This is a genomic window from Desertimonas flava, from assembly GCF_003426815.1.
Classification (GTDB): Bacteria; Actinomycetota; Acidimicrobiia; order Acidimicrobiales; family Ilumatobacteraceae; genus Desertimonas; species Desertimonas flava.
This window is the reverse complement of the sequence record NZ_QKYK01000016.1, coordinates 1-115,343: the sequence shown is the minus strand read 5'-3', so window position 1 is coordinate 115,343 and position 115,343 is coordinate 1. Positions and strand designations below refer to the sequence as shown.

Sequence of the window (115,343 nt, the reverse complement as noted above, 5' to 3'; positions counted from 1 at the left end):
CGTCTCCGAGCCTCGGCCTGGTCGTGTTGAACTCGTGCAAGAGCGGACGGTCCACACCAGAGGATCCCCAGGCCGGCGTGGCGGCCACACTGATGTCGCTCGGGCTCCCGGCGGTGGTCGGGATGCAGCGCGCCATCTCCGACCGGGCGGCGATCACGTTCGCCGGTGAGCTCTACGCCGGGCTCATCGACCGCCGAGAACCGATCGACGTTTCGGTCAGCGAGGCCCGCAAGGCGATCTACGCCGACGGATCCTCCGACGAGTGGGCGACCCCGGTCCTGTTCGTCCGCGACCCGGCGGTGCCCTTGTTCTCGTTCGCGGCAGCTGACGATCCGCCCCAACCGACGACCACGGCGCCCGTCATCACCGTGACCGGGTCGGGTCCCGTCGCCATCGGGGGAAACGTGACGATCACCGGCGGAACCGTCGCCGGCCGCGACGTCGTCGACCCCGACACCCGCCGGCGCTGACTCGCGCTAATTCGCCTGACGCACGACCAGGCGAGGGTTACCGTTCGCCGCGACGGACGTTGCACACGCGGTGGTGGGCGACGAGGAGGTTCGGGTGGACGCACGAACTGGACCGGTCGGCATCTCAGTGGCCGTGCTGGCGTCGCTCGGTCTCGCCCTGGCGGGAAATGTCGGCGCGTCGGCACCATCGGAGACCGTCCCGGCCGAGGTGATCGCCGAAGGGACCGTGTACTTCCCGGAGGGAACGTTCCACTGGCGAGCGTTCGAGGAGACGCTGGAGGCTGGGGAGTCCGAACAATCGCCGGAACCGTTCTCGATCGTGGCGGTGACCGACGGCGCCATCGGTGTCGGTGACGCATCGTTCCCGCTGCCGGCCGGCACCGCGACGATGATCGAGGTCGAGCCACGACCGATCCTGTCGTCGGCTGATGGCGCGACGTACTGGGTGCTGCAGATCTACAACGAGGCCAACAGCGAGCCGGAGTTCGCGACCGGATCCGCGTTCGACGTGGAGGGCGTGCCCCACGACGCGCAGCTGCAGCAGGCCCTCCTCGATGAGGGGCAGGCGACCGTGATCGACAGCGGCGATCTGCCGGCCCTGGTGTTCGTCGTCGGTGGCACGGCCGAGGTGACCACCGAGAACGCCGCGGAGCCCGCCGTCGTCGGAGCCGGAGAGTCGGACACCTTCGAGGGCGAGGTCACGATCACGGCGGTCGACGGCGGCGCGACCGTCGTCGCCGCCGTGCTCACGTCGACCGCCGCGCCCGAGGCCGACCCCGGCCCGGCGAGCGGACCTGCGCCCACCGCATCCGGCCCGCGACCCGAGTACCTCGAGGTGACGATGAGCATCCAGGTGCAGTCGGCGGCAGCTCCCGGCGAGACGGTCACGGCCACCGTCGTCATCGAACCGCCCGGATACCCCGACGTGCAGAGCGAGGTCCATCTCCTCGCCGAGCCCTCGGACTTCCAGACCGGCGCCAACGACTGCTACTTCGACGACTACCAGGTCGTCGACGTCGATCCGGAGGAGCGAACCACCGTGGACTTCGTGGTCATGATGGGCACGCGTCCCGGCGGCTGCTCGATCAGCGCCAGTTCCGGCTCCCAGTTCGTGTTCGGTTCGGCCACCGAGGTCGAGGTGACGGTCGGTGGTCCCTCCGGTGCCTCCGGTGCGGCGAACCCGGGGTGAGTGATGACGACGCCCGACGACACGACCCCCGTGCCGTCGTCCTTGTCCGTCTCGGAATCGGGCCCGGTGGCGGTGGGAGGCGACGTCTCCATCACCGGTGCGGTCGCGGCCGGTCGCGACGTCGTGATCGAGCGGCTCAGCGTGATCGCCGACGACTGGGCGCCGTCCGGCGACGCCGCCACACGACCCGGAGCCTCGACCGATGTCTGTCCGTACCCGGGGATCCAGCCCTTCGCCGACGATCAGCGGCCCTGGTTCGCCGGCCGTGACCGCGACCGCAGCGTCCTCGCGGCGCATCTCGAGCGTTCCTCGTTCGTCGCCGTGATCGGCGGGTCGGGGAGTGGCAAGTCATCGCTCCTCGCCGCCGGCGTCGGACCCGACTTCGTGGAGGCCAGGCAGGCGTTCGGGGAGGTATGGACCATCCGCTCGCTCCGGCCCGGCGCCGATCCGGCCAAGCTGTTGGCCGGCATGCTCGGCCAGCCGGCGGAGCCCCGCACGTTGTGGCTGATCGACCAGCTCGAAGAGGCATTCGCCTCAGGCGTCACGGCGGCATCCCGGACGACGTTCTTCGACGGCATCTGCGCCATCGCCGACGGCGTCCACGGGACCGCCAAGGTGATCGTTGCGCTCCGATCCGACTTCTACCCCTCGCTCGACGCCCACCGCGGCCTCGCCGATGCCGTCGCGGCACACCAGCATCGCCTGCTCCCGCTGGACCGGGACTCGCTGCGCGAGGTGATCCTCCGGCCCGCCGAGTCGGTGGGGCTCCGGGTCGAGCCGGCACTCGTGGAACAGGTGCTTTCCGATATCGACCCCGGCGCCAACCAGCTCCCGCTTCTCGCGTACGCGATGCGCGAGACGTGGCGCAGGCGCCGTAACGGTTGGCTGACCGTCGCCGGGTACGTCGACGCCGGCGGAGTCGGCGAGGCGCTGGAGAACGGTGCGCGGGCGGTGTGGGAGGGCCTGCCGGAGAGCGAGCAGGAGACCGCTCGCCGGGTGTTCCTCCGGCTGACCTCGACGGGCGAGGGCCGCGCGGCAACCCGCCAACGGGCCCGCGTCGACACGCTCGTCACCGATCGCGATGATCTGGAGACGGTGCTGCACGTGCTCGAGCAGTTCACCCGGCAGCGCCTCCTGGTGCCCGATCGCGACGAGCAGGGGCGGCCGACGGTCGACATCGCCCACGAGGCGCTGCTCCGGGAGTGGAGCGTGCTCCGGTCATGGCTCGAGGAGGACCGCGCGACACGTCGGCTGCAGAGCCGGCTCAGCGCGGCGGCCAAGGAATGGGACGACGGCGGCCGCGAGGCCACGGGTCTGTTCGCCGGGCGGCGCCTGTTGGCGGTCCAGGAGGCGCGCCGGACCGGAGACATCACGATCAACGAGACAGAGCTCGCCTTCCTTCACGCCGCCGAGCATCGCGAGCGGCGCGAGCGACGCCGCTCGGTGTTGTTGACGGTGCTCCCGTTGGTACTCGTCGCCGCTTCGACCATCCTTGCGCTCGTCCTCCGCAGCCAGGGCCGCCTCGCCGCCGAGAAGGAGCGGACCGATGCCGTCTCGCTGGCCCAACGAGCCGGAGGCCTGATCGACCATCGCCGGGACGAGGGAGCACTGCTGGCGGTCGCGGCCTTGAACATCGACCGCAACCCGACCACGCTCGGCACGGTCATCGACGCGGTCAGCACGGCTGACGGCCCGCTGGGTTACCCCGGGACGGTGATCGGCCGGGTGAACGCGTTGGCGTCCGCGTTCACGTCCGACGGCTCCGCCGTGATCGGCCTGGGCGACGGGACGATCCGCGTCGTCGAGCCGGTGACCGGTGAGGAACGCGCCACCTTCGACGCACGACTGCGCGCCGTGTCCGATGTCGCGGTCGCGGCCGACGGCACGATCGTGGCCGGCGGCATCGACGGTGACGTCGCCGTGCTCCTCGGGGGACGCAGCCCGGTGAGGTCGCTTCCCGGCGTGGGCGCCGAGGTCGTCGCCGTCCGGTTCGATCCGACGTCGGGCATCGTCGTCGCGGCGACGGGGCTGGGCGAGGTGTACCGCTGGCAGCTCGATGGTCCCGACTTCGACTCGCTCCCACCGATCTCGCTCAACGGCCAGCTGCTGGCGCTGGAGGTGGTCGTGCCCCCGGAGGGTCGGGCGACGGGTGTCGCCGCCCTACGGGCCGGGGCGTCGACCTTCCTGCAGCCGTTCGACCTGGCGACCGGAGAGCTGCCGGAACCGATCGCCGACGGTCTCGACTCGACGTTCGGCGTGTCTCTGGCACCGTTCGGGGCGCAGCTGCTCGTGAGGTCGAGCAACCGGGTCGACGCGTGGGACCTCACCGACTGGACTCCTGCACCGGGCTCCGACGACTTCGCCCGCCTGACGGCGTTCACGGCCGCCGTCGCCCGCACCCCCGGCGGCCGGGCGATCGCCTTCACCGGGAGTGCGTCCGGCGAGCTCCAAGCCTGGACCCTCGACCCCCGACCGATTCCGGTGGGCGACGAACGCGCCGGTTTCGGGGCCGCCATCGATGCGATCGCGACCGACGGGTCGACCGTCCTCGTGCTCGACGACCGGCGACGGCTGGTCGCCTGGGACGTCGCCTCGCTCCGCAGCCCGGCGGTCACGCCCCTGGCGCCGCGACCGGATGGCAACCTCGCCGTGGCAGTCTCGCCGGGAGGGACCGTCGCCAGCGGCGGTCCGAGCGGGACGATCACCGTCACCGGCCTGACCGGTGGCGTGTCGCGCTCGCTGCCCGCTCCGGACGGTGCTGTCGTCGGCCTCGCCTGGGTGAACGACACCACGTTGGTGGCGGCGACGGACCGCGGCGCAGTGCGTGAGTTCGACCTGACCGGACAGCAGCCACGAGAGCTGGCCGCCGAAGGTCCCCAGATCGTCGGGATCGGCGCGAGCACCGACGGAGAGACCGTGGCATGGGCGACGTCCGCTGGTGAGATCACGATCCGGGAGGACGGCGAGGAGCGCACCATCGGCCCGCCGTCGCAACTCGAGGACCCGGTCGTGTCGTTCGCCCTCTCGGGCGACGGTCGGGCGGTCGCCATCGGCACCGCCGGTCGCAAGCCGGTGGCCATGGTGCTCGACGCCCGATCGTCGGACGAGCCTCGGCTGATCCTGAGCGGGCACCGGCTGAAGGTCACGAGCATCGCCTTCTCACCCGACGGAGACATCATCGCCACGGGGAGTGACGACACCACCATCCGGCTCTGGGAGCGTTCCTCGGGGGATGAGATCGACACACTCGAGGGTCACACCGACCTCGTGCAGGCGCTGGCGTTCAGTGGCGACGGCAAGCAGCTCGTCTCCGGCGGCGAGGACTTCACGGTGCGGGTCTGGGACGTCGATGACGGAGTGTCGCTCGGCAACCCGTGGCGCTGGGCGGATTCGACGATCACGTCGATCGCCGTCACCGCAGACGGGAGGTCGCTGGTAGCCGCGAACGGCGAGTTCGTGGTGCGGTGGGCCTTCGGTGAGCGTGGCTGGATCGACGCCGCATGCCGGCTCGCCGGGCGGGAGCTGACCGACAGCGAATGGGACGAGCTGGCTCCGAACTACGAGCGGATCGAGGTCTGCGACGAATCGCTGAACGGTGACGACGATCAACAGGAGGGCACGACATGACCGACCAGATCACGACCAGCCGAGCCGACGAGGACGACACCTGGGTCGAGCTTCCCGGCAGCGAGGACTTCGAGCACGACGGCGAGCCCGTCGGCAGCGACGACGACCTCGACGAGCTCGGCTACGACCCGGGCGACGATCCGGCGTCTCAGCCGCCACCTGTCCCGCCGCCTCCGGCCCCGGACGGCGGCGGTCGCGGTGACAACCTGAAGTTCCCGGTGTCGAAGGCGGCGATCCCGTCGTGGGTCCAGCAACACGGGAACGGCGAGATCCCACTCGACGCGATGATCAAGGTGGCCCCGATCAGCTCCGGCTACCTCGTGCCGGAGGCGGCCGCGGCGTGGCGCAACCTGCAGAACGCGGCGTCGGCGGCCGGCTTCACCTTGACGATGACCGGCGCCTACCGGACGTACGATCAGCAGAAGTCGCTCTTCGCCGACCGCTACACCACCTCCGACACCGGCCGTAAGTCGAAGGTGTGGAACGGCACCACGTACTGGTTGAAGGCGGGCATGGCGATGGCGGCTGTACCGGGAACGAGCAACCACGGATGGGGGTGTGCGGTGGACGCCGCACTCGGCGGGTACGGCAACGCTGCCGAACCCGTGCGTGAGCCGTTCCTGTCGTGGGCGCTCACCGAGGCGCGACGCCACGGCTGGTCGTGGGAGGTACAGAGCGAACCGTGGCATCTCCGGCTCGTCTCGTTCGAGAGTGCCGCCGCGCCGGAGCCGGCGGTGACATCGGAGTCCGCCGAGCCGGCGACGACGCCGCAGCAGCCGCCGGTCCCGCCGCCGCCGACGCTGAAGCGGGGCGACAAGGGCGGTCAGGTGGCCGCCCTGCAGGGCATCTGCACGCTCTTCCGGTGGGGCGACTGCGGGCGCAGCGACGGCACGTTCGGGCCGCGAACCGAAGACGCCGTCAAGGCGATGCAGGGCGCCCTCGGCGTGGACGCCGACGGCCGCTACGGACCGAAGTCGTCTGCGGCACTCGGCGCGTTCATGACGGCGATGGCTACGTCCCGCTGACCGTCACCGACCGAGCGGGATCGTCGTCTCGTCAGCGACCACGAACAGGTCGGTCACCGGCGCGAGCGCTGCCACCGACGCGTCGCGCAGCCCGAACCGGTACACCCCCGCGGGCAGCGGAGCGAGGACGCCGGCGAAGCGTCCCTCCGCGTCCGCCCGGACCGTCGTCGACCGCACCACCACGTCGGTGTCGGCGTCGGTCACCTCGACCGCCACGGCGTCGCTGCCCCCGAGGGTGGCGGCTGCGAACCGCAGCTCCGCGCCCGGCGACACCGCATCCGGGAGCTCCAGTTCGAACCCGGAGAACAGGTCACCGCGCGCGAAGGCCGGCGGCTGGAACGTGAGGATGCCGGTCACCTGGGACAGGACGCTGTCGATGTTCTGCAGCGAACCGTGCTTGTCGGTGACGTACGTGCCGACGGGTTGCCGGGCCAGCTCGAGCGGAGTTGCCGAGACCCTGGGCACCGTGCCGTCGCCACCCTCTGCCCCCGATGCGCTCACCGGGCTCAGCCTGTCGCCGGTGAGGGTGGCCGACGACGACGTCGGCTGGAAGATGCCGACGATCGGGTGCACGGCATACCCCGGCCGATCCCGACCGTCGTCGACGCCGTCGGCGATGGCGTCGTGGAAGTCGACGCGGGCGGCGCGGAGGCGCTGGGGATCGATGCTCGCGGGCAGCGCGGCGACCTCGTCCGGTCGGACGAGGTTGCCGTCGCCCACGTCGACACACGGGAACACGGGACAGAGTTGATACACCGAGGTCATCGACCCGAGCAGCCGCGTCAGGTCGAGCTTGAACGGCCCGACGCCCTTGCGGAACCCGTTGGCGAGGAAGTCGAGGGCGTTGACGGCGCCGCTGTAGGGCGTCCCGAACGTGATGAGCGATCGGGTCATCTCGCGCCCGCCGTACAGCTCGAGGAACGCCCGGGCGACGAGGCCGCCCATCGAATGGGCGAGCAGGACCAGCTTGGCGTCGGCGTTGCCGCTCGACTCGCGCCAGTCGCGCAGCCACCGAGGCGCCTGCTCGGCGAGCTGTCTCGCGGCCACCCGGTTGTCCCGGCGCCAGTCGTAGGGGAAGTCGAACCAGTTGCGACCCGGCGTCAGGTCGAAGCGCTTCGTCAGGACGTCGCGGACCTTGGAGTAGCCGTCGATCTTCCAGAACCCGGGAAGCAGGTGGATGTCGGGCATCAGCCGCGGCGCCGTGACCCCGTCGCCGAGATCGTCGCGATCGATGTCGTCCGCCGAGCCGAGCTCGAGGTCCTTGACGCTGCCGCCCAGCGAGAGGACGGCCCGCAACAGCGCGCCCTTGCTCGGCGCCCACACGTCGCGCCCGTCCGCCTGGAGCACGCTGCCGAGAATCCCCGGGAGCAGGACCACCACGTCGCCGACCTCGATCCGTTGAGCCATGTCAGTTCCTTCCCGCGTCATCGCGCACGACGACGTCGTACGCGAAGGCCATGTCCTGCGCCTCGACGAGACCGGAGGCCGGCCGCCGACCGGCGGTGAGCCCCTCGGGCACCAGCAGCGTGGTGCGATACAGCCCGATCGAACGGTTGACGACCCGGCGCAGGGCCCGACCCACCATCTCGACGACCTGCCCGGCGGCCGCAGTGACGGGCAGCCGCTTCAGCACCGAGCCGGCGAGCTCGGCCAGGTTGGGCTGCTGCTGGTTCGCCCGGCTCACCCAGATCGCCATCTCGAGGAAGTCTCGAGCGGTCCCGACGAACAGGCCGAGCTCACCGATGGACAAGGCATCTCCGTCGCCGACACCGGGGAACGCCCACGTCTGGGTGCTCACCTCGCTGCCCCCACCGTCTGCGGCCCGTGTGACGAACACGGCGTCGAGCCGAGCGTCGGTCGAGAACAGGGAACGGTTCCGCCGCACCACCAACTCGAGGAGGCGCACGGCGACGTCGGCGCTCCCACCGCCGCGCGCCGTCCCCGACACGTCGCGGGACTCGTCGACCTGGAAGCCGGGGTCGAGGAGGAACTCGAACCGCTCGACGCGGTATCGCATGGGCGCTGTACCAGCCGACGGGCGCGGCCCGGCCGAACGCCGGACGCCTGATGACGCCTCGGCGAGCACCGTGCCGAGCGATCCGCCGGCGGCGTGGCCGTCGCCCCGGGCGGCGACGCCCGATGCCTCCAGGGCCCTCACGTCGAGCTCGCCGTCGGTGAACACGGCGACCAACGTCTCCGGCCGCGGCTCGTCCGCCGGGAGCCCTGGCGGCCACGACAGCCAGCCACCCTGTTCGCCGTACAGCGTGTAGGACTGCTTGGGCGTGAGTTGCAGCCCCGTCGGCGACGCCCCGGCCGAGAGCACGGCGACGTCACCGGTCTGGCCGATGTCCACGACGTTGACGAACACGGGCGGATCGTTCGGGCTGCCGAGGTGGTGCATGCGGAAGAACGCCGGGCCGACCGGCAGCGACACGCCGGGCTCGAGGGGCGGCCCGTCGGCCGTTGCGTGCACCGTGAACGCAACCGGCACCTCGAGCGCCTCGTCCCCCGATCCCGAGGTCAGCTCGCGCACGACAGCGACCTTGGCCAGCTGTTCGAGGTCGGCCGTCAGGCGCCGCAGCTGCGTGTCGTCGACCGGTCGCGGCGAGGCGTAGTAGGCCATGCCCTCGGGACCGAACAACAGCATGCCGTGGTCGGCGAGGACGACGCGGGCGAGCGGCTCCGCGGCCGCCTCGACGGCCTGCACGCGCGGCGACCCGTCGATCGCCGACGTCACCGCGTCGCGGCCGGGACCGGCTGCCGGCTCGACGATGACCGGGCGGCGACCCGATCGCGCCGTCGTCACCCAGGCCTCTGTCGCCGCGTCCAACCGGTCGACGCCCGCGCCGTCGGCGAGAGCCAGGAGGGCACGTCCGGCCTCGATCCGCTCGACGGTGGCCACGAGGGGACCGGCAGCGTCGGCGCTGCCCGGGCTCAGGCTGACGACGTCGCCGGGCCCGATGCCGAGAAGGGCGGCCGCAGGGAGCACGGCGGCGCCGTCGACGAGCTCGACCGGCCACCCGCGCGACGCATCGTGCTCACTCGAGGAGAAGAGCAGCCGCTGCGCCGGCCCCTCGGCCACCACGTGCTGCGACGGGGCCCTGGCGAGCACCAGCGCCCGGGCCCGGCGGGCGAGGTCGTCCCATGTCACCGGGACCGGCGAGCCGCCGTCGCGCGGCTGCGCCTCACGAAGCAGTCCGGCGACGGCCTCGGTGAGCAACCCGTGCACCGCGCCGAGCTCGGGACTGGCCATCTCGAACGCACTCTCGGTGGGCAGGCAGGCGACGAGCCTCACCGCCCGCTGGTTGCTCTCGGCATCCGCACGCTCCGGCCCGGCCGACCCGAGTACCGCACGGACGCGGTCTGCCGCGACCTGCGCTCGAGCCGTCGCGCCGGGTCGCAGCTCGTTCCACGGCCGCGACAAGAAGCGAGCCACCAGTGCTGGGTCGCGCGACATCAGCGCCGAGTGGCAGCAATCGAGGATCGTCGTCACGTTGCCGGTCTTCGTCGTCAGCTCCAGCTGCAGGGCCCGGAGCTCGTCGGCGAAGATGCCCCTGAAGTCGTCGGGGCCGGAGCGCTCGAAGTCGGTGGGCACGATGAACTGCCAGTAGGCGTCGGTCTGTTCGTTGATCGAGGCGACGTTGCGGATCCGGCCGCCGTGACCGGAGTAGTAGACGACGACGGAGTCCTCCGACGACGTCTCGTCGATCAGCCCCCGGTAGGCGTCGAGGATCCCATCGCGCGTGGCACCGGCTCCCGACAGCGCGGTGCACGTGAATCCCCAGCCGCCGAGCACGTCGCCCAACAGCGCGACGTCGGACTCACACCCCTGCAGGCCCGCCGTCTGGCTGGCGACCAAGAGCGCCCGCTTCGCCATCCTCGTCTCCCCGTCGGCCACCGGCAGCCGCAGTATGACAGCCGGCGATCATCGGATCCTGCGAAATATTGGCCCCTCGGGGCGGTCGTCTCGGCTGCTGGCGTTGGCGAGTTGCTGGTGGTGGAAGTGCTGACCAGGAGAGCCTGAGCGGTCCGTCTGGTCGGCACTTGGGAGCGTCGCGCGTCAGGGTTCGTCGTCGATGCCGTGGAGGCGGGCGTGGAGGGCGCGGATCTCGGCGGTGAACTCGGCGAACGGTCCGCGGGTGTCGATGCCGGGAGCGACCGTGCCGATCGGCAGGCAGGCGACCGGGCTCTCGGGAAGGCCCCAGTCCCGGAGCCAGCCGCTGAGCTGCTCGCTGCTCGCCGCGTGGACGATGCGACCGAGCCCGACCCACGCGTGGGCCGCGCTGCACATCGGACAGTGCTCGCCGGAGGTGTACACCACGCTGGTCCGTCGCTCATCGGGAGACAGGTTGGTCGCAGCCCATTTGGCGATCTCGAACTCCGGGTGGCGCGTCTCGTCTCCTCCACCGACACGGTTGCGGTCCTCGAACCGCACGGTGCCGGTCGCGTCGACGAGCACCGAGCCGAACGGCTCGTCGCCGTCGTCGAGCGCCTCGCGAGCGAGGTCGATACAGCGGCGCAGCAGGCGGCGCTCGTCGTCGGACGTGTCGGCGGGGGAGATGGGCTCTGGCATCGACGGCAACCGTACGCAGTGTGACGGGACTGTGACCGACATGACTTGTTCGCGACAATTTGCCGCGACGTCAACCAGATGGCTCCGACGGACGTCAAATGTGGCATGCACGTGCGCGCTACCACCGGTCATCGCAGGTCGTCGGCCTCCTTCTGCCGCGCCCACCGATCACCGGCGTCGGTACGGCGTCCGGCTGCGACCACCGTCGATCGGACCCCACCCGTGCGCTCGTGCCGGCCTGCCGCCCGTCTTCGTCGTCGTCGCCTGATCGGCGGCGTCGCCTCCTGGGCGTTGCTCACCGCCGGCACGATGTTGGTGCTGTCGACCATCACCAACTGACGCACACGCCCCGCTGCTGTTCATCCGCCGAGCACGGCCGCGCCGGCTGTGCCACCGTCGCGGGATGCCCGGCCCGCACCGGCTCCGAACGTTCTCCAACGTGGCCGCCGCGGTTACGACGGCTGCCGCCCTCGTCGCGTCGTCGAGCGCACGGGCCGACGACGCCGACCTGCGGCTGCGGCCCGACGAGGGGCAACCCGGCGACACGGTCACGGCTCGGGGGTCGGGCTTCGCCTGGGGCGAGGCCGGCGACCTGATCTGGCTCGACGACGACCACCCCGGCGGGCTCGAGCTCGTCGACTTCGTCGCCGACGACGAAGGGTCGTTCGAGGCCACGTTCACCGTCCCGGACGTGGCGCCGGGGGAGTACGTGATCGCCGCTGTCGGGGAGTCGTCCGAGGCGACCACCGACACGTTCGAGGTCGAGATCCCCGGCGAGGACGCCGACGGCGGGAGTGAGAACGTGCCCACCGATCCGCCGCCCGACCTGCCGGCGGTGCCACCACCGGGCGACGACCCGCTGGTCGCCCCGGCCCCCGATTCCTGTGGGACGCCCGGCCGGCGTGAGGTCACCGTCGCCAACTCCGACGAGCTGAGCTCGGCACTCGGCGCCGCGGCGCCCGGCGATCGCATCACGCTCGCCGACGGCATCTACCCAGGGAACTTCGTCGCCGCCGTGGACGGCACTGCGGACCAGCGCATCTCGCTGTGCGGGAGGAGGGGCGCGATCCTCGACGGAGGGGATTGGGAGGCGAGCGGCTATGGCCTTCACCTCCAAGGCGACCATTGGACCGTCTCGGGCATCACCGTCACCAACGCCCAGAAGGGCATCGTGGGCGATGGCGTCACCGGCGTGGTGCTGACCGGCCTCGACGTTCACGGCACCGGCCACGAGGCCATCCACTTCCGCACGCACAGCACCGACAACGTCGTGCAGTTCAGCGACGTCCACGACACCGGCCTCGACAACGAGAAGTTCGGAGAGGGCGTGTACCTCGGCAGCGCGGTGTCGAACTGGGAGCGCTACACCCACGGCAGGCCCGACCTGAGCAACGGCAACCGGGTTCTCCACAACCGCATCTGGGCGACGACCTCCGAGAGCGTCGACGTCAAGGAGGGCACCGAGGACGGCGTGGTCGCCGGCAACGTGTTCGACGGGAGCGGGCTCGTCGGCGCCGACTCATGGGTGGACGTCAAGGGCCGCGGCTACCTGATCATCGGCAACATCGGGACGGACAGCCCCCAGGACGGGTTCCAGACCCACGTGATCGACGACATGGAGTGGGGCACCGAGAACGACTTCGTGGCCAACACGGCGAACGTCGACGGGCCGGGCGTCGGCTTCTACATCCACGACGCCCAGAACACGAGGAACGTGGTGGCGTGCGACAACATCGTCACCGGCGCGGCAGGAGGTGTGAGCAACCTGCCCGGAGGGTGCAACGGCTGACGGTCAGCCGGCCGCCAGCTCGACGAGCAGCTCCCGGGTCCGCTCGCCGTCGCCTCCGGTGACGAACGGAGCGGCGACGAAGTCGCTGACCCCGGCCTCGGCGAGGGCGGCGATCTGCCCGCGGACCACGGCCTCGTCGCCGACGATGGCCACGTCAGCAGGGCCGGCGGCCCCCTCCAGGTCGAGCATCGCCCGGTACGACGGCAGCTGCCCGTACACGGCGAACACCTTCGCCGCCCGCTCACGGGCGGCCGCGACGTCGTCGGTGACGGCCACGGGCAGGATGCAGACGACCCGCGGCGCCGATCGGCCGGCGTCGGCGGCCGCCGCCGTCAGCTTCGGGACCACGTGGTTCACCACGGTGTCATGGCCGGTCATCCACAGGATCGTGCCGTCGGCGACGGCGCCGGCGAGGCGGAGCATCACCGGCGCGAGGGCGGCGAGCAGCACCGGTGTCGTGTGGGTACGCGGCGCCGTCATCGTGAGGTGGCCCGAGATCGTGTCGCCGGTGACGTCGACGCGCCCGTCCCGCAGCAGCGGGATCAGCACGTCGAGGTACTCGCGCATGTGCCGCGCCGGCTTGTCGAACGAGTAGCCGAACATGCCCTCGATCACGATCTGGTGGGACAGCCCGATCCCGAGCACGAGCCGCCCTCCGAGCGCCTCCTGCACGGTCGACGCCTGCTGGGCGAGCGCCGCAGGGTGACGCGGGTACGTGGGCACCACCGCCGTGCCCAGCTCGAGGCCGGAGCCGGCGCCGGCGACGGCGAGCGCGGTCAGTGCATCGACGCCGAAGATGTGCGCCAGCCACCCCGACGTGAACCCGTCGGCCTCCGCCTGGGCGATCTGGTCGCGAAGTGCGCCGAGCGGATCGTTCGCCGTCTCGCCGAGCGAGATCCCGATCTTCATCGCGGACATGGGTAGCTCCCTTCGTCGAGCGCCGTGCGCTCACGCTTTCATGAGAGCAGATCGACAACGACGGACCGCATTCGGGCGGCCACCGATGAAAGGAAGACATTGATGGGACGACTCTGCGAGGGGCGGATCTGCGCCATCACCGGCGCCGGGAACGGCCTCGGCCGGGCCTACGCCCTGATGCTGGCGGCACAGGGAGCGTCTGTGGTGGTCAACGACATCGGCGTGAACCGCGACGGCACCGGTGAGGTGTCCACCGGTCCGGCTCAGTTGGTGGTCGACGAGATCGCCGCCGCCGGCGGCACGGCGGTGGCCGACACCAACGACATCTCCACCACCGACGGCGCCAACGCCTTCGTTCGCAGGGCCATCGACGAGTTCGGCCGGCTCGACGTGCTGATCAACAACGCCGGCATCCTGCGCGACCGGACGCTGGTGAACATGACCGACTCCGAATGGGACGACGTGATCCGCGTGCACCTTCGCGGGACCTACGCGCCGTCGCACGCCGCCGCGCGGTACTGGAAGGAACAGCACGCCGCCGGGGCCGGCATCGACGCCCGGCTGATCAACACGACGTCGGTGTCAGGGATCTTCGGAAACTACGGGCAGGCGAACTACGGCGCCGCCAAGGCCGGCATCGCCGCCTTCACCGTGATCACGTCGATGGAGCTGGCGCGCTACGGCGTGACGGTCAACGCCATCTCGCCGGGAGCGCTCACCCGCCTCACCGAGGACCTGATGCCCGGCGATCTCACCGAGGAGGACAAGGCCCAGCGCTCTCCGGACTGGGTCGCGTCGATCGTGACGTGGCTGGCGTCGGAGGAGTCCAAGGACATCACCGGTCGGGTGATCCTGTCGTCGGGGTCCACGCTCGCCGTCGCCGAAGGGTGGGTGGCCGGCCCATCGTCGGAGCCCATCGCCGATCCGGAAGCGGTCGGACCGGTGCTCGCCGGGCTCGTCGCCGCGGCGCGCACGAACTCCGACATGTCGGGCGCTCCGAAGCCCGCCTGAGTCCCGACCGACGGCCCGGACGTGACGATCTGGCGCTACCAGGCCAGGTCGTCGCGCCGGCCCAACTCGAGCCGGGCCTCGGCCTCGGCGTGCTCGGCGCTGCCGGGCGCGGCGAGCTCGATGACCCGCTCGAGCACGGCGTCGTCGTGCGGATGGATCGACGCGTACTGCAGGAGCGCCGCGGCGCTGCCCGTGGCGAGGAGCGAGAGACGCAGGGTGGCGTCGACGACGTGCCGCTGGTCGATGACGAAGGGCGCCTCGCTGGTGCGAAGCACCGGACCGCGGTAGAGATGGGCGGCGGTGTCGACGTCGCCGCGGCGCAGCAGGTCCAGCACGTCGACCGCGTCGACCCGTGACAAGGTCGTGAGGCGGTACGGCTTCGAGGCGATCGCCCCGCCCAACAGGCGCCTGAGGTGGGACATCTCCGCCTTGATCGTCGTGTCGGTGACCGGCCGCGCGCCGTAGACGAGGTCGCGCAGCGTCGCGAGCGTGGTGGGTCCGTTGATGGCGAGGACACAGGCGATCTCGTACTGACGCGGTGACAGGTTGATCGAGCAGCCGTCGAGGCGGGCCTCGGGCTGCCCGAGCACGCGCAGCGTCAGCCCCGGCTCGATGACTGCGGGATTCAGCACGTCGGCGGGCAGATGCGCTTCGACGAGCTTGCCGAGCGATTCGACGGCGAGACGGGCGAGCGGGCTGTCGCGGTCCCACCGTCCGGACAGGTCGATGGCGCCGAGGAGCCGGCCATCGGGTGCCCGGATGGGAGCACACCAGCACACCCAATCCTGGACGAACTCGCTCCAGTGCTCGCTGGAGAACACCGTGGCCGGCTGGCCGATGTGGAGGGCCAGACCGACGGCATTGGTGCCGACCGATCGTTCGTCCCAGTGGCCGCCGGGCACGAACCCAACCCGGTCGGCGATGCGGCGCATCTGCCGGCTGGCCGACGTCCACAGCAGCCGGCCATCGGCGTCGGTGATCGCGGCCACGAGCCCGCTCTGCTCGGCGGCGTCGGCGAGCTGGACGTCCGGACGCACCTGGCTGCGACGGATCGGCGACTCGGCCCAGCGTTCCCGGGTGGCGGACTCGTCGTCGTCGACCGGTGCCGCCGAGCGGGCCGGATCGACGGTGGCCGCACTGCGCGATCGTGACGCTCGAATCGCCGGCTGCACCGGTGGCTGGCCCGGGGTGGCCTCGGCGTCAGGGTCGCGCGCGGCGTCGACTCGTCGCCGTCGGTTCCGCAGATCATCGCTGATCAATCGCCTTCCTCCCGCCGTCAACGCCGCCACGTCGCCCTGCGACAGCCGCCCGCCGTCGCCCGCCCACACTCTGCCAACCGGTTGGGCTACGGTCCCAACCTTTTGCCAACCGCCACAGTGCATCATGGCTGGTGCGGTCGCGCAAGAGGCGACCGTGCCGTGACCGGAGCGCACCCCGATCGCGGTGCCCACAACGTCCTGCTCGGTCTCGAGCATGGAACCCGTCGGGCCGGTCGGGGGAGCGGGCACGAGTCCGCCCTCGTTGGCCTGTTCCCGTGACGGTCTCGACAAGGGTGCCCGGCTCTCCGCCGCGTCGGGCGACCACCGAGACCCGAACGACCGGCCCGACGGCGTGGTGGTCGGCGGGTACCGTGGCCGCGACGCGGCACCGCCGGGGTGCCCGGGGAGCGACAGGGGGACAGTGATGACCGAGCAGAGGGCGGTCCGCCGGGTGGTGACCGGTCACAGCGCCGACGGCAAGGCGGTGTTCGTGAGCGACGAACGCGTGGCGCCCGTCGAGCCGATCATGACGCCCGGCAATTCCTTCCACCTGCTGTGGGGCGGCGATGCGCCACCGTCGTACCCCGACGACGGATCACGTCCCGCCACCACCGCGTACTTCCCGCCGATCGGTGGTTTCCGGTTCGGGATGTTTACGCTCCCGCCGAACGCGTCACGGTCCGGTCCGGTCGACGACGTCGACCCAGCGGTCGCCGCGGCCGAGTTCGAATCGTTGCTCCCTGGCCTGGCCTCGCACATGGAGGCCGACCACCCGGGGATGCACACGACCGCGTCGATCGACTTCGAGGTCGTTCTGTCGGGGACGCCCACCCTCGAGCTCGACGACGGTGCCGTCGTCACGCTGGGGCCGGGTGACACCGTCATCCAGAACGGCACCCGGCACCGGTGGGGCAACCCCGGGTCGGAGCCGGCGACGTTGGCCGTGGTGCTGATCGGCGCCCACCACCAGCGCGTCACGCCATGAAGGCCCCGAGGATCGTTCGCACCTGGGCCTCGGTCGCGTCAAAGGTGAGCCCGGCGTCGTGGAGGACCCCGCGGCCGTCCTCGTGCTCGAGCAGGGCGAGCAGCAGATGTTCGGTCCCGATGTAGTTGTGGCCGAGGCGCAGGGCCTGACGGAACGTCAGTTCCAGCGCCTTCTTGGCGTCGTTGTCGTAGGGCACCAGGCTCGGCGGCTCGGCTGCCGGTGACGGCAGGGCTGCCGTCGCGTGCCGGCGGACCGACTCGAGCGTCACGCCCTGGTCGACCATCGCCTTGGCCGCGATCGCCCCGGGCTCGTGGAGCAGGCCGAGCACGAGGTGGGCGACGCCGAGCTCCCCGCTGAGGGCGGCCTGGGCCTCGTTGTGGGCGGCGGCGACGACGTTGCGTGCGCGCGGCGTGAACCGAGTGAAGTCGGCCGCCGGCAGGTCGCCGGGGTCCTTGGGGAGGAACCGCTTGCGAGCGGCCTGTTTCGTGACCCCCATGCTGTGGCCGATGTCCGTCCACGACGCCCCCGAGCGGCGGGCTTGGTCGACGAAGTGCCCGATGAGGTGATCGGCCACCTCGCCGAGGTGGTCGGCGGCCAGGACGGCATCGGTGAGCTGGTCGAGCGGGTCGGTGTGAACTCGCTGGATGGCGTCGATCAGGTCGTCGAGGCGCACACGGATCGTGGTGCGGGGCGCGGCCAGGTCGGGATCGGGGATCGGTGAGTCCGTCATGCGACAACCTTAGGTTGTCGGATCGGCGTCCGACAACCCTAGGTTGTCGATCGTCTCGCGTCAGGCGAGCTGGACGTCCACCCCCGCCGCGCGCAGCTCGTCGACGACGACCGGATCGGCGGTCCGGTCGGTGACGACGATGTCGATGCTCGCCACGTCGCAGACCCGTGCGAACACGCGGCGGCCGAGTTTGCTGGCGTCGGCAACGACGATCACCGTGCGGGCGCGTGCCGTCATCAGCTCGCTGACGGCGGCCTCGGTCTCGTCGTTGGTGGTCGCTCCGGCGGCCGCGGTCAACCCGTCCACGCCGAGGACGGCCACGTCGAGGGCCAGGCGCTCGAGGGCGGGCAACGCCAGCGGCCCGACGAGCTCGTAGGACTGCGGGCGCAGCACGCCACCGGTGAGCACGAGCTTGACGTGCGGCCGGACGGCGAGCTCGTGGGCGATGTTGAGGGCGTTGGTCACGATGGTGAGGCCCGCCGTCGCGGCGGCCTGCTCGTTCGTGGGCCCGGGGTCGACGCGCATCGCCAGCGTCCGAGCGACCTCCGTCGTGGTGGTGCCGCCGTTCACGCCGACCACGCTTGCCGGCGCGATGAGTTCGGCGGCGAGGGTCGCGATGCGCTGCTTCTCGTCGCGGTGACGTGACAGCTTGTACCTCAGCGGCAGTTCGTAGGACACGCTGTGGGCCACGGCACCGCCGCGAGTACGGACCACGAGTTGCTGTTCGGCCAGCTGGTCGAGATCCCGGCGCACCGTGGCGGGGGACACAGCGAGACGGGTGGCGGCGGTGTCGATGTCGACGCGGCCCTCGTCGGCGACGGTGGCGAGCAGGGCGTTCCAGCGTTCCGGTCGCTGCATCGGGGCGAACTGTAGCCGGGCCGACGTCACACCGTGCGAGGTAGCTGAACGAATCTGCAATAATAATGACAGAACCGCGCATGATGTTGCAGCCGCCCGGTCAAGTCGAACCGTCACGTCGAATCGTCAAGTCGAACCGTCAAGGAGTCCCCGTGTCCAGCGAATCCACGCCCGCCAGCCCCACCACTCACGTCGAGCGCGAGATCGCCGCCCAACCGTCGGCGTGGCGCGCCGCGCTCGCCCGTCTCGACGACTTCCGGCCCGACCTGCCGCCACGCGGCGCCCGGGTCGCCGCCGTCGGCTGCGGCACCTCGCTCTACATGTCGAGGGCGTACGCCGCTCGCCGCGAGCTGCTCGGCGCGGGGGAGACCGACGCCGTGGCCGCGTCGGACTTCCGCTACAACCGCCGCTACGACCACGTGGTGGCGATCACCCGGTCGGGCACCACGACCGAAGTCCTCGACGTCCTGCGTCGTCTCGATCCGCAGGTCCCCACCACCGTCATCACCGTCGATCCTGCCTCCGAGGCCGGGCGCCTCGGGCGTCACGTCATCGCCCTGCCGATGGCGGCGGAGGAATCCGTGGTGCAGACCGTGTTCCCGACGACGGCGCTCGCCGTCCTGCGCGCCGACCTCGGCGACGACCTGAGCGCCCTCCCCGATGCGGCCGACGCCGTGCTGGTCGAGCCGATCCCCGTGGGTCCGCCGACGCATCACCAGTTCACGTTCGTCGGGCTCGACTGGGCCGCAGGCATCGCCGACGAGGCGGCGCTCAAGTGTCGCGAGGCGGCGGGCGCATGGACCGAGTCCTACCCGGCGATGGAGTACCGCCATGGTCCGATCAGCGTCAGCGGGCCCGGTACCGTGGTGTGGGTGTTCGGAGCGGTGCCCACCGGCTTGGCGGTTGCGGTCGAGGGGACCGGGGCGACTCTCGTCACGAGCGATCTCGACCCGATGGTCGACCTGCTGCGCGCCCAACGACTGGCGGTCGCCCTCGCCGCGGCCAACGGCCGTGACCCCGATCACCCCCGATCGCTCACGTTCAGTGTCGTTCTCGACCAGTGACTGATCGGGCGGTCATCGCCGTCGACGTCGGCGGCACCATGATCAAGTCGGGAGTGTTGGGCGCCGACTCGCTCCTCCACGTGGCCGTCCGGCCCACGGGCCGTGAGCGCGGCGTGCCCGCGGTGCTCGCCGAGATCGCCGACGTGATCGGCGAGGCGAACGCCGCAGCCGCCGGGGCCGGCGCCGACGTGGTCGCCGCCGCCGTGGCCATCCCCGGACTGGTCGACGAGGCGGCCGGCGTGGTGCGCTGGTCGGTCACGTTCGGCTGGCAGGACCTCCCGCTGGCCGCCCGGCTCTCGGACGTTCCCTTCCCCGTGGGTGTGCGTCACGACGTGCGCTCGGCGGCCCGCGCCGAGGCTCGGGCGGGCGCCGCGGCGGGCGCCCAGAGCGCGCTCGTCGTCGTCATCGGCACCGGGATCGCGGCGACGACGTTGATCCACGGCGACGTGGTGGACGGAGCGACGGCGCGCGCCGGTGAGGTGGGACAGGTCGCCGTCGCCGACCCCGACAGCGGACGGTCCGTGACACTCGAGCAGGTGTCCTCCGCACGCGCCGTCGCCGAGCGCTACCAGCGGCGGTCGGGGGACACGACGGCCACGGCCGCCGATGTCGTCGCCCTGGCCACGGCGGGTGACGCCATCGCCGCCACGGTGTGGACCGAAGCCGTCGATGCGCTCGCCGACGTGCTCAGCGCCGCCGTGGCGCTGGCCGACCCCGAAGTGGTGGTCCTCGGCGGTGGCATCAGCCGGGCCGGTGCCGCGCTGCTCGATCCCCTCCACGCGGCGATCGGGCAACGGCTCGGCTGGCGGCCCGCTCCGCCGCTGCGCACCGGCCGGTTCGCCGACCGCGCGGGCCTCGCCGGAGCAGCGCTGGCCGCGGCCGACCTCGCCCGGCCGGCACTCGGCATCGACGCCGTCCTCGACGCGCTCGCCGCGGCCGACCTGCCCGACCCGGAGGTCCAGCGCACCGGGATCACGTCATGACCGACTCGCTCGTGCTGGCCGCCGACCGGGTCGTGACTCCCGACGGCGTCCTCTCCGCCGGCGCGGTCACGATCACCGGCGGACGCATCGACACCGTCGCCCCGGCGGATCGCGGCGTCCGGGTGCTCGACGGCTGCACGCTCGTCCCCGGCTTCGTCGACATCCACGTGCACGGCGGGGGTGGGCACAGCATGACCACCGGCGACCCCGATGCCGTCACCGGGGCCGCCGCGTTCCACCGCGGCCACGGCACCACCACCATCCTCGCCAGCTTCGTCACCGCTCCCGTCGACGAGCTGGCCGACTCGGCCGCGCGGCTCGCCGCCTGGCTGGACGCCGGCGGTGCGGATGGCACCGGGGGACGGCCGTGTGTCGCCGGCATCCACTACGAGGGTCCGTTCCTCGCCGCCAGCCGCTGCGGCGCGCAGAACCCGGCGTTCCTCGTCGACCCGACGCCGGAGTCCGGGGCGCGCCTCATCGACGCAGCCGGCCGCTGGCTCCGCATGATGACGATCGCGCCGGAACGGCCCGGTGCGATCGATCTCGTCGCCGCGGTCGTCGCCGCCGGCGGCGTCGCCGCGATCGGCCACACCGACGCCTCGTTCGACGAGGCGCGCCGGGCGATCGCCGCCGGCGCCACGGTGGCGACGCACCTCGGCAACGCCATGCCGCCGTTCCTGCATCGCGCCCCTGGACCGATCGGCGCGTCGCTCGACGCGCCGGAGCTGGTCTGCGAACTGATCGCCGACGGGCACCACCTCCACGACGCCTTCCTCGGTGTGGTGACCCGAACGAAGGGCGCCGAGGGGGTCGCGCTCATCACCGATGCCATCGCCGCGGCCGGGCGGCCCGACGGCCGCTACGCCCTCGGCGGCCTCGATGTCGAGGTCCGCGACGGGGCCGCCCGTCTCGTCACCGACGACGCCCACCCCGGCTCGCTCGCCGGCAGCGTGCTCACGATGGACGCGGCGTTCCGCCGACTGGTCGGCCTCGGCGTCCCGCTCGTCACGGCGAGCGCCGCGGCCTCCACCACGCCCGCGCGCGTGCTCGGCCTCGCCGCGGAGACCGGGGCCCTCCGCCCGGGCCTGCGCGCCGATGTCGTGGTGCTCGACCCCGACTGGCAGGTCCGCGCCGTCATCGCCGGCGGTCGCCTCGTCGCCGGCACCCTCGACGGCTGACGTTCACGCGGTCCGCGTGGCCGGGGAACGCACCGGAGAGTGGTGTCCTTGGTTCGGGCGGTGAAGGCGATGGAGGAGCTTGCTCCGACTGAGCCGTGCGCGCGGCCTGCGTGCGTCGGTTCGGGCGGTGAAGGCGATGGAGGAGCTTTGCTCCGACTGAGCCGTGCGCGCGGCCTGCGTGCGTCGGTTCGAGGTGTGAAGGCGATGGAGGAGCTTGCCCCGACTGAGCCGTTCACGCGGCCTGCGTGCGTCGGTTCGAGGTGTGAAGGCGATGGAGGAGCTTGCTCCGACTGAGCCGTTCACGCGGCCTGCGTGGCCGGGGAACGCTGCAGTGAGGTGGGGGAGTCCCTACCGCAGAGACACCTGAGTACTCCAGTGAGGTGACGGCCGGCGATCTTCATGCTCGGAGGTATGCACACCACCTCCGCCCCCCGTTCCGCCGTCCCGCCTCCGCCGCCCGCCTCCGCGCACGGCGCCGACCGCATGCCGCACTGGGCCGAGCCGGCCCCGCTCGCCGCGCGAGCCGTCAACGCCACCAAGATCTACGGCAAGGGTGGCGCCGACACGCAGGTACGGGCGCTCGACGACGTGTCGATCGGATTCCCCGTCGCCCGGTTCACGGCGATCATGGGCCCGTCGGGCTCGGGCAAGAGCACGCTGATGCACTGCCTTGCCGGGCTCGACTCGCTGACGTCGGGCCAGGCCCTGCTCCACACACCCGAGGGCGACATCGATCTCGGTGCGCTCAATGATCGCCAGCTCACCCGCGTGCGTCGCGAGCGGATCGGGTTCGTGTTCCAGGCGTTCAACCTGCTGCCCACGCTGAGCGCCCAGGAGAACATCCTCCTGCCCATGACGCTCGCCGGGACCAAGCCCGACAAGCAATGGCTCGCCACGGTCATCGACACCGTCGGCCTCTCGAAGCGGCTCCGGCACCGTCCGAGCGAGCTGTCCGGCGGCCAGCAGCAACGCGTCGCCGTCGCCCGTGCGCTCGCCTCGAAGCCGGACTTGATCTTCGCCGACGAGCCCACCGGCAACCTCGACAGCCGGACCGGCAACGAGATCCTGACGTTCATGCGCTACGCCGTCGACGGCCTCGGTCAGACCATCGTCATGGTCACCCACGACCCCGTCGCCGCCAGCTACGCCGACGACGTCGTCTTCCTCGCCGACGGCCGCATCGTCGACTCGCTCAACCGTCCCTCACCCGCCGCGGTCCTCGACCGCATGAAGAGTTTCTAACTCTCTGCGTTCCCCGGCCACGCAGGCCGGCGCGCCGGACGGCTCCGCTAGCGCTCCGCCGTCCTATCCGCTCGAACTCCGGGACGCTCGCTGCGCTCGCTGAGCTCCAGACAACTCGCCAGTAAGGAAATCCCCATGTTGCGAACCATCCTCAAATCCCTCTGGAGCCGCAAGCGCCGGCTCCTCGCCACGACGACGGCCGTGTTCCTCGGCGTCGCTTTCCTCGCCGCCACGATGGTGCTCGGCGACACGACCAAGGCCGGCTTCTCCGACGCCTTCACCACCGCCAACGACGGCACCGACGTCGTCGTCCGCAACGCCACTCGTATCGGCGGCGCCGAGGACCGGGTGACCGGCCTCGTCGACGAGCGCGTGATCGATCAGATCGCGGCCGTCGACGGCGTCGCCTCGGTGGCTCCGGAGGTCAACGGCATCGGCCAGATCATCGGGGCCGACGGCGATCCGGTCGGCGGCGACGGACCCCCGACCATCGCCACCAACTGGATCGACGACCCCGACCTCAGCTCGATGGAGCTCGTCGAGGGCCGTGCGCCACAGCCCGTCAGCGACCCCGACGCCCCACTCGAGGTGGTGATCGACCGCTCGACGGCCGATGACGGCGATCTCGCCATCGGTGACACGACCACCGTGCTGACACCTGACCGAGTGCCGGTGACGATCGTCGGTCTCGCCGAGTTCGCCACCGGCCAGTCGCTCGGTGGCACGACGTTCACGGCGTTCGAACTCGGCGCGGCACAGCGTCTCTTCACCGGTGACGAGACGGCGGTCTCGTCGATCCTCGTTCACGCGGCCGATGGTGTGAGCGCCGCCGACCTGGAAGCCCGCATCGCCGGCGACCTTCCCGGCGGGCTCGAGACCCTCACCGGCAACGAGCTCACCGCTGAGCAGGAAGACGACATCGACTCGGCGTTCCTCGGCATGTTCAAGACCATGCTCCTGGCCTTCGCCGGGATCTCGATCGTCGTCGCCGCCTTCAGCATCCACAACACGTTCACGATCCTCGTCGCCCAGCGCACGAGGGAGTCGGCACTGATGCGGGCGATCGGCGCCTCGCGGCGTCAGGTCGTCGCCGGCGTCGCCGTCGAGGCCCTGCTCGTCGGCGTGCTCGCCACGGCGATCGGCTTCGCCGCCGGTCTCGGCATCGCCACGCTGCTGCAGACGATGATGGAATCGAGCCTCGACATGCCCGATGCCGATCTGGTCATCGGATCCGGGGCCGTGATCGCATCGGTCGTCGTCGGCGTCGGCACGACGCTCGTTGCCAGCCTCGGCCCAGCCATCCGGGCATCCCGCGTCGCCCCGCTCGCCGCGCTCCGCGACGTGGCGATCGACCGCTCCGGCTCCTCGAAGGTCCGCGCCGTCGTCGGCGTGCTGCTCGCCGGCGCCGGCTGTGCCTGGCTCGTGACGGCCCCGTCGGCCGGCCGTGACGCCCTCTCCCGGGCCGGGATCGGGGCCCTGATCCTCGTCGTCGGCGCCGTCGTGCTGGGCCCGGTCGTCGCTCGTCCGGCCGCCGCCGTCCTCGGCATGGTCCCCGCCACCACCCGTGGCGTCACCGGGCGCATCGCCCGACGCAACGCCATGCGCAACCCGCGCCGCACCGCCGCCAGCGCCTCGGCGTTGATGGTCGGCACCGCGGTCGTCGGCCTGTTCACCACGTTCGGCGCCTCGATCAAGGCATCGATCAACGACACGATCAAGGACAACTTCGCCGGCGACCTCGTGATCATCCCCGACGGCTTCAGCGGATCGCTGCTCAGCCCGCAGCTGCCGGCGGCGATCGGTGAGCTTCGCGAGGTGTCGTCGGCCGTCGGTACCGCCTATGGCCCTGCGCTGATCGGCGACGACACCGTCGAGGTCGCCGGCACCGACGTCGAGGCCCTCGGCAGCGTGTTCGACGTCGACGTCTCCGCCGGCACCTTCACCGGGTTCGCCGACGACGACCTGGCGATCAGCCAGCACTACGCCGACGAGCACGAGGTCACCCTCGGCGACACGATCACGATGTCGTGGGCCGACGGGACGTCCACGCCGATGACGGTGACGGCGATCTACCAGGACCGCATGACGTTCGGCGACCTGCTCGTGACGACCGAGTCGATGACGAGCCACCTCGCCCAGTCGAGCCTCACGGTCATCCTCGTCGACCTCGCCGAGGGGACCGATCCGGTCGCCGGCCAGGCGGCCGTGCACCAGGTCACGCAGTCGTTCGGTGCGCCCGAGCCGATGAACGAGGCCGAGTACAAGGACACGGTGAGCGAGGAGGTCGACGGCATGCTGTTCTTCGTCTACGGCATGCTGGGCGTCGCCGTGCTCATCGCCCTCCTGGGAATCGGCAACACGCTGTCGCTGTCGATCTTCGACCGCACCCGCGAGCTCGGACTGCTCAGGGCCGTCGGCCAGGACCGGTCGCAGATGCGATCGTCGGTCCGGTGGGAGTCGATCATCATCGCCGTGTTCGGCACCGTCGGAGGCGTCGGCCTCGGCGCCTTCCTCGGGTGGGGCCTGATGCGGGCCATGAAGGAGTCGGAAGGCTTCGGCACGTTCGCCCTCCCCGTCGCCCCGCTGGCCGTCGTCCTCGGTCTCGCCGCCGCCGCCGGCCTCGCCGCCGCCGTCCGGCCCGCCCGTCGTGCGGCCCGCACCGACATCCTCGCCGCCATCGCCGGGGATTGAAGACCCATCGCCCTCTCGAGCAGGACCTCTCTACAGTGAACACCGGCATGCGCAGTCCCGACCTCAACCCGCTCCGGCCGTGGCGCCATCCGCTGCGGCTGTGGCGGGTGGGGTGCTACAACCTCACCGGCCTGCCGGTCGCCACGTTCGTGTTCTCGGTGATCGTCGTCCTGCTGTCGCTGACCGCCGGCCTGCTGATCACGTTCGTGCTGGCGCTGCCGTTCGCCTGGCTGACGTTCGTGCTCAGCCGCGGCTTCGCCCGCTTCGAACGTGGTCGGGTGGCCGCCCTGGCCGGCGTCCGCATCGACGATCCGGTGCCACCGCTCGTCGCGACCTCGGCGTGGGGCAGGCTGAAGGAACGGGTTCGCTCGCCCCAGCGGCGGCGGGAGATCGCCCACCACGTCGCCTCGTTCCCGGTGCAGACGTTTGCCTACGTCGTGACGACAGCAGCATGGTGCGGCTCGCTCGCCATGCTGGCCCTGCCGACGTACATCAACGGCATGCCCGAGGACGAGGCCAAGTTCCACTTCTTCGAGGTCGGCCAGGGCCTCGGTGCGGCAGGTGTCGCAGCCGTCGGCCTGTTCGGCGTGCTGTTCGTGGCCCCCTGGGCGACGATCGGCTCGGCCCGGTTGAGCGTGACCCTGGCCCGGGCCCTTCTCGGCCCCACCTCCGACGCCGTCCACCAGGCCGAGGTCCGCCGCATCGAGCAGCAGCGCGGCGCGGCGGTCGACAGCGCCGAGGCCGAGCGGCGGCGGATCGAGCGCGATCTTCACGACGGGGCGCAGCAGCGCCTCGTCGCCCTCGCCGCCGGCCTGGGCGCCGCACGCCAGAAACTCGACGCCGAACTGTCACCGGACGCCGGCACCGGCGCCGCACAGAACATGGAGGAGGGCCGTCGCATGGTTGCCGAAGCCCACGAGGAGGCCAAGGCCGCGCTCAAGGAGATCCGCGATCTCGTGCGAGGGATCCATCCCGTCATCCTCGAAGATCGAGGGCTCGACGCCGCCCTGTCGGCCGTGGTCGCGCGCTCGCCGGTCCCGGTCACCCTCGACGTGCAGCTGTCCAGCCGGTTGCCCGCCGCCGTGGAGAGCGCCGCCTACTTCGTCGTCAGCGAGGCCCTCACCAACGTCGCCAAGCACGCCCACGCGACGCGGGCGCACGTGGCGATCGCCCGCTCCGGCGACCGCCTGGTGGCCGAGATCCGGGACAACGGCCGGGGCGGCGCCGACCCCGACCGGGGGAGCGGGCTGCGCGGTCTCCGTGACCGCGTCGAAGGCCTCGGTGGTTCCATCTGGGTGATCAGCCCGCCAGGAGGGCCGACCACGATCTCGGTGGAGATGCCGTGCGCCTCGTGATCGCCGAGGACTCGGTGCTCCTCCGGGTCGGCCTCACGCGAATCCTCGCCGATGCCGGTGAGGAGGTGGTGGCCACCGTCGGCGACGCCGACGAACTGCTGACCGCCGTGGAGCGCCATCAGCCCGACATGTGCATCGTCGACGTGCGCATGCCCCCGACCCACACCGACGACGGGCTGCGCGCCGCCCTCGTGATCCGCAAGCGATGGCCGTCGATCGGCATCCTCGTGCTCTCGCAGTACGTCGAGGAACGGTACGCCAGCGACCTGCTCGCCGCGTCCGGCGTCGGGATCGGCTACCTCCTCAAGGACCGCATCGCGGACGTCGCCGAGTTCGTCGACGCCGTCCGCCGCGTCGGCAACCGCGGCACGGCACTCGACCCCGAGGTCGTCGCCCAACTCCTGGCGAGAGCCCGCCGACAGGATCCGCTCGAGCGGCTGACGCCGCGCGAGCGCGAGGTGCTCTCGCTGATGGCCGAAGGCCGGAGCAACCCGGCGATCGCCCGCGCCCTCGTCGTGACCGACAAAGCCGTCGAGAAGCACGTCGGCAACATCTTGACCAAGCTCGATCTGCCGCCCGACGAGGACGACCACCGCCGTGTGCTCGCCGTCCTCCAATGGGTGCGCAGCTGACCATGACCGGCCTGACTGACATGAACGGTGCCCGAGACATGAGTGACGTCCGAACTCCCCAACTGCCCGCGCCCTCGCCGGCCGCGTGGCCCCCACCCGTCCCCGCCGCGACGCCGAGACCGACCGGTACCGGTACCGACCGGCCCGGCGTTCCCCGTGAGCCGGGGCTCGATCGCAGCGACATCTCGCCGACCCCCTTGCCGTCGCGCCCGCTCTGGATGATCGCCGGGACCGTGCTGCTGCTCGGCTCGATGTTCTGGGGCTGCTTCCAGATCGTCTCGGTGCTCTCCCGTGAGCAGTGGGACAGCAGCTACCGGGAACCGGCCGCCGGGATCACCACGCTGCGGATCGACGGCGACAACGGACGCATCACGGTGCGCGGCGCCGACACCGACGAGATCACCGTCCGCGCCGAGGTGTCGCGCGGCCTGTTCGGGATCGACGAATCGGCCGAACGGGTGGGCGACCGCTACGTCGTCTCGGCCGATTGCCCGCCGCTCGGCAACGAGTGGTGCTCCGTCGAGTACGACGTGGTCGTCCCCCGGGGCATGGACCTCGAGATCGACGCCGAGAACGGCAGCGCGACGATCTCCGACATCGACGGCTCGATCGACGTGAGCAGCAACAACGGCCGTGTCGAGCTCAGGGACGTCACCGGCTCCGTCATCGCCCGCAGCAACAACGGCAGGGTGATCGGGACCGGCCTCTCCAGCCCGTCGGCCGACGTCGGCTCCGACAACGGCCGGGTCGAGTTGGCGTTCGTCGAGGCGCCCGAGACCGTCGAGGTGTCCACCGACAACGGCAGCGTCGACATCGCCGTTCCCGACATCGAGGGCGATTACGCCGTCGTCGCCGAGGCAGCCAACGGCAGCACGAACATCGAGGTCACGTCGGACCCGAACTCGCCCCGAACGGTGTCGGCATCGGCCGACAACGGCAGCATCACCGTCCGCTACCCGGAGTGACCTACGGCTCACCGGCGGGGAGGGTGCCACATCCGCGTGGGGGGTTCCCCTTACCATCGACCGGGTGAACCGGTTGTCCCGCGTCGCTGTCTCGGCCCAGCTCGCCACCGCTGCGGTGGTGGTGCTCGCCGCGTGCGGCAGCGGCCGGAGCTACGACAACCCTCCCGAGATCGCCGGCGAATCGCTGGTCACGGTGGTCACCACGACCAGTACCTCGACCGTCCCGCCCACCACGGCGTTCGTGCCGCAGACTGCGGCACCAACCCCCGCTCCTCCCACGCAAGCGCCGCCGCCTGCCACCTATCCGCCCACCAATGCGCCGGCGCCGCCGACCGATCCGCCGACCACGGCCCCGCCCACCACGCCGCCGCCGACCATCGCGCAGCGCTACACCGTGGTCGGCGGCGACACGCTGTCGCAGATCGCCAACAAGCTCGGCGTGTCGCTCAACGCGCTGCTCGCCGCCAACCAGATGACCGCATCATCACTGATCGTGCCCGGCCAGGAGCTCGCCGTTCCCGAGGGAGGCAGCGTGCCGAGCGGGACGCCCGCGCCGCAGCCGACGGCACCGCCCGCCACGCAGACGCCCCAGCCGACGCAAGCTCCCCAGCCGACGCAGGCCCCGCAGCCGACGCAAGCGCCGCAGCCGACGCAGGCCCCGCAGCCCACCAATCCCGGCGCCCCCGGGCCGACGGTCACGCTGCCGACGGCGCAAGGCGAGGTGACGCCGAACGAGACCGAGCCCTCGTGCCCCACCGAGAGCGGCTCCAACGCCGACGGAACGCCCGTGTCGTTCGCCGCCAGCAACGTGTTCGACCACAACGCCACCACCGCCTGGCGGTGCCCCGTCGGCGGGCCGCTCGAGCTGACGTTCACGTTCGCCGAGCCCGTCCACCTCACGTCGGTCGGGCTCATCAACGGCTACGCGAAGCTCGATCCGGTCCTCGGCACCGACCGCTATCCGCAGAACCACCGGGTGCGGGCGGTCACGTGGACGTTCTCCGACGGCACCAACACGACCACGGTCACCCAGGAGTTCGCCGACGGCAACCGGGGGATGCAGGCGATGAGCGTCGACGCAACGGTGATGACCGTGACGCTCACCGTCGACTCGACGTTCCCGCCGCCCGCCGATCACCCCGACCCGCGAGCAGAGCTGGCGATCGCCGAAGTCCAACTCATCGCCGGATAGCACAGCCCGTCGGGCCCGGTGACATCTGGCCTTTGCCGGGGATATTAGGTGGACCTACTATGTCCGATCGATGCCTGTGACCGCCGAGCTCCCCGCGCACGCGGAGGTCGCGCCCGTCGGGCCCGTCCCCGACCGGGTGCCGCGGGCCGGGCTGCTCCGGCGCAACGGGTGGCGAGCGATCATGCTGGTGATCCTCGTCGGCGCCCTGGCGCTCATCCTCCTGCTCTCGGTGGCCTACGGCTCCAAGGAGATCCCGCTCCACATCGTCGTCGACGGATTGTTCGACTTCGACAACGAGAATCCCGACCACCTCATCATCCGCTCGCTGCGCGTGCCGCGCACGATCGTCGGCGCCCTCGTCGGTTCGGCGCTCGGCGTGGCCGGCGCGCTGATGCAGGGCGTGACGCGCAACCCGCTCGCCGATCCCGGGATCCTCGGCGTCAATGCCGGCGCCGCCCTGTTCGTGGTGATCGGCATCCACTCGTTCGGCATCGGCAACCTCACCGGCTACGTGTGGTTCGCCTTCGTCGGCGCGGCGATCACGTCGGTCGCCGTGTACACCCTCGGCTCGCTCGGCCGCGAAGGGGCCACCCCCGTGAAGTTGGCGCTCGCCGGCGCCGCCTTCTCGGCGTTCCTCGGCTCGATCACGTCGGCGATCCTCCTCCTCGACGTCACGACGCTCGACCAGTTCCGGTTCTGGGTGGTCGGGTCGCTCGCCAATCGCAACGGCACGATCGCCCGCCAGGTCGCCCCGTTCATCGGCGTCGGCCTCGTCCTGTCGATGGTGTCGGGCCGCCTGCTCAACGCCATGGCGCTCGGTGACGACGTGGCACGGTCGCTGGGTCAGCGTGTCGGCCTCTCGCGGGCGTTCGTCGGCGTCCTGATCGTGCTGCTCGTCGGGGGCGCCACATCGGCCGCCGGGCCGATCGCCTTCGTCGGGCTCACGGTGCCCCACGTGGCCAGGGCGATCGTCGGTCCGAACTACCGCTGGATCCTGCCCTACTCGGCGGTCATCTCGCCCGTGCTCCTGCTCGGCTCCGACATCGTCGGCCGGATCATCGACCGACCGAGCGAGATCCAGGTGGGCATCGTCACCGCCGTTCTCGGCGCCCCGTTCTTCATCCTCCTCGTGCGCTACCGCAAGCTGGCCGAACTGTGAGCGTGGTCGCCGGCTTCAGCGACGCCGCATCGCGCACCGACATGACGGGCTTCGGCGCCCCCGGGCCGGGTCGGGCCGGGATCGCTCGTCGCGTGCGCCGCGCCGGCCTCTCCCGGTCGGTGATCGTCGGCATCGTCCTGCTCGTCGCCATCTTCGTCGTGTTCTGCATCTCGATCAGCGTCGGCGACTACCCCGTCCCGCTCGCCGACGTCGTGCCCGGGATCTTCGGCAGGGGCGAGGGGCGGATCCCCTACATCATCCAGACCCTCCGCCTGCCGCGTGCGCTCACCGCCCTGCTCGTCGGCGCGGCGCTCGGATTCTCCGGCGCGATCTTCCAGAGCCTGGCCCGCAACCCCCTGGCCAGCCCCGACATCATCGGGATCACGCAAGGCGCCTCCGTCTCTGCGGTGTTCATCATCATCGTGATCGGGGGCAGTTATGCCTTCGTGTCCACCGGGGCCCTCCTCGGAGGCTTCATCGCGGCGTCGCTCATCTACGTCCTCGCCTACCGCCGCGGCATGTCGTCCTACCGGTTGGTGCTCATCGGCATCGGCGTGAGTGCGATGCTGCAAGCGGTCACCAGTTACCTGATGACACGGGCCGAGATCTACGACGCGGCGCGGGCGACGGTGTGGCTCACCGGCTCACTGAACAACCGCGGCTGGGAGCACGTGCGGCCGGTCGGGGTGGTGATGGCCGCGCTGTTCCCGGCCGTGCTCTACCTCGCCAGGGGGTTGCGGGTGCTGCAGCTCGGCGATGATGCCGCCAAGGGGCTCGGCGTGCCCGTGGAACGCACGAGGGGTGCGCTGATCGCGGTCGCCGTGGCGATGGCCGCGGTGGCCACCGCATCAGCAGGGCCCATCAACTTCGTGGCGTTCATCGCCGCGCCGATCGCCCGGCGTCTCGTGCGGCAGCCGCTCACCCTGGTGCCGTCGGCCCTCGTCGGGGCCCTCGTCCTGCTGTCGTCGGATCTGGTGGCGCGGCGCATCTTCGCGCCGACCGAACTGCCGGTCGGCGTGATCACCGGCATCGTCGGAGCGCCGTACCTGTTGTGGCTCCTGGCGCGGTCGAACAAGATCGGCAAGGGTGGTTGACGTGCACGGACCACATCCCAGCCAGCGAGGGGCGGACCTCGCGCACATCGAAGGGCGTGACAACGTGACCCAATCGGCACCCCCAGCGATCGTCGAGCACCACACCCTGTCGGCCGATCACCTGCGGCTCGCCTACGACAAGATGGTGGTGGCCGACGACCTCTCCGTGGAGATCCCGCCGGGGGAGATCACGTGCATCGTCGGCGCCAACGCTTGTGGCAAGTCGACGCTCCTGCGCGCGTTGGCTCGGCTGTTGAAGCCGCAGTACGGCACGGTGCTGCTCGACGGTCAGTCGATCCAGAAGCTGCCGACGCGGACCGTGGCCACGCGGCTCGGCATCCTGCCACAGTCGCCGATCGCGCCCGAGGGCATCACCGTCGCCGACCTCGTCGGCCGGGGCCGCTACCCGCACCAGAAGTGGCTGCGGCAGTGGGGACCCGAGGACGAGCAGGTGGTCACCTGGGCGATGGAGTTGACGGGCGTGATCGATCTGGCGACGCGCTCGGTGGACGAGCTGTCAGGCGGCCAACGGCAACGGGTGTGGATCGCCATGACGCTCGCCCAGGGCACCCCGCTGATGCTGCTCGACGAGCCGACGACGTTCCTCGACCTCGCCCACCAGGTGGAGGTGCTCGATCTGCTGGTCGACCTCAACCGGCGTGAGCAGCGCACCGTCGTGCTTGTGCTCCACGACCTCAACCAGGCCGCTCGCTACAGCCACCACCTGATCGCCCTGCGCAAGGGCCAGGTGGTCGCGTGTGGACGCCCCGCCGACGTGATCACCGAGGAGTTGGTCAACGAGGTGTTCGACCTCTCGTGCCGGGTCGTCGAGGATCCGGTGTCGGGCACCCCGATGGTCGTGCCGATCGGCCGCCACCGCAACGTCAACGAGACCCACGACGGCTCCGACCGGCCGCTCGGCATCCTCGCCGGCTGATCGCTGCCCGGCAGTCAGCTGAGGACGACCGCCGCGCCGGCACGGAAGATCGTGACCGGACCGTCGTCGCTGACGACGGCGATCGTCGTCGAGGGGTGGTCGTAGCTGAACCGCTGCGCCGACCGATGCCGCATGCCGCGGCTGTTGTCGGTCACCCGCTCGGCCTCGGCACTGGCCCGGAGACCGACGCCGAGGTAGCGCACGTCGCCGTCCGAGGTGACGAGGGTGGCCAAGTCGTGCTGCTGGAAGGCGGCGAACAGGGCCGGGTAGTGCTGGCGATTGGTGATGCGCAGCTGCGGGGCCCGGAACTTGGTGGCGACGTCCATCGAGACCCAGTCGAACCCCTCCTCGTGCACGACGATGGTCGCCCCGATGCGTGCCGGCGACAGCCAATGCACCACCAGGTCGAGCAGGCCGTGGGCGACGGCCGGGTCGAGCCCCGGCGCGCACTCGAGCAACTTCGGCAGGAGGCCGGCGGCCGTGACGCGATTCGTCCAGGCGTGGCCGTTCCAGGAGATGACGCAGCGATCGGCGAAGAGGCGGACCTGGCCGAAGACGGCGGTGCGCTGCACGATGTGCGCTCCCGTGGCCTCCTGCAGTTCGACGAGGTCGGCCTCGTACTGGATGGACCGGTCGAAGCACACCAGTTGGGGTGCGGCGTCGAGGCGGTTCACCAGGAAGGCTGAACGGCCGTCGGCGAACGTGCGCGTCATCGCCCGCGGCAGGTCGTCGAGCGGCACGAGATCGACGTCCTCGAGGCCGTCGAGGTCGAGCCCGGGCGGCATCGAGAACGATCCGTACGTCGTCCGGCGCCCTTCGAACATCGGGATGCGCCGGGCGTAGTCGAGCTCGTCGAGCAGGAACGGGCGGAGCTCGGGGTGCCCTTCGAGCCGGATGCCGTCGTCGTCGAGCTCCTCGCCGAGCCTGCGAGCGGACGATGAGAGCAAGTCGTCGGACACGGTGCAACGTTACGGCGCCTCGGGGCCAGCTGGCCGGGTGGAATGCCTCTCAAACCACCCGGCCCGCGGCCGGCCTCTCCCTGGCCAGGTCGTCCGGCCGTTGCCGGCCGTCTGACCGACAACGTAGTTATTAGGTATACCTATCGCAAGTCGGAGAGTCGGCTTTCGCGAGCTGGCACCATCGGGCACGATCGGGCACGATCCGTGGATGGTCGCCTCGGTACCGTGGCTCCGTGCTTGCAGTCGTCGGCGATCTCCTCGAGGACATCCTGGTGCGGATCCCCGGGCCGCCCCGCGTCGGGACCGACACGCCGGCGGTCATCCGCCGGGCCCGGGGCGGCAGCGGCGCCAACGTGGCGGCCGCGGCAGCAGCGGTGGGCGGCAGGGTGCGGTTCATCGGCCGTGTCGGCGACGATGCCCTCGGCGATCGCCTCGTCGCCGACCTGTCGGCGACCGGGGTCGACGTCCGGGTGCAGCGGGGCGGGATCACCGGTTCGGTCGTCGTGCTGGTGGATCCGTCGGGGGAGCGGACGATGTTGCCCGACCGGGCGGCGGCGACCGAGCTCGGCGACGTCGACGTCGACTGGGTCTCGGGAGTCGGGTGGCTGCACCTGCCGGCGTACTCACTCGTCGTCGAGCCGATGGGCGGCGCCTCCAGGCGGCTGGCCGAGGTCGTGCGGGCCGGCGGTGGCGGTGTGAGCATCGACGTGTCGTCGGTCGACGCCGTCGAGCGGTTCGGCAGGGAGCGGTTCGTGGCGATGCTCGACTCGATCTCGCCGGATCTCGTGCTGGCCAACGAGCCTGAGGCGGAGTTGATCCCGCGGGGCCGTTGGACATCGATCGTCAAGCACGGCCCCGGCCCCGTCGAGATCCTCGCCGGCGAAGGCGGGTGCGAGGTCCCTGTCCCTGCGCTGCTCGTCGCCGACAGCACCGGCGCCGGCGATGCCTTCGCTGCGGGATTCCTCGTGGCCCATGTCGGTGGGTCGGCACTCGACGACGCCGTCGCGGCCGGGATCGTCGCCGCTCAGTCGTTCCTCTCCGCCCCGAGGCCGATGCCTGGCGCGTAGGGTCAACGTCGAGAATCTGGGGCGCGATCGTGCGATTCGGTGATCTGTGGCTGGATCGTGTCGAAAACCGTCACGATCCAGCCCCGGAAACTTCCCCCGAGACGCGCCGGCGGTCAGAATCGTCCGGATGGGAGCAGCCGACGTCCCGGACTTGGTCGAGATCGTACGGGCCGCCCAGGAGCAAACCGTTCGGCAGATCGCCGCGCTGGAGGCGATGATCACGTCCATCGTGGAGGGCTCGGAGCTGGTGGCGACTGATGACGAGCACGACCCCGAAGGAGCAACGATCGCCTACGAGCGGGCGCAGGCGACGGCGCTGCTCCGTCAAGCACGCGCCGACCTCGATGCGCTCGCCGTCACGCGTCGCCGCCTCGAGGCCGGCGAACCCGTGCTCTGCCGGGACTGCGGACGTCCGATCCCCAGCGAGCGCGTGGCGGCGCTGCCCACGAGCTCACGGTGCGTCGCGTGCGCATCCTGATCGTCGCTGACATCGACACGGTGCCAGGATTCCCGGGTGGACGGACAGGACGCTGCGCGAGCCACGGCCGCGGCACGCGGGATCGCCACGGAGTTCGGCCTCGATGTCGATGACGCGATCCTGCTCCAGAACTCGAACAAGCTCACCGTCCGCCTGGGTCCCGATGACGTCGTGGCCCGGATCGGCGGTAGCGGGACGGGCGTCGCCGCCTTCGAGGTGGCGATCGCTCGAGAGCTCGCCGCGTGCGGAAGCCCTGTCGCGGCCCTCGACCCGCGCGTGGAGCCACGCGTCCACGAGCGTGACGGCTTCGACGTGACGTTCTGGACCTACTGCGAGCCGGTGGCGCATCCGGAGATCTCGCCTGGTGGCCATGCGATCGCCCTGATGCGTCTCCACGAGGGCATGCGACGGATCGACGTCGCGACACCGCACTTCCTCGACCGCGTTGGGGAGGCCCAGCGGCTCGTGTCGCGCTCGGACCTCACGCCAGCCCTCACGGATCAGGATCGGGAGCTCCTGAGCACCACGCTCCGAACCCTCCGGCGAACGATCGGATCCCGCTCTCGGAACGAGCAGGTGCTGCACGGTGAGCCGCACGCAGGCAACGTCGTGAGCACGCCGGGCGGTCCCGTGTTCATCGACCTCGAGACGTGTTGTCGTGGCCCCGTCGAGTTCGACCTCGCCCATGTGCCCGAGGAGGTGGCGGCGGCGTACGGGGCGGCGGATCCGGAACTCCTCGATCACTGCCGGCAGCTCGTTCTGGCGATGGTCGCGGCGTGGCGCCACGACGCGGGTGACCAGTTCCCGAACGGCGTGCGCGCTGGCAGGGCGATCCTGGACCGGTTGCGTGACGGTCCTCCGTGGCCGGTCCTCGGTGAACTACGAGACAGCCCTCGTTGACGGTCCTGTGGGTTCGATCGGCGACGCCGAGCTCGGTAGCGACTAGCACGTCCTAGAACGTCCAGCGGGTGGCGCCACCCGGCTCGACGGTCTGCAGCGCCGTCGCCGCCGTGGCAGCGATGCGATACACGTGCCAGGGCGGAGGCCCGGCCGACGGGGCGCTGAACGGTGCCGTGAGGGCGATCCCCGACTCGTCGACCTCGCACGGCCAGTCCGCCGCCCAGCGACGAGCGAGCTCGGCGACGGTGTCGGGATCGGTCACGAGTTCCGCGTGACCCTCCACGACGAGGTCGAACTCGCGCAGCGCCACCGTGAGCGAGCAACGAGCGTCGCGAGCCAGGTTGACCCCCTTGCGGGTCCTGCGACCCGTCTCGAACCAGAATGCTCCGTCGTGCCAAACGGCGCCGATCCCGGTGACGTGAGGTCGTCCGTCGGCGTCGATCGTCGCGAGCCAGAAGGTGTGGCGGTCGGGACCGCCGGTGCCAGGAACCTGCGTGATGCCGGCGCCGAGGCGGTCGACGACGTCCTGCCAGCCGAGGGTGGGAAGGCCGTACATCCCGGCGAGATTGCGTGTCTCCATGAGACGTTCAACCCGCTGAGGACGTCGAACTCATCGGTCCTTGCGGTGGCGTGACTACGACCAGCGGATCTGCGCGACGCGTCGCCACCATTCGAGCGTGGCCTCGTCCCCGCTGATCTCGGTGCCTCGGTTCCACAGCGCGAGGTACAGCCCGACGGCCGACCCGACGATGACCTCGTCGACCTCGGGGCCGGCGCCGGGGGCATGCCGCTCCGTCACCGCCGAGGAGGGGCCGAGAGCGACCGTCCACGACGGCTGCCGATCGTCGTCGGTCCGGACACCGAGCACCTTCGGGCGCTCGGTCGCCAGCTTCTTGCCGCGAGTGAGAAAGCCCGTGAGGAGCTCATCGATGCCATCGAGCGCGATGGTCTCGGCGATCCCGGATTCGGTGGCGCTCGGGAGCCGGCCGAGCTGCGCTGCCAACGCGTCGACGGCGTGGATCGTCGCTTCGTGGCACTGACGCCGCGCCCAGAAGCGGCGTGGGGGAGGGGCGTCGCGGAGGAACACCAGCGCCACCACGTCATCGTCGACGGTGCGCACCGCCTCGTCGAACGCGCCCGCGCCGTCCTGCCACCACCGCACCGGGTCGGCAGCGTGTCGGCCTTCCTCCTTCAGCTCGGCCCCGCTGCCGACGGCATCGGCCTGGCCCAGGAGGTGGGCGCCGGCCCAACGATGGACCATCCCGACATGGGCGACGAGCTCACGTACATCCCATCGTGGGCACGATGGCACGGCAGCATCGAGCCCGGCAGCCCGTGCTGCGTCCGCCCCACGACGAATGGCATCGTTCAGTCCGGCCAGGTGCTGTTCGAGGTCGAGCTCGGTCGCCATCGGGTCATTGTGACAGCGAGGCCGGCGCCGCCGCCGCGCCGGTTTCGCACGCCGGCGAGACGGGAGTCGGACGGGCTGCTAGTGGTCTAGCTGTCGACGGCGAGGCAGTAGCCGACGCGGGCGACGGTCTCGATGCGGGGCCGGCGCGGTCCGGAGCCGAGGAGCCGGCGCAGCTGGCTGGCCGCGATGCGGACGCGGCGCAGGTGGGATGCGGTGGGGCTGACGCCCCACACGCGGGCGAGCAGGGTCTCGCGGGCGAGGACACGGTTGGGGGAGGTGGCCAGCACCACCAGGAGCGAGTACAGGACCGGGCTGCAGCTCACGCGCTCGCCGTCGATGATCAGCTCGTGGGCGCCGAGATCGATCGTGACGTCTCCGACGACGAGTTGCTCCGGGCCATGCTGCGGTCGGGGGGCGGCACGCAGCACGGCCCGGAGCTGAGCGAGGACGAAGGATCCGGGCGCGGCCGCCGAGATGACGACGTGCGCGCCGTCGTCGAGGCGTTCGATGATCCAGGCTTCGTCGGCGAACTCGGTGGGTGCGGCGATCACGACGATCAGGCCGCTGGTCAACTGGTAGAGCTCGCGTATGAGCCGCACGACGTTGAAGTCGTCGGTGGAGTGGTCGATGACGAGCACGTTGGGGGAACGGGCGGCCAGGGCGTCGCCCATCTCCGGTCCGACGGGGATGCCGGTCACCCGGCACGGGAGCACCTGCAGCATCGCCGGCAACGGCGGGTCATCGGTATGCGACGAGTGCACCACGACGATGGCGTCGGCGCCGTCGAGGGTGGTCTCGGCGATGGGTCGGTAGGTCTCGGTCGTGGTCACTCGATGGCACCGTCGGCGGGACGGGCGAGGGTTCCCTCGCTCAGACGCCGGGTGCCGCGGTGGCGAGGCGTCGCTTGGCCCGCGACACCACGAGGTGGTGCTGGCGGAGGACCCCGACGGGGATCAGGTGAAGGCGGCGTCGCCACTCGTAGCGGGAATACGGTCGGATGCGGCGTGACCGCAGATCCGCCGGCAACGTGTGGGCGGGGAGCTTCGGTGAGGCGGGCATACCCGGACCCTAAGTAACGGGCGTGACCGAGGCGTTTCTCGTCGATTTCGTGCTTGTTACGTGTTCCGCACGGCGGCCCTGTTCGACGCGGGACGATCGCCGGGCGATCACGCCGACGGCGACGAGCACGAGGAGCATGCCGATCAGCTGGACGGGGCGCGCCGGTTCGCCGAGGAAGATCGCCGCCCACAGCACGCCGAGGGCCGGCTGGGTGAGTTGCAGCAGCGAGATCGTGCCGACGGCGACGCGCTGCTGAGCCCACGCGATGAGGCCGTGGGCCACGACGCCCGACACGACGGCCATCGTGGTGACCAGCACCCAGGTGCGCGGGGCCAGCGACGTGGCGGCCCCGGGCGAGTCGGCGGTGACGAGGGCGATGGGCAGGGTGACCGCCGCCGCTGCGGTCGACATGACGGCCATGAATCGGGGGGTGTCGACCCGGGCTCGCGCCGACTTGGCGATCATGAGATAGAGGATCCACGTGGCGACGGCGCCGATGACGAGCGCATCCCCGGTGAGTGACGTGCCACCGGCCGGGGCGGCCGACAGGATGAGGGCGATGCCGGACAGGGCGACGGCGCCGAGGAGCACGACGGCGCGCTCAACGCGCTGGCGCGCCAGACGAGCGGCGAGGGGCACCATCACCACGGGTGTCAGGGCGCTGATGAACTCGGCGTGGGCGATGGGGGTGCGGGTTGCCCCGGAGAAGAACAGCGAGAGGTTGACCCCGAAGGCGAGCCCGGGGATCGTCGCCGCGCGCCATGCCGTCGCGCCGACGGTTCGTTGCGATCCGTTGCGCCGGCCCCGGACGGCGACGACCGCGTGCCAGATGACGGCACACAGGCAGAAGCGCCAGAAGGCGACGACGGGGCCGGGTTCGCCCGTCGACTTGGCGATCGTCGACCCGATCGACAGTCCGGCGAACGCGACGACCACGGCGACCACGCCGGCGCGACCGGATCGAGCGAAGTAGTTCAACATCGAGATACCACCATAGCCGGTTAGTTCAATGTTGAGATACTGCTACGGTTGGCCCCGTGAATCGTCGTGCCGAGCCTGACCACGTCGACCACGTGGTCGATCAATGGGCCGCCGAGCGGCCCGACGTCGACGCCAGCCCGATCCGCATCATCGGACGCATCAGTCGGTTGAGTCGGGACATCGACCGTCGCCTCAAGGCAGTCTTCAACGCGCACGGCCTCGAGGCGTGGGAGTACGACCTGCTGGCGTCGCTCCGGCGGCTCGGCCCGCCCTACGAGCTGACGGCCGGCGAGATCACCGAGGCCCTGATGATCACGTCGGGAGCCGTGACCAATCGCATCGATCGGCTCGAGGCGCGGGGCTTCGTGGAGCGCGTGAAGGACGAGGGCGACCAACGGTTCGTGCGGGTTCGCCTCACCGCGGCCGGACGGAAGGTGATGGACGAGACGCTCCCGGACCATCTCGCCGGGGAAGAGCGGCTCCTCGCCGAGCTGACGCCCGCCGATCGACGTCAGCTCGAACGCCTGCTGCGCAAGCTCCACGACGGCGTCGGGAGCGCATGACGTCGGCGACTCGAGCAATGGTGAAGTGGTCGCTTGACCATTGGACCGCCGATGTCTATGGTGAAGCAGATGCTTCAGTATGTGGCCGACCCGGACAGCGGTCTCGATCGCGTCTTCCACGCCCTTGCCGACGGCAGCCGTCGCTGGATGATCGAACGTCTCTGTGCCGGGCCGGCGACGGTGTCCGATCTGGCCGAGCCACTGCCGATGTCCCTGTCGGCTGTCGTGCAGCACATCAAGGTGCTCGAGGCGGCCGATCTGGTCCGGACTCAGAAGACCGGCCGGGTTCGCACGTGCGAGCTCCGGGCCGAGGCCCTTCGGCCGGTCGATCGCTGGATCGCAGATCGCCAGCGGATGTGGGCCGACGCCTTCGATCGCCTCGGTGAGCTGCTCACCGACGAAGCACGAACGACGTCACAGGAGGACATGACATGACCAGCCGCTCCGTCACGCACACCACGTTCAGCATCGACCGGGCGTTTCCGGTCCCGCCATCGCAGGTCTTCCGGGCCTTCGCCGACCCCGAGCGCAAGCAGCGGTGGTTCGCCCCGCCGGCCGACTGGGTGGGCCGGCACCACAGCATGGAGTTCCGGCCCGGCGGTCGCGAGACCAACCGAGGCGGGCCGCCGGGCGGACCGGTCCACCGTTTCGAGGCGCGCTACCACCAGATCGTCGACGACGAGCGCATCGTCTACAGCTACGACCTGTTCCTCGACGAGCAGCAGATGTCCGTGTCGCTGGCCACGATCGAGCTCCGGCCCGCCGATGCGGGGACGGCGATGACGTTCACCGAGCAGGGGGCGTTCTTCGATGGCATCGACGATCCGGCGGGACGCGAGGAAGGCACCCGACTGCTGCTCGCCGCGCTCGCCGAATCGCTGGTGGACCTGTCGTGACCCCACCGCGCATCGCCAGGGTCGGTGTCGGGCTCCCCCGTGCTCGGCCCGCACGCACGTCCCGAAACGATCGTCGAGCTGGCTCGGGTGGCCGACCGCCTCGGCTTCAGCAGCGTGAGTCTGTCCGAGCGCCTGCTCCTGCCCGCCGGACCGGGGTGGACGAACGACTTCGGACTGCCCGAGTGGCCGGCGTTCGACACGGTGGAGACGCTGACGTGGGTGGCGGCGCACACGGAACGCATCCGTCTCCGCTCCGACGTGATCATGCCGTTGTTCCAGCAGCCGGTCGTGTTGGCCCGCCGGCTCGCCACCCTCGACCACTTCTCTCGCGGCCGCCTCGACGTCGGTGTCGGCATCGGATGGCTCGCCGACGAGTTCGCCGCAACCGGCGTGCCTCCTGCCGGCCGGGCCCAGCGCTTCGAGGAGGCCATCGCTGCCATGCGGGCCTGCTGGGCGGCCGACCCCGTGGAGTTCACGGGCCGGCACTACCGGATCCCCCCAGCGCGCATCGGCCCGAAGCCGTTGCAGGCCCGCCTGTCCATCTACGTCGGCGGCGTGTCCCGGCCGGCGATCGAGCGAGCCGCGCGGATCGGGGACGGCCTCACGATCGCGTTTCGCGATTGGGAGTCGACGATGGAGCAGCTCTCCTGGTACCGCGACGCCGGCGGCGCCGGACCGATCGCCGCCCGCGGCGGTCCGATGCTGGCCGACGCTCAGCACGAGGCACCGCCGGCCACCTGGACGCAGTCCCACATCGTCGAGAGTCTGGAGCGAGCCGCTGCGGCGGGGATCGACGAGTTCCTCTGGGACCTCAACATCGTCGGCGAATCCGCGGCCCGCCAGATCGAGCTGTTCGAGTGGTTGGCCGGCGAGCTCGGGCTCGGGTCAGCGCCAGCCGAGACCGGGAGCGACGTCGCGTAGCACCGTCTCGATGAGGTGGGCGTTGTAGTCGACGCCCAGCTGGTTGGGGACGGTGAGCAGCAACGTGTCGGCGGTGGCGATCGCCTCGTCGTCGGCGAGCTGCTCGACGAGCACGTCGGGCTCGGCGGCGTAACTACGACCGAAGATCGCCCTCGTCGACGCATCGATGTAACCGACCTGATCCTGACTGTCGGCGCGCCCGCCGAAGTACGCCCGGTCGAGGTCGCTGACGATCGGCATGATCGAGCGGCTGACCGAGATCCGCGGCTCGTGATCCCACCCTGCCTCCACCCACGCCTTGCGGAACAGTTCGATCTGCTCGGCCTGCTGGACGTGGAACGGCTTGCCGTTCTCGTCGTCCTTCAGCGTCGAGCTCATCAGGTTCATGCCGAGGGAGGCCGCCCACTGCGCGGTGGCGTTGGAGCTGGCTCCCCACCAGATCCGTTGGCGCAGGCCCTCCGAGTACGGCTCGACCCGCAGCAGCCCCGGCGGGTTGGGGAACATCGGCTGCGGGTTCGGGGGAGCGAAGCCCTCGCCTTCGATGACCTTCAGGAACACCTCGGCGTGCCGCCGCGCCGTGGCGGCACCGTTGGCGTCGGACTCGTCGGCCGGCTCGTAGCCGAAGTAGCGCCAGCCGTCGATCACCTGCTCGGGCGAGCCACGGGAGATGCCGAGCTGCAGGCGGCCGCCGGCGATGAGGTCGGCGGCTCCTGCGTCCTCGGCCATGTAGAGCGGGTTCTCGTACCGCATGTCGATCACGCCGGTGCCGATCTCGATGCGGTTCGTCCTGGCGCCGATGGCGGCGAGCAACGGGAAGGGTGAGGCCAGCTGGCGGGCGAAGTGATGCACCCGGAAGTAGGCGCCGTCGGCGCCGAGCTCCTCGGCCGCCACGGCCAGCTCGATCGACTGGAGGAGACTGTCGGCCCCGCTGCGCACCTGCGAGGATGGCGACGGCGTCCAGTGACCGAAGTTCAGGAATCCGATCTTCTTCGACATGTTTGCGATAACAACTATTTTCCTGGGCGCATTCCCGCTGGTGCTGGCCGTGCCGTTCGACCAGCCGGCGACGACGATCGACGAGCTGCTCGCACTCGGCCGACCGGTGGTGATCGCCCACACGGGCGGCGAGGACGCCTACCCCGGCTCGACCATGTACGGGTTCAGCGAGAGCGTGGCCGACGGAGCCGACATGCTCGATCTCAACGTCGTGCTGGCCGGCGACGGGACGCTGGTCGTGCAGCACGACCTCACCGTCGATCGCACGAGCGATGGCACCGGCGACGTCGCCGACATGACGTTCGAGGAGCTCCATGCCCTCGACATCGCCTACTGGTTCACGCTCGACGCCGGCGTCGATCACGACGCGGCGGCGAGCGAGTACCTGTACCGAGGCGTGCGTACCGGCGAGGTCGCTCCGCCCGCCGGGTACACGGCCGACGACTTCGGCATGCCGCGTCTCGAGGACCTGCTCGAGGCGTTCCCGGAGGTCCCGCTCAACGTCGAGATCAAGGACGAGGGCGAGCGGGGCGCCGACGCGGCCGATGCGGTGATCGAACTCGTCCGTGACCGCGGGCGGGCCGACGCCGTGGTCCTGTCGTCGTTCGACGACTCGGTGATCGAGCACGTCATGTCCACCGCCCCCGACATCGAGACCAGCCCCGGGCCGCTCGCCGCCGCCGAGTTCTTCTTCGACGGTACGCCGCTGCCGGACGGCCAGCGCATCCTGCAGCTGCCGCCGGTGTACGGCGATCTCGAGGTGCTCACGCCCGAGAACGTCGCCGCGGCACACGAGGCCGGCTACGTCGTCTGGGTCTGGCCCAACGATCGCGACCTGGAGAACGAGGAGGCGTACCTCGACTTCCTCGACCAGGGGATCGACGGGCTCAACATCAACCAACCTGCCGAGGCGGTGGCCGCCGTGGAGGCGTGGATTGGCTGATGCCGGCAGCCGTCCGAGTGTCGGAGGTCCCCCAGTGGGGCGTCCGACACTCGGGAGGCCTTCAACACTCCGATGGGTCGCGGTCGGACCGACCACGACCCCCCGGATGTGGAGGCGGCGCCGGGAATCGAACCCGGGTACAGGGCTTTGCAGGCCCTTGCCTGAACCACTCGGCCACGCCGCCAGGCGTTCCGCAGGCTATCGGCGCCGAGGCGTTGCCGGCGAGATCGATCGGCCGATGGCACGATCGGGCCCCAGATCATCAGCACGCGACGTGGAGTGCGAAACCCGTGTCGGCGGCGGGTCGCCGACCTGCCAGCGTCGCGGCATGCCCGGATTCACGATCCGTCCCGAACGTACCGACGACACCGAGGTGGCCGCCATCGCCGACGTCGTGGCGGCGGCGTTCGGTTCGCCGGCCGAGGCCGAGCTCGTCCGTCGCATCCGGGCGTCGGAGAACTACCTGCCGTCCGCCGCCCTCGTCGCCGTCTCGTCCGACGACGGCCGCGTGCTCGGTCACGTGATGGTGAGCCACGTCGGCCTGCGTCGCCCTGACGGCACCCTGGGCTCGATCGCCAGCCTGTCGCCGCTTGCCGTGCACCCCGATCACCAACGGTCGGGCATCGGCTCGGCGCTCGTGCACGCCGTGGTCGCCGTGGCCGACGAGCTCGGCGAGCCGCTCGTGGTGCTCGAAGGCAGTCCCGCCTACTACGGCCGCCTGGGCTTCGAGTACTCGGTGCCGCTCGGGATCTCGATCCACCTGCCCGACTGGGCGCCGGCCGAGGCGGCCCAGGTCCGCCGTCTGGCGAACTACGACGCCGCGATCACCGGCACCGTGGAGTACCCGCCCGCGTTCGACGACGTGACGTAAGCGCCTCCGAGACCCGAGATAGTGCCTGGCACTATCTCGGGTCGGCGGTCGAGTGGGGCGCGGGGAGGCGGTAGAGGACGTGGCGGCGCAGTCGGTGGCCCTCGGGGAGGCGGGGGTGATCGAACTGCTCGTCGGGCCGATGGGTCATGCCGATGCGCTCCATCACGCGACGGGAGCGGACGTTGTCGACGGCGGTGAACGAGAGAATCTCGCCGAGCTCGCAGCGTTCGAACCCGTCGGCGACCGCGGCCCGAGCCGCCTCGGACGCATAGCCGTGGCCCCACGTGTGCCGGGCGAGCCGCCAGCCGACCTCGACCGCAGGCGGCGCGACCAGCGCCCGGTCGGTGGCGCCGACCGCCGGCGCCTCGAACGTCACCGGCGACAGGCCGGTGAACCCGGCGAACCGACCGGTTGCCGCCACCTCGACCGCCCACCAGCCGAGGCCATGGATGTCGAACGTCGCCTCGATGCGATCGATGAGGTCGTCGCTCTCGGCCCTCGTGAGCGGCCCGGCCAGGAACTCGACGACATCTGGGTCGGCGTTGAGCTCGGCGAACGGCTCGCGGTCGGCGTCGGTCCAGCGTCGGAGCACGAGCCGGTCGGTGGCGATGGCGCGCGGGGTCACGACATGCCCTCGGACGCGCTGATGATGGCGAGGATCTCGTCGCCGTAGCGCTCGAGCTTGGCGGGACCGATGCCGTCGCACTGGACCAGCGCCTTCGCCGTGGTGGGCATCGCCGCGGCGATCGCTCGCAGCGACTTGTCGTTGAGCACGATGTAGGCGGGCACACCGTCGTCCTTCGCCCGCTGGGTCCGCCAGGCCCGCAGGGCTCGCTCGGCGATCGCCGCGTCGCCCTCCAGCTCGACGGGCGTCTCGGACGGCTGCGCGCGCCGGGACCGGCCGGGCTCGGGGCCGGCGGAACGAACGACGCGCAGCGCCGGGCGCTTCGGGGCCGAGCCGTCGAGCTCGCCGAGGAACGACGACGGCCGGGACGAGTCGGTCATCACCGTGACGCGGTGGCGGCCGCGTGTGATGCCCACGTGGAGCACGCGGCGCTCCTCCTCGATGTCCTCGGCCAGGCGATGGGGGAGCAGCCCTTCCGACACACCGAACACCACCACGCGGTCCCACTCCCGCCCCTTCACGCGATGGATCGTGGACAGGGTGACGCCGCCGGCGTCGCTCTCGCGCTGGAACACCTCACGGAGCCACGGTTCGAACGTGGCCGGATCGGGATGCAGATCGGCCACGGCGAGCAGGCCGTCGAGGTCGTCGAGGTGGCTCGACCCTTGGCCGCTCCCGCTGCGGTCGAGCAGGCTCATCGCCTGACCGAGACCCACGTCGTCGCGCACCACCTCGAGCACGCGGCGGGTCGTCCCTCCCTTGGCCGCGTTGATGACGGCGGTGAGATCGTCGGCGAGGTCGAACACCTTGGCCTCGTCCTTGTCGGACATCTGGGTGGCGAGGCCGGCGATCCCGCCGACCGTCCACGTCCGCCGCCGGGAGAGCCGGTCGGGGAACCACTGCGGCAGCCCACGGGTGGGGCGACGGAGGATCTCGACGACGTCGGACGCGGCGAAGCCCCCGGGCGCGCTGGCGATGCGCAGGTAGGCGAGGGCGGCGCGCAGCCCGGTGCGGGACAGCACGTCCGGCGTGAGCATCGAGGCCAGCGGGATGCCGGCGGCGTGGAGGGCGACGTGGGGGGCGAGGAGGACCGAGTTGACCCTGGCCAGCAGGGCGATCTGGCCGGGTTCGACGCCCTCGTCCAGCCACTCCTCGACGACTCGCTCGGTCTCGGCGGCGGTGTGGTCGGCCACGTGCTCGACAACCTGCAAGGCGCCCGGCGTCCGGTCGTTCTCGGGCCCCGCCACGATGTCCTTGCTGACGCGCCGCCGGTTGTAGTCGAGGAGCGTCGCCGCGCTGGTGACGACCTCGGCCGCGCAGCGATAGTTGACGCGCAGGGCATGCTCGGCGGCACCCGGGAACAGCGTGCGGTAGCCGATGAGGAAGCCGGGATCAGCGCCGGCGTAGCCGTAGATGCACTGGTCGTCGTCGCCCACGCCGAACACGTCGAGCGCCGGCAGGGCGAGGAGCCGCAGCAGCAGCACGTGGGCCGGTGTGAGGTCCTGGAACTCGTCGACGAGCAGGTGACGGCACGAGCGCTGCATCGCCCGGCGGAATTCGCCGTCGACCAGCAGGGTCTCGATCGCCCCGTAGACCTGCTCGTCGAAGTCGACCGCACCGCGGTCGGCCAGCCGGGCGCGGAACGGGTCGAACAGCTCGGAGAGGCCGTCGACGTCGTCGCGCGACGCCTCCACCTCGGCAGGATCGCGGAGCCCGAGGCGGATGGAGCTGAGCGCCTCGATGTACGGCGCGACCGGATCGGTGTTGGCCCGGCGGCGCCACCGGCCGGGCAGGATGGCCTCGACCAGGCGGCGCACCTCCCGCTCGTCGACCACCGGCGGCGAACCGCCGCGGTGCTGAGTGAGGACCCACAGGCCGAGCGAGTTCAGCGTGCGCACGTGAGGCGAGATGTCGGACGTGCGCGACTGCATCTCCAGCTGAGCCTGCTTGTTGTAGGCGACGGCGAGGACGCCCGAGCGTTCGACGCCCCGGTCGGCGAGAAGGTGACGCAGACGCTCGGTGAGGACCCTGGTCTTGCCCGATCCCGCCGGGGCGATGATGCGCGCCGGCCCGCGCTCGTGGGTGACGGCGGCGAGCTGGTCGGGCGCGAGGTCGGACGTCGGTGCGCGACGGGCCGGCGTGACGGTCGGCCGATCGGCCTCGACCGACTCGGCGTGGACGACCGGGAGGTCGAGCTCGCCCTCGGCCCAGACCTGGCGGGGGCCGCCGTCGATCCACACGACGGTGCCGTCCGCGAGGCGCACGTCACCGTGGCCGTCCACGTCGAGGGCGACGGCCCCGTCGCCGAAGGTCCGGGCGCCCTTGGTGGCCCACCACCACACGCTCGCGCCGGTTCGGGCGTCGTAGTTGTTCGCCCACACGAGGAAGTGCAGACGGTCGAACCACGGTTCGGTCGCCGGCGTGTGCGCCCAGACGTCGCCGGCGATCGACTCCGGAGCCCGGAACACGGCCGGATCGACGCTCAGTTCGACGACGATCGGTTCGCGCTCGGCCCATGCTGAGTGAAGGCGCTCGACCGCTCCGGCCGGTGCGGCGAGCACCGCCTCGTCGATCGACACGACCGGGGCCTCGATCCACGGCGCGGGGAGCGGTGCCCCGGCCATGACGATCACGCCGCGCCCGAGAATGGACGGCGGGGCCGGCACAGCGGTGGCGCTACTCATCGGTCGCGACCCTACCGATGGGGTGTCATAGCGGGCCGGAGGCTGCGTGGTCAGTGCTGCAGGCTGGCGCAGATCCGGCCGTCGAGCCCGACGAGGTTCCAGTCCCACGCGGGGTGGGCGGCGAACCCAGACCGGTCGTACGCCGACAGGATCGCCGCCGTCTCGCCCGCGGCCACGGCGTCGCGCCGGGCCTCGAACATGGCGAGTCGCGCCGCCGGCACCGCAGTGATCGCCGTCCACGACTCCGCCGTCGGGGCGAGCGCCGGGTCGATCGCGGCGAAGTCCGCCACCGTCGCCGCCCACTCGTCGACGATCCGATCGAGGGCCGGCGGGAGCTCGCCGGGGACCGTCAGCGCGTCGGTCGGTTCGGCGTCGAGCACGGTTGCCAGGAAGCTCAGCGAGACGGCGTTGTCGTCGGCGAAACTCGATGCGAGACGCCGGTTGGCAACCGTCACGCACGCGTCGGTGACGGCCGTGACGAACTCGGACGTGATCGACTCGTCGGCGGGCATCCGCCACGAGTGGACGACGACGCAGTCCGTGCCCCGCAGCGGCGACGCGTCGATCACCTCGAATGCTGCGCCGCTCGTGCCGGTGCCGCCCAGCGTGGAGCGAACGGCCGCGACGATGTGCTCCCAGTCGCCCGTCTGCAGGGCGGCGAGCCGGGTGCGATGGACCTCGACAGCGTCGTCGGCGGCGGACACGACGGTGTCCCACAGACCCCCGGCGGCGGGTCCGCCCAGATCGAAGGCGGCGAGCGCAGAACGGATCGCCTCCGCTCGGGCGATCTCGCCGGACAGGGCATCCGACCACTCCGTGAGCGAGGCGGCCGTGGGAGTCTCGTCGGCGGCCTCGGCTTCGAGGATCCCGAGAACGACATCGATCGGCTCGCCTTCCCGATCGAGATGTCCGTTGAGCACCTCCGTGCACGCCCTCGACGCCTCGCCCCAGAACGGGTCTCGCACGTCGTACGTGGAGGATTCGCCGTCGGTGGTGCCGACCGGCGGGACGGTCGTGGCTGCAGCCCGTGCGTTCGACACCCCGATCGCCGTGGCCGCGAGCGTCACGGCGGTGAGAAGACGGAATCCCATGGGGCCAGGTTCTAGCCTGCGACCATGGCCGTGCGCGTGTATCTGATCCGCCACGGCGAGACCGAGTGGACCGAGCAGCGCCGTCACACGGGGCGCACGGACATCCCCCTCACCGAGCTCGGCCGGGCCCGGGCCAAGGCGCTCGCCCCGAAGCTCGCGACCGTGCCGGGGGTCGATTCGGCCAGCGTCTTCGTGAGCCCGCTCCTGCGGGCCCGGCAGACGTGTGAGCTCGCCGGCCTCGGCGACCGGGCGCAGGTCTGGGACGACCTCGCCGAATGGGACTACGGCGAGTTCGAGGGCACCCGGACCTCCGACCTGCGGCACGCCGACCCCGATTGGTCGATCTGGACGGCCGACATCCACCAGGGCGAGACGCTCGACCAGGTCGCGGCCCGGGCCGACCGGGTGATCGCCCGGCTCCTCGAGCTGGGACACGGGCCGAACGGTGAGCTGCCGGTGTCACCGCCGCGATGCGACGCCGTGCTGTTCGCCCACGCCCACGTGCTGCGCATCCTCGCCGCCCGTTGGTGCGGCTTCGAGGCCCGTGCTGGTGAGCGGCTGACCCTCCTGCCGGCCAGCGTGTCGGTGCTGGGCCACGAGCGGGAGACACGCGTCATCGAGCACTGGAACACGGCGAGCTTCCCCACCTGAGCGCGAGGCGCGCAACTTCGGCCAAATCAGGGGTCGCGTCGGGCTACGCTTTCTGTGAATGAGCGAGCGACTTGGGCGATTCGGCGACCCGTGCGCTGACGCGTCCAGCATTTCATGACAGCAACCGACTCCATCACCACCGTTGTTGTCCCCGGCACGCACCTGATGGCGGCCCTCGTCGGCGCCCAGGACCAGCACCTGCGACAGATCGAACGCGCCTTTCCGGCCGACGAGATCCACGTCCGCGGCAACGAGATCAGCATCCGCGGGGCCGATTCGGCCCAGGTCGGGCACCTGTTCGAGGAACTGGTCGGACTGCTGCAGAAGGGTCACGAGATCGACGCCAACAGCCTCGACCGGGTGATGGGCATGGTCCGGGACAACGAGCGGCCGAGCGAGGTCCTCACCCACGACGTCCTGCGCGGCGCGAAGGGTCGTCAGGTCCGCCCCAAGTCGGCCGGCCAGAAGCGTTACATCGACGCCATCGAGAACAACGTCATCACGTTCGGCATCGGCCCTGCCGGCACCGGCAAGTCGTGGTTGGCGGTCGCCATGGCGGTGAAGGCGCTGCAGGCCAAGCAGGTGCAACGCATCATCCTCACCCGCCCGGCGGTCGAGGCCGGTGAGCGCCTCGGCTTCCTGCCCGGTGACCTGATGGCCAAGATCGATCCGTACCTGCGGCCGCTCTACGACGCCCTGTACGACATGGTCGAGCCCGAGGGCGCCCAGCGCCTCCTCGAGCGTCAGACCGTCGAGGTCGCGCCGCTCGCCTTCATGCGGGGCCGCACGCTGAACAACAGCTTCATCATCCTCGACGAAGCGCAGAACACCACGCCCGAGCAGATGAAGATGTTCCTCACGCGCATCGGCTTCGGCTCTCGGGTCGTCGTCACGGGCGACGTCACGCAGGTCGACATCCCCAACGGCAAGAGCGGCCTCGCCGGACTCGAGCGGATGCTGCAGGGCATCGACGGGCTCGCCTTCGTGCACCTCGGCACCCGTGACGTGGTCCGCCACCGCATCGTCGCCGACATCGTCGCCGCCTACGAACGCACCAGCGCCGCTCCGACCTCCGGGGGTGGCGCCGAATGACGGAGCCTCCGAGTCCCACCGTCGGTGCCGAGCAGACCGTCACGGTCGTCGGCGCCGACGAGCAGGCCGCGGTCGACGTCGACGTCGACCGATGGTCCGGGCTCGCCACGCGCGTCCTCGAAGCCGAGGGCCGCCGCGGCGAGCTCACCCTCACCTTCATCGAACGCGACGAGATGGCCGCCCTCAATGCCGAGCACATGGGCAAGAGCGGCCCCACCGACGTTCTGTCGTTCCCGCTCGACGACGACACCGATGCCGACGCGCTCGCCGGCGCGGACGTGCCGGTACTGCTGGGCGACGTCGTCATCTGCCCCGCCGTCGCGGCCGAGCAGGCGGCCGACCATGCCGGCACGCTCGACGACGAGCTGGCGCTCCTCGTGGTCCACGGCATCCTCCACGTCCTCGGCCACGACCACGCCGAGCCCGCCGAGACCGCCGAGATGCGGGCCGCCGAGCTCGCACATCTCGAACGATTCCACTGGGGCGGTCCGGCCCCGACTGCCTTCCGTCAGGAGCACGACTCATGATCGCGTCCATCGGCTTGCTCGTCGCGGCCGCCGAGCCGACCGCCAACGCGTCCGGAGACAGCGGCGGGGGATTCTCGTCGGCGGACTTCTTGATGCTCGTCGGGATCATCCTCAGCCTGTTCGTCCTGGCCTTCCTCGCCATCGCCGAGACATCGCTGAACCGCATCTCGAGGGTCAAGGCGCAGGCGATCGCCGACTCGACCGGGACGAAGTCATCGGCCGCCCTACTCCGGCTCGTCACCAACCCGGAACGGTTCATCAACCCGTTGCTCGTCACGGTCACCGTGCTGCAGATGGGGCAGTCGTTCCTCGTCACGCTGCTCGCCGACAGCCTCTTCGGCCCCACGGGGATCATCGTTGGCTTCATCCTCAACGTCATCGTGTTCTTCGTCATCACCGAGGCGATGCCGAAGACGTGGGCCGTGCTCTCGGCCGAGCGGGCCGCGCTGCTCACGTCCCGCCTCACCGACTGGCTCGTGTCGTTCCCGCCGCTGCGCTTCGTCAGCCGCGGGCTGATCTCGCTCACCAACGTGTTGATCCCCGGCAAGGGTCTGAAGCAGGGCCCGTTCGTGAGCGAGCAAGAACTGCTCGGCATCGTCGGCGCGGCGGCCGAGGACGAGGTGATCGAGGACGAGGAACGCCAGCTCATCGAGAGCATCATCGAGTTCGGCGACACCGTGGCCCGCGAGGTGATGGTGCCCCGCCCGGACATGCTCATCATCGACAACGACGCCACCGTGACGGCGGCGCTCGACATGGCGATCGCCAACGGGGTGAGCCGTCTGCCGGTGTACGCGTCCGACGGCGACGACATCGTCGGCCTCGCTTACACCAAGGACCTCATCCGCTCCGAGCGTGAGGGCCGGGGCGACGAACCGGTGCTCGACCTCGCCCGACCGGTGCGCTTCGTCCCCGAGAACAAGCCGGTGCGTCAGCTGATGCGCGAGATGCAGACCGGCAAGTTCCATCTGGCGATCGTCGCCGACGAGTACGGCGGCGTCGCCGGCCTCGTCACCCTCGAGGACTGTCTCGAGGAGCTGGTCGGCGAGATCGTCGACGAGTACGACGTGGAGGAGCAGGACGTGCAGCGCCAGCCCAACGGCGACTACGTGGTCGCCGGCGGGACGCCGGTCGGCGACCTGTCGGAACTGCTCGACCTGAAACTGCCAGATGAGGACTGGGACAGCGTCGGTGGGTTCATCTTCGGCACTCTGGGCCACGTGCCCGAGGTTGGCGAGGCGGTGTTCCACGAGGGCTGGCGGTTCGCGGTGGCCGAACTCGACGGACGCCGCATCCGGTCCGTGCGCATCACCTACGTGCCCGAGGACGACCCGTCGCGCTCCGGCCCGACGGTCAACGAGCACGCCGACGCCGATCACGGCTCCTGACGCCGTCCGGCACCGCCCGGCGGTCCGACCGGTTCCGTGGACGATCGGGCCGGTACGTTCGCGGCCATGCAGATCTCACTCGAGGGCAAGACAGCGCTGGTGACCGGAGCGTCGAAGGGCATCGGTAAGGCGATCGCCAAGCAGTTCGCCGCGTCGGGCGCCAATGTCATGTTGAGCTCGCGCAAGCAGGACCAGCTGGAGGCGGCCGCGGCCGAGATCCGCGAGTCGGGTGCCGCCGGCGACGTCGACGTGTTCGCCGCCAACGCCGGCAACCTCGAGGCGGCCAAGGCGTGTGTCGCCGCCACGATCGAGCGGTTCGGCGGGCTCGACATCCTCGTCAACAACGCAGCCACGAACCCGCACTTCGGGGCCTCGCTCGACATCGACGAGGGCCGTTACGACAAGACGTTCGAGGTCAACGTGCGGGCGCCGTTGTTCTGGAGCAAGGAGGCATGGAACGCCGCCTTGAAGGACAAGCCAGGGGTCATCGTCAACGTCGCCTCCGTCGGCGGTTTGCGCGCCGAGTTCGGGCTCGGTGTCTACAACATCACCAAGGCGGCGGTCATCCACATGACGCGACAGCTGGCGTCCGAGCTCGGGCCCACACGTGTCGTCGGCGTTGCGCCGGGCCTCGTCGAGACCGACTTCGCCGCCCTGCTCGTGGAGAACTTCGGCGAGTCGCTGGCGGCACGCCTGCCGACGAAGCGCTTGGGTGACCCCGCCGACATCGCCAACCTGACGACGTTCCTCGTCAGCGACGCGGCGAGCTGGATCACCGGCGAGACCTACGTGATCGACGGCGGCGCCGGGGTCGCGTCCGCCCACTGACGTCCGACCTGACGGGATGTGCCGGGCCCATCCCGTCAGGGGCGCTCACCTCGCTGGGACGAGGTCGTCGGCGAGCAGTTCGTCGACGAGTGGGCGGACCTGCGTGCCCATCAGCTCGATGCTGCGGGACTTGGCGGCGTGGGGGAGCGTGCCGTTGCTGTACTTGAGGTCGAAGCGGGTGAGCTCGAGCGTGCGGGCCGTGTCGGCGATCTTGCGGGCGACGGTCTCGGGCGAGCCGACGTAGAGCGCGCCCGTCGGCCCGGCGAGGCGCTCGAACTCGTCGCGGGACGTCGGGCCCCAGCCGCGCTCGGCCCCGATGCGGTTCCGCGACTCGCGGAAGTGCGGCCACAGCTCCTCACGGGCCTCCTCGTCCGTCGGGGCGACGTGGCCAGGGGAGTGGACGCCGACCGGGAGCCGGGGTTGGCCGAACTCGTCGAGCGCACGGTGGTAGAGGTCGACGTACGGGCGGAAGCGGGCGCTGTCACCGCCGATGATCGCCAGCATGAGCGGCAGGCCGTAGTGCGCCGCCCTCACCACGGACTCGGGCGAGCCACCGACGCCGACCCAGGTGGTGAGCGAGCCCGACTCGGTCCTGGGATGTACCTCGAGGCCGTGGATCGGCGCCCGGGTGGTACCCGCCCACTCGATCGGGCCTTCGCGGCGCAGCACGCTGAACAGGTCGATCTTGTCCGAGAAGAGCTCTTCGTACCGGTCGAGGTCGTAGCCGAACAGCGGGAACGACTCGGTGAACGAGCCCCGTCCGAGGATCACCTCGGCCCGGCCGCCCGAGATCGCGTCGACGGTGGCGAAGCGCTGATACACGCGAACGGGATCGTCGGAACTGAGCACCGTGACCGCCGAGCCGACATGGATCCGCTCCGTGCGGGCGGCGATCGCCGCCATGACGATCTCGGGAGCCGACACGGCGAAGTCGGCCCGGTGATGCTCCCCGATGCCGATGAAGTCGAGACCGACCGAATCGGCGAGCACACCTTCGGCGACCACTTCGCGGATGACCTGGGCGTCGCTGTTGGCCTGGCCGTTCTCGTCGACCGTGACGTCGCCGAACGTGTCGACACCGATCTCGAGTTGATGCTGCATGATCTGCGATCTCCTGATAGTTGCGAGTGCAAGCATCAACGCTGTCGCGACCCGCGGTATTGCCAGTGACCGTCAGGCCCGGGAACTCTGTGACACCCCATCTCTATGGTCGGCGTCATGAGCGTTGTGGTCCAGTTTCCCCGTGCCGAAGTCGTCGAGCTCGGCGACCCGGCGTGCACGAACGGCAATCCGGAGTGGTGGTTCGAGGAGGCGCAGTTCGCCCGCGGCAAGCGGCTGTGCGCCAAGTGCTCGCACCGGGCCCGGTGCCTCGACGAGGCGCTGGCCGCCGACGAGCGTCTCGGCGTGTGGGGCGGGCTCACCCCGGCTGAGCGTGACGCCCTTCCCGATGCCGTGGTCCTCCCCCTCCGCCCGCGGCGCTGGGCGCGCTGACCAGCGCCGACCGCCGCGGTTTGCCGAGGGAGGTCCGGGGGATCGCCGTCACCAGCTCGAGGCGTTGGGGCGCGCAGTAGGGAGGGAGTTGCGCCTTCACGGCGTCTCGGAGCGCCTCGAGGGTCGGCGGCGTCGGCCCGGACGGCACCACGAAGGCGGTGACGGCCTGTCCCCACTCCGCATCGTCGGTGCCGGCGACCGCCACGTCGGCCACGAGCGGGTGCGAACGCAGCACGGCTTCCACCGGCTCGGGCCAGACGTTCTCGCCGCCGGTGATGATCATGTCGCCGCGCCGCCCGATCACGTGGAGACTGCCGTCGTCGTTCCATCGGCCCTGGTCCCCCGTGGGGAGCCACCCGCCAACCTTGGGGTCGGTACCGTCGCGATAGGCGCGCAGCAGCATCGGGCCGCGCAGGTGGATCTCGCCGGACTCGGCGATGCGCACCTCCACGCCGTCGAGCGGCCGTCCGTCATACACCACCCCCGATCCCGTCTCGGTCAGGCCGTAGGTGGCCACCACGTTCTGCGCCCGGTGCTCGGGGGCCGGGGCGCCGCCGACGACGATGACTCGGAAGGTCGCCGCGTCCACGCGGGCGAGGGCGGTCTTCACGAGTGACACGAGCGTCGCGCCGGACGCGGCGGCGGCCGCCACTGCGCCGGCGTCGAACCGATCGTGCACGGTGAGACGCGTCCCCAGCGTCAGTGCCCGGGTGACCACGGCGAGCCCGCCGATGTGCGACAACGGTAGGCAGGCGAGCCAGTGGTCGTCATCGGCTCGGCCCAGCCGGGCGGAGGTCGCCACCGCCGATGCGGCGACGGCGTCGTGTGTGAGCACCACACCCTTGGGAGTGCCTGTCGAGCCGCTCGTGGCCATGACCAGGGCGTCGCCCTCCTCGAGCGGGGCCCGCGGCGACCGGCGTTCGCTCGCGTCGTGCATCGGGATGGTCGTGTCGGGGTCGTCGGAATCGACGACGGCGTCGGGACCGATGGCGGCGAGGAGCACGTCGCGGGCGGCCGGCGGGAGACGCTGCTCGACGGGGAAGGCCACGTCGCCGGCGTCCCAGACCCGCTGCAATGCGGTCACGAACGCGGGGCCGCCGGGCAGATCGATGGCGACGAGTCGTGGGCTCATTCGCCGATGATCTTGCCAGCGACCGGGAGGGGAAACCATCATGGCGCTCGCATGACGAATCGTTGGGTGGTCGGCGCCCGCCCCCGCACCCTCCCCGCCGCCGTCGTCCCCGTGGCCATCGGCGCCGGTTGTGCGGCGGGCCACGGCCCGATCGAGTGGTGGCGCGTCGGCGCCGCCCTGGTGGTCAGCCTGGCCCTCCAAGTGGGGGTGAACTACGCCAACGACTACTCGGACGGAGTCCGCGGCACCGACGACGTGCGCGTCGGACCCGTGCGCCTCGTCGCCTCCGGTCTCGCCCGTCCCGGCGAGGTGAAACGGGCGGCCCTGCTCGCGTTCGCCGCCGCCGGTGTGGCCGGCGTCGCCCTCGCCGCGGCGACGTCGTGGTGGCTCATCGCCGTGGGCGTCGTCGCCGTCGCCGCTGCGTGGGGCTACACGGGAGGCCCGAAGCCCTACGGCTACCTCGGCCTCGGTGAACTGTTCGTGTTCACGTTCTTCGGCCTCGTGGCCACGTGCGGCACGACGTACGCGGCGGTCGAGAAGATCACCGGGGTCAGCGTGACGATGGGCTGTGCCGCCGGGTCGATCATCTGCGCCCTGCTCGTCGTCAACAATCTGCGCGACATCCCCACCGACACCGTCGCCGGCAAACGAACACTCGCCGTCCGCCTCGGTGACGCCCGGACCCGCGTGTTCTACACGGCGCTCGTCGCCGCCACGTTCGTGCTCGTGGTGATCGGCGCCGTCGTGTGGCGTCCCGCCGCCCTCCTCGGTCTCGCTGCCGCGCCGTTCGCCGTCCCTGCCGTGCGCCGCATCCACGGCGGCGCGAGCGGCAAGGACCTCATCCCGGTGCTCGGCGAAACCGGTCGGACCCAGCTCATCTTCGGGTTGTTCGTCACCCTCGGACTCGCGATCGGCGCCTGAGGTGCCGGTCCGGCCGGAACGTCAGGCGAGCGCCTCGGCGAGAACGGGACCGAACACCGTCCGCACCAGACGAGCGTGGCGGCGCTTCGTCAACCGGTAGACCACACGTAGGGGCAGCGGTGCGGTCGACCACAGCGACCGCCACGCGTCGGGGGCGATCCAGGTGGCGATGAACGGGACGACGAACGCCAGGTGCTTGAGCGACGTCGACGACTTGACCGCACGCTGGTGCATGGCGTCGTACTCGGACTGATCGAACAAGCGGGCGAATCGGGGGAGGAAGTCGGCGTCCTCGAAGTCGAGGTGTTCGGTCATCAGCCGCTCGAGGCGGACCATCAGGTCGTGGGCGGCGGCGAGGTCGTCACCGGCCTCGATGGCCCCGAACGCGGCATGCCCCATCGAGATCAGCTCGTCGAGCTCGGCGTGATCGCCATCGCTGCGAACGAGCTCGGCGGAGACGCTCGGATCGCGTTCGGCGAGCGCGGGGAAGAAGATCGTGTCCTCGACGGTGTGATGTCCGTGCAGGTCCATGGCGTAGCCCGTCCAGTACGTGCGCAGGGCCTCCGCCGTCCGAGCGTCGACGACACGGCCCGGGGCCGTGGCCAACCGCAGCGCGCGGGTGGCCCGCCGGATCACGCCGTGGATGGCGAGGTAGTCACCGACGTCGCATCCGGTCGGGCGGTCGTCGGACCTCGTGGCGCGAGGTGACGTGTGCGCGGCCTCCGCACGAGCGAGCATGCGCTCGTCACCGATCGCCGTGGCGAGGTGCGAGAGGTCGGGTGACTGGATCATGGCGTGGTCTCCTTCGCGGTCCCGGCGTGGATCGTCCGGGTGTCGGGTCAACCATCACCCGGACTCCTTGCAGCCGGCTGGGCGCGCGGTTGCAGGCGGGTCGACGCCGCCGTGACCAGGGGAGACGCGCTCAGGCCCGAGTCGCTGCGGCCAACCGGGCCCGGGTGTCGTCGACACGAGCCGACAGCAGCGAAGCCCGCTGGTCACCGGCGATGGCGGCTGCCTCGTCGAGCAGGTCGTTGACCCGGGCCCCATCACCGAAGCGGGCGTCGGCGAGGGCCTGGAGGCGGACGATCTCGGCCAGCCACCACACCTCGCCGCGCCTTTCGGCCTCCGACCGGGCATCGGCGAGCATGTCCACGCACCGTGGGTCGCCGGCGGCCATCGCCGCCGAGGCGTGGAAGCTCCGCATGGCGGCCACGAGCACGAGATCGGGTCCGGCGTCGAGGGTGGCCATCGCGCGGTCGGCGCGGTCGAGCTCACCTGGGCGGCCCAACGACGATTCGGCCCACGTGATGAGCAGCTCGACCGACGCGTCCTGCTCGGGGAACAGCCCCGCCGACCCCACCGCCGAATACCCGGCGACGCGGGCGATCAAGCGCTCGGGATCGCCGAGCACGGCCTCGATGAGGGCCGCTGAGAACGTGACGTTCTGCTCGCCGATGTCGTCCACCTCGCTGCGGCGGGCCAGCCACGCGCGCATCCGCCGGTTCACCTGGACGCGCGCCGAGTCGGCGTCGCCGGTGAGGGCCTCGGCCATCCCGGCGATGAGCGGGAGCAGGACGAGCGGGACGTGTTCGGGCGGGTCGTCCGGTGTGGCGCTCCCCGTGGCGGCGAAACCGCGCCGGCATTCGGCGACGGCCGAGACCGGGTCGCCGATCAGCAGCGACCAGGACGCGAGCAGGTAGGCCAGGGTCACCACGGCGTACGGCTCGGTGGCCCGGGCCGCCAGCTCGCGCGCCTCGGCGACGACGGACTGCACCTCGGTCACATGGGCGACATCGTCGATCTCCCCGAAGCGCAGGAACAGCACCAGGGCGGCCACCGACTCGCTTCGCGAACGGGTCGCGATCTGGCCGATGCGATCGACGAGCCCGTCGGCCGCCGACTCGCCGCGCCGGTACGACACCGAGATGATCGCCTCGACGGCGTTGACCTCGGCGCGCAGTCGCCCGGGGCCTCGTCGGGCACCCTCCAGCACCTCGAGTGCCTGCTCGGCGAACCACTCCCCGTCGTCGAGCGCGTTCTTCCAACGCGCCACATCGGCAGCAGCGACGAGGGCCTCGGCGACGAGGACCGGGTCGAGCACGGCGCGGGCGGCGAGCCGGTGGTGGGCGATCGGCTCGGCGGTGCTCGGCCCGTCGCCGAGCGTCGCGGCGATGGCGTCGGCGACCGCGGCGTGGAGCCGTTGCCGACGCACCGGGCTGAGATCTGCGAGCACCGCATCGCGCACCAACGCGTGGGCGAAGCGGTAGTCCGGGCCGTCCGGAACGATGATGCGGGTGACGATCGCGGCATCGAGAGCATCGAGGCAGTCGTCTGCGGAGCGATCGCTCGCCGCGATGACGGTCTGGAGCTGGAAGCGCTCGCCGAGCACGGCGGCGATCTCGAGCTCGGCCGTCGCCCGCTCGGGCAGGCGGGCCAGGCGCTCGCGCACCACGTCGCGAATGGCGTCGGGGACGTTCGTCGGGCCGGCCACGCCCCGCTCACCGGCGAGCCGGGCCAACTCGACGACGAACAGCGGGTTCCCGCCCGCCCGGGCACGGACGTGCGCGGCCAGCTCGCTGTCGGGCGTGGCGCCGCTGGTCTGGGTCATCAGCTCGGCGACCTCGTCGACCTCGAGCGGCGAGACGACGACCGACGTCAGTGCCGGGAGGCGCCGCAGGCGCCCGAGCGTCTCGGTGAGCTGGCTGCCGGGGATCTCGCCCGGCGGACGGAAGGCGGCGACGATCACGACGGGGCGCTGACCGAGCCGTTGCGCAGCGACGTTCAGCACGTCCAGCGTCGCCCGGTCGGCCCAGTGGACGTCGTCGAGGATCACGAGCAGAGGACCGGATCCGAGCGCGTCGAGCAGTTCGACGAACGACGTGACGAGCTCGACCGAGGTAGGCGCGGACGGGCGGACGTCGTCGACGATCAACTGCACGAGCGGATTGGTGGCCGCGTCCGGGGGAGTCCCTCCATCGACGAGATCGCGGACGATCTCGAGCGCCGGCCACAGGGACGGGGCGAGCCCGGCCTCGACACAGCGGCCGGTCGCCTGTCGCCAGCCGCGCTGCGTGGCGTACTGGGCGAGGGCCTCGAGCAGCGTCGATTTGCCGATGCCGGCCTCGCCCTCGAGGAGCACGAGCTGCGTCGAGCCGCGCTCGGCGCGGTCGAGCGCGGCCACCAGCTCTCGCCACTCGCGCTGGCGGCCGACGACGCGCGGTGGCCGGTCCGTCGATGGCTCGTTGCCGGTCGCCTGATCGGGGCCGGCAGGGGCGGCGGCGGCCCGCTCGGCCGTGGGTTCCGTGGTGGGCGGAGCCTCCGTGACGACGGTGGGCGCCGACGCGCTGCCGGCGTGGGCGTGGGCGTGGTGCGCCAGCGCCGGATCCTGGTCGAGGATGCGTCGTTCCAGCGTCCGGAGGTCGGGGCTGATGTCCAGGCCGAGCTCGTCGAGCAGACGGGACCGGACGTCGGCGATGGCCCGGAGCGCGTCGGCCTGGCGGCCGCTCCGGTAGAGCGCGGTCGCCAGCAGTCCCCACCTCCGCTCCCGCAGCGGTGCGTCCTCGCTGGCCGCATGCAGCGCCGGGACCGCCTCGCGATGCCGACCGAGGGCGAGGAGCGCCTCGAAGCGGTCCTCGATCGTCGCTGCGTGCTGTTCGACGAACGGCAGGGCGATGGGCCCGACCTGTTGTTCGGGACCGATCCCGGCCAGCGGATCACCGAGCCACAGCGCCAACGCCCGGTCGGCGGCCGACAACGCCCGAGCGGGATCGTCGGCGCCGAGCGCCGACCGGGCCTCGTCGGCCAGGGCGGTGAAACGATGCACGTCGACCTGTGTCCGCGGGACGACCAGCACGTAGCCGGGCGCCTCCGACACGAGCACGCTCGGCGGCGCACCGGCGGCACGCTGCGGTTCGAGGAGCCGCCGGAGACGCGAGACGTAGCTCTGCAGCGTGCCGAGCGGGGTCCGCGGCGGTTCCTCGTCCCAGAGCCGAGTGATCAGTCGGTCGACGGGCACGATCCGGCCGGCATCGAGCGCGAGATGGGCGATGATGGCCCGTGGCTGGGTGCCTCCGATGTCGACGGGCGTGCCCTCGATCCGCACCTCCACGGCGCCGAGCAGGCGGATGGACAGCCGAGCCGACAGCTCGTCGTCGCCCAGTCCCGCCATCGACCGCCGGTCTAGCAGATCGGCTCGTCCTGGACCGAGAGAATCTGCTGCTGTATTGCCTCGAGCGCTTGCTGGTCGGGCTGCGGGAGGATCGGCGCCGTGGGTGCGGTGCGCGTGACCTCGATCGCTCGGTCGACGAGCCGCCCCGAGACGATCGGACCATGGCATCCGGCGATGACCGAGGGGGCGAGGGCGGCGACTCGGTCGACGCTCATGTCGTAGCGGGCCGGATCGGCGATCTCGAGCCACGGTGCCAGGTAGCGGCTGAACGTGGCGACGCCCATCTCGAACATCTCCGGCGAAAGTTCGGCGGCGTCACGGGTCGGCGTCTCCACCGGCGTGCCGAACGCGTCCGACGCCCAGTACACGCCGGTCGTCGTGTCGTACAACCCCCGGGTTGTCGGCGAGTCGTAGACGGGCGGCCGCACGGCCACGAGACGGCGGTCGCCGGCATCGAGCACCTCGTTGTCGCCCACCCAACGCTGGCGGAGCGGCGACACCGACAAGGTCGGCCCCAACCGTTCCTGCAGGAACCAGTTGACGACGAGCGTCGCGTTCGGGGCGAGCTCCATCAGCTCATCGATGTTGCCCGTGTGATCGATGTCGTCGTGGCTGACGAAGACCCAGCGGATGTCTTCGGGCTCGACCAGCGCGAAGAGGTCGGCGAAGAACCCGTCACCGTTGGCGGCGAGGCCCGTGTCGACCACCACCGGCTCGGCGCCGCGGATCAGCATCGAGTTCACCGGGACGATGGCCGGTGCGACGCCCTCGCCCACGTGGTCGTGGATGACGAACGTGTCCCTGGCCACCTGGGTGGGAGGGAGATGGGTCTTGGCGGATGAGATGGTTGCGGTCACGCCGGCGACGATGCCGAAACGCGATTGGCGGACGCTTGCAGCCCGCTTGAAGCGGTCTCAGCGAGACGAGCCGTCCAACCAGTGGGTGAGCGCGTCGGTGAACCGCTCGGGCTGCTCGAGGTGGACCGTGTGGCCGGCGCCGGGGACGACGACCAGGTGTGAGCCGGTGATGGCCCCGTGGAGGCGTTCGCCGATGGCGACGAACTTGGCGTCGTCGGCGCCGACCACGAGGAGGACAGGCATCGAGAGCTCTCCGAGGCGATCCCAGAGCGGCTCCTGAGCACCCGTGCCCGCCAGGCGCAGGCTCGAGGCCAGCCCGGCCGCCGTGTTGGTCAGGCGTTCGGCCACGCCCGCGCGCTCGCGGGGGAGACCGGCGAACAGCGGGAGCGCGAGCCAGCGCTCGACGAACGCGGCGACCCCGTCGCGCTCGATCTCGGACGCCAGCACGTCGTCGGAGGCCACGCGGGCCGTCCGCTCGGCGGCGGTGTCGAGACCGGCCGTACCGCTCACCAGCACGAGCCGTTCGACGAGGTCGGGCCGGGCGACCGCGAGGTGCAGGGCGAGACGGGCGCCCATGGAGTAGCCGGCGTAGGTCGCCGTCCCGCCGGCGGCGCCGAGCGCCTCGGCGCCTTCGGCCATCGACAACTTGAGGTGGCCTGACTCACCGTGGCCCGGTGCATCCACGGCGACCGTCTCGTAGCGATCGGCCAGCACCTCCCGGACGCCGTCCCACGATCGCCGCGTCTGGGTGAAGCCGTGCACGAACACGACCCGGTCGGCGGTGCCGCCGTCGTCGGTGGCGTGTGCGGCGGGCCGGACGTCGGCGGCGAGCACGGCGGGCCCGTGGCTCACCGCGTGCTCACGAGGCGTCGCGCAGCTTGGTGGCGAGGCGGCGCAGGGCGGTGACGAAGGTGTCGGGATCCTGCGCGCCGGGAATCGACCAGCGGCCGTTGACGACGTACGTCGGCACCGCCGTGACGTCGAGGTCGGCGGCCCGTTGCAGGCCGACCTCGAGATCCTCGAGGCCAGCCTCCTCGGAGAGCATCGTGCGCACGGCACCTCCGTCGAGCCCGCACGCCTCGGCCCGCCGGACCAAGACGTCGTGGTCGGCCACGTTCTCGCCGTCGCAGAAGTAGGCGGTCATCAGCGCCTCTTTGACCTCGGCCTGCTTGTCGCGGCCGGCGTGCTGGAGCGTCCAGTTGAGCAGGCGGTGGGCGTCGGCAGTGTTGGCGCGTACCGCACGGTCCATGTGGAACTCGATGCCCTCGGCGGCGGCCATGGCGGTGGTGCGGGCGACGATCGTCGCCGCCTGGTCGGGCCCGCCGAACTTGCGGGCGTAGACCTCGAGCACCGGGTCGGCGCGGTCGAGCGGGGCGCGGGGATCGAGCTGGAACGGCCGGTAGACGACCTCGACGTCGGCGTCGAACTCCGGATCGTCGGCCAGCGTGCCGAGGGCCTTCGCCAGCCGTCGCTTGCCGATGAAGCACCACGGGCACACGACGTCGGAGAACACCTCGATCGAGATCGTCGCCCGGTCGGTCACCTCCACCACGGTACCGACGACGCCTCCCGATCCGAGTACTCGAGGTGACCCGAGTACGGGAGGCCCCGGATTGGGCCCGTCTGTACTCGGATGAGGCAACCCGTATCGTCGGACGGGTGACCGAGTCCTCCGACGTGCTGCTGAGCCAGGCCGACGTCCAGGCGACGTTCTGCGCCACGCTCGTGGACGAATGGATCGCCGCCGGCGTCGACCATGCCGTCGTGGCCCCGGGATCCCGCAGCACGCCGATGGCGCTGGCGATCGCGTCCCGCCCCGAGCTGGCCGTCCACGTCGTGCACGACGAGCGGGTCGCCGCCTTCGTGGCCCTTGGTCTCGGCGTGGCCACCGACCGACCGGCGCTGCTCCTGTGCACCAGCGGGACGGCGGCGGTCAACTTCCACCCAGCGGTGGTGGAAGCGGGACTGTCCGACGTCCCGATGATCGTGCTCACCGCCGACCGCCCGCCCGAGCTGATCGGCGTGGGGGCCCCACAGGCAATCGATCAGACCGGCCTGTACGGCACGTCGGTGCGCTGGTTCCACGACCCCGGCGTGCCCGACCTGCCGATCGGCAAGCGCTGGCGCCGACTCGCCACCACGGCGATGGTGCACGCACGCACCGGACCGGTGCACCTCAACCTTCCGTTCCGTGAGCCGCTCGTCGGCGCCGCGGCCCCGCTGCCCGCCCGGGACCATTCCAGTGCCCGGTGGGCGTGGACGGGGTCGCGGCCCACCGCCGTGCCGGTGCTCGCCGGTAAGGGGCGGGGCGTCATCCTCGCCGGGGGGCGCAGCGGCAGCGCACTCACTGCCCCGCCGTCGCCGGTATCCGCACGTCCCGAACAGGTCGCCGCGCTGGCCGAGGCGACGGGCTGGCCGGTGCTCGCCGACCCGCCGTCGGGCTGCCGGCACCTCGACGGCGCCGTCACCGCCTTCGACAGCATCCTGCGCCACGCGGGGTTCGCCGAGGCGCACCGCCCCGACGTGGTGATCCGGGTCGGCCGGCCGGCCGCGTCGAAGGTGCTGACCCAATGGGTGGTGACGTCCGGCGCGCCCGTGGTGCAGGTGGGAGGTCCGGGCACGATCGATCCCGACGGCAACGTGGCGGTGCGCGTCGAGACGATCGAGGAGGTGATCGCAGCGGTCGACAGCATCGCCGACCCTGCGTGGCGCGACGACTGGCTGACGGTCTCCAGGACGGCCGAGGCGGCGATCGCCGACGCCCTCGATCGACCGCTGGACGCCGGCGCCGAGCTCACCGAGCCGGGGGTGGCCCGCATCGTCGCCCGGCACCGGCCGGCCGGCGGCACCGTGGTGGTGTCGGCCTCGATGCCGATGCGGGACTACGAGTGGTTCGGTGGCCCGACGGCCGCGGGGTACTCCAATCGGGGCGCCAACGGCATCGACGGGGTCGTCTCGACGGCGATCGGTGTGGCGCTCTCCGGCCGGCCGGTCGTGGTGCTCGTCGGCGACGTGGCGTTCGTCCACGACGCCGGGGCCCTGACGGCGTTGCGCCGCCGCGGCGTCGACGTGCGCATCGTCGTCGTCGACAACGACGGCGGCGGCATCTTCTCGTTCCTCCCGCAGGCGACGGCCCTCGCCGGCGAGCGCTTCGAGCAGCTGTTCGGCACGCCGCACGGCACCGACGTCGTGATCCTCGCCGCGGCCCACGGCCTCGACGCCGTCACCGTGGCCACCGCTGACGAATTGCGCGCCCGGCTGGAGCGGCCCGGTCCGCACGTCACCCATGTCGCCACCGACCGCGTCGCCAACGTCGCCGCCCACGCCGCCCTCCACGCCGCCGTCACGTCCGCGATCGACGCATCTGGGCGCGATTCGTGACGCTCAGCGTCACGCATCGCGCCCAGAAGGGCGAAGGCACGATTCGCGCCCAGAAGCTCTCAGGGGCGGACGAGGGCGCTGAGCATCGCCTGGAACTTCGCCTGCGTCTCGGCCAGCTCAGCGAGCGGATCGCTCTCGGCGACGATGCCGCCGCCGGCGTGGAGCCGGGCCACCCGGCGATCGTCGGAGAGTTGCGCGCAGCGGATCGACACGGCCCACGTGCCGTTGCCGGCGGCGTCGGTCCAGCCGACCGCACCGCCGTAGCGGTCGCGGTCGACCCCCTCGACCTCGGCGATCAGGGCCAGGGCCTCGTCGCGTGGGTGCCCGCCGAGCGCCGGCGTCGGCGACAGGGCGCGGACGAGCGTCGTCACCGGCGGTGTCGGCCTCGACAGCTGACCCTCGATCCGCGTCGCGAGGTGCTGCACGTTGGCCACCGTGAGGACCTGCGGTTCGGGCTCCCAGTCGAGGTAGCTGCACCACGGCAGGAGCGTGTCGTGCACGACGTCGATGACCACACGGTGTTCGATCTGGTTCTTGGTGCTGGCGATCAGGGCCGCGGCGATCGCCGCATCCTGGTGCGGATCGCCCGCCCGCGGCGCCGTTCCGGCCAGGGGAGTGGAGCGGACCGTCCGCCCGTCGACCTCCACCAACAACTCTGGTGACGCCCCGACGAAGCCGTCGATGGCGAAGCGATAGCTCGAACCGAACGCCGCCTTCAGACGGTGCAGCACGCCGTGGCGGTCGATCGGCGCCGTGGCCGTCACGCTGATCTCGCGGGCGATCACGGCCTTGAGGATCCGCTCCTCGTTGACGGCGTCGCGCGCCGCGGCCACCGCAGCGAGATACGTGTCCACCGGCGTGACCGGTGCCAGCCGATAGCTGTCGGCAGCCGGCCGCGGGGGCCCAGCCGGGGCGAGGGTCTCGGATGCACCGTCGATGCCGTCGCCCGCGATGGTGGTGACCCAGCACGAGCCGTCGGGATCCTTGGCCACGATGACGGCGGGTACGACGGCCTCGCCGGCCCCTCCCGGAACGAACGGCACCCAGCCGAGCGCCCGGGGGCCGGGACCGATGCCGCCGCCGTCGCCGGCCCGGATCCCGGTCTGGTCGTCGTGGTCGATGGCGGCCAAGACGGCGGCCGCCTCGTCGACGCGAACGCGGGCTGCGACACCGCGCCCGGCGAAACCCACACCGTCACGAACGAACAGGAACCCGTCGTCGCGAGCGACGTCGTTGAGGTCGAGCGCCCGCGTCGCAGCGTCGGCCAAGCGGCTCACCGCCCGCATCGTCACGACGTGCTCCAGGGGGCTGCGCCCCCGCTCGCTGCGCTCGCGCCCCATCGCCGTCCGGCTCGCTGGCGCTCGCGCGAACGGCCGTCGCTCGCTGCGCTCACGACGTGCTCCAGGGGGCTGCGCCCCCGCTCGCTGCGCTCACGACGTGCGCGTGCCGGTGAGGAGCTGCGTGATCCCCAGCGAGAACACTCGGTGGCGGGCGTCGTCGAAGCCGTTCGCTTGCAGGTCGGCCACCATCTGGTCGGCGGGCGGGAGGTAGGCGACGCTGCGCGGGAGGTAGCGGTAGGCGGCCGGATCCGACAGCAGACCACCGATCTTGGGCACGATCTTGCCGAAGTACAGGCTGTGGCCGAACCGGACCACCGGGTTGCGGGGCACGCCGACGTCGAGCAGGGCGATGCGGCCGCCGGGGCGCACCACCCGACCGAGCTCGGCGAAGAAGCGCGGCAACTCGACGAGGTTGCGCAGGGCGAAGCCGCACGTGACGCCGTCGATCGAGCCGTCGGCGACGGGCAAGCGGAGGATGTCGGCCTGCACGCGTGGCGCGCCGCTGCGATCGGCCCGGAGCATGCCGAGGCTGAGATCGACCGACACGGGGCGATGGCCGGCCGCAGCGAGGTCGATGCACATGTCGCCCGTGCCGCTGGCCAGGTCGAGCACGGTGCTGCCGAGCGGCAGCGACAGGGCGGCCACCGCCTTGCGGCGCCAACGAACGTCCAGCCGGAACGTCATGATGCGGTTCACCAGGTCGTAGCGCGGGGCGATCGTGTCGAACATGTCGCGCACCGCCTTCACCTTCTCGTCGCCCTCGGGCAGGGTGGTTCGATCCCAGGAGGAAGCACGGGGGAGCACGTCGGCCACGGCATCAGGCTAGAGCCGGCGGCCGAGCGAGCACGGCGCCGCCAGGCGCTGCGGCCGGGTCCGACGCATCGGTGCGCCCGCGCCGGGTACCGGCTTCGGCCATGGAATCGCGAGCGACATCTGCCACCATGTGCCCGATGATCGAGCACTTGCGCGCGGCTTGGAACGAGATCACCGCCCCCGGCGGTGGCTTCTCGATGTCGGACATCGAGGTCCGGGGGATCCCGATGCGGGTGTTCGACTCGGCACCGCCGAACATGCGGGCGCTGTGGGAGCTGGCCTCGCTCCACGGCGACAAGCCGTACGTCGTGTACGAGGACGAGCACTACACGTACGCCGACATCGCCGGACAGGTCCGCGCGCTCGCCCACCTGCTGCGCAACACCCACGGTGTGGGATCGGGCGACCGGGTCGCCCTGGCCATGCGCAACTACCCCGAGTGGGTCGTCGGCTACTGGGCGACGGCGTCGATCGGCGCCGCGGTGGTCGGGATGAACGCCTGGTGGACCACACCAGAGATGGAGTACGGGCTGTCCGACTCCCGTTCCAAGGTCCTCATCGTCGACGACGAGCGACTCGAGCGCGTGCTGCCGGTGCTCGACGGGCTGCGCGAGACCGCGCCGCTGCACGTGATCAGCGTGCGTACCGACCGGGAGCTTCCGGCCGACGCCAGCCGCTGGACCGATGTCGTGGTGCCCGCCGACGCCCCTGCCGGTCTGCCCGAAGCCGACATCGACCCTGACGACGACGTGACGATCTTCTACACGTCGGGCACGACCGGGTACCCCAAGGGGGCTCAGCTCACCCACCGCGGCTCGGTGCACAACATCTTGAACCTGATCTTCTGGACGGTCGTCACCGCCACGGCCGACGGCAAGGCGGTCGCCGCCGGTGAGCTGCCGGCCCCGCCGCCGGCCGATCCCGATGCGGCACCGGCAGCGCCGGTGTTCATGGCCCCGACCCCGCTGTTCCACGTCACGGCCTGCAACTGCATCCTGCACCCCTGCACGCTGGCCGGCGGCACGATCGTGCTGATGTACAAGTGGGACGCCGGCCGGGCCCTCGAGCTGATCGAGCGGGAGCGGGCGACCAACTTCTCCGGGGTGCCGTCGATGAGCCGCGAGATGCTCAACCACCCGGACTGGGCCAAGCGCGACACGTCGTCGCTCAAGTCGCTCGGCGGCGGTGGCGCCCCGCTGCAACCCGACCTCGTGCAGAAGATCGACAAGTCGCTGCACGATCAGGGCGGCGCACCCGTCACCGGCTACGGCCTCACCGAGACCCACGGCATCGTGTCGGCGAACGCCTCTCGGTACTACCTCGCCAAGCCGTCGTCGGCGGGTCCGGTGGTGCCCACGCTCGACGCCAAGCTGGTCGACGAGGAGGGCAACGACCTGCCGCCGGGCCCGGACACGGTCGGCCAGCTCTGCGTGCGCGGCGCTGTCGTCATCAAGGGCTACCTCAACCGGCCCGAGGCGACGGCCGAGGCCATCGTCGACGGCTGGTTCAACACCGGCGACGTGGCTCGCATCGACGAGGACGGATTCCTCTACATCGTCGACCGGGCCAAGGACATGGTGTTGCGCGGCGGGGAGAACATCTACAGCTCCGAGGTCGAGGCGGCCATCCACCAGTCCGACGAGGTGGCGGAAGCAGCGGTGTTCGGCATTCCCGACGACCGGCTCGGTGAGGCGGTCGCCGCAGTCATCGTCCGGCGGCCCGGGTCCACGCTGACCGCTGAGGCGCTTCAGGCGTTCGTCGGCGAACGGATCGCCAAACACAAGATCCCGACGACCATCTGGTTCCGCGACGAGCCCTTGCCGCGCAACGCCAACGGCAAGTTCCTCAAGCGCCAGTTGCGGTCGGAGTTGGTTCCCGCCGACTGACGACACCCGGCTGACCACTCACGTCACAAGTCTGGACTTGTGTAAGCAGATACTTGTAGAGTCGTCGGCATGCAGCAGCTCGCCGACGACGCGTTCGCGTTCGCCATCACTCAGTTCACCGCGGCCCGCGGCCACGACGGCACGGTCCCGACCCCGTGTGCCGACTGGACGCTGACGGACCTCCAGAACCACACGGTCGGCGCGCTCACCGCACTGGCCGACGTGCTCGAAGGACGCGACGTCGACCCGGCGCGCACGGATCCGCGGCACTCGGCGGCCACGGCGTGTGAGGATCACGTCGTCGCGCTGACCGCGGCGGCGTCGAGGTTGTCGCTCGTCGCCCGGGACGACGCCGTGCTCGGCCGGGGGTTCGACCTGCGCGGTATGGAACTCCCCGGCCGGATGGTGCTCCACCTGGCGCTGACCGACGCCACCGTCCATTCGTGGGACGTCGCCACGGCCACCGGATCGCCGGTGTCCATCCCGACGGCCGTCGCTGCGCCGCTGTTGGAGTTCGCCCGAGTGTTCGCCGACGGCGCCCGCGGGAGGGCCTTCGGACCGGCGACGCCGACCGACAGCACGAACCCGTCGACGCAGCTCGTCGCCTTCCTCGGACGCACGCCGTGACGTCATCTCCAGCCGCGCTCGACGGCGACGATGCTGTCTTCCGGGCCCTGGCCGAGCCCAACCGCCGTGCCATGTTGCGGCTCGTTCGCGATCGACCATTGGCGGTCGGCGAGATCGCCGAACACTTCTCGATCAGCCAGCAGGCGGTGTCTCAGCACCTGCGGACCCTCAAGGACGCCGACCTGGTGGTGGAACAGCGGGCCGGAACCCGTCGCCTCTATCTCGTCCGTCCCGACGGTCTGCGGGGCGTGCGCCAGTTCGTCGAGGAGCTGTGGCCCTCCGGCCTGGCGCGGTTGAAGGAGGTCGTCGAGGCCGAGCAGCGGGGGTCTCCATCGCGGGGAGCGAACGCGTGACCGAGCCGTTCCGTACGTCGGTCACCATCGAGGCCGCGCCCGGCGACGTGTTCCCTTACCTCGTCGATGCCGACCTCATCGTGAAGTGGATGGGAGAGTACGCCGAGACCGAGCCGATCGCCGGCGGTCTCCTGCATCTCGACATCATCGGCGTGCCGGTCCGCGGAACTTTCGTGACGGTGGAACCGCCGCGCCGAGTCGTCTTCACGTGGGGCCACGCCGGTAGTGCCGTGCTGCCCCCGGGCGCCAGCACCGTCGAGATCGTCCTCACCGAGCACCCGGGTCCGCGGACGGTCGTGGAACTGGTGCATCGCGATCTCCCCGACGAGATGGCGCCGGGGCACGCCCGTGGGTGGGCTCACTTCGTCGAGCGACTGCGGATCGTCGGCGCCGGTCGCAACCCGGGCGACGATCCGTGGCGGCACGATCCTCCGCCGGAGGCACGCCGCGCCGCCCGGAAATAGCGGCGGTCCGGGGCGGGCCCGCCAGCCGACCACTACGTTGGCGACATGACGAAGTTGATCTTCGGGACGTTCGTTCCTCAGGGCTGGAAGATGGAGTTGGCGTCGATCGACGGCGCCGCAGCGAAGTGGGCGAAGTCCGTGGAGATCGCCAAGCTCGCCGAAGACCTCGGCTACGACTCGATCTGGGTGTACGACCACGTCCACAACGTGCCCCGCCCGGCCCATGAGGCGGTGTTCGAGTGCTGGACCACGGTCACGGCGATCAGCCAGCTCACCAGCCGCATCCGCCTCGGTCAGATGGTCGGCTGCAACAGCTACCGCAACCCGGCCCTGCTCGCCAAGATCACGTCCACGGTGGACGTCGTGTCGGGCGGGCGCCTCGACTGGGGGATCGGCGCCGGCTGGTACGAGAACGAGTACCGCAGCTACGGCTACGACTTCCCCAAGCCGTCGGTGCGACTGGAGATGCTCGCCGAGGCGGTGCAGATCGTCACCAGCATGTGGACCGAGCCGGAGACCACCTTCCGTGGCAAGCACTACGAAGTCGTCCGTGCCAACTGCGACCCCAAGCCGTTGCAGGACCCGCGACCGCCGGTGTGGATCGGCGGCGGCGGCGAGCAGCTGACGCTGCGCATCGTCGCCAAGTACGCCGATTGCTCGAACTTCGGCGGCAACCCGGAGCAGTGGGAGCACAAGCGCGATGTCCTGCAGGGACACTGCAAGGCCGTCGGTCGCGACTTCGACGAACTGCGGCTGACGTGGTCGCCGGAAGTGTTCGTCCGCAGCACGGAGGCCGAGATCGAGGCGGCCGGGTCGCGCAACCTGTGGGGCGACAACATCGACAGCTGGCGCGACACCAACCTCGTCGGCACGCCCGAGCAGGTCGCCGAGAAGATCCAGCGCTACGTCGACCTCGGACTGGGCGGGGTCATCCCCTGGTGCGCCGACTATCCCGACACCGAGACGCTCACCCTGTTCGCCAACGAGGTGATGCCCAACTTCCGCTAGCCCGCCGCTAGCCCCAAGCCGATCAGCGTTCGTGATGCACCTGACGGTTGGTGTCAGGCACCACCCGGTGGGTCGACGGCAGAGCGGTGGACTTCTCGGCGACGGGAGTCGGGACCGTATGGTTGCGGGCCATGGCACCACGCATCATCAACGGCGTCGACGAGCTTCGGACCCTCGTGGGCGAGCACATCGGCTACAGCGACTGGCTCGAGATCACCCAGGAACGGGTCAACCAGTTCGCCGAAGCCACCGGTGACTTCCAGTGGATCCACGTCGACGTCGAGAAGGCCAAGGCCGGCCCGTTCGGCGGCCCGATCGCCCACGGGTACCTCACGCTGTCGCTCGGCCCCATGCTCGGCGAGCAGGTGTGGGCGGTGAAGGGCGTGGCGATGGGTGTCAACTACGGCATCGACAAGCTGCGCTTCCCGTCGCCGGTCCCCGTCGGCAGCAAGCTGCGCGTCGGCGCCAAGCTGCTCGACGTCACCGACGTCACCGGCGGCGTGCAGGTGAAGTTCGAGTACACGTTCGAGGTCGAAGGCGCTGCCAAGCCGAGCTGCATCGCCGAGGTCCTCTTCCGAATGTACCACTAGCCCATGACGTGACCTCGGTCACGGGTCGGGCGGGGCGAACTGCTACGAATGCGGCATGGACCTCATCCGCATGCATGCCCAGGCCCACCCCGACAAGCTGGCGGTCGTCGACGATCGTGGCGGTGACGACGTGCGGACGCTCACGTGGGCCGAGCTCGACGACCGCGCCACCCGCCTGGCCAACGTGCTCGCGTCCCACGGGGCCAAGAGCGGCGACAAGATCGCGTGGTGCGGCCCGAACTCGATGGGTATCGTCGTGTTCCTCGACGCGGCCCGCAAGCTCGGCGTCACGGGGGTGCCGGTCAACTACCGGTTCGCCGACGAGGAGGCGGCCTACGTCACCGACCATTCCGATGCCATCGCCGTGTTCGTCGACGCCGAGCTGGCGCCGATGTTCCAGCGCATCCGGGCCGAGATCCCCAAGGTCACGACGGCGTACGTCTTCGGCGGCAGCCTCCCCGACGGCTCCGATCCCAACTGGATGATCGACGCCGACGCGGCGATCGCTGCGGCGCCAGCCGACGACGTGCCCGAGCCCGAGGCCGAGCTCGCCGGCTCGACGATCATCTACACGTCGGGCACCACCGGGAAGCCGAAAGGTGCGCTCCGCAAGGCCGTCAACCTCGAGGGGGCGATGGCGCTCGTGCAGGCCATCGGCTACCGGCCCGACGACGTCTATCTGACCACCGGGCCGCTCTATCACTCGGGACCCGGCGGATTCATGGGGATCGCCCAGCTGTTCGGCCAGACCGTCGTCGTCCAGCGCAAGTTCGACGCCGAGGATTGGCTGCGCCTCGTACAGACCTACGGATGCAGCTCGACGTTCTCGGCGCCGACGCCGATCCGCATGATCACCAACCTCGACGAGGAGATCCTCGCTCGCTACGACCGCTCCTCGATGAGGGTGATGATCGCCAACGCCGCACCGTGGAGCTTCGCCCTCAAGCAGCGCTACGTCGAGGTCTTCCCGCCCGAGTCGCTGTTCGAGGTGTACGGCTCCACCGAGCTCGGTGTCAACACGCTGCTGCGGCCCGAGGACCAGCTGCGCAAGCCCGGCTCGTGCGGCCAGCCGGCTCCCGGCGTGGAGATCCGCCTCTTCGACGACGACGGCAACGTGGTCGAGGGCACGGGGCCCGAGCACACGGGCGAACTGTTCGTGCGCAGCAGCTCGGTGTTCGACGACTACTACAAGCAGCACGACAAGTACCTCGACGACCAGCGCGACGGCTGGCAGACCGTCGGCGACATCGCTTATGTCGACGACGAGGGCTTCGTCTACATCTGCGACCGCAAGAAGGACATGATCATCTCCGGCGGCGTCAACATCTATCCGGCCGAGATCGAAGCGGCCCTCGAGCACCACCCCGACATCTACGAGGCGGCGGTCTTCGGCATCCCGAGCGACGAGTGGGGGGAGGCGGTGCACGCCGTGGTGGTCAAGCGCCCCGGCTCGTCGCTCGACGACGCCGGCGTGGTGGCCCATGCCCGGGCCCATCTCGCCGGCTACAAGGTGCCGCGTTCGATCGCCTGGCTCGACGAGTTGCCCAAGACCGGCAGCGGCAAGATCCTCAAGCGCGAGCTGCGCGCCCCGTTCTGGGCCGACCGCACCGCCAACGTGTGAGGCCCCGGGCGGTACCCTCCGGGGGGATGACCGACCAGCCCGAGCCCGACAAGTTCGTCTGCGGCTTCGTCACGTTGGTCGGTCGGCCCAACGTCGGCAAGTCGTCGCTCGTCAACGCCATCTGCGGCGCCAAGGTGTCGATCGTGTCCGACAAGCCGCAGACCACGCGGCACCGGGTCCGCGGCGTCTACAACCGGCCCAACGCACAGCTCGTGTTCGTCGACACACCCGGCCTCCACAAGCCGGTCAGTGCGCTCGGCCGCAAGGTGAACGCCACGGCCATCGACTCGGTCTCCGAGGCAGACAGCTCGGTCGACGTGGTCGGCCTCGTGCTCGACGCGTCGGCGCCGTTCGGCTCGGGCGATCGCTGGGTGGCCGACCATCTCGACATCGCCAACGCCATCGTCGTCGTCAACAAGATCGATCGCGTCAGGCCCGAGCAGGTGATCGCCCAGCTGGGCGCGGCGGGCGAGCTCGGTGCGGCGGCCTACTTCCCGGTGTCGGCGCGCACCGGCGAGGGGCTCGACCGGCTCACCGATCACCTCGTCGCGCGGGCGCCGGTGGGTCCCCCGATGTTCCCAGTCGACGCCGTGCGCGACCTCCCCGATGAGCAGTGGGTGGCCGAGCTGGTGCGCGAGCAGCTCCTCGCCGTGACGCGTCAGGAGCTGCCGTACTCGATCGCCACCCGGGTGACCGAGTGGGAGGGCCGCCACATCACCGTCGAGATCGTCGTCGAGCGCGACAGCCAGAAGGGCATGGTGATCGGCAAGGGCGGCTCCATCCTCAAACAGGTCGGTCAGCGCACCCGGGAGCAGCTCCCCGAGGGCACCTACCTCGAGCTCAAGGTGAAAGTCGACAAGGACTGGCAGCGCCGGCCCGAACGGGTCGAACGCCTCGGCTACTGACCGTCCGGACGTCAGTCCTCGGGAACCACCAGCTGCTCGTAATCGTCGGCCGTCACGTATTCCCCTGGGTTGGTGAGGCTGTTGTCGCGGCGCAGCACCTGCAGTGCCTCGCCGGCGAGCGTGAAGCGCACGTCATCACAGCAACCCTCGCTCACCGTGAGGACGACCTGACCGATCAGCAGGGGCCGGTCCTGGTTGCTGACGCCCTGGAACAGGGTCGGGTCGAAGTCGATCGTCGCTCTGTCGTCCCTCATCGTGACGTCCAGGATGAGGCCCTCTGGGATCGCCGAGCGGATGCCGGCCTCGGCCTCGTCGGCGGGCGGCGTCGCGAGCCGGGCGAGGACGCCGGACAGGCCGAGACCGACCGGCACGTCGACCGGCACGCCGACCAACCCGGGGCCCTGGATGAAGTACATCGTCGTTGTTTTCGTCCCGGTGCTCACCAGGCTGTCCGGTGTCGTCGAGGCCGGTACGTTGGCCGTGGTGGTCGACGGGGCGGTGGGCTGGCCCGGAAGATCGGTCGCGGGTGGGACCGTCTGGTCGAGTCCGCCGAGCGCGTTGGGGTTGATCGGCTGGGCACTCTCTTGGGCGTCGATGCCACACGCCGCGGCGACCGTCGCCATGAACAGCCCGGCGAGTGCGACGAGCGCTCGGCGCGCAAGGCATCGCGACGCCATCGCTGTCATCGCCCGGCCTCCATCTGATTCATGTTCCCAGCGCCGAGCGCGGCGGCCTCGGCGTCGGTGTGTGTGAACGTGGTGTCGGCAGGAAGGCTGACCACGAACCTGGCGCCGCCGCCCGGCGCCTCTTCGACCCAGGTGCTGCCGCCCAGGGCCTTGGCGTGCTCGGTCACGAGTGCCAGCCCGAGGCCCGTGCCGACGCGGTGGCGTGACACCCGCCCGCGGGCGAAGCGGCCGAAGATGCGCTCGCGCTCGGCGGGTTCCACCCCTGGTCCGTCGTCCTCCACGGCGACGAGGACGAACGAACCGGTGGTCTCGTCGTCGGCGTCGTCGGGGCCAGCCGGGGGGCGTTCCACGGAAATTCGCGTGGGCCCGTCGGCGTGATGCTTGGCGTTCTCCAGCAGGTTGCCGAGGATGCGTTCGTAGCGCACGCGGTCGATGAGCGCCCGCGACGGTGCGTTCGGATCGACGTCGATGACGAGGTCGGGGAAGCCGTAGTGGGCGGCGATGCGCCGGCTCGTGTCGACGATGTCACTCGACTCGACGTGCATGTCGGATGCCCCGGCGTCGATGCGCGAGAGCTCGAGGAGGTCGAGCACCATGCCGTCGAACCGGCGGACCTGGTCGATGATCACGTCGACGGCTTGCCCCGGGCGGTCCGAGAACTCGCTGCGCCGGCGCTCGAGCACGTCAGTGGCGGCCTGCAGCGCTGTGATGGGGGAGCGCAGCTCGTGGCTGACGTCGGACACGAACCTGCTCTCCCGCTCGATCCGGTCCTGCACGGCGTCGGCCATACCGTTGAAGGCATCGACGAGCGGTTCGAGGTCCCGGTCGCGCTGGGGCGCGACGCGCGTCGACAGGTCGCCCTCGGCGATGTCCTGGGCCGCTTCGGTGACCTGGCCGAGCGGGCGGAGCAGCCGTCGGCCGGTCCAGATGCCGAAGCCGCCGAGGAGGAGCACGGCGGCCGCCGAGCCCAGCGAGAAGCGGAACAGGATGCCCCTCAGCGTCCGCTCCGTCGATTCGAGGGAGAAGGCCTCGAAGTACTGGGCGTCGACGCGCGCCAGCCGGATGCCGACACCGAAGTACGGAGTCCCGCCGTAGCGGAACCGCTGGATCGCCGACACGCCCTCGGTGACCGACTGCCGCAGCGCATCAGGAATGATGTCGGACTGTGTGAGGCCGATCGGGGCCGCAGCCTCCATCCTCCCGTTGTCGCGGAACACCTGGATGAACCCGCCTTCGTCGGTGAGCTCGTCGAGGGCTGGCTGGAGCTCTTCGCCCGACTCGAGCAGGTTCAACACCTCCCGGGCGTTCACCAGGGCCGCCTGGCGGGCCTCGACGCGGCGTTGGTCGAGCAGCGACGCCCGGGCGAAGTTGTAGGCGAACACGGCGACCGACGCCCCGGCGACCAGGGCCACGAAGCCGAACAGCACCGACACCTTCGTGCGCAGCCGGAGCCGGCGCGGCCGCGTCGGGGCGAAACGCCGGCGACGGGAGGGCGACGAGTTCGGCACGCCGACCAGTGTGACATCACCGGGGCCGCCCTCGATGCTCGGCGGTGCGGAACCCCGGGGATCCCGGCTGCCGCCTCCACCTGGCGGCATGGCCGGATCCCTCCCCGAACATCAGGTTTTCCGCCCACCTGTCGTTGGAGCCGACAGCGTCGCGCTACCGGAAGGCCGTCGAAGGGGGAGGACGTGCCCGCCGAGGCAGCGTGAACAGGAGCCACGATCGCGACGGCGCGTGACGACGGGATTACGGGCTTGCGCGATTTGCGTAACGAAACCGAGCGAAACCCACCACCTGTCAGGGCATTCCCTGGCACACTGGTCATACGACGGCTCGTCCCGACGAGTACCTCGTCCGGGGGCGACGTCGTGGGAGCGAGGAGGACTGTGTACACGCTGCTGTTCATCGAGGACGACGACCAGATCCGTCTGGCGTTGTCGCTGGCGCTCGAGGACGAGGGCTACAAGGTGGCGCAGGCGGAGAACGGCGCAGCCGGGCTGCTCGCGTTCGGCGAGGAGGACTTCGACCTGGTCCTGCTCGATCTCCGGCTCCCCGACCTGTCGGGATTCGAGGTGTGCCGGGCGATCCGCTCACGGAGCATCGTGCCGATCATCATGGTCACGGCTCAGACCGACACCCACGACCTCGTCGCCGGCCTCGAGGCCGGGGCTGACGACTACGTCACCAAGCCCATCGTCGCCAAGGAGCTGGCGGCCCGCATCCGTGCGCTGCTGCGCAGGGTGCAGCTCCACGAGCACGTGCAGCCGCGTTCGGTCCGCATCGGTCCCGATCTCGAACTGCGTCGAGAGCAGGGCATCGTGCTCAAGGGCGGCAAGGAGCTCAGCCTCACCAAGACCGAGTTCCGTCTGCTGTGCGAGTTCGCCGACCATCCCGGCTCGGTGCTCTCGCGGGATCAGCTGCTCGAGCGGGTGTGGGGCTACGAGTACCTCGGCGACTCGCGCCTCGTCGACGCCCACGTGCGGCGCCTGCGCGTGAAGATCGAACAGCACCCCGACGAGCCGACGATCATTCTCACCGTGCGAGGGCTCGGCTACCGCCTCGTCGGCTGACCGCACACGAGCGGGTGACCGCTCGGCGTCACTCGAGCTCGACGAGGGCTGCGCCGGTCTCCACCTGGTCGCCCTCGGACACGAACACCGTCACCACCACGCCGTCGGCCGGAGCGGTGAGCCGGTGCTCCATCTTCATCGCCTCGATCACGACGACGGGTTGACCGGCGGTCACGGTGTCGCCGGCGGACACGAGGACACGGCGGATCGCACCGGGCATCGTGGCCACGAGCGATCCCTCGGCACCGCCGATGGACGGCTCCGGGTGCCGCGGGACGACGTCGACCGTGAGGTGGCCCTGGCGCCCGTCGACCCACCGGCGCGGGCCGTCGCCGACCACCGTGAACTGTTCCCTGACACCGTCGCGTTCGACGGTGACGTGGGCGAGACCGTCGGCGTCGATGCCCACGGGCGCCGCCAGGATGACGGGCAGGTGGGACCGGCGGAGGACGAACTCGTCGTCGCCGTCGCGCACCGCGCGGGTCGGCTCGACCGCCCGGTTGTTGCGCCACCCGGGCGGAATCGTCGGCATCACCGTTGCCGCGCTCCTGGCGATGGCCTCGTCGGCGAACCACACGACCGCGCCCGCGACCTCACGGTCGAGGCGGCGTGGCGTCGCACACGGGTCGGCGTCGAGGAACCCGGTGTGGGTCCGCCCGGCCCGGAACTCCGGGTGGTCGAGCACGTTGACGAGCTGGTCACGGTTGGTGGCGACACCGGCGACACGAGCGGAGGTCAGGGCGGCGCGTAGCGATCGGATGGCGGCGGCGCGGGTCGGCCCGTGGGCGATCACCTTGGCGACCATCGAGTCGTAGAACGGCGAGACGACCGATCCCGTGGCCACCCCGGCGTCCACGCGCACGTCCCCGTCGCCGCCGACGTCGAACCGCACCAGCCGGCCCGTCGACGGCAGATAGCCGGCAGCCGGATCCTCGGCGGTGAGGCGGGCTTCGATCGCATGGCCGGTGAGCGCGGGGAACTCGGCCTCCGGCGGGAGCGGCTCGCCCTCGGCGACGCGGATCTGCAGCTCGACCAGGTCGAGGCCGGTCACCGCCTCGGTGACGGGGTGCTCCACCTGCAGGCGGGTGTTCATCTCGAGGAAGTGGAACTCGCCCGAAGCGTCGTCGACGAGGAACTCGACGGTGCCGGCGCCGACGTACCCGACGGCGCGGGCGGCGTCGACGGCGGCCTTGCTCATCGCGGAACGCAGCGCCTCGTCCACGATGGGCGACGGCGCCTCCTCGATGATCTTCTGGTGCCGGCGCTGGACCGAGCAGTCGCGCTCGAACAGGGCGCTGACGGTTCCGTGGGTGTCGGCGAGCACCTGGATCTCGACGTGGCGGCCGCGTTCCACGTAGCGCTCGAGGAACACCTCGCCGTCGCCGAACGCCGCTGCCGCCTCGCGGCTGGCCGCGGCGATCGCCTCGTCGAGCTCGTCGGCGGTGCGCACGATGCGCATGCCCCGTCCGCCGCCGCCCGCCGACGCCTTCACGAGGAGCGGGAAGTGGGCATCGATGATCTCCACGCCGCCACCGACTCGGATCTCGGGGAGGACGGGAACGCCGGACTGCCGCATCAGGTCCTTGGCGGCGATCTTCGAGCCCATCGCGGCGATCGCCGGGGGCGGAGGGCCGATCCACGTGAGCCCGGCGGCTTCGACCGCGGCGGCGAAGTCAGCGGACTCGGCGAGGAAGCCGTAGCCGGGGTGGACGGCGTCGGCGCCCGTGCGAGCCGCGGCGTCGAGGAGGAGATCGGCGCGCAGGTACGTGTCGGCAGGGGCGTTGCCGGGCAGGCGCACGGCGTGGTCGCACGCGGCGGCGTGGAGCGCGTCGGCATCGGCGTCGCTGAACACGGCCACCGTCTCGATGCCGAGGCGTCGGCACGTTCGGGCGATCCGGCAGGCGATCTCGCCCCGATTGGCGATGAGCAGGGTCTGGATCACGTTCATCCTCACATCCGAAACACGCCGAAGCCGGAGGTGCCCTGGACGACGTTGTTGTGGATGGCGGAGAGGCAGATGCCGAGCACGGTGCGAGTGTCGCGGGGGTCGATGATGCCGTCGTCGTAGAGCCGGCCGGTCATGAACAGGGCGAGCGACTCGCGCTCGATCTGGTCCTCGACCATCGCCCGCATCGCCGCGTCGGCCTCCTCGTCGAACGGCCGGCCCATCGACTCGGCCGACGCCCTGGCCACGATCGACAGCACGCCGGCGAGCTGCTGGGGCCCCATCACGGCCGTCTTGGCATTGGGCCAGGTGAACAGGAACCGTGGGCCGTACCCGCGCCCGCACATGCCGTAGTTGCCGGCGCCGTAGCTGGCCGCCATGTTCACGGTGAGGTGAGGCACGGTGGAGTTGCTCACGGCGTTGATCATCTTGGAGCCGTCCTTGATGATGCCGCGCTGCTCGTACTCCTTGCCGACCATGTAGCCCGTGGTGTTCTGGAGGAACACCAGCGGCGTGTCGGTCTGGTTGGCGAGCTGGATGAACTGGGCCGCCTTGTTCGACTCCTCGCTGAACAGCACGCCGTGGTGGTTGGCGAGCACACCGACCGGGTAGCCGTGGATCTCGGCGAAGCCGGTGACGAGGGAGGGTCCGAAGCGCGGCTTGAACTCGTCGAAGTCGCTGTCGTCGACCAGGCGGGCGAGCACGTCGCGAGGATCGAACGGCTGGCGGAGATCGGCCGACACGATGCCGAGCAACTCCTCGTGGTCGTACCGGGGCGGCAGGGCGGGTCCGCGCGGCCCGGGGCCGAGTTTGCGGTGGTTGAGGCGCCGGACGATCTGCCGGCCGAGACGTAACGCGTCGGCCTCGTCGACGGCGAAGTAGTCGGCCAGGCCCGACACCCGCGAGTGCATGTCGGCGCCGCCGAGGCTCTCCTCGCCGCTCTCCTCGCCGGTCGCCATCTTGACGAGTGGCGGTCCGCCGAGGAACACCTTGGAACGCCCGTCGATCATGACGACGTAGTCGCTCATGCCCGGCACGTAGGCGCCGCCGGCGGTGGAGTTGCCGAACACGAGGGCGATCGTCGGGATGCCGGCCGCCGAGAGGGCGGTGATGTCGTGGAAGCTCTGTCCGCCGGGGATGAAGATCTCCGCCTGGTGGGGGAGGTCGGCGCCACCCGACTCGACGAGGTTGACCAGCGGCATCCGGTTCGCGCGAGAGATCTCCATCGCCCGCAGGTTCTTGCGCACGGTGGAGGTCGTGCTCGTCCCGCCGCGAACGGTCGGATCGTTGGCGACGATGACGCACTCGACGCCCTCGATGACGCCGACGCCGGTGAACATGCCGGCACCGACGGGGAAGTCGGTGCCCCAGGCGGCGAGTGGCGACAGCTCGAGCAGCGGCGAACCTTCGTCGACGAGGAGCTCGACGCGCTCGCGGGCGAGCAGCTTGCCTCGCTTGCGGTGGCGTTCGACGTACTTGTCCCCACCGCCGTTGTTCACCAGGGCCAGTTGGCGGTCGTGCTCGGCGAGCTGTTCCAGCAGGCTCGCCCGGTTGGCCTGGAAGGTGTCGCTGCGGACGTCGACATTGCTGGTGAGCACCGGCACGACGGGGAACCTACATCAGCGCAGTCCGCGGCTCGTCGGCGGAGCGATCTGGGGCGGGATCGTGACGATTTCCGTCACGATCGGGCCCTCGATCGTCGGATGGCACGGTCCAGCCCCGGATTCTTCGGGCGCGGGACGTGGGCGTGGCGTTCAGATGTCGAACGACACGCCTTGGGCCAGCGGGAGGTCGCGGCTGTAGTTCACGGTGTTGGTGGCGCGGCGCATGTACGACTTCCACGCGTCGGAACCCGACTCGCGGCCACCGCCGGTCTCCTTCTCGCCGCCGAACGCCCCGCCGATCTCGGCGCCGGAGGGCCCGATGTTGACGTTGGCGATGCCGCAGTCGGAGCCGTTGGCGGCCATGAAGCGCTCGGCCTCACGGATGTCGTTGGTGAAGATGCTCGACGCCAGGCCTTGGGGCACGTCGTTGTGGATGGACACCGCCTCGTCGAGTTCGTCGTAGGTCATCACGTAGAGCAGCGGCCCGAACGTCTCGGTGCGCACGATGTCGGTCTGGGCGGGCATCGACATGATCGCCGGGGCGACGTAGTAGGCGTCGCTGGCGGCATCGGCCAGCACACGGTCGCCACCGACGACGAGTTCGCCGCCTTGCTGGTTCGCCGCGTCGATCGCCGAGGCGACGTTGGCGAACGCCTGGGCGTCGATCAGCGGACCGACCAGCGTGCCGTCGGCCAGCGGGTCGCCGATGGGCACGCTGCGGTAGGCGGCGGCCAGGCGGTCGACGAGCTCGTCGCGCACCGACCGGTGGGCGATCAGGCGGCGGAGACTGGTGCACCGCTGCCCGGCTGTACCGACCGCCGAGAAGGCGATGCCGCGCACGGCGAGGTCGAGGTCGGCCGTGGGAGCGATGATCGCCGCGTTGTTGCCGCCGAGCTCGAGGATCAGGCGTCCGAAGCGTCCGGCCACCACCGGGGCGACGGCGCGGCCCATACGGGTCGACCCGGTGGCCGACACGATGGCCACGTCCGGGTGCGCGACGAGCGCGGCGCCGATGTCGGCGCCGCCGTACAGCACCTGATTCAGCGCGGCGGGTGCTCCGACGTCGGCTGCCGCCCGCTGGAACAGGGCGTTGCAGGCCATCGCCGTGAGCGGGGTCTTGTCCGACGGCTTCCAGATCACGGGGTCGCCGGCCACGAGGGCGAGAGCGGCGTTCCACGACCACACGGCCACGGGGAAGTTGAACGCAGTGATGACCGCGCAGGGGCCCATCGGGTGCCACGTCTCCATCAGGCGGTGGCCGGGGCGTTCGCTGGCGATGGTGAGACCGTGCAGCTGGCGCGACAGCCCGACGGCGAAGTCGCAGATGTCGATCATCTCCTGGACCTCGCCGAGCCCTTCGGAGCGGATCTTGCCGGCCTCGATCGACACCAAGGCGCCGAGATCGTCCTTGTGCTCCCGCAGCAGCTCGCCGAGGCGACGCACGAGGTTGCCGCGGACGGGGGCCGGCGTCGTGCGCCAGGCGAGGAACGCCTCGTGGGCCGCGGCCACGGTCTTGTCGACGTCGCCGACGGCGCCACCGGCACCGAGCGAGCCGCCGGTGATCGGAGTCCGCGACGGGAGATCGCCCGACCGCGACGTGACGCCGATGCCGGCGAAGGTCGCGTCGACGCGTGAGATGAGTTCATCGTGCGAGGGCAGCGTCATGACGACGTCCTTTCCAGAGAGTTCAGCGAGAGCTGGCGGTAACAGATGGTGCCAGGCACCATCTGTTACCGCGTCAGTCGTTCAGCGCGTCGCGGATGATGGCGACGGCCGTGTCGGCCTGGTCGATCGTGACGACGAGCGGGGGAGCGAGGCGCAGCGTGCGCTCGCCGCAGGTGAGCGTGAGCAGACCGCGCCGGAACGCCGCCTCCTGGAGCGCCTCGGCGGCGTCGTGGTCGGGCAGGTCGATGCCGATCATCAGACCGCGGCCGCGGACCTGGGTGATCTTGGGCTGCTCGGCGGCGAGCGACTCGAGCGCAGCGAGGAGGTGGGCGCCGACGGTGCGGGCGTTGTCGGCGAGCTCGCGCTCGACGAGGTCGATGGTGGCGACGGCCGCGGCGCAGGCGACGGGGTTGCCGCCGAACGTCGAGCCGTGGCCACCCGGCTCCCAGTCCATCAGCTCGGCCTTGGCGATGATGCCGGCCAGCGGTAGGCCGCTGGCGAGGCCCTTGCCGATGCACATGATGTCGGGTTCGATGCCGGGGCCGTCGGCCGGGCGGCAGGCCCACATGGTGCCCGTGCGGCCGATGCCCGACTGCACCTCGTCGACGACGAGGACGATGCCGTGGCGGTCGCAGAGCTCACGGAGCTCGGTGAGCCACTCGGCCGGCGGGACGATGTAGCCGCCCTCGCCCTGCACCGCCTCGACGAAGATCGCCGCCACGTCGGACGCGTCGGTGAGCTTGGTGAACAGCACCTGCTCGATGTAGTCGGCGCCGGTGAGGGCATCGGGGTTGTACGGATCCCAGTAGGGAGCGTGGAAGCTGCCGGGCACGGTGATCCCGAAGCCGGCGCGCTGGCGGACCTTGCTGGCGGTGAGCGACAGGCTGCCGAGCGAGCGTCCATGGAAGCCCCCGAGGAAGGCGATGACGTTGGGCCGGCCGGTGCGATGGCGGGCGAGCTTCAGGGCGGCCTCGACGGCCTCGGTGCCCGAGTTGCACAGGAACGACTTGGTGGGGCCCGACATCGGGGCGATCTCGGCGAGCTTGACCGACAGGTCGGCATACGACGGGAGGTAGAAGTCGCTCGAGCAGTAGTGCAGGATGTCGTCGACCTGAGCGTGGATGGCGGCGTTGACCTCGGGGTGGCCGTGCCCGGCGGCGACGACGGCGATGCCGGCGTTGAAGTCCAAGAAGCGGTTGCCGTCGACGTCCTCGATGACGAGTCCGCGGCCGCGCTTGGCGACCAGCGGGTAGAGGCGGGTGAGCGACGGACTCGTGACAGCGTCGTCGCGGGCGATGATCTCGGCCGCGATCGGCCCGGGCAGCTCGGTGCGCAGCGCGGGCGCGGGGGAGTCGGCCGTGAGCTCGGCAGCGGGGTCGATGGCCGGCGTCGGTACGCGGTCGGTGATCGTCATGAGTGCCTCCGTTCCAGACTGTCGGGTCACTGTAACATCTGTTCCATGACGTCGGTTGCTGGGCCGTCGGTTGCTGGCAGGATGCCCCTCGTGCCGATGACGCGACCCGACGATCTGGTGGACGCCGAACTGCCGCTGCTCGACGCCCTGGCCGGGCTCGACGCCGGTTCCGGCGGCGGCGACCCCGATCGGCCGTTGGCGCCGGGCTCCGACCTCACCGGACGCCGTCTCGACGTGCTCCTCGACGCCCAGCTCGCCAGCCGCAACCTCGACCACGCAGCGCGTTGGCTCCGCGGCCGAGGACTCGGCTTCTACACGATCGGGTCGTCGGGCCACGAGGGCAACGCGCTGGTGGCTGCCGCCCTGCGACCTGACGACCCGGCCCTGTTGCACTACCGCTCGGGTGGGTTCTATCTGGCCCGGTCCCAGCAGGTCCCGGGCCACGACGGCGTCGACGACATCTTGCGCGGGCTCCTCGCTGCCGCCGACGAGCCCATCGCCGGGGGCCGTCACAAGGTGTTCGGCCACCATGACCTGGCCGTCATCCCGCAGACGTCCACCATCGCCTCGCACCTCCCGCGCGCCGTCGGGGTGGCCTACGCCATCGGACGCGAACGTCGTGACGGCTCGCCGGCGGGCCGAGTGTCGCACGAGTGGGAGGCCGACGCCGTCGCCGTGTGCACGTTCGGCGACGCCTCGCTCAACCACTCCACCACGCAGGGCGCACTCAACGCCGCCGGCTACTTCAGCCATCGTGGCAGCCCACTGCCGCTCCTGTTCGTCTGCGAGGACAACGGGCTCGGCATCAGCGTTCCCAGCCCCGACGGTTGGGTGGGCGCGTCGTTGCGATCGCGGGCCGGGCTGCGCTACGAGTTCGCCGACAGCTGCGATCCGGTCGCCCTCTTCGACACCGCCGAGGATCTCGCCGACTACGTGAGGTCCACGGGGCGCCCGGCCGTCCTCCACATGCGTTGCGTACGGTTCGGCGGCCATGCCGGCACCGACGTCGAGTCCTCGTATCGCTCGGCCACCGAGATCCGCGCCGACCTCGCGGCCGACCCGATCGTGGCCACCGCCCGCGCCTTGGTCGGCGCCGGTCTGGCCAGCGCGGGCGAGATGGTCGACCGCGCCCTCGCGTCCCGAGCGGTGGTCAGGGCCCACGCCGAGTCGCTCGTCGGCGTCGAACGCCTCTCCAGTGCGGCCGAGGTGATGGCGCCGCTGGCGCCGCGCCGCCCTGACGCGGTCCGCGCTCGGGTCGCGTCGCTGGCCGTGGCCACGGGGGGCGGTGCCGCCCCAGCCGACGGGCTGACGCTCGCTGAGTCGATCAACCGCACGCTCGGTGAGCTGCTCGCCGCCGACCGCGGCACGCTCGTGTTCGGCGAGGACGTCGGCGTGAAGGGCGGTGTGTACGGCGTGACACGCGGGCTGCAACGGGTAGCCGGACCCGATCGGGTCTTCGACACGCTGCTCGACGAGCAGACGATCCTCGGTCTGGCGCTCGGCGCCGCCGTCTCGGGATTGCTCCCGATCCCCGAGATCCAGTACCTGGCGTACGTCCACAACGCCATCGACCAGCTGCGCGGCGAGGCGGCCACGCTGTCGTTCTTCTCGCGCGGCCAGTACACGAACGGGATGGTCGTCCGCATCGCCGGCTACGCCTACCAGAAGGGCTTCGGCGGGCACTTCCACAACGACAACTCGCTGGGCGGCTTGCGTGATCTGCCAGGCGTGGTCGTCGCTTCGCCGGCCACGGGTGCCGACGCCTCGGCGATGCTCCGGACGTGTGCTGCCGCCGCGCGGGCCGACGGAACCGTGTCGGTGTTCCTCGAGCCGATCGCCCTCTACCACACGCGCGACCTGCACGCCGCCGGCGACAGCGGTTGGATCTCACCGCCCACCGCCCCCGACGGTTGGGAGTCGGGGCACGTGGCGATCGGCGCCGGTCGGGTCGCCCGCGACGCGCCGGGCGCCGAGGTGCTGATCGTCACGTGGGCCAACGGGCTCCACCTGTCGCTACGGGCGGCGGAACGGCTGCAGCGGGAGGGCATCGGGTGTCGCGTGTACGACCTGCGCTGGCTCGTCCCGATGCCCATCGACGACGTCCTCGCCCACGCCGATGCGGTCGGCCGGGTCGTCGTCGTCGACGAGACCCGACACCAGGGTGGCGTGGGCGAGGCGATCGTGAGCGGGCTGGTGGAGCGGGGCTATCGCGGTCCGCTGACGCGGGTGGCCGCGCACGACTCGTTCGTGCCGCTCGGCGATGCCGCCAACCTCGTGCTGGTGTCGGAGGACGACATCGCCGACGCCGTGCGCCGGATCAGCCGCAGCTGATCCGGCGCCGAACCGGCCTCAGACCGGGAAGAGAGCCCCGGCGGTCAGCATTCGCACGGCGTGAGCGTACGGAGTCGCCGAGCCGAGCTCGACGACCAGCACCGTGCCGTCCGTCGTGATCGTCGCGTCAGGGAACACGTCGGCGATCGGCCTCTGAGTCATCGCGTCGGTGCCCTCGGCCAGCCAGGTGGCGGCGATGTCGGCGTTCGCGGTGGCGCTCGCCGCATCGAAGTGCACCACGACGATCGACGTGTGGTACTCGCCGTCCACGAGCGTTTCGACGACGGTCGACGACGCGTACGGCAGGAACCGGGTCGCCGACTCGACCGCCTCGGCGACGTCATCCGCGTCCCCCGACAGCGGCGGCATGTAGGTCGCCATCGCGGTGGAGCCGAGCGCCTGAACGACATCGGCATCCCCGACGACCTCGACCACGGGAGCGAAGGGCCCTTCGTCGGCGACCGAGGGGTCCGTGCCTCCGATCGCGCGGATCGTGGCTTCGGCGTCCTCGGCGGTGAGGGTGCGTACGGCGGTCGCGGGCGCGTCGCCGACCACGGCCAGGGCGCCGCCCTGGCCGAGCTGGCGCATCGGCGAACGGCGACTGATGTCCTGGGCCATCGGGTCGTCGCCCCAGGTCCAGTACGGGCCCGTCTCGGACTCGACGGCGTTGAGGTCCGCCGACCACAGCGGGTCGGTCGTCACGGCGTCGGCGATGGCGGTTGCCGGAACGGTCGTGTCGGCCACGATCACGCGGTACGGGGGCGCCACAAGGGCTGCCTCGCGATCGATCTCGAACATCGAGAACCCGACCTCGGCGCGAGCGTCGTCGACTTGGGCTGCCCACGCGCCGAACATCTCGCCCGGTTGCGTGAACGTCTCGATGTCGCCGGTACGTCCGAGGGCGTCGAGGCGCTCGGCGGGGTCGGTCCCGACGCCGAGTCGCTCCCACGCCAGACTCATGTCGACGTAGGTGAGCATGACGCTGTCGTTGGCGAGGAACGACGCCGGCAGCTGGTCGAGCTTGGCGGCGAACACGGAGCCGGCGGACGGGACGGTGGGCGCCGAGGCGCTCACCAACGTCGGCGCGACGAGGACAGCGGGGAGGGCGGCGGCGAGGGAGAGTACGCGTTTCATGACCACGGCAAGCTAGGACGTCGAGCCCCGACGTGAAGTTCTTTGCTGCGCGGTGACGTCAGTCGCCGGTGATCTCGCGGAGGAACGCCTCGACGTCGGCCCGGTGACGGGTCCTGCGCATGGGCGGCAGGGCGTTGACGATGTCCCAGCGGTAGCGGGCCGTGCCCAGGCGGCGGTCGAGGACGGCGACCACGCCACGATCGGTCGCCGTGCGGATCAGCCGGCCGGCAGCCTGGGCGAGCATCATCGATGCCCTGGGGATGTCGATCTGGGAGAACGCCGCCGGACCCAGCAGCTCGCGCCGCGCCGACAGCAGCGGATCGTCGGGGCGGGGGAACGGGAGGCGGTCGATCACCACCTGGATGAGTGTGGAGCCGGGAACGTCGACACCCTGGAAGAACCCCGCCGTGGCGAACAGGCACGTGGCCTCGTCGGCGGCGAACGCCTTCACCAGCGCCGGCTTCGGGAGGTCGCGCTGGGTGAGGATCGGCACGTCCACCCGATCCTTCAGCGCCTGGGCCGCGGCGTCCATCGCCTTCCAGCTGGTGAACAGGGCGAGCGTCCTCCCGCCGGCCGCCGTGATGAGCGCGGCGAGCTCTTCGTGCACTGCGTCGCGATACCTTGCGTCGCGCGGGTCGGGCATCGTCACCGGGCAGTACAGGAGGCCGTGGGCCGGGTAGTCGAAGGGGCTCCCGACGTCGGCTTCGTCCACCGATCCGGGCGGGAGGCCGACTCGGACGGCGAGCCCCGTCGGGATCGTTGCGCTGGTGAGGATCGCTGTGCGCTGGTTCCACACCCCGTCACGCAGCGCCGGGCCGACGTCGAGCGGCGCCAGCTCGAGGCGCGGGTGTTCGGCGGTGCCGGAGACGAAGTCGACGAACTGATCCCGTGCCGGGACCGCAGCGGACTCGGCGGTGCCGAGGGCGATGTCGATGCCCTCGATCGAACGTCCGAGCATCAGCTGGGCGCGGAGGCGCTGCTGCTTGGCGTCGTCCGTGGCCGGGGTGATCGCCGTGACCGCCTTGTGGGCGGCGTCGAGGCGGCCACGGGCATCGACCAGCACCTCGTTGATCTCGACCGGGTACGGCAGGCGGAGCCGCTGTCCGGCGTACGGTGCGATGGCGGAGCGCAGCTTGTCGCTGATGTCGAGCACGCCGGCGACGATCGCCGGATCGGCGAGGATCCGGCGGACGGCCGCCCCGACCGTGACGAAGCGCCCCGGTGCGATCTGCACACCGACCGTGTCGCTCATGATGTCCTCGAGGCCGTGGGCCTCGTCGAACACCACCACGTCGTGCTCGGGGAGGATCGCTCCTTCGCTGGCGACATCGAGACCGTAGAGATAGGTGTTGACGACGACCACGTCGGCGGCCTGGGCGCGCCGCCGGGCGCCCTCGGCGTAGCACGACTCCCCGAGCGGGCAGCGGTCCCGGCCGGGGCACTCGTCGCTGCCGACGGTGATCGCCCGCGTCGTGGCCTCGCTCGGGGCGAAGGGCAGATCGGCGAGGTCGCCGGTGTCGGTGGTGGCCATCCACGCCGTGATCCGCTTCAGTTCAGCTCGGGCCCGCTGCGACATGTCGCCCAGCTCGAGCTGTGTCTGGGCGGCATCGTCGACGGCGCTCAGCTCGCGGATCCGCTGGAGGCAGACGTAGTTGCTGCGGCCCTTGAGCACGGCGAACTCGAAGTCGCCCGGCAGGGCCTCGGTGAGGAACGGCAGATCCTTGGCCCCGAGCTGGTCCTGGAGCGCCTTGGTGGCTGTGGCCACCACGACGCGCCGGCCGGCCTCGATCGCCGGGACGAGATAGGCCAGCGTCTTGCCCGTGCCGGTGCCGGCCTGCACGATGAGGTGGCGGCCGTCGGCGATCGCCGAAGCCACCAGCGACGCCATCTCACGCTGGCCCGGCCGGTCCTCGGCCCCGGGAAGGGCCGCGGTGACGACGTCGAAGGCGCTGGTCACCGCGTGGGCGCGGTCCCGTGCGCGGGAACCAGCGCCAGCGCCGCGTCGAGCTCGGCCTCGTCGAACTCGGGCCAGGTCTTGTCGGTGAAGTACACGGGGGAGCCCGTCGACTGCCAGAGCAGGAAGTTGGAGAGCCGGCCCTCGCCGCTCGTGCGCACCAGCACGTCGACCGGCGGAAGTTCCGGGAGGTAGAGCGACTCGGAGATGTGGTCCGGCGTGATCGACCGACCTTCGGCCCGCAGGTGATTGACGGCGTCGACCAGTTCGGCCTTGGCGCCGTAGTCGAAGGCCACGGTGAGCAGCATCCCGGTGTTGCGACGGGTGTCGGCGATCGCCTTGCGGATCGCCCGCTGCACGAGGGCGGGGGTGCGGGCAGACTTCGAATCGAACGGCCGGCCGATCCACTGGACGCGGACGTTGAGCTCGTTGAGCTCGGCGACGCGGCCGAACAGCTTCTTGTGCAGCCCGACGATGTGGCGCACCTCCGATCGGGGCCGCACCCAGTTCTCGGTCGAGAAGCCGAACACGGTGAGCCAGCCGATGTCGCGTTTCACCGCCACCCGCACCAGCCTGGCGAGGTTCTCCTCGCCCTCGGTGTGCCCAGCCGTACGCGGCTCACCACGACGTTCCGCCCAGCGGCCGTTGCCGTCCATGATGCAACCCACGTGAATGCTCACCGGAATCGAGGATACGCGTGTGAGAATGAAGGCGATGGGTACGTCGCTCGACCACGTGATGATCGTCGGCGGCGATGAGGGCGACTGGGAGGCGATGACGCCCGCTCGCTGGGACGATCTGATCGACGAGCTCGGTCGCGGCGTCGCCGAGGCCGGTGGTCGCTGGCTCACGATGCGCCCCTACGGTGCCCCGTCGGGTGGACCGGGCACCCGCTGGACCCGGGAGGTCGGCCACGATCTGGTGGCCATCGTCGACTCCACCGCGGACGGTCGGGTGGCCTTCGCCTCGGCGGTGGCCCGCATCCCCGGTGGTGGCGAGGTCGACGAGAAGCGCGTTGCCGAGGCGTTGTACGAACCGGCGGTCGGCGAACCCGACCTCATCGTGATCCTCGGCCCGGCCGACCATCTGCCGCCCTCGCTGGTGTGGGAGCTGGCCTACGGTGAGCTGGTCTACTCGGCGAGGCCTTTCGAGTCGCTCGACCGTGCTCTGCTCGACGAGGCCCTGCGGGCGTTCGCCCGGCGAGACCGCCGCTTCGGCGGCCTGAGCCCGTCGTGAGCGGCTCCAACCTCTATCGCGACACGGGGGTGGTGCTGCGCACCTACAAGCTCGGTGAGGCCGACCGCATCGTCGTGCTGCTCACCGAGGATCACGGCAAGGTCCGAGCGGTCGCCAAGGGCGTGCGCAAGACGATGTCGAAGTTCGGCGCCCGCCTCGAGCCGATGAGCCACGTCCGGGTGCTGATGTACCGCAGCCGCTCGAACAGTCCCGATGCCCTCGACATCGTCAGCCAGGCCGAGTCGGTGGAGCCGCTGGCCCCGATGCTCGGCTCGCTCGACCGGGCGTCGCAGGGCATCGCCGTGCTCGAGGCGACCGATCAGTTGGCGCTGGACCGCGAGCCCAACCCCCAGCTCTACCGCATGGTGGTCGGCGTGCTGCGGACCATCGGCTCGGGGCGGGCCGGGGCGCTCGTGGTGCCGGCGTTCTACTGGAAGGCGCTGGCGGCGGAGGGCTTCCGCCCCGAGCTCGACGCCTGCATCCGCTGCGGCGAGACCGAGGACCACGGCATCGAGCTTGTGGCCTTCGACGTCAACGAGGGCGGGGTGCTGTGCCGCTCGTGCCGCTCGGGCGGGCCCATCAGCGCCGCCGCCCTTGCACTGCTGCGAGACATCCTCGGCGGCCGCCTCAACGAGGCGCTGGCGGCGCCGGAGTCGCCGGCGACCCACGAGGTCGGCGTCCTGGCCACCCGAGCCGTCGAGCACCACATCGAACGCCGCCTCCGCACCGTCGCCATGTTCGAACGCTGACCGCCGAGTTCCTGTACTGATCTCTCATCACCGGTGAGAAGAGATCAGTACAAGAACTCGGATTTGTGGTCGAAGAGTGCTCGGCGGGCGAGGTAGATCTGCCTGATCTGTCGACCTGCGCCAGGGATGTCGGCACTCATCGACTCATCGAAGTAGGTGACCTGCCAGCCGACCTCTTCGAAGTCACGCTGGCGGGATTGGCTCCGCCGTTGTCCGAGGTCGCCGCCGTGCCACCACGAATGGCCCGGCTCCACCCCGTACCGGATGTCCGGCCACGCGAGATCGAGATGGCGGGGCTCGCCGCTCCTCAGCAGGACCTGGTGCTGGCGCTGAGGCTCTGGCAGGCCGACGCGTCGGATGGCCTCGAGAGCATCCATCTCGAGCCCCGACTGCGACGGGCGCGGCCGCACGCTGGTCCGCTCCAGCCAGGCATCGAGTCCGCTCACGCCCGAGCGGCCCTGCCGGCGCATCCGGGCCAGGTAGTCGGCCGCATCCGGCGGGACGACGAGCCCGAGGTGCCAGGCGTCTTCGGCAGCACGTTCGAAGCGTTCGGCCGACAGGATCCCCGCGAGGTGGTGCAAGGTGCGCAGCGGCGACATCAGCCGCATCCCCGAGGGGTGGGTGACGATGTCACCGGCGAGCATCCACGTCGTCCGTGAGATCCGCAGCCAGGGGCGGCGGCGACACCTGGCAGCGGTTGAGGACGGCCACGTAGATCCGCCCCTTGGACATGTACCGCATGCCGTGGATCGCTGCTGCCGTCGACCCGGCGAGGAACGACCGTGGCCCGCACTGCAGGCAGGCCGTCATCGCCCGAGCCTCGAAGCCGAAGGGGTAGCCCGCCAAGCGGACGACCGAGGTGGTCTCGCGCAGGAGCACCCGCTGGTCGATCGCCCGGGAGATCGCGGCCTGGGAGATCCCGAGGTCGCGCAGCTGGCGGGTGGCCGCCACGCCGTACTGACGGCCGAACAACTCGAGTGCTTCCGGGTGTCCCATCATCACCCACCCAGAGCGTCACCAGCACCGCGATCCGGAAAGGGAAACTTCCTGTACTGATCTCTCCTCACCGGTGAGAAGAGATCAGTACAAGAAGTTGGGGGTGGACGGCCCGTAGCCTGGTGGGGCTATGGCTGCGACCGAGTTGGACCAGATCGTCAACCTCTCGAAACGGCGCGGGTTCGTGTTCCCGTCGGCCGAGATCTACGGCGGCTTCCGCAGCACCTACGACTACGGCCCGCTCGGCTCGCTGCTCCTGCGCAACGTCAAGAACGCGTGGATCCGGGCCATGGTGCAAGAGCGCGACGACGTCGTGCTCATCGACGCGGCGATCCTCGGACCGCCGGCCATCTGGGAAGCCAGCGGCCACCTCGCCAACTTCACCGATCCGCTGGTCGACTGCACCAACTGCAAGCAGCGCTACCGCCTCGACAAGCTCGAGGATCCCGACACCTGCCCCAACTGCGGCAAGCACGGCACGTTCACCGAGGCCCGCCAGTTCAACTTGATGTTCAAGACGTTCGCCGGGCCGATCGAGGACTCGGCGGCCGTCGCCTACCTCCGTCCCGAGACGGCGCAGGGCATGTTCGTCAACTTCTCCAACGTGCTGCAGACCAGCCGCAAGAAGCCGCCGTTCGGCATCGCCCAGGTCGGCAAGTCGTTCCGTAACGAGATCACGCCGCAGAACTGGATCTTCCGCACGCGGGAGTTCGAGCAGATGGAGATGCAGTTCTTCGTGCCGCCGGCCGACGGTCCACGCTGGTACGAGTACTGGTGCGCAGAGCGCCTCGACTGGTACGTCCGCCACGGCATCCCCCGCGAGCAGCTGCAGCTGCGCCCGCACGGCCCCGACGAGCTCTCGCACTACTCGGCCGGTACCTCCGACGTCGAGTTCCTGTTCCCGTGGGGCTTCGACGAGCTCGAGGGCATCGCCCAGCGCACCGACTACGACCTGAAGGCGCACAGCGCGGCGTCGGGGGAGAAGCTCGACTACTTCGATCCGCAGACCAACGAGCGCTACACGCCGTACGTCGTCGAGCCGGCGGCCGGTGCCACGCGCACCATGGCGGCGTTCATGCTGGCGGCCTACGACGTCGACGAGGTCGGCGGCGAGGAGCGCACTGTCATGCGGTTCCATCCTCGCCTCGCCCCGTACTCGGTGGCCGTGCTGCCGCTGTCGAAGAAGGACACGCTCACGCCGCTCGCCCACGAGGTGCGCAAGGCGCTCGCCGAGCGCTACATGGTCGACTACGACGAGACCCAGGCCATCGGTCGCCGCTACCGCCGCCAGGACGAGATCGGCACGCCGTTGTGCGTCACGGTCGACTTCGACAGCCTCGAGGACAAGGCCGTCACCATCCGCGACCGCGACACCACCGAACAGGTCCGGGTCCCCATCGCCAACCTCGTCAGCGAGGTCGGCGACCGCCTCGGCTTCTGACGCCGGCCCGCCGATCCCGGCCGGCCGACCGGCGACAGTCCACTAGGGTCCGTCCTGTAACGGTCGTGTTCCAAGACGGGAATTGGAGTCTCTGCGGTGGGTGGCGATGATAGGAAGTCCGGGCCTTGCAGTACCTGACTTCATTCCCGACGGCGGTCTTCACCGTCCTGCTCGTGTTCTGCGTCGCCTGGTGGGTGATGTCGCTGCTGTTCAGCGCCGCCGACTTCGGTACCGACTCCGGTGACGGCGGTGGTGACGGCGACGGCATCGGCGACCAGATCGGGCGGGTCCTCGGCAGCGGGCCGGTCCCGATCCCACTGGCGGTCACGATCCTCGCCTTTGCCATGTGGGCGTCGTCGCTCGTGCTGCAAGCGATCGTCGCTGACGACGACTCACCTCGCCTCGGCGTGGGCATCGCCCTGCTCGTCATCGCCGTCGCCGTCGCCGTCGGCCTCGTCGTCGTGCGCCAGGCGGCCAAGCCGCTGCGCCGTCTGTTCCACACAGAGGCGGCGCCGAGCCGCCGTGACGCCGTGGGCAGCATCTGCAAGATCCGCACCGTGACCGTCGCCGCCGGGGGCCAGGCCGAGATCGTCAACGGCGGATTGCGCGGCAGCCTGATCGCCGTGCGGGCAGCCTCCGGCGGACCGTTCCAGCGAGGGGACCACGCCCTCATCGTCGACTACGACGACGCCGCCAACCGCTACCTCATCGCCGAGATCGACGAGGAGTTCGTTCCCGGCACCTGACCGACCGGCGAACCGAACCCCACGACGCCACGTCTGATCGGTGTCGCGGTGAGCCACCGCCCCCGATCCCCGTACCCCGAACAACACGGAGAGCTATCCCATGATCATCGTCCTCATCATCGTGGTGGTGCTGGCGTTCCTCGCCTTCGTCACCGCCTACACGGTGACCCGGCTGTACCGAAAGGTGCAGCAGGGCCAGGCCCTGATCATCTCCAAGGCCAGGAGCATCGACGTCACATTCACCGGCGGGATCATCATCCCGGTCGTCCACAAGGGCGAGTTCATGGACATCGGCGTCAAGGTCGTCGAGGTCGAGAAGATGGGCATGGAAGGATTGATCTGCAAGGACAACATCCGCGCCGACATCCGGGTGAGCTTCTACGTGCGGGTCAACCCGACGGCGGAGGACGTCAAGAAGGTGGCGCAGCTCGTCGGCTGCGAGAGCGCCTCCGACCCCCGCAAGCTCGTCGAGCTGTTCAGCGCCAAGTTCGCCGAGGCCCTCAAGACCGCCGGTAAGCGCATGGACTTCGTCGAGCTGTACGAGCTGCGTGAGCAGTTCCGGACCGGTGTCATCGACGTGATCGGTGACGACCTCAACGGCTACATGCTCGACGACGTCGCCATCGAGTACCTCGAGCAGACCCCGATGGAGCGCCTCGACCCGAACAACGTGCTCGACGCCGAGGGCATCAAGAAGATCACCGACATCACGAGCCGCGAGTCGATCCAGGCCAATGCATTCCGTCGTGAGGCCGAGAAGCAGATCAAGGCCAAGGACGTCGAGACACAGCAAGCCGTCTTCGAGATGGACCGCCAGGAGAAGGCTGCCGAGTATCGGGCCCAGCGCGAGGTGGCCACCAGTAAGGCACGCGAGGAGAGCCTCACCCGCCAGGTCGAGGCCGAGGAGCGGCTGAAGGCCGAGCAAGCCCGGCTCAAGAGCGACGAGCAGGTCGGCGTGCAGAACGAGAACGTCCAGCGCGAGGTCCAGGTCGCGTCGAAGGCTCGCGAACGCGTGCTCGCCGCCGAGGCCGAGAAGGTGGAGAAGGCGCGTCAGCTCGAGATCGTCGCCCGCGAGATCGAGACGCTGAGCGCGAGCAAGGACCTCGAGGCCGAGAAGGCGCGGGTCGCCGAGCTCGCCAAGGCCCGCATCGCCGTGGAGAAGACGGTCGCCGAGCAGGAGGAGAGCGTGAAGACGCTCCGCGTGGTGGAGGAGGCCAATCGTCTGCGGGACGCCGAGGTCATCGCCGCCGGAGCGGCCGCCGAGAGCGAGCTCATCAAGACGATCAAGGAAGCCGATGCCAAGGCCCAGGCCAGCCTGCACATGAGCAAGGAACGGCTGACCCTCGCCGAGGCCGAGCGCCAGGCGGCCGAGATGGAGGCGGCGGGCAAGATCCGCCTCGCCGACGGCATCCGGGCCGAGGCCGCAGCCGAGGGGCTCGCCCAGGTCGAGGTCGAGAAGGCCAACGCCGCGGCGATCGAGCAGAAGGGTCTCGCCGAGGCCCGCGTGATCCAGGCGATGGCCGATGCCGATCTGCAGAGGGGCGAGACGGCGGCCAATGTCGCCCGCCTCGCCGGCGAGGCCGACGGCGCCGCGCTGCAGGCTCGCCTCGCGGGAGAGGCCGCTGGTCTCACCGAGAAGGCGGCGGCGATGAAGGAGCTCGAGGGCGTCGGCAAGGAGTACGACCTCGCGGTGCGTCACATCGACGCTGACGTGCAGGTACGCACGGCGTCGATCGACGCCCAGAAGGAGGCGCAGATCGCGTCGGCTCAGGCGTTGGGCGCGGCGCTCCAGGCGGCCGACATCGACATCGTCGGTGGCACCGACCTCTTCGTCGACCGCATCCTCGGCGCCACGGCGTCGGGTAAGGCGGTCGGCAGCTTCACCGAGGCCAGCGCAGCGACGCAGGCGATCGCGGCTCCGTACCTCAACGGCGACAGCGACCTGATCGCCACGCTCGCCAGTGCGATCGGTGGGTCGGGAGGCCTCGCCAACCTGTCGTTGGCCAACTTCCTGCACACCCTCGCCGGGAAGATCGGCGGCGCCGACGGCGCGTTGCTCGACGAGCTCGTCGGATCCCTGAAGGACAAGGGCCTCGACAGCATCACGCTCAACTCGCTCTCGAAGTAACGCGAAGGCCCTGCGATGAGCACCGACGGGGTGGCCCCACCGCCCGCGCCGCCGAGCGACGCTGGCGGGTCGGCTGCAGCAGCTGCGGCCGGTCCGCCCGACACGCTGGCCACCAGCACCTATCAACTCCTGCGCGATCGCCTGCGCGGCGTGGCCGATCAGCTGCGCGAGGCGTCCGAGCGGCTCAACGCGCAGCGGGCCGAGGTGTTCGCCCCGGTGCCCCTGACGCTGGCCGAGCAGGAGCGGCTCCGTACCGAGCAGCCGAGCATCCCCCACGACATCGTGAGCGTCGGCGACCTCCTCCTGTTCGGATTCGACGCCGGCGCCGCGCTGGGCCGGACCCGCTCGGTCGCCGACGCCTTCTCGCTCTTCCGGGTGACCCATGACGGGGATTCGGACTGGGCGTTCACGCCGATCGGACCCGACGACCCGGCCTGGTTCCTCGACGACCCGACGTTCACCCGCGACGTCGGTGAGCTGTTCACGTACTACAGCGAAGCTCGCCTCGCCGGGCTTCAGCTGCGCAACGACCGGCTCCTCATGGTGTTCGCCGTCGGATCGGGGGCAGCCGACGTCCGGGTGTTGCGCTGGCAGGTGGAGAACGACGTTCCTCGCTACATCGATGCGTACGGCGACAACGATCTCGTCGTCGCCGACGCCTTCGACTTCATGTGGACCGAGGCCAGTCGGGAGCAGATCAACGAGGGCCGCTGGAGGCACTACGAGATCGGTGGCGCGCTCTACGTCGGGTTGGCGCCATCGCGTGCGGCGACCGGTGGCCACACGGTGGAGTTCCGGATCGACGACGTGGTCGCCGGCGGTCGGACGATCCACTCCGAGGGCCTGGCCGAGGAACAGGAGCTGGACGAGCTGGCGGTCGCCTACGCCGTGCTCGGCGACGTCATCCTGGTGCGGATCTCGCCGTATCGCGAGGACGCGGCGCGCTACTACGTCTTCAACCGGCTGACGCGCAACGTGACGCGTGCCGATGCCATCGGCCGCAACTGCCGCCAGCTGCCCGAGGGTCAGGGCGTCGTCTTCCCCGGCGGCTATCACCTGCAGAACGGCGAGACAAAGGTCTTCGCCACCGACGCGTCGGGCTACGAGTTCCACGACCTCGTTCGCAGCCCGAACGGCGAGGACATTCTCTACACGTACCACCGGCGGTCGAGCGGCGAGTACCTGCTGTGCGCGTACAACGTCGTCGCCCGGACGATGTCGTCGCCGATTGCCAGCCACGGCTACGCCGTCTTCGACGACGGCATGCTCGTCACGATCCGCGAGACGCCCGACCCGCAGCGCGTGCACGCGATCAGCGTGTACACGAGCCCGTTCTGCGACGTCGAGCACTACGCGCCGAACGTGGCCGGCGACAGCTTCTTCGGGCGGATCGGCAACGCCGAGCTGGTGGGCGTCCTCGGTGAGACCCTCTCACTCGCCCGCGACGCGGCGATGCCCGACTTCAACGCCGCGGTCTTCGAAGCGTTCGTGGCTCGGGCCACGACGCTGGTCGACACCCACCCGTGGGTGAACGCTCCCGAGGCGAACGGGATCGGCGGTCTGCTCGCCGACCTCCGCCGCACCGCCGGCGACGTGCTCGACGAGTTCGCCGCCGTGGTCGCGGCCAAGAAGGACGCGGCGGCCACGCTGGCGGCCGCCGTGCGCGTCGTCGACGACCTGTCGGCCGACGCCGAGCTCGACCTGCGGGACACGACGACCTACATCGAGCGTCTGGCCGATGCCCGCGGCGTGCTCGGCCAGCTCGCCGAGCTGACCGAGGTGCGCGAAATGGACCTCGAGGCCGTGGCAGCCGCCCGGCAGCGGGCCCAGGAGGTGCACGATCGACTCGCTGCCCGGGCGATCGACTTCCTCGGCAGCGACGACGCGCTGACCGGGCTGGGAGCCGAGCTCGACGAGGCCGAGCGACTCGGCGCCGAGGCGACGACCGCAGTGCAGGTGACCGAGCAAGCGGCCGTCGTCGACGGGATCGGCGAACGCGTGGTGCTGCTCACCGAGGTGGTCGGCGGGCTGGCGGTGGAGGACACGACGGTGAAGACCGGCGTCCTCACCCGGCTCTCCGACGTACTGGCCCGGCGCAACGGGGTCCGGGCGACGCTCGATGCCCGTGCCGCCGAACTGCGCGCCGCGGAGGGGGCTGCGGCGTTCCAGGCGGCGATGGCCGTGTTGTCGCAGCGGGCGCAGGCGTCGTTGACGGCCGCCGGCGACGCCGACGCATGTGACGCCGCGTTGACCTCGCTGCTGGCCGAGTTGGAGACGACCGAGCTGTCCTTCGGCGACGTCGACACGTTCGCCGCCGCGGTCGCCACCAAGCGGGACGAGTTGGTGACGGCGTTCACCCAGCGACGCGATCAGCTCGCCGGCGAGCGCACCCGCCACATCGACCGCCTCGTGGCGTCCGCCGAGCGGGTGCTCGACACGGTGGTCCACCGCGCGTCGGCCCAGTCGGACAAGGCGGCGGTCGAAGGCTTCTTCGCCGCCGATCCGTTGGTCGCCAAGGTCCGGTCGCTCATGGACGAGCTGCGAGCGATGGGGGAGTCCGGCCGCGCCTCGGAGCTGGACGTCGCCCTCAATCGCGCTCGCGATCAAGCGCGCCGAGCCGTCGTCGACCACGCCGAGCTCTTCGAGGAGGGGACGGTCAAGGTCGGGCGCTGGCGGTTCGGTCTCAACACCGAATCCTTCGAACTGCGCCTCGACACCACTGACGACGGGCGATTCCGCACGCGCCTCACGGGAACCGAGCTGTCGCTGCCCCTCGACCACCCCGAGCTGGCCGAGTTCGCCGACCTGGCGGGGCAGATCTATCCGTCGGAGCCGCCGGGACTGCCACGGGCGCTGTTCCTTGCCTTTGAGGCGCACGCCGCCGGGGTCCCTGCCGAGCAGATCGCGGCGTTCGCCGCCAGCCGCATCGAGGACGGGTACGAGCCGGGCGTCCACGATGCCGACGCGGCGACGATCCTGACCGCCCTGGCTCCGTGGTGGGGCCATCCGGCGCTCACCGTCCACGGTGTGGAGCGGGCCGTCGGCGCCGTCTGGCTGCGCGACCAGAAGCCGACCGTCCGTGACGATCTGTTGCGCCGGTTCCGGACCGTGGCGGCCTTGCAGGCCGAGGTCACCGACCAACAAGGCGGGCACGCCCTGGGAGCGATGGTGACCCGGTACGGGCCCGAGCTCCATGCGGTCGCTGCCGAGGCCGGCCTCGACGAGCGGTTCGACGTGGTGGCCGCGGTCGACGCCCTGGTCGACCACGCAACATCGGGCGAAGTGTCAGCCACCGGCGGCCAGGTCGCCGAACGCTTCCGGGCGTGGGCCGAACCGCGATCCATCGATCCCGCCGCGGTCGCCTTCGGCGACGTCGTCCGCTGGGTGCGTGACCACGCACCGCAGGCCCCGGCCTCGGTGGCGGCGGAGGCGGCGTGGCTGCTCCACGATCCGATGGTCACCGTCGTGGCGGGGGTGGCCGCCGAGGTGTCGATCTCCGGGTTGCTGAGCACGCATCCGATGATCTCGGGCGGGGTGCTCACGGTCGACGTCGGTCGGGCCCACACCGACTACCTCCGCTATCGCCGCGAAGGTGTGACCCGATTCCGGCGCTTCGCCGAGGTCCGGCAGCGCGTCCTCGCCGCCGAACGAGCCCGCCTCGAGATCGATCGGTTGCGGCCGAAGGTGCTCACCTCGTTCGTGCGCAACCGGCTCATCGACGAGGTCTACCTGCCGTTGATCGGCGACAACTTCGCCCGTCAGCTCGGCCTCAACGGCGCCGCCCAGGGCCTGCTGATGCTGATCTCACCGCCCGGCTACGGCAAGACGACGCTCATCGAGTACCTGGCCGACCTGATGGGCTTCGCCATGGTGAAGGTCAACGGGCCGGCGCTCGGCACGGGCGTCACGTCGCTCGATCCGCGGGCCGCGCCCGACGCCGCGTCCGCGGAGGAGCTCACCAAGCTCAACCGGGCGTTCGCCATGGGCAACAACGTCATCTGTTGTCTCGACGACATCCAGCACACGTCGCCCGAGCTGTTGCAGAAGTTCATCCCGCTGTGTGATGCAACCCGGCGCATCGAAGGCGTCCTCGACGGTCAGGCCCAGACGTTCTCGTTGTCGGGTCGCCGTTTCGTGATGGTGATGGCCGGCAACCCGTACACGTCGGCGGGCGCGACGTTCCGGATCCCCGACATGCTCGCCAACCGTGCCGACGTGCACAACCTCGGCGACGTGGCGAGTGGGGCGGGCGACGCGTTCGCGCAGAGCTACATCGAGAACTCGTGCGGAGTGAACGAGGTGGTCGCGCCGTTGCTGACGGCCGATCGGGGCGATCTCACGACCCTGCTGCGGGTCGCCGACGGTGAGCCGGTTCGCAGCGACGCGCTCAGCCGGTCGTATCCGGCGGGCGAGCTGACGGCGATCACCAAGACGCTCGGGCACATGGTGCGTATCCGCGACGTGTTGCTGAAGGTCAATGCCGCCTACATCGCGTCGGCCTCTGTCGACGACCATCTGCGCGGTGAACCGGCATTCCTCCTCCAGGGCTCGTACCGCAACATGGCGCGCATCGCGCAGCGGGTGGTCCCGGCGATGACCGCTGAAGAGGTCGACACGCTCGTCGCCGATCACTATCGGGGCGAGAGTCAGACGCTGGCGGCGGCGTCCGCATGGAATCTCGCCAAACTCGCCGAGGTGACCGGGAGCGCAGGCCCCGCGGAACTGGCCGAGATCGATCAGATGCGTCTGCGCTGGGGCGAGGCCAACATCGCCGGCGACCCGTTGGCGGCGATCGCCAGCGCCCTGCGCAACATCGAGCAGAAGCTCCGCCCGTGACGGGGTAACAGATGGTGCCAGGCACCATCTGTTACCCCCGGCGATCTCAGCGGCCGGCGATGTCGTGAGGTCCGCCCTTGGGGTAGCCGCGTGCTTCGCGGATGGCCGCGCCCCACGGCTCGAGGATCGAGAGGAGCTCGTCGAGGTCGTCACCGAGGTTGGCGATCATCCGCGAGCACGCCTCGTCGGTGCGGGCCTCGATCTGCTCTCGGAGCTCGCGGCCGGCGGGGGTGAGGTTGCCGTCGGCGACGAGCCCACGGGCCTCGAGTCGCTCCAAGCCGGCATCGAGCTCGGCCTCGCTCCACGCTCTGGACCGCACGTACGTCTTGAATGGGAGACCCCAGTACGGCTCGGTCAGCAAGCCGATCTCGACGGCGTCGAGACCGGTGGTCGACCACACCGCGACGTGGGCGTCCCCACGGAACTCCCGAAGACGATCGCCGTACCGCCACGCCGCGCCGAGCTCGGTCTCGGGCACCGGGCACGCCATCAACCCGGCGTACAGGGGACGACCCTCGACGCCCAGGCCATCGCCCGCCCGCTGCAGCAGCTCGGCGGCCCGCCCGGCGCCCTCCGGCTCGGCACCGAGGATCCGTTCCAGCTGTGCGACGCCGCCCATGGTGCGGGCCCGCTCGATGGTCGTCGCGTCCGTGAGCGACCACCCGTGGGCGACGCTGGGGACCACGGCGGCGGGGTTGAACACACCGAAGGCGGCGGCCACGATCTCGCCCGGCACCTGGCCCATCACCGACCCTCTGCTGGTGAAATAGGCGGGCCCGTCGGGCGCAGCGACGCCGTTGAACTCCCCGCGCGAGCCGTTGAAGCCGAGCGCCTCGTAGGCGGCGTGGGCTTCGGGGGAGAAGTACACCTGGGCGGTGAACGGCTCGATGGCACCGGCGAGCCGGATGGCTGGGGAGCGGGAACTCATGACCCGAGTAGATCAGTCCCGGACCGCCCGGGGAGAGCTGGACGTGTCGAGCGTCACGGCGTCGCCCCTTGACCTCAAGCGAACTTGAATTCGTACGGTCGGCCGTATGTCCCCCCGTACGTCCGACCGCAGCGATGCCATCGACCCCGCCGTCTACGCCCGCCGGTGGCAGATCCTGATCGTCCTCTGCCTGAGCCTCACCGTCGTGATGGTGGCCAACGGCAGCCTGAACGTCGCCCTCCCGATCCTCGCCGACAGCCTCGGCGCCTCGAGCAGCTCGCTGCAATGGATGGTCGACTCCTACGCCCTCGTCTTCGCCGGGATGCTGTTCGCCGCCGGCACGCTGGGCGACCGGTTCGGCCGCAAGCGCGCCCTGCAGTTCGGGCTCGTGCTGTTCCTCGGCGCAGCGCTCTTCGCCGTTCAGTCCGACACGGCCAATCAGATCATCGGGGCCCGCGCCGTGATGGGATTCGCCGCCGCCTTCGTGATGCCGTCCACGCTGTCGCTGCTCGCCAACGTCTTCCCAGCCGAGGAGCGGGGGCGGGCCATCGCCCTGTGGGCCGGCATCGCCGCCGGCGGGGCGGCGCTCGGTCCGCCGACGTCGGGGTTCCTCGTCGAGCACTTCTGGTGGGGATCGGTGTTCCTGGTGAACGTGCCGGTGCTCGTGATCGCGATCGTCGCCGGACGCATCCTGCTCCCCGAGTCCCGCGATCCCGACGGGCACCGGATCGACCTCCCGGGCGTGGCGTTGTCGATCGTCGGGATCGGTGCTCTCGTCTACGCCATCATCGAAGCGCCCGCGAAAGGCTGGCTGTCGGCTCACACGATGGTGGTAGCGACGGTGGCCGTCGTGGCGCTGCTGCTGTTCGCGGCACGGGAGCTGACCGCCCGGGAGCCGATGGTCGACTTCGAGCTGTTCCGCAACCGGGCCTTCAGCGGCGCGTCGTTCGGGATCGCCGTGAGCTACCTCGTGATGTTCGGGATGATGTTCCTCCTCACGCAGTACCTGCAGATGGTGCTCGGGTACTCGCCGTTCGGCGCCGGCCTGCTGATGCTGCCGATGTCGTTGACGATGATGGTGCTCGCCCCACAGGCCGCCAAGGTGGTGGCCCGTCACGGGGTGGCCAGGGTCGTGCCGGTGGGGATGAGCCTGGTCGCCGCCGGTCTCGTGGCCCTGTCGTTCCTCGACACCGATTCGCCCGGCCCGGCGGTGTACCTCGCGCTCGGCCCGATGATCGTGGGTCTGTCGTCGACCACACCGGCGTTGACGGCGACGATCATGTCCGCCGTGCCGAGGGAACGGGCCGGAGTCGGCTCGGCCATGAACGACACGACCCGCGAGCTGGGTGGGGCCCTCGGCGTCGCCGTGCTCGGTTCCCTCGTGACGACGCGCTTCCACCAAGGTGTGGCGGGTCCGCTCGAATCGCTGCCGCCGGCCACGGCCGCCGAGGTGGACAGCGGACTGGCCGGGGCGCTGCGCGCGGCCGACTCGCTGCCGGGCGAGGCGTCTCGTGAGCTGAGCCGGCAGGCCAGGGAGTCGTTCACGGCCGGCCTCGGCACCGCAGCCCTCGTCGCCGCCGGTCTGGTCGTTCTGGCCGCCCTGATCCTGCGGTCGGTGCTGGCAACGAAGGCTCCGCTCGCGGATCGCGACGCCGAGATCGTGGACGCCATCGAATGCGGCACCGAGCCCGAAGTCGTCGCCGTCGGCGGTCGGTGACCCCGGGGGGCCGATCGGGAATCAGCGGCCGTCGCCGAGTACCGTCGCACGACATGAGTGGACCCGCCATCATCGCCAAGATCACCGCCCAGCCCGGCAAGCGCGACGAGCTCGTCACCGCCCTCAAGGCGATGGTCGAGCACGTCAAGACCGAGGACGGGACGCTGCAGTACGTCCTGCACACCGACACCGGCGACGAGAACCTGGTGTGGTTCTACGAGCGCTACGAGTCGCAGGAGGCGCTGGCCGCCCACGGCTCCAGCGAGGCGATGAAGGCGCTCGGCGGCAGCGTGCGCGACCTCGCCGCCGCCCGCCCCGAACTGATCATCCTCGACGTCGTCGACGGCAAGGGTCTCTGAGACCGGTCGCCACGCGATGACCTACCTCGATCGGATCATCGAGCGTCACCGCGAGGTGGCCGCGGCCGACACCCGGTCGCTCGAGGATCTGGTCGCGTCAGCCGGGTCGTTGCCGCCGGCGCGGGACTTCGGTGCCGCGCTGTCGGCGTCGTCCGAGCTGGCGGTCATCGCCGAGATCAAGCGCCGCTCGCCGTCGAAGGGGGACCTGCACCGCCACCTCGACCCCGTCGCGATGGCCACCACCTACGCCGCGGGCGGCGCCGCGTGCCTCTCGGTGCTCACGGACGCCGAGTTCTTCGCCGGGTCGGTCGACGATCTCAAGGCGGCCCGGGCCGCCACGGCGCTGCCGGTCATCCGCAAGGACTTCACCGTCGATCCGCGCGACGTCGCCGACGCCCGCCTGATGGGGGCCGACGCCGTGCTTCTCATCGCCGCCGCCCTCGATGAGTTCGAGCTCGTCGAGTTCCACCAGCTGGCGACCGAGCTCGGGCTCACGGCGCTCGTCGAGGTGCACGACGAGCCGGAACTGGAGCTCGCCCTCGAGGCCGGTGCCACGGTCGTCGGCGTGAACCAGCGAGACCTCGTCACGTTCGAGGTCGACCACGCCCGGGCCGAGCGCGTCGGCCGGGCCATCCCCGACGGCGTCGTCAAGGTCGCCGAGTCCGGAATCCGGGACGCCGACGACGCCCGCCGGCTCGCCGAGGCGGGCTTCGACGCCCTCCTCGTCGGCGAAACGCTGGTCACCGCCACCGATCCGGCGGCCACCCTGGCGTCGCTACGCGTCGCTGCCGGCTGAGTGTCTGAGGTAACAGATGGTGTCAGGCACCATCTGTTACCTCACGGCTTGATTCGTGCCGCTAGGCGTCGGCGGAACGGAGGATGCCGGCGAGCTCGTCGAGCAGCGCCATCGCCCCGCTCGGTCCGAGGCCGAGGAACCACAACTCGTCGTCGACGGCGATTGCCTGCCCGTCGGCCACTGCGCCGAGCGTGCCCCACAGCGGGCCGTCGACCACCTCGCCCTCGTCGGTGGCGTCGGCCCCGCCGTAGCTCGAGTAGAACACCCAGTCGCCGTCGGCCTGGTCGATCTGCTCCGTCGAGATCTCGACCGCCAGCTCGTCGAAGTCCTGATTCGCCGGACGTGAGAGCCCGGCATCGGCGAGCACCACGCCGATGAACGAGAGGTTGCCGTAGAGCCGGATCTTGTCGGGCATGAAGCGCAGGATCGAGATCGTCGGATCACCGTCGACGAGGTCGCCGACCTCGGTCGCCCGAGCCTGATACGCGTTGAGGAGGTCGATCGCCTCGGTCTCCATGCCGAGCGCGTCGGCGACGAGGAGGAAGTTCTCCTTCCACGGGAAGCCGGGCCGGATGCTGAACACGGTCGGAGCGATCTCGGACAGGCCGGGGTACAGGTCGGCGGCACGGAGCTGGCTGCCGATGATCAGATCGGGCTCGAGGGCGGCGATCGCCTCGAGGTTGAGCGCGTTGATCGTGCCGACCTCGGCGACGTCGCTCACGTCGATCGGAAGGTACGCCGGTGCCTGCGGGGAACCCTCGGCGTAGGCGATCCCCACCGGCGTGACGCCGAGCGACACGACATCGTCGAGCTCACCGCCGTCGAGCACGACGACGCGCTCGGGGCGCTCGGTGAGCTCGGTCTCGCCCATCGCGTGCACGATCGTGCGCGGGTACTCACCCGGAGCCGCGTCGCTTCCCAGCTTGGCCGTCTCCTCGTCGGCCGTGGAGAAGTGCGCACCGCCGGTGGCCACGTCATCCTCTCCGTCGCCTCCCATCGCGGTCAGGCCGGCGCTACCGACGGCCACGGCGAGCGCGAGGCCGATCCGGGAGAGCCGTCGGCGAGTGGTCTGAGGGCCTGTGGCGCGAGGCATGGCGAGCAGTTAAGCACGCTGAACATCACTGGGCAAGAACCCATCATCGAGGCGGCGACGGAGGGAGCAGAACCGAACCCATCCGCGGCCCAGCCGACCCGGTACCGTACGCATCGCATGTTCGTGAAGATCTGCGGCATCACCACCGAGGACGACGCCCTGCTCGCCGTGGCCATGGGCGCCGACGCGCTGGGCTTCGTGTTCGCCCCGTCGACGCGCCAGGTGCCGGTGCAGCAGGTCTACGACATCACCCGCCGGCTGCCGCCGGAGATCCTCACGGTCGGCGTCTTCCGCGACGAGCTCCCCAAACGGGTCGTCGAGCTCGTCCACCGCTCTGGCGTGAAGGGGGCACAGCTGCACGGCAACGAGTCGGTCGAGGCGGTCGCCGAGGTCGCCAAGGCGGTGCCATTCGTCGTCAAGGCGTATCCGGCGGGATCGCCGCGCGTGGCCGAGGCGTCGAAGCTTGCCACCGACACCATCCTCCTCGACGGATCGACGCCAGGCTCGGGCCACCTGTTCGACTGGTCGCTCGTCGGCGAGGTCCCCGAGGGCATGCGACTGATCCTCGCCGGCGGCCTCGACCCCGACAACGTCGCCGACGCCGTCCAGACCGTCGAGCCGTGGGGCGTCGACGTCTCCACCGGCGTGGAGCAATCGCCGGGGAAGAAGGACGCGCTCAAGGTGAAGCGATTCGTCGAACGGGCACGAGCGGCCGCACGCGAGCCGTACGTAGCCGCCGGAGACCTCCCCTACGACTGGTCGTTCGACGAGTGAGCGCCTACAACATCGAGCCGGTCAATGGTCGGTTCGGGGAGTTCGGTGGCCGGTTCGTGCCCGAGTCCCTCGTGCCGGCGTGCGAGGAGTTGGAGGAGGCCTTCCGTGACGCGTGGGCCGATCCGTCGTTCCGCGCCGACCTCGACGGAATCCTGCGTGACTACGCCGGCCGTCCGTCGATCCTCACGGAATGTCACAACCTCGGGCGCGAGCTGGGGATCCGTCTGATCCTCAAGCGCGAGGATCTGAACCACACGGGATCGCACAAGATCAACAACGTCCTCGGCCAGGCGCTGCTCGCCAAGCGCATGGGCAAGCCGCGCTTCATCGCCGAGACCGGCGCCGGCCAGCACGGCGTGGCGTCGGCGACGGCCGCCGCGCTGATGGGCCTCGAGTGCAAGGTCTACATGGGCGCCGTCGACGTGCAGCGTCAGGAGCTCAACGTGTTCCGCATGCGCCTGCTGGGCGCCGAGGTGGAGGGTGTCGAGAGCGGCAGCCGGACGCTGAAGGACGCGGTCAACGAGGCGTTGCGCGACTGGGTCGCCAACGTCGAGTCGAGCTACTACTGCATCGGGTCGGTGATGGGCCCCCACCCGTACCCGTGGATGGTGCGTGAGTTCCACCGCGTCATCGGCGACGAAGCACGCGAGCAGACTCAGGTGCTGACCGGCGCCGATCCCGATGTCGTCGTCGCCTGCGTCGGCGGGGGCTCGAACGCGATGGGCATCTTCTCCGGGTTCGTCGACACGGCCGCCCGACTCGTCGGCGTCGAGCCGGCCGGGGGTGCGGCGGTGGGTCATGGTGTCCCCGGCGTCGTCCACGGCATGCGCAGCTATCTCATGCAGGACGAGTACGGCCAGGTGGAGGAGGCGCAGTCGATCTCCGCCGGCCTCGACTATCCAGGCGTCGGACCCGAGCACGCCTACCTCCACGCCACCGGACGCGCCGAGTACCCGCCGGTCACCGACGCCGCGGTCCTCGACGCCTTCGTCAAGCTCGCTCGAACCGAGGGCATCCTCGCCGCCTTTGAATCGGCCCACGCCATCGCCTGGGTCATCCGCGAGGCGAAGCAACTCGCCGGCCAGACGGTGCTCGTCAACCTGTCCGGTCGCGGTGACAAGGACGTCGCTCAGGCGCTCGAGATCCTCAAGGACACCGACGGATGACGGCGATCACGTTCACCGAGCGCTTCACCGCGGCGAAGGCGGCCGGTCGCAAGCTGCTCGTTCCCTACATCACCGGTGGCTATCCGGGCTGGGCCGACGCCGTGCGGGCGGCCGCGGCGAACGGGGCCGACGCGATCGAGCTCGGCATCCCGTTCTCCGATCCCGTCATGGACGGGCCGGTCATCCAGCAAGCGTCGCAAGTGGCGCTCGACGGCGGAGCGATCCCGCCGGCGATCATCGACGAGGCCGCGAAGCTCGACGTCGGCATCCCGCTCGGTGTGATGACGTACTACAACATCGTGCATCACGATGGCCATCGCCGATTCGCCGGCCGACTCGTCGCGGCGGGCATCAGTGGCTGCATCCTTCCCGATCTGCCCCTCGAGGAGTCACGCCCCTGGACCGAGTCGGCCGACCACGAGGGCGTCGAGACGATCATGCTCGCCGCGCCCACCGGGTCCGACGAGCGCCTGGCGCGCGTCGCCGAACGCGCTCGCGGCTTCGTGTACTCGGTCGGCCTGCTTGGGGTCACGGGGGAGCGAAGCGAGCTGGCGGCCACTGCCACGGCGACTGCGGCGCGTGTGATGCGGTTGACCGACAAGCCGGTGCTGGTGGGTGTCGGCGTGTCCAATGCCGAGCAGGCGCGTGAGGCGTGCGCCGTCGCCGACGGTGTCGTCCAGGGAGCGTCGGTGGTGCGTCGCTTGATGGAAGGCGGCCCGGACGCAGTCGGTGACTACGTCGCCGAGGTGCGAGCAGCGATCGACGCCGGCTGACCAGCTGTCTCGCCCGGCGTGGTGGGCCCTGATCGGAGGTCCCCGAGCGCCGGACCCAGTTCCGCGCCTACCATCGCCTCATCAGCACTGACGAGCTGGTCGTCACGACGACCGCGCCCCCTCCGCTCGACGCCGAGACCCGAGGACCGACGTTCGACGCGCCGCGCACGCGACTTTCGGTCGAGGTGGTCGGGTTGGTCGCCGTCGTCATCGCGTTCATGTCGATCGCCACGCTGTTCGCCCTCCAGCAGCCGCCGTTCTACGACGCCGACGAGAAGGCCCACCTCGCCTACGCCCACGAGATTGCCTCGTTCCACCTCCCGGAGATCGAGACGCTGGCCGATCCACCCGCCGATGCGGTGCAATGGCGAGCCGAGCTCGCGTCGGCCCAGGACGACCGGTACCGAGGCGTCTGGGTCGCCAATCACCCGCCGCTCCATTACATCGCCGCAGCGCCGCTGATCTGGCTGTCCGACGCCACGGGACGAGCCGATGGCGGACTGCTGTACCTGCGACTCCTCAGCGTCACGTTCGCCGCCGTCGGCATCGTCTTCATCTACCTGCTCGGCAAGGAGGTGGCGGGCAGTCGCCGCATCGGGCTGCTCGCCGCCACCATCGTCGCTCTCGTCCCGCAGTGCTACACGTACTTCTCCAGGGCCCTGAACGACGGCTTGGCCTTTGCCGCGGCGACGGGCCTCGTGTGGGCGGCCGTGCGATGTTCTCGACCTCTTCCTCGACGAGGGGATCTCGTGGCCCTGTCGGCATTGGTGGCCGTCGCGGCGGGAACTCGCGCGGCGACGATGCTGATGGCGATCGTCGTCGTCATCGTCGTGGCCGCCTATCACGCAGTACGGGGACCGGGAGACGGCCTCGATCGGGTCGCCGCCGCGGCGCGGGTGGGCACGATCGGACTCGGTCCGGCTGTCGCCCTCTGGGGATGGTTCTACGTCCGCAACATCGCGCTGTACGGCGACGTGGGTGCGTCGAGCTTCCTGCTCGAACGCTTCCGTCGAACCCGCCAGAACAGCGTGCTCGGCATGCTGACCGAGGGAAATGTCTGGAGTGAGCTGTACCGGCGCCTCGCGTCGACGGCGCCGCTCGATTGGGGGGTCCCGCGGTTCGCCACTGCCGTCGCCGTCCTGATGGCGCTCGCTGTTGTCGCCCTCGTTGCATCGGCCCTGCGGCGGCGGGATCGCCGGAAGCTGTTCACGGTCGGCCTGCTGCTGGCCGCCGTCGTCGCGGTGGTGCTGACCGTCGCGCAGCATCTCGCCGGAGGCGGCAGCCCGTACTCTCGCTACCTCTTTCCGGCCCTCGGTCCGGCCGCCGTGCTCGTCGCCGCCGGACTGGGCCGCCTGGCCAAGGGGGTGGTCGCCGTGGCCATGATCGTGGTGATGGGAGGCTGGTTGGCGACCCGCGTCCCGATCGGCGTGGATGCGACGGCACTCGAGCGGCCTCGCGATCGCGGGCTGCCGCCCGTGGCGCTGCAATCGCTCCCGGCGGGCGATGGGCCGCGGGTCGTGATCGCCGTGCTGGCGACCGCGTCGGCTGCGGTCGTCGTGGCAGCGCTCACCGCATCGGTCACCCTCGCCCTCGCCGGAGGCGCGGCGAGGTCGCGATCCTCGACGGAGCGGGGGGCGCGCCCGTAAACCGTGGTCACGAACGCCCGAGGGCTACGTCGCCGGCCGGGTGTGCGGGAGTAGATTCGACCCCTGCTATGACCACCGAGGCTGCCGAATCGTCCACCGTGCCGTCGGCCACCGAGCCCAGTTTCCTGCGGGTGGTGGGCGGTCGGGCGTTCGTCATCCTCGGCCTCTCGGCACTGGCGGTGGTCCAGCCGCTCCTCGACCTGTTCGGGAAGAATCCGGAGTTCTTCGTCGCCGGTGACTACAGCCGTGGGCAGATCGTCGCCTTCGCGCTCCTGATCGCGATCGTCCCGCCGCTCGTGGGTACGGCGATCGTCGCCATCGCCACGGCGATCAAGCCGAAGGCCGGCACGATCGCCTTCATGGCCGTTGCCGGCATCTTCGCTGCGGCGTTCGTTCTCGCCGTGCTCCGAACCGCCGGTCTCGAGGTGCTGGTTCCGGTGTTGCTGCTCGGCATCGCCGGCGCCGTGGCGGTGGTGTGGCTCGTCCAACGAACCACCGGCGGACGCCTGCTCGTGACGTACCTGGCCGCGGCGAACCTGCTGTTCGTGGGCATGTTCCTCTTCGCCAGCCCGGCTGCCGATCTCGTCCGGGGGGCATCGGCAGCCGACGTCGGGACGGTGTCGCTGGAGACACCGGCGGGCCCCGTCGTGGTGATCATCCTCGACGAGTTTCCGGCGGCGACGATCATGCGGGCGGACGGCACGATCAACGCCGAGCGCTATCCGGGGTTCGCCGCTTTGGCGTCGGTGAGCACGTGGTTCCGCAATGCGTCGAGCCAGTACAACCTGACCCACCAAGCCGTGCCATCGATCCTCGACGGGCATCTCGCCGAGGACGGAGCGTTGCCGGTGTATGCGGACTACCCGGAGAACCTGTTCACCCTGCTCGGTGCGGTCGTTCCCGTGTACCGGTACGAGTCGGTGACAGACATGTGCCCGGAGTCGGTGTGCGCTGCCGCCGAGGGCCAGTCGCTCGCTCAGGCGATCGAGGACGCCTCGATCGTGTACGGCCATCGCGTGCTGCCGGGGACGTTCCGCGACGAGCTGCCGGCGATCGACAACTCGTGGGGTGCCTACGGCGCACCCGCCGCCGCCGACGCCGCGCCGACATCGTCGGTGGACGACGCGCAGGCCGGCGAGTCCGGCGCGTCCGGCGATTCCGGAAGCCCGGGAGACGCCGGTGATGGCACCGAACCGCCGTCGTACATCAACCAGGCGTACTCGCGCTGGCGGGGCCTCGCCGCCGACGAGCGCAGCCCCGTGGGCCAGGCCGCCATCCTGCAGGCGGGCATCGATGCGATCACCGAGGAGCCGGCGCTGCACTTCTCGCACGTCGCCCTTCCGCATCGGCCGTGGGTGCTCACCGCCGACGGGCTCACGTCATCGTTCACCCCGACGCTGATCCGGGACGATGCCGACCCGGCGTTCGAGTTCGAGAACCGCATGGAGTACCAGTTCCACGCCTTGCAGGTGGGGGCGGCCGACACGTTGATGGTGCAACTCCTCGACCGGCTCCAGAGCCTGCCCAACTGGGAGGACACGCTCCTCGTCGTGACGTCCGATCACGGATCGAACCTCACACCGCCCGACCTGGGACGGATGCGGATCACCGACGCCAACGTCGACGAGGCGTTGCGCGTCCCGTTGTTCATCAAGGCGCCGGGCCAGACCGAGGGCGAGGTGCGCGACGATCCCGTCCAGAACCTCGACGTGCTGCCGTCGATCGTCGACCTGCTCGACGCCGAGGTCGACTGGGAGTTCGACGGACACTCGTTGTACGACGGCAGCGAGGCGACGATCGAGCCGCGGGTGTCGCCCGACGTCGACGCCGTCATCGACGTCGCCGCCCGACGCGCCGAGGAGTTCCCGCACGGCGACGACTGGGTCGCCCTGGCCGCCGTCGGTGACAACGGCGACCTGGTGGGGGAGGACGTCGACGCCCTCACGCTCGGCGATCCGAGCGAGATGTCCGTCAGCATCGACCAGGCCGATCAGTTCGCCTCGCTGCCCACCCCGCAGGGCCAGATCCCGCTCGGCCTGTCCGGCACCGTGGTGGCGTCGAGCGAGCCGCCCGAACTCGTCGTGGCGATCAACGGTCGCATCGCCGGCGTCATCGGTGGCTACTCGCCGTCGGGGGACGACTGGTCGTTCCTCGGGTTCGTCGCCGACCTCTACGCCGACGGTGCCAACGACGTCGTCGTCTACGAGGTCACCCGCGACCCCGACCCCACCCTCCACGAGGTCAGCCAGGGGTAACAGATGGTGCCAGGCACCATCTGTTACCCCTGCGACCGTCAGGCTGCGAGCTCTGCTGCGCGCTCCACGACTGCGACCACGCCAGGATGCTCGCTGAGTGCCCGCCGCATCCGGAGGGTCGCCATCGCTCGTGCCCGCGTCGATGTGAAGGTGAGGCGTCCGGCGAGTCGAGCGGCGGCTTCGGGTCCCGCTCGGTCGAGCATCGCGAGCAGGACGGTCCGGCGAACCTTGATTCCGGAGGGCTCGCCGTCGCCCAACTCGAGAATCGCGGTGTCGACGGCCCAGTCGACTGGGAATCCACTCACCGGGCCCTCGACGACGGATCGATAGCCCGCAGCATTCGTGAAGGGCTCGAGCAGCTCCGTCGTCGAGAGCCAGGGCGGTGCAGGCGCTTCGGTGACGTAGTAGCGATAGCTCGACCAGGGGTACTCATCGAGTGCTGGCTGTGGCCGGATGTCGAGCGGATTGCGGTGGATGTATCGACCGGCGTTGGCGAGGTACGCGTCACTGTCGATGAGTAGCGAACGAAAGCGGTCCCGGCAGATCGGGCCGTCTCGACCCAGGCGATCGTTGTGATGGCGGGCGTAGAGGGAGCCGACCCGATGCATGAACTTCGACAGCCCGCCATCTGGGCACGAGACGAGCAGGTGATAGTGGTTGGTCATCAGGCAGTACGCGAGGACATGCACGTGATGAAGTTCGGCTGCCTGCCCGATGAGGTCGAGGAAGCGACGGCCGTCGACCGCAGCGTGGAAGATCGTGCGATGTGCACCACCTCGGTTCATGACGTGATAGATGCCGCCGGGGTCGTCGGGTCGAAGTGCGCGTGGCATCCAATCAAGTGTGACGATGGGGTGTGACAACGCGTAACAGATGGTGCCTGCCTGCCCGCCAGCGGTGAGTGCAACACCTTGAGCCTTGGAGGTGTTGGTGATGGCACGGAGTCGTGTTCCTGATCGGGTTCGCCGGTTGATGGTGCTGACG

General features: G+C 70.7%; 100 protein-coding genes and 1 tRNA gene (1 of these 101 running past the window's edge). 60 read left to right on the top strand and 41 right to left on the bottom strand.

The genetic code is table 11. The features are described from left to right. The 4 genes from DN771_RS18010 to DN771_RS17995 form a co-directional block, all read left to right on the top strand. A protein-coding gene (locus tag DN771_RS18010; RefSeq protein ID WP_116998931.1) for a CHAT domain-containing protein crosses the window boundary here: on the top strand, positions 1–470 show its final stretch. It extends 787 nt beyond the left edge of the window; 470 of the gene's 1,257 nt are visible here — the last part of the coding sequence; its start codon lies beyond the left edge, outside the window; the stop codon is at positions 468–470. Between the two features lie 94 nt (positions 471–564). Then, complete coding sequence (locus DN771_RS18005) at positions 565–1,659, top strand: hypothetical protein (protein ID WP_162942088.1); 1,095 nt, start codon at positions 565–567, stop codon at positions 1,657–1,659. A 3-nt stretch (positions 1,660–1,662) separates the two neighbouring features. Further along, complete coding sequence (locus DN771_RS18000; RefSeq protein WP_162942087.1) at positions 1,663–5,286, top strand: WD40 repeat domain-containing protein; 3,624 nt, start codon at positions 1,663–1,665, stop codon at positions 5,284–5,286. Continuing rightward, a complete protein-coding gene (locus tag DN771_RS17995; RefSeq protein ID WP_116998928.1) occupies positions 5,283–6,311 on the top strand; it encodes a D-alanyl-D-alanine carboxypeptidase family protein in 1,029 nt (342 codons plus the stop codon). The genes DN771_RS18000 and DN771_RS17995 overlap by 4 nt, the downstream gene beginning before the upstream one ends. Positions 6,312–6,314: 3 nt before the next feature. On the opposite strand, the gene DN771_RS17990 is transcribed toward DN771_RS17995, so the two are convergent. The 3 genes from DN771_RS17990 to DN771_RS17980 all read right to left on the bottom strand — a co-directional run bounded on the left by DN771_RS17990 (position 6,315) and on the right by DN771_RS17980 (position 10,884). Further along, entirely contained in the window at positions 6,315–7,718 is a 1,404-nt protein-coding gene (locus tag DN771_RS17990) for a lipase family alpha/beta hydrolase (protein WP_205528650.1), read from the bottom strand. Position 7,719: 1 nt separating this feature from the next. Further along, positions 7,720–10,188, bottom strand: a complete 2,469-nt coding sequence (locus tag DN771_RS17985) for a caspase family protein (RefSeq protein ID WP_162942086.1) — start codon at positions 10,186–10,188, stop codon at positions 7,720–7,722. Between the two features lie 183 nt (positions 10,189–10,371). Beyond that, positions 10,372–10,884, bottom strand: coding sequence for a nucleoside deaminase (locus tag DN771_RS17980; protein WP_116998926.1), 513 nt, complete (start codon positions 10,882–10,884; stop codon positions 10,372–10,374). A 403-nt stretch (positions 10,885–11,287) separates the two neighbouring features. On the opposite strand from DN771_RS17980, the gene DN771_RS17975 reads away from it, so the two are divergent. Then, the gene (locus DN771_RS17975; protein WP_116998925.1) at positions 11,288–12,673 is read left to right on the top strand and encodes a right-handed parallel beta-helix repeat-containing protein; all 1,386 of its coding nucleotides are present in this window, start codon (positions 11,288–11,290) and stop codon (positions 12,671–12,673) included. Positions 12,674–12,676: 3 nt separating this feature from the next. Here DN771_RS17975 and DN771_RS17970 read toward each other — a convergent pair whose 3' ends face one another. Beyond that, positions 12,677–13,582, bottom strand: a complete 906-nt coding sequence (locus DN771_RS17970) for a TIGR03564 family F420-dependent LLM class oxidoreductase (protein WP_116998948.1) — start codon at positions 13,580–13,582, stop codon at positions 12,677–12,679. 111 nt (positions 13,583–13,693) lie between these two features. Between DN771_RS17970 and DN771_RS17965 the strand changes: the two genes are divergently transcribed. Next, entirely contained in the window at positions 13,694–14,602 is a 909-nt protein-coding gene (locus tag DN771_RS17965) for an SDR family NAD(P)-dependent oxidoreductase (protein ID WP_116998924.1), read from the top strand. A gap of 35 nt (positions 14,603–14,637) precedes the next feature. On the opposite strand, the gene DN771_RS17960 is transcribed toward DN771_RS17965, so the two are convergent. Beyond that, the gene (locus tag DN771_RS17960) at positions 14,638–15,861 is read right to left on the bottom strand and encodes a sigma-54-dependent transcriptional regulator family protein (RefSeq protein ID WP_116998923.1); all 1,224 of its coding nucleotides are present in this window, start codon (positions 15,859–15,861) and stop codon (positions 14,638–14,640) included. Between the two features lie 424 nt (positions 15,862–16,285). Here DN771_RS17960 and DN771_RS17955 point away from each other — a divergent pair, with 424 nt between their 5' ends. Beyond that, positions 16,286–16,846: a cupin domain-containing protein gene (locus DN771_RS17955; protein ID WP_116998947.1), complete on the top strand. Its 561-nt coding sequence runs from the start codon at positions 16,286–16,288 to the stop codon at positions 16,844–16,846. On the opposite strand, the gene DN771_RS17950 is transcribed toward DN771_RS17955, so the two are convergent. Together DN771_RS17950 and DN771_RS17945 are read right to left on the bottom strand one after the other, a co-directional pair. Continuing rightward, positions 16,836–17,576: a Clp protease N-terminal domain-containing protein gene (locus tag DN771_RS17950; RefSeq protein ID WP_116998922.1), complete on the bottom strand. Its 741-nt coding sequence runs from the start codon at positions 17,574–17,576 to the stop codon at positions 16,836–16,838. The two genes, DN771_RS17955 and DN771_RS17950, sit on opposite strands and share 11 nt — an antisense overlap. Positions 17,577–17,636: 60 nt before the next feature. Next, a complete protein-coding gene (locus DN771_RS17945) occupies positions 17,637–18,434 on the bottom strand; it encodes a DeoR/GlpR family DNA-binding transcription regulator (RefSeq protein WP_116998946.1) in 798 nt (265 codons plus the stop codon). 152 nt (positions 18,435–18,586) lie between these two features. On the opposite strand from DN771_RS17945, the gene DN771_RS17940 reads away from it, so the two are divergent. The 12 genes from DN771_RS17940 to DN771_RS17885 all read left to right on the top strand — a co-directional run bounded on the left by DN771_RS17940 (position 18,587) and on the right by DN771_RS17885 (position 32,926). Beyond that, a complete protein-coding gene (locus tag DN771_RS17940) occupies positions 18,587–19,498 on the top strand; it encodes an SIS domain-containing protein (protein ID WP_116998945.1) in 912 nt (303 codons plus the stop codon). Then, positions 19,495–20,481 carry an ROK family protein gene (locus tag DN771_RS17935; RefSeq protein ID WP_116998921.1) on the top strand — a complete coding sequence of 329 codons (987 nt, stop codon included), beginning with the start codon at positions 19,495–19,497 and terminating at the stop codon, positions 20,479–20,481. The genes DN771_RS17940 and DN771_RS17935 overlap by 4 nt, the downstream gene beginning before the upstream one ends. Continuing rightward, entirely contained in the window at positions 20,478–21,659 is a 1,182-nt protein-coding gene (gene nagA, locus DN771_RS17930) for an N-acetylglucosamine-6-phosphate deacetylase (RefSeq protein WP_116998920.1), read from the top strand. Before DN771_RS17935 ends, nagA begins: the two co-directional genes overlap by 4 nt. 483 nt (positions 21,660–22,142) lie before the next feature. Further along, positions 22,143–22,901: an ABC transporter ATP-binding protein gene (locus tag DN771_RS17925; RefSeq protein ID WP_116998919.1), complete on the top strand. Its 759-nt coding sequence runs from the start codon at positions 22,143–22,145 to the stop codon at positions 22,899–22,901. Between the two features lie 135 nt (positions 22,902–23,036). Beyond that, a complete protein-coding gene (locus tag DN771_RS17920; RefSeq protein WP_116998918.1) occupies positions 23,037–25,592 on the top strand; it encodes an ABC transporter permease in 2,556 nt (851 codons plus the stop codon). A gap of 47 nt (positions 25,593–25,639) precedes the next feature. Continuing rightward, positions 25,640–26,947 (top strand): sensor histidine kinase, encoded by a 1,308-nt coding sequence (locus DN771_RS17915; protein ID WP_162942085.1) that lies wholly within the window; start codon positions 25,640–25,642, stop codon positions 26,945–26,947. Continuing rightward, complete coding sequence (locus DN771_RS17910; RefSeq protein WP_116998916.1) at positions 26,935–27,579, top strand: response regulator; 645 nt, start codon at positions 26,935–26,937, stop codon at positions 27,577–27,579. The genes DN771_RS17915 and DN771_RS17910 overlap by 13 nt, the downstream gene beginning before the upstream one ends. Before the next feature lie 38 nt (positions 27,580–27,617). Then, the gene (locus DN771_RS17905; protein ID WP_162942084.1) at positions 27,618–28,544 is read left to right on the top strand and encodes a DUF4097 family beta strand repeat-containing protein; all 927 of its coding nucleotides are present in this window, start codon (positions 27,618–27,620) and stop codon (positions 28,542–28,544) included. Between the two features lie 64 nt (positions 28,545–28,608). Beyond that, on the top strand, positions 28,609–29,736 hold the full coding sequence (locus DN771_RS17900) for a LysM peptidoglycan-binding domain-containing protein (RefSeq protein ID WP_116998914.1): 1,128 nt from the start codon (positions 28,609–28,611) through the stop codon (positions 29,734–29,736). Positions 29,737–29,806: 70 nt separating this feature from the next. After that, positions 29,807–30,895, top strand: a complete 1,089-nt coding sequence (locus DN771_RS17895; RefSeq protein ID WP_116998913.1) for a FecCD family ABC transporter permease — start codon at positions 29,807–29,809, stop codon at positions 30,893–30,895. Continuing rightward, positions 30,892–31,989, top strand: coding sequence for a FecCD family ABC transporter permease (locus DN771_RS17890; RefSeq protein ID WP_205528649.1), 1,098 nt, complete (start codon positions 30,892–30,894; stop codon positions 31,987–31,989). The genes DN771_RS17895 and DN771_RS17890 overlap by 4 nt, the downstream gene beginning before the upstream one ends. Before the next feature lie 142 nt (positions 31,990–32,131). After that, positions 32,132–32,926: an ABC transporter ATP-binding protein gene (locus DN771_RS17885; protein ID WP_116998943.1), complete on the top strand. Its 795-nt coding sequence runs from the start codon at positions 32,132–32,134 to the stop codon at positions 32,924–32,926. Between the two features lie 14 nt (positions 32,927–32,940). On the opposite strand, the gene DN771_RS17880 is transcribed toward DN771_RS17885, so the two are convergent. Continuing rightward, positions 32,941–33,885: a DNA integrity scanning protein DisA nucleotide-binding domain protein gene (locus DN771_RS17880; protein ID WP_116998912.1), complete on the bottom strand. Its 945-nt coding sequence runs from the start codon at positions 33,883–33,885 to the stop codon at positions 32,941–32,943. 233 nt (positions 33,886–34,118) lie between these two features. On the opposite strand from DN771_RS17880, the gene DN771_RS17875 reads away from it, so the two are divergent. From DN771_RS17875 to DN771_RS17865, 3 genes are all read left to right on the top strand, one after another. Further along, positions 34,119–34,952 carry a PfkB family carbohydrate kinase gene (locus tag DN771_RS17875; protein WP_162942083.1) on the top strand — a complete coding sequence of 278 codons (834 nt, stop codon included), beginning with the start codon at positions 34,119–34,121 and terminating at the stop codon, positions 34,950–34,952. A gap of 127 nt (positions 34,953–35,079) precedes the next feature. After that, positions 35,080–35,430, top strand: coding sequence for a TraR/DksA family transcriptional regulator (locus tag DN771_RS17870; protein WP_116998910.1), 351 nt, complete (start codon positions 35,080–35,082; stop codon positions 35,428–35,430). A 36-nt stretch (positions 35,431–35,466) separates the two neighbouring features. Beyond that, on the top strand, positions 35,467–36,330 hold the full coding sequence (locus tag DN771_RS17865) for a phosphotransferase (protein WP_116998909.1): 864 nt from the start codon (positions 35,467–35,469) through the stop codon (positions 36,328–36,330). A gap of 52 nt (positions 36,331–36,382) precedes the next feature. Here DN771_RS17865 and DN771_RS17860 read toward each other — a convergent pair whose 3' ends face one another. From DN771_RS17860 to DN771_RS17840, 5 genes are all read right to left on the bottom strand, one after another. Further along, entirely contained in the window at positions 36,383–36,910 is a 528-nt protein-coding gene (locus DN771_RS17860) for a pyridoxamine 5'-phosphate oxidase family protein (protein WP_116998908.1), read from the bottom strand. A 54-nt stretch (positions 36,911–36,964) separates the two neighbouring features. Next, the gene (locus DN771_RS17855) at positions 36,965–37,741 is read right to left on the bottom strand and encodes a maleylpyruvate isomerase N-terminal domain-containing protein (RefSeq protein WP_116998907.1); all 777 of its coding nucleotides are present in this window, start codon (positions 37,739–37,741) and stop codon (positions 36,965–36,967) included. An 86-nt stretch (positions 37,742–37,827) separates the two neighbouring features. Next, positions 37,828–38,571, bottom strand: a complete 744-nt coding sequence (locus DN771_RS17850; RefSeq protein WP_116998906.1) for a winged helix-turn-helix domain-containing protein — start codon at positions 38,569–38,571, stop codon at positions 37,828–37,830. A gap of 40 nt (positions 38,572–38,611) precedes the next feature. Continuing rightward, a complete protein-coding gene (locus DN771_RS17845) occupies positions 38,612–38,800 on the bottom strand; it encodes a hypothetical protein (protein WP_116998905.1) in 189 nt (62 codons plus the stop codon). A gap of 9 nt (positions 38,801–38,809) precedes the next feature. Continuing rightward, positions 38,810–39,781 (bottom strand): DMT family transporter, encoded by a 972-nt coding sequence (locus tag DN771_RS17840; RefSeq protein ID WP_116998904.1) that lies wholly within the window; start codon positions 39,779–39,781, stop codon positions 38,810–38,812. Between the two features lie 56 nt (positions 39,782–39,837). Between DN771_RS17840 and DN771_RS17835 the strand changes: the two genes are divergently transcribed. From DN771_RS17835 to DN771_RS17820, 4 genes are all read left to right on the top strand, one after another. Further along, entirely contained in the window at positions 39,838–40,344 is a 507-nt protein-coding gene (locus tag DN771_RS17835) for a MarR family winged helix-turn-helix transcriptional regulator (RefSeq protein WP_116998903.1), read from the top strand. 69 nt (positions 40,345–40,413) lie between these two features. After that, positions 40,414–40,779 carry an ArsR/SmtB family transcription factor gene (locus DN771_RS17830; protein ID WP_116998942.1) on the top strand — a complete coding sequence of 122 codons (366 nt, stop codon included), beginning with the start codon at positions 40,414–40,416 and terminating at the stop codon, positions 40,777–40,779. Beyond that, entirely contained in the window at positions 40,776–41,240 is a 465-nt protein-coding gene (locus DN771_RS17825; protein WP_116998902.1) for an SRPBCC family protein, read from the top strand. The genes DN771_RS17830 and DN771_RS17825 overlap by 4 nt, the downstream gene beginning before the upstream one ends. A gap of 24 nt (positions 41,241–41,264) precedes the next feature. Further along, a complete protein-coding gene (locus DN771_RS17820; RefSeq protein ID WP_116998901.1) occupies positions 41,265–42,161 on the top strand; it encodes a TIGR03619 family F420-dependent LLM class oxidoreductase in 897 nt (298 codons plus the stop codon). Here the strand turns inward: DN771_RS17820 and DN771_RS17815 are convergent. Then, on the bottom strand, positions 42,126–43,157 hold the full coding sequence (locus DN771_RS17815; protein WP_116998900.1) for an LLM class flavin-dependent oxidoreductase: 1,032 nt from the start codon (positions 43,155–43,157) through the stop codon (positions 42,126–42,128). The genes DN771_RS17820 and DN771_RS17815 overlap by 36 nt on opposite strands. Between DN771_RS17815 and DN771_RS17810 the strand changes: the two genes are divergently transcribed. After that, positions 43,156–44,100, top strand: coding sequence for a glycerophosphodiester phosphodiesterase family protein (locus DN771_RS17810; protein ID WP_116998899.1), 945 nt, complete (start codon positions 43,156–43,158; stop codon positions 44,098–44,100). The two genes, DN771_RS17815 and DN771_RS17810, sit on opposite strands and share 2 nt — an antisense overlap. 109 nt (positions 44,101–44,209) lie before the next feature. Here the strand turns inward: DN771_RS17810 and DN771_RS17805 are convergent. Then, positions 44,210–44,284 (bottom strand) — tRNA-Cys (locus tag DN771_RS17805). 144 nt (positions 44,285–44,428) lie between these two features. Between DN771_RS17805 and DN771_RS17800 the strand changes: the two genes are divergently transcribed. Next, positions 44,429–44,971 (top strand): GNAT family N-acetyltransferase, encoded by a 543-nt coding sequence (locus DN771_RS17800; protein WP_116998898.1) that lies wholly within the window; start codon positions 44,429–44,431, stop codon positions 44,969–44,971. Positions 44,972–45,002: 31 nt separating this feature from the next. Here DN771_RS17800 and DN771_RS17795 read toward each other — a convergent pair whose 3' ends face one another. From DN771_RS17795 to DN771_RS17785, 3 genes are read right to left on the bottom strand one after another with little or no spacing between them, the layout of a single operon-like run. Beyond that, a complete protein-coding gene (locus tag DN771_RS17795) occupies positions 45,003–45,596 on the bottom strand; it encodes a GNAT family N-acetyltransferase (protein WP_205528648.1) in 594 nt (197 codons plus the stop codon). After that, positions 45,593–48,280 carry an ATP-dependent helicase gene (locus DN771_RS17790; RefSeq protein WP_162942082.1) on the bottom strand — a complete coding sequence of 896 codons (2,688 nt, stop codon included), beginning with the start codon at positions 48,278–48,280 and terminating at the stop codon, positions 45,593–45,595. Before DN771_RS17790 ends, DN771_RS17795 begins: the two co-directional genes overlap by 4 nt. Before the next feature lie 50 nt (positions 48,281–48,330). Beyond that, a complete protein-coding gene (locus DN771_RS17785; RefSeq protein ID WP_116998896.1) occupies positions 48,331–49,371 on the bottom strand; it encodes a hypothetical protein in 1,041 nt (346 codons plus the stop codon). Positions 49,372–49,395: 24 nt separating this feature from the next. Between DN771_RS17785 and DN771_RS17780 the strand changes: the two genes are divergently transcribed. From DN771_RS17780 to DN771_RS17760, 5 genes are all read left to right on the top strand, one after another. Continuing rightward, positions 49,396–50,022, top strand: coding sequence for a histidine phosphatase family protein (locus DN771_RS17780; RefSeq protein WP_116998895.1), 627 nt, complete (start codon positions 49,396–49,398; stop codon positions 50,020–50,022). 114 nt (positions 50,023–50,136) lie between these two features. Then, positions 50,137–51,114: a PhoH family protein gene (locus DN771_RS17775; protein ID WP_116998894.1), complete on the top strand. Its 978-nt coding sequence runs from the start codon at positions 50,137–50,139 to the stop codon at positions 51,112–51,114. After that, positions 51,111–51,641 (top strand): rRNA maturation RNase YbeY, encoded by a 531-nt coding sequence (gene ybeY / locus DN771_RS17770; protein WP_116998893.1) that lies wholly within the window; start codon positions 51,111–51,113, stop codon positions 51,639–51,641. The genes DN771_RS17775 and ybeY overlap by 4 nt, the downstream gene beginning before the upstream one ends. Continuing rightward, positions 51,638–53,029, top strand: coding sequence for a hemolysin family protein (locus DN771_RS17765; protein ID WP_116998892.1), 1,392 nt, complete (start codon positions 51,638–51,640; stop codon positions 53,027–53,029). The genes ybeY and DN771_RS17765 overlap by 4 nt, the downstream gene beginning before the upstream one ends. Before the next feature lie 66 nt (positions 53,030–53,095). Further along, positions 53,096–53,857 carry an SDR family oxidoreductase gene (locus DN771_RS17760; RefSeq protein ID WP_116998940.1) on the top strand — a complete coding sequence of 254 codons (762 nt, stop codon included), beginning with the start codon at positions 53,096–53,098 and terminating at the stop codon, positions 53,855–53,857. A 45-nt stretch (positions 53,858–53,902) separates the two neighbouring features. Here the strand turns inward: DN771_RS17760 and DN771_RS17755 are convergent, their stop codons facing one another. After that, on the bottom strand, positions 53,903–54,958 hold the full coding sequence (locus tag DN771_RS17755) for an LLM class flavin-dependent oxidoreductase (RefSeq protein ID WP_205528647.1): 1,056 nt from the start codon (positions 54,956–54,958) through the stop codon (positions 53,903–53,905). A 117-nt stretch (positions 54,959–55,075) separates the two neighbouring features. Between DN771_RS17755 and DN771_RS17750 the strand changes: the two genes are divergently transcribed. Next, the gene (locus DN771_RS17750; RefSeq protein WP_116998939.1) at positions 55,076–55,348 is read left to right on the top strand and encodes a WhiB family transcriptional regulator; all 273 of its coding nucleotides are present in this window, start codon (positions 55,076–55,078) and stop codon (positions 55,346–55,348) included. Here DN771_RS17750 and DN771_RS17745 read toward each other — a convergent pair. Beyond that, positions 55,275–56,480 (bottom strand): class I adenylate-forming enzyme family protein, encoded by a 1,206-nt coding sequence (locus DN771_RS17745; protein WP_162942081.1) that lies wholly within the window; start codon positions 56,478–56,480, stop codon positions 55,275–55,277. The two genes, DN771_RS17750 and DN771_RS17745, sit on opposite strands and share 74 nt — an antisense overlap. 51 nt (positions 56,481–56,531) lie before the next feature. On the opposite strand from DN771_RS17745, the gene DN771_RS17740 reads away from it, so the two are divergent. After that, on the top strand, positions 56,532–57,401 hold the full coding sequence (locus DN771_RS17740) for a 1,4-dihydroxy-2-naphthoate polyprenyltransferase (protein WP_116998889.1): 870 nt from the start codon (positions 56,532–56,534) through the stop codon (positions 57,399–57,401). 21 nt (positions 57,402–57,422) lie between these two features. Here DN771_RS17740 and DN771_RS17735 read toward each other — a convergent pair whose 3' ends face one another. The 5 genes from DN771_RS17735 to DN771_RS17715 form a co-directional block, all read right to left on the bottom strand. After that, positions 57,423–58,193: a hemerythrin domain-containing protein gene (locus tag DN771_RS17735; protein ID WP_116998888.1), complete on the bottom strand. Its 771-nt coding sequence runs from the start codon at positions 58,191–58,193 to the stop codon at positions 57,423–57,425. Between the two features lie 130 nt (positions 58,194–58,323). Beyond that, complete coding sequence (locus DN771_RS17730) at positions 58,324–61,569, bottom strand: ATP-binding protein (RefSeq protein ID WP_162942080.1); 3,246 nt, start codon at positions 61,567–61,569, stop codon at positions 58,324–58,326. 11 nt (positions 61,570–61,580) lie between these two features. Then, on the bottom strand, positions 61,581–62,426 hold the full coding sequence (locus DN771_RS17725; RefSeq protein ID WP_116998886.1) for an MBL fold metallo-hydrolase: 846 nt from the start codon (positions 62,424–62,426) through the stop codon (positions 61,581–61,583). A 57-nt stretch (positions 62,427–62,483) separates the two neighbouring features. Next, positions 62,484–63,278 (bottom strand): alpha/beta fold hydrolase, encoded by a 795-nt coding sequence (locus tag DN771_RS17720; protein WP_162942079.1) that lies wholly within the window; start codon positions 63,276–63,278, stop codon positions 62,484–62,486. 7 nt (positions 63,279–63,285) lie between these two features. Further along, the gene (locus DN771_RS17715; RefSeq protein ID WP_162942078.1) at positions 63,286–63,969 is read right to left on the bottom strand and encodes a DsbA family oxidoreductase; all 684 of its coding nucleotides are present in this window, start codon (positions 63,967–63,969) and stop codon (positions 63,286–63,288) included. A gap of 116 nt (positions 63,970–64,085) precedes the next feature. Between DN771_RS17715 and menD the strand changes: the two genes are divergently transcribed. Beyond that, the gene (menD, locus tag DN771_RS17710) at positions 64,086–65,807 is read left to right on the top strand and encodes a 2-succinyl-5-enolpyruvyl-6-hydroxy-3-cyclohexene-1-carboxylic-acid synthase (RefSeq protein WP_162942077.1); all 1,722 of its coding nucleotides are present in this window, start codon (positions 64,086–64,088) and stop codon (positions 65,805–65,807) included. A gap of 59 nt (positions 65,808–65,866) precedes the next feature. On the opposite strand, the gene DN771_RS17705 is transcribed toward menD, so the two are convergent. Next, positions 65,867–67,084, bottom strand: coding sequence for an isochorismate synthase (locus DN771_RS17705; protein ID WP_162942076.1), 1,218 nt, complete (start codon positions 67,082–67,084; stop codon positions 65,867–65,869). 153 nt (positions 67,085–67,237) lie between these two features. Further along, a complete protein-coding gene (locus DN771_RS17700) occupies positions 67,238–67,960 on the bottom strand; it encodes a ubiquinone/menaquinone biosynthesis methyltransferase (RefSeq protein WP_227462400.1) in 723 nt (240 codons plus the stop codon). Positions 67,961–68,097: 137 nt separating this feature from the next. On the opposite strand from DN771_RS17700, the gene DN771_RS17695 reads away from it, so the two are divergent. From DN771_RS17695 to era, 8 genes are all read left to right on the top strand, one after another. Continuing rightward, entirely contained in the window at positions 68,098–69,846 is a 1,749-nt protein-coding gene (locus DN771_RS17695) for a class I adenylate-forming enzyme family protein (protein WP_116998882.1), read from the top strand. A gap of 69 nt (positions 69,847–69,915) precedes the next feature. Then, complete coding sequence (locus DN771_RS17690) at positions 69,916–70,473, top strand: TIGR03086 family metal-binding protein (protein ID WP_116998881.1); 558 nt, start codon at positions 69,916–69,918, stop codon at positions 70,471–70,473. Then, positions 70,470–70,826, top strand: coding sequence for a metalloregulator ArsR/SmtB family transcription factor (locus DN771_RS17685; RefSeq protein WP_205528646.1), 357 nt, complete (start codon positions 70,470–70,472; stop codon positions 70,824–70,826). Before DN771_RS17690 ends, DN771_RS17685 begins: the two co-directional genes overlap by 4 nt. Continuing rightward, positions 70,823–71,290 (top strand): SRPBCC family protein, encoded by a 468-nt coding sequence (locus tag DN771_RS17680; protein WP_116998880.1) that lies wholly within the window; start codon positions 70,823–70,825, stop codon positions 71,288–71,290. The genes DN771_RS17685 and DN771_RS17680 overlap by 4 nt, the downstream gene beginning before the upstream one ends. 45 nt (positions 71,291–71,335) lie before the next feature. After that, the gene (locus DN771_RS17675; protein ID WP_116998879.1) at positions 71,336–72,298 is read left to right on the top strand and encodes an LLM class F420-dependent oxidoreductase; all 963 of its coding nucleotides are present in this window, start codon (positions 71,336–71,338) and stop codon (positions 72,296–72,298) included. A 131-nt stretch (positions 72,299–72,429) separates the two neighbouring features. Next, the gene (locus tag DN771_RS17670; RefSeq protein ID WP_116998878.1) at positions 72,430–72,888 is read left to right on the top strand and encodes a MaoC family dehydratase; all 459 of its coding nucleotides are present in this window, start codon (positions 72,430–72,432) and stop codon (positions 72,886–72,888) included. A 55-nt stretch (positions 72,889–72,943) separates the two neighbouring features. After that, complete coding sequence (locus DN771_RS17665) at positions 72,944–74,509, top strand: class I adenylate-forming enzyme family protein (RefSeq protein WP_116998877.1); 1,566 nt, start codon at positions 72,944–72,946, stop codon at positions 74,507–74,509. Between the two features lie 26 nt (positions 74,510–74,535). Next, positions 74,536–75,414 (top strand): GTPase Era, encoded by an 879-nt coding sequence (era, locus tag DN771_RS17660; protein WP_116998876.1) that lies wholly within the window; start codon positions 74,536–74,538, stop codon positions 75,412–75,414. An 11-nt stretch (positions 75,415–75,425) separates the two neighbouring features. Here the strand turns inward: era and DN771_RS17655 are convergent, their stop codons facing one another. Next, positions 75,426–76,100, bottom strand: a complete 675-nt coding sequence (locus DN771_RS17655; protein ID WP_116998875.1) for a GerMN domain-containing protein — start codon at positions 76,098–76,100, stop codon at positions 75,426–75,428. Next, entirely contained in the window at positions 76,097–77,608 is a 1,512-nt protein-coding gene (locus DN771_RS17650; protein ID WP_116998874.1) for a HAMP domain-containing sensor histidine kinase, read from the bottom strand. The genes DN771_RS17655 and DN771_RS17650 overlap by 4 nt, the downstream gene beginning before the upstream one ends. Positions 77,609–77,989: 381 nt before the next feature. Here DN771_RS17650 and DN771_RS17645 point away from each other — a divergent pair, with 381 nt between their 5' ends. Then, a complete protein-coding gene (locus tag DN771_RS17645; RefSeq protein WP_116998873.1) occupies positions 77,990–78,673 on the top strand; it encodes a response regulator transcription factor in 684 nt (227 codons plus the stop codon). A 28-nt stretch (positions 78,674–78,701) separates the two neighbouring features. On the opposite strand, the gene DN771_RS17640 is transcribed toward DN771_RS17645, so the two are convergent. From DN771_RS17640 to DN771_RS17625, 4 genes are all read right to left on the bottom strand, one after another. After that, a complete protein-coding gene (locus DN771_RS17640) occupies positions 78,702–80,621 on the bottom strand; it encodes an ATP-binding protein (protein WP_193615384.1) in 1,920 nt (639 codons plus the stop codon). Between the two features lie 2 nt (positions 80,622–80,623). Next, positions 80,624–82,222 carry an acyl-CoA carboxylase subunit beta gene (locus DN771_RS17635; RefSeq protein ID WP_116998872.1) on the bottom strand — a complete coding sequence of 533 codons (1,599 nt, stop codon included), beginning with the start codon at positions 82,220–82,222 and terminating at the stop codon, positions 80,624–80,626. Positions 82,223–82,372: 150 nt separating this feature from the next. Further along, positions 82,373–83,887, bottom strand: coding sequence for an L-piperidine-6-carboxylate dehydrogenase (gene amaB, locus DN771_RS17630; protein WP_116998871.1), 1,515 nt, complete (start codon positions 83,885–83,887; stop codon positions 82,373–82,375). A 73-nt stretch (positions 83,888–83,960) separates the two neighbouring features. After that, on the bottom strand, positions 83,961–85,301 hold the full coding sequence (locus tag DN771_RS17625) for an aminotransferase class III-fold pyridoxal phosphate-dependent enzyme (RefSeq protein WP_116998934.1): 1,341 nt from the start codon (positions 85,299–85,301) through the stop codon (positions 83,961–83,963). Between the two features lie 96 nt (positions 85,302–85,397). Between DN771_RS17625 and DN771_RS17620 the strand changes: the two genes are divergently transcribed. Then, the gene (locus DN771_RS17620; protein ID WP_116998870.1) at positions 85,398–87,632 is read left to right on the top strand and encodes a thiamine pyrophosphate-dependent enzyme; all 2,235 of its coding nucleotides are present in this window, start codon (positions 85,398–85,400) and stop codon (positions 87,630–87,632) included. 18 nt (positions 87,633–87,650) lie between these two features. On the opposite strand, the gene DN771_RS17615 is transcribed toward DN771_RS17620, so the two are convergent. The 3 genes from DN771_RS17615 to uppS are packed head-to-tail and all read right to left on the bottom strand — an operon-like array spanning position 87,651 to position 91,400. Beyond that, positions 87,651–88,766, bottom strand: a complete 1,116-nt coding sequence (locus tag DN771_RS17615) for a hypothetical protein (protein WP_162942075.1) — start codon at positions 88,764–88,766, stop codon at positions 87,651–87,653. A 58-nt stretch (positions 88,767–88,824) separates the two neighbouring features. Further along, a complete protein-coding gene (locus DN771_RS17610) occupies positions 88,825–90,723 on the bottom strand; it encodes an ATP-dependent DNA helicase (RefSeq protein WP_116998868.1) in 1,899 nt (632 codons plus the stop codon). Then, positions 90,720–91,400: a polyprenyl diphosphate synthase gene (gene uppS, locus DN771_RS17605; RefSeq protein ID WP_162942074.1), complete on the bottom strand. Its 681-nt coding sequence runs from the start codon at positions 91,398–91,400 to the stop codon at positions 90,720–90,722. The genes DN771_RS17610 and uppS overlap by 4 nt, the downstream gene beginning before the upstream one ends. A gap of 34 nt (positions 91,401–91,434) precedes the next feature. Here uppS and DN771_RS17600 point away from each other — a divergent pair, with 34 nt between their 5' ends. After that, a complete protein-coding gene (locus tag DN771_RS17600) occupies positions 91,435–91,956 on the top strand; it encodes an undecaprenyl diphosphate synthase family protein (RefSeq protein ID WP_162942073.1) in 522 nt (173 codons plus the stop codon). Beyond that, positions 91,953–92,705: a DNA repair protein RecO gene (gene recO / locus DN771_RS17595; RefSeq protein WP_116998865.1), complete on the top strand. Its 753-nt coding sequence runs from the start codon at positions 91,953–91,955 to the stop codon at positions 92,703–92,705. Before DN771_RS17600 ends, recO begins: the two co-directional genes overlap by 4 nt. A gap of 44 nt (positions 92,706–92,749) precedes the next feature. Here recO and DN771_RS17590 read toward each other — a convergent pair whose 3' ends face one another. Both DN771_RS17590 and DN771_RS17585 read right to left on the bottom strand, forming a co-directional pair. Beyond that, positions 92,750–93,349, bottom strand: coding sequence for a hypothetical protein (locus tag DN771_RS17590; RefSeq protein WP_116998864.1), 600 nt, complete (start codon positions 93,347–93,349; stop codon positions 92,750–92,752). After that, positions 93,336–93,701: a type IV toxin-antitoxin system AbiEi family antitoxin domain-containing protein gene (locus tag DN771_RS17585; RefSeq protein ID WP_191912153.1), complete on the bottom strand. Its 366-nt coding sequence runs from the start codon at positions 93,699–93,701 to the stop codon at positions 93,336–93,338. The genes DN771_RS17590 and DN771_RS17585 overlap by 14 nt, the downstream gene beginning before the upstream one ends. 130 nt (positions 93,702–93,831) lie before the next feature. On the opposite strand from DN771_RS17585, the gene DN771_RS17580 reads away from it, so the two are divergent. From DN771_RS17580 to DN771_RS17565, 4 genes are all read left to right on the top strand, one after another. Next, the gene (locus tag DN771_RS17580; protein ID WP_116998862.1) at positions 93,832–95,142 is read left to right on the top strand and encodes a glycine--tRNA ligase; all 1,311 of its coding nucleotides are present in this window, start codon (positions 93,832–93,834) and stop codon (positions 95,140–95,142) included. Between the two features lie 125 nt (positions 95,143–95,267). Next, positions 95,268–95,888: a hypothetical protein gene (locus DN771_RS17575; protein WP_116998861.1), complete on the top strand. Its 621-nt coding sequence runs from the start codon at positions 95,268–95,270 to the stop codon at positions 95,886–95,888. Positions 95,889–95,988: 100 nt separating this feature from the next. Further along, complete coding sequence (locus DN771_RS17570; protein WP_116998860.1) at positions 95,989–98,016, top strand: flotillin family protein; 2,028 nt, start codon at positions 95,989–95,991, stop codon at positions 98,014–98,016. A gap of 15 nt (positions 98,017–98,031) precedes the next feature. Next, positions 98,032–102,852, top strand: coding sequence for a DNA repair ATPase (locus tag DN771_RS17565; protein WP_116998859.1), 4,821 nt, complete (start codon positions 98,032–98,034; stop codon positions 102,850–102,852). 46 nt (positions 102,853–102,898) lie between these two features. Here the strand turns inward: DN771_RS17565 and DN771_RS17560 are convergent, their stop codons facing one another. Continuing rightward, entirely contained in the window at positions 102,899–103,780 is an 882-nt protein-coding gene (locus DN771_RS17560) for an SCO6745 family protein (protein ID WP_116998858.1), read from the bottom strand. Between the two features lie 106 nt (positions 103,781–103,886). Here DN771_RS17560 and DN771_RS17555 point away from each other — a divergent pair, with 106 nt between their 5' ends. The 3 genes from DN771_RS17555 to trpC are packed head-to-tail and all read left to right on the top strand — an operon-like array spanning position 103,887 to position 106,652. Beyond that, positions 103,887–105,497: an MFS transporter gene (locus DN771_RS17555; RefSeq protein ID WP_116998857.1), complete on the top strand. Its 1,611-nt coding sequence runs from the start codon at positions 103,887–103,889 to the stop codon at positions 105,495–105,497. A 53-nt stretch (positions 105,498–105,550) separates the two neighbouring features. Beyond that, entirely contained in the window at positions 105,551–105,856 is a 306-nt protein-coding gene (locus DN771_RS17550) for a putative quinol monooxygenase (RefSeq protein ID WP_162942071.1), read from the top strand. Between the two features lie 16 nt (positions 105,857–105,872). Continuing rightward, complete coding sequence (gene trpC, locus DN771_RS17545; protein WP_116998855.1) at positions 105,873–106,652, top strand: indole-3-glycerol phosphate synthase TrpC; 780 nt, start codon at positions 105,873–105,875, stop codon at positions 106,650–106,652. Between the two features lie 61 nt (positions 106,653–106,713). Here trpC and DN771_RS17540 read toward each other — a convergent pair whose 3' ends face one another. Further along, positions 106,714–107,745 carry an ABC transporter substrate-binding protein gene (locus DN771_RS17540; RefSeq protein ID WP_116998854.1) on the bottom strand — a complete coding sequence of 344 codons (1,032 nt, stop codon included), beginning with the start codon at positions 107,743–107,745 and terminating at the stop codon, positions 106,714–106,716. A 117-nt stretch (positions 107,746–107,862) separates the two neighbouring features. Here DN771_RS17540 and DN771_RS17535 point away from each other — a divergent pair, with 117 nt between their 5' ends. The 5 genes from DN771_RS17535 to DN771_RS17515 all read left to right on the top strand — a co-directional run bounded on the left by DN771_RS17535 (position 107,863) and on the right by DN771_RS17515 (position 114,359). Beyond that, complete coding sequence (locus tag DN771_RS17535) at positions 107,863–108,519, top strand: phosphoribosylanthranilate isomerase (RefSeq protein ID WP_116998853.1); 657 nt, start codon at positions 107,863–107,865, stop codon at positions 108,517–108,519. Further along, complete coding sequence (gene trpB / locus DN771_RS17530; RefSeq protein WP_227462399.1) at positions 108,516–109,685, top strand: tryptophan synthase subunit beta; 1,170 nt, start codon at positions 108,516–108,518, stop codon at positions 109,683–109,685. The genes DN771_RS17535 and trpB overlap by 4 nt, the downstream gene beginning before the upstream one ends. Beyond that, a complete protein-coding gene (gene trpA, locus DN771_RS17525) occupies positions 109,682–110,458 on the top strand; it encodes a tryptophan synthase subunit alpha (RefSeq protein ID WP_116998852.1) in 777 nt (258 codons plus the stop codon). Before trpB ends, trpA begins: the two co-directional genes overlap by 4 nt. 185 nt (positions 110,459–110,643) lie before the next feature. Continuing rightward, positions 110,644–112,104: a DUF2142 domain-containing protein gene (locus tag DN771_RS17520; protein WP_116998851.1), complete on the top strand. Its 1,461-nt coding sequence runs from the start codon at positions 110,644–110,646 to the stop codon at positions 112,102–112,104. Positions 112,105–112,172: 68 nt separating this feature from the next. Continuing rightward, entirely contained in the window at positions 112,173–114,359 is a 2,187-nt protein-coding gene (locus DN771_RS17515) for a sulfatase-like hydrolase/transferase (protein WP_116998850.1), read from the top strand. Positions 114,360–114,397: 38 nt separating this feature from the next. Here DN771_RS17515 and DN771_RS17510 read toward each other — a convergent pair whose 3' ends face one another. Next, positions 114,398–115,192, bottom strand: a complete 795-nt coding sequence (locus tag DN771_RS17510; RefSeq protein WP_116998849.1) for a transposase — start codon at positions 115,190–115,192, stop codon at positions 114,398–114,400. Between the last annotated feature and the right edge of the window lie 151 nt (positions 115,193–115,343).

Excerpts from the sequence above, each read along its gene's own strand:
- DN771_RS17560 (WP_116998858.1), bottom strand. The coding sequence starts at position 103,780 with ATGAGTTCCCGCTCCCCAGCCATCCGGCTCGCCGGTGCCATCGAGCCG.
- DN771_RS17870 (WP_116998910.1), top strand. The coding sequence starts at position 35,080 with ATGGGAGCAGCCGACGTCCCGGACTTGGTCGAGATCGTACGGGCCGCC.
- DN771_RS17670 (WP_116998878.1), top strand. The coding sequence starts at position 72,430 with ATGGCACCACGCATCATCAACGGCGTCGACGAGCTTCGGACCCTCGTG.
- DN771_RS17640 (WP_193615384.1), bottom strand. The coding sequence starts at position 80,621 with ATGAACGTGATCCAGACCCTGCTCATCGCCAATCGGGGCGAGATCGCC.
- DN771_RS17600 (WP_162942073.1), top strand. The coding sequence starts at position 91,435 with ATGGGTACGTCGCTCGACCACGTGATGATCGTCGGCGGCGATGAGGGC.
- DN771_RS17920 (WP_116998918.1), top strand. The coding sequence starts at position 23,037 with ATGTTGCGAACCATCCTCAAATCCCTCTGGAGCCGCAAGCGCCGGCTC.
- DN771_RS17945 (WP_116998946.1), bottom strand. The coding sequence starts at position 18,434 with ATGCAGCGACCGGAACGCTGGAACGCCCTGCTCGCCACCGTCGCCGAC.
- DN771_RS17740 (WP_116998889.1), top strand. The coding sequence starts at position 56,532 with ATGACGAATCGTTGGGTGGTCGGCGCCCGCCCCCGCACCCTCCCCGCC.
- DN771_RS17810 (WP_116998899.1), top strand. The coding sequence starts at position 43,156 with ATGTTTGCGATAACAACTATTTTCCTGGGCGCATTCCCGCTGGTGCTG.
- DN771_RS17675 (WP_116998879.1), top strand. The coding sequence starts at position 71,336 with ATGACGAAGTTGATCTTCGGGACGTTCGTTCCTCAGGGCTGGAAGATG.
- DN771_RS17970 (WP_116998948.1), bottom strand. The coding sequence starts at position 13,582 with ATGAAGATCGGGATCTCGCTCGGCGAGACGGCGAACGATCCGCTCGGC.
- trpA (WP_116998852.1), top strand. The coding sequence starts at position 109,682 with ATGACGGCGATCACGTTCACCGAGCGCTTCACCGCGGCGAAGGCGGCC.
- DN771_RS17540 (WP_116998854.1), bottom strand. The coding sequence starts at position 107,745 with ATGCCTCGCGCCACAGGCCCTCAGACCACTCGCCGACGGCTCTCCCGG.
- DN771_RS17905 (WP_162942084.1), top strand. The coding sequence starts at position 27,618 with ATGAGTGACGTCCGAACTCCCCAACTGCCCGCGCCCTCGCCGGCCGCG.
- DN771_RS17845 (WP_116998905.1), bottom strand. The coding sequence starts at position 38,800 with ATGCCCGCCTCACCGAAGCTCCCCGCCCACACGTTGCCGGCGGATCTG.
- DN771_RS17735 (WP_116998888.1), bottom strand. The coding sequence starts at position 58,193 with ATGATCCAGTCACCCGACCTCTCGCACCTCGCCACGGCGATCGGTGAC.
- DN771_RS17985 (WP_162942086.1), bottom strand. The coding sequence starts at position 10,188 with ATGGCGAAGCGGGCGCTCTTGGTCGCCAGCCAGACGGCGGGCCTGCAG.
- DN771_RS17860 (WP_116998908.1), bottom strand. The coding sequence starts at position 36,910 with ATGGAGACACGCAATCTCGCCGGGATGTACGGCCTTCCCACCCTCGGC.
- DN771_RS17515 (WP_116998850.1), top strand. The coding sequence starts at position 112,173 with ATGACCACCGAGGCTGCCGAATCGTCCACCGTGCCGTCGGCCACCGAG.
- DN771_RS18000 (WP_162942087.1), top strand. The coding sequence starts at position 1,663 with ATGACGACGCCCGACGACACGACCCCCGTGCCGTCGTCCTTGTCCGTC.
- DN771_RS17730 (WP_162942080.1), bottom strand. The coding sequence starts at position 61,569 with ATGGCGGGACTGGGCGACGACGAGCTGTCGGCTCGGCTGTCCATCCGC.
- DN771_RS17565 (WP_116998859.1), top strand. The coding sequence starts at position 98,032 with ATGAGCACCGACGGGGTGGCCCCACCGCCCGCGCCGCCGAGCGACGCT.
- DN771_RS17765 (WP_116998892.1), top strand. The coding sequence starts at position 51,638 with ATGATCGCGTCCATCGGCTTGCTCGTCGCGGCCGCCGAGCCGACCGCC.
- nagA (WP_116998920.1), top strand. The coding sequence starts at position 20,478 with ATGACCGACTCGCTCGTGCTGGCCGCCGACCGGGTCGTGACTCCCGAC.
- DN771_RS17755 (WP_205528647.1), bottom strand. The coding sequence starts at position 54,958 with ATGCAGCATCAACTCGAGATCGGTGTCGACACGTTCGGCGACGTCACG.
- amaB (WP_116998871.1), bottom strand. The coding sequence starts at position 83,887 with ATGACGCTGCCCTCGCACGATGAACTCATCTCACGCGTCGACGCGACC.
- DN771_RS17590 (WP_116998864.1), bottom strand. The coding sequence starts at position 93,349 with ATGCTCGCCGGTGACATCGTCACCCACCCCTCGGGGATGCGGCTGATG.
- DN771_RS17800 (WP_116998898.1), top strand. The coding sequence starts at position 44,429 with ATGCCCGGATTCACGATCCGTCCCGAACGTACCGACGACACCGAGGTG.
- DN771_RS17535 (WP_116998853.1), top strand. The coding sequence starts at position 107,863 with ATGTTCGTGAAGATCTGCGGCATCACCACCGAGGACGACGCCCTGCTC.
- DN771_RS17695 (WP_116998882.1), top strand. The coding sequence starts at position 68,098 with ATGATCGAGCACTTGCGCGCGGCTTGGAACGAGATCACCGCCCCCGGC.
- DN771_RS17620 (WP_116998870.1), top strand. The coding sequence starts at position 85,398 with ATGACGCGACCCGACGATCTGGTGGACGCCGAACTGCCGCTGCTCGAC.
- DN771_RS17550 (WP_162942071.1), top strand. The coding sequence starts at position 105,551 with ATGAGTGGACCCGCCATCATCGCCAAGATCACCGCCCAGCCCGGCAAG.
- DN771_RS17995 (WP_116998928.1), top strand. The coding sequence starts at position 5,283 with ATGACCGACCAGATCACGACCAGCCGAGCCGACGAGGACGACACCTGG.
- DN771_RS17885 (WP_116998943.1), top strand. The coding sequence starts at position 32,132 with ATGGTGGTGGCCGACGACCTCTCCGTGGAGATCCCGCCGGGGGAGATC.
- DN771_RS17825 (WP_116998902.1), top strand. The coding sequence starts at position 40,776 with ATGACCAGCCGCTCCGTCACGCACACCACGTTCAGCATCGACCGGGCG.
- trpC (WP_116998855.1), top strand. The coding sequence starts at position 105,873 with ATGACCTACCTCGATCGGATCATCGAGCGTCACCGCGAGGTGGCCGCG.
- DN771_RS17690 (WP_116998881.1), top strand. The coding sequence starts at position 69,916 with ATGCAGCAGCTCGCCGACGACGCGTTCGCGTTCGCCATCACTCAGTTC.
- DN771_RS17915 (WP_162942085.1), top strand. The coding sequence starts at position 25,640 with ATGCGCAGTCCCGACCTCAACCCGCTCCGGCCGTGGCGCCATCCGCTG.
- DN771_RS17745 (WP_162942081.1), bottom strand. The coding sequence starts at position 56,480 with ATGAGCCCACGACTCGTCGCCATCGATCTGCCCGGCGGCCCCGCGTTC.
- DN771_RS17775 (WP_116998894.1), top strand. The coding sequence starts at position 50,137 with ATGACAGCAACCGACTCCATCACCACCGTTGTTGTCCCCGGCACGCAC.
- DN771_RS17625 (WP_116998934.1), bottom strand. The coding sequence starts at position 85,301 with ATGACGATCACCGACCGCGTACCGACGCCGGCCATCGACCCCGCTGCC.
- era (WP_116998876.1), top strand. The coding sequence starts at position 74,536 with ATGACCGACCAGCCCGAGCCCGACAAGTTCGTCTGCGGCTTCGTCACG.
- DN771_RS17925 (WP_116998919.1), top strand. The coding sequence starts at position 22,143 with ATGCCGCACTGGGCCGAGCCGGCCCCGCTCGCCGCGCGAGCCGTCAAC.
- DN771_RS17965 (WP_116998924.1), top strand. The coding sequence starts at position 13,694 with ATGGGACGACTCTGCGAGGGGCGGATCTGCGCCATCACCGGCGCCGGG.
- ybeY (WP_116998893.1), top strand. The coding sequence starts at position 51,111 with ATGACGGAGCCTCCGAGTCCCACCGTCGGTGCCGAGCAGACCGTCACG.
- DN771_RS17815 (WP_116998900.1), bottom strand. The coding sequence starts at position 43,157 with ATGTCGAAGAAGATCGGATTCCTGAACTTCGGTCACTGGACGCCGTCG.
- DN771_RS17665 (WP_116998877.1), top strand. The coding sequence starts at position 72,944 with ATGGACCTCATCCGCATGCATGCCCAGGCCCACCCCGACAAGCTGGCG.
- DN771_RS17990 (WP_205528650.1), bottom strand. The coding sequence starts at position 7,718 with ATGGCTCAACGGATCGAGGTCGGCGACGTGGTGGTCCTGCTCCCGGGG.
- DN771_RS17570 (WP_116998860.1), top strand. The coding sequence starts at position 95,989 with ATGATCATCGTCCTCATCATCGTGGTGGTGCTGGCGTTCCTCGCCTTC.
- DN771_RS17760 (WP_116998940.1), top strand. The coding sequence starts at position 53,096 with ATGCAGATCTCACTCGAGGGCAAGACAGCGCTGGTGACCGGAGCGTCG.
- DN771_RS17855 (WP_116998907.1), bottom strand. The coding sequence starts at position 37,741 with ATGGCGACCGAGCTCGACCTCGAACAGCACCTGGCCGGACTGAACGAT.
- DN771_RS17950 (WP_116998922.1), bottom strand. The coding sequence starts at position 17,576 with ATGACGGACTCACCGATCCCCGATCCCGACCTGGCCGCGCCCCGCACC.
- DN771_RS17780 (WP_116998895.1), top strand. The coding sequence starts at position 49,396 with ATGGCCGTGCGCGTGTATCTGATCCGCCACGGCGAGACCGAGTGGACC.
- DN771_RS17980 (WP_116998926.1), bottom strand. The coding sequence starts at position 10,884 with ATGCCAGAGCCCATCTCCCCCGCCGACACGTCCGACGACGAGCGCCGC.
- DN771_RS17655 (WP_116998875.1), bottom strand. The coding sequence starts at position 76,100 with ATGACAGCGATGGCGTCGCGATGCCTTGCGCGCCGAGCGCTCGTCGCA.
- DN771_RS17790 (WP_162942082.1), bottom strand. The coding sequence starts at position 48,280 with ATGAGTAGCGCCACCGCTGTGCCGGCCCCGCCGTCCATTCTCGGGCGC.
- DN771_RS17615 (WP_162942075.1), bottom strand. The coding sequence starts at position 88,766 with ATGAAACGCGTACTCTCCCTCGCCGCCGCCCTCCCCGCTGTCCTCGTC.
- DN771_RS17510 (WP_116998849.1), bottom strand. The coding sequence starts at position 115,192 with ATGCCACGCGCACTTCGACCCGACGACCCCGGCGGCATCTATCACGTC.
- DN771_RS17785 (WP_116998896.1), bottom strand. The coding sequence starts at position 49,371 with ATGGGATTCCGTCTTCTCACCGCCGTGACGCTCGCGGCCACGGCGATC.
- DN771_RS17975 (WP_116998925.1), top strand. The coding sequence starts at position 11,288 with ATGCCCGGCCCGCACCGGCTCCGAACGTTCTCCAACGTGGCCGCCGCG.
- DN771_RS17955 (WP_116998947.1), top strand. The coding sequence starts at position 16,286 with ATGACCGAGCAGAGGGCGGTCCGCCGGGTGGTGACCGGTCACAGCGCC.
- DN771_RS17585 (WP_191912153.1), bottom strand. The coding sequence starts at position 93,701 with ATGGGACACCCGGAAGCACTCGAGTTGTTCGGCCGTCAGTACGGCGTG.
- DN771_RS17830 (WP_116998942.1), top strand. The coding sequence starts at position 40,414 with ATGCTTCAGTATGTGGCCGACCCGGACAGCGGTCTCGATCGCGTCTTC.
- DN771_RS17555 (WP_116998857.1), top strand. The coding sequence starts at position 103,887 with ATGTCCCCCCGTACGTCCGACCGCAGCGATGCCATCGACCCCGCCGTC.
- DN771_RS17750 (WP_116998939.1), top strand. The coding sequence starts at position 55,076 with ATGAGCGTTGTGGTCCAGTTTCCCCGTGCCGAAGTCGTCGAGCTCGGC.
- DN771_RS17840 (WP_116998904.1), bottom strand. The coding sequence starts at position 39,781 with ATGTTGAACTACTTCGCTCGATCCGGTCGCGCCGGCGTGGTCGCCGTG.
- DN771_RS17895 (WP_116998913.1), top strand. The coding sequence starts at position 29,807 with ATGCCTGTGACCGCCGAGCTCCCCGCGCACGCGGAGGTCGCGCCCGTC.
- DN771_RS17580 (WP_116998862.1), top strand. The coding sequence starts at position 93,832 with ATGGCTGCGACCGAGTTGGACCAGATCGTCAACCTCTCGAAACGGCGC.